66 protein-coding genes and 1 pseudogene (2 of these 67 cut by a window edge) are annotated in these 115,343 nt (G+C 43.1%); 32 read left to right on the top strand and 35 right to left on the bottom strand.

The genetic code is table 11. The features are described 5' to 3' along the window. The 3 genes in view from ACGHVY_RS24200 to ACGHVY_RS24190 are tightly spaced (at most 13 nt apart) and all read left to right on the top strand, a layout consistent with a single transcriptional unit that may run on beyond the window. Positions 1-176, top strand: the 3' portion of a protein-coding gene (locus tag ACGHVY_RS24200; protein ID WP_390602049.1) for a DUF4843 domain-containing protein. 676 nt of this gene lie to the left of the window's left edge; 176 of the gene's 852 nt are visible here — the last part of the coding sequence; its start codon lies beyond the left edge, outside the window; it ends in the stop codon at positions 174-176. Between the two features lie 13 nt (positions 177-189). Continuing rightward, complete coding sequence (locus ACGHVY_RS24195) at positions 190-1,830, top strand: PKD-like family lipoprotein (protein ID WP_390602048.1); 1,641 nt, start codon at positions 190-192, stop codon at positions 1,828-1,830. After that, positions 1,827-3,011, top strand: coding sequence for a thioredoxin family protein (locus ACGHVY_RS24190; protein ID WP_390602047.1), 1,185 nt, complete (start codon positions 1,827-1,829; stop codon positions 3,009-3,011). The genes ACGHVY_RS24195 and ACGHVY_RS24190 overlap by 4 nt, the downstream gene beginning before the upstream one ends. Positions 3,012-3,078: 67 nt before the next feature. On the opposite strand, the pseudogene ACGHVY_RS24185 reads toward ACGHVY_RS24190, so the two are convergent. Next, a pseudogene (locus tag ACGHVY_RS24185) lies at positions 3,079-3,222 on the bottom strand (peptidase M15); the annotation flags it as partial. A gap of 88 nt (positions 3,223-3,310) precedes the next feature. Between ACGHVY_RS24185 and ACGHVY_RS24180 the strand changes: the two are divergent. From ACGHVY_RS24180 to ACGHVY_RS24155, 6 genes are all read left to right on the top strand, one after another. After that, complete coding sequence (locus ACGHVY_RS24180; RefSeq protein ID WP_390602046.1) at positions 3,311-3,874, top strand: RNA polymerase sigma-70 factor; 564 nt, start codon at positions 3,311-3,313, stop codon at positions 3,872-3,874. Between the two features lie 76 nt (positions 3,875-3,950). Then, the gene (locus tag ACGHVY_RS24175; RefSeq protein WP_390602045.1) at positions 3,951-5,108 is read left to right on the top strand and encodes a FecR family protein; all 1,158 of its coding nucleotides are present in this window, start codon (positions 3,951-3,953) and stop codon (positions 5,106-5,108) included. 34 nt (positions 5,109-5,142) lie between these two features. Then, complete coding sequence (locus ACGHVY_RS24170; protein ID WP_390602044.1) at positions 5,143-8,610, top strand: SusC/RagA family TonB-linked outer membrane protein; 3,468 nt, start codon at positions 5,143-5,145, stop codon at positions 8,608-8,610. Between the two features lie 17 nt (positions 8,611-8,627). Further along, positions 8,628-10,094 (top strand): RagB/SusD family nutrient uptake outer membrane protein, encoded by a 1,467-nt coding sequence (locus tag ACGHVY_RS24165; RefSeq protein WP_390602043.1) that lies wholly within the window; start codon positions 8,628-8,630, stop codon positions 10,092-10,094. Next, positions 10,094-12,634: a redoxin domain-containing protein gene (locus ACGHVY_RS24160; protein WP_390602042.1), complete on the top strand. Its 2,541-nt coding sequence runs from the start codon at positions 10,094-10,096 to the stop codon at positions 12,632-12,634. Before ACGHVY_RS24165 ends, ACGHVY_RS24160 begins: the two co-directional genes overlap by 1 nt. Before the next feature lie 20 nt (positions 12,635-12,654). Next, complete coding sequence (locus ACGHVY_RS24155; RefSeq protein ID WP_390602041.1) at positions 12,655-15,177, top strand: M60 family metallopeptidase; 2,523 nt, start codon at positions 12,655-12,657, stop codon at positions 15,175-15,177. Between the two features lie 171 nt (positions 15,178-15,348). On the opposite strand, the gene lpdA is transcribed toward ACGHVY_RS24155, so the two are convergent. Beyond that, entirely contained in the window at positions 15,349-16,692 is a 1,344-nt protein-coding gene (gene lpdA / locus ACGHVY_RS24150; protein WP_390602040.1) for a dihydrolipoyl dehydrogenase, read from the bottom strand. 14 nt (positions 16,693-16,706) lie between these two features. After that, positions 16,707-17,099 carry a PH domain-containing protein gene (locus tag ACGHVY_RS24145; protein ID WP_390602039.1) on the bottom strand — a complete coding sequence of 131 codons (393 nt, stop codon included), beginning with the start codon at positions 17,097-17,099 and terminating at the stop codon, positions 16,707-16,709. A gap of 106 nt (positions 17,100-17,205) precedes the next feature. Between ACGHVY_RS24145 and nadB the strand changes: the two genes are divergently transcribed. Next, complete coding sequence (nadB, locus tag ACGHVY_RS24140; RefSeq protein WP_390602038.1) at positions 17,206-18,777, top strand: L-aspartate oxidase; 1,572 nt, start codon at positions 17,206-17,208, stop codon at positions 18,775-18,777. A gap of 65 nt (positions 18,778-18,842) precedes the next feature. On the opposite strand, the gene rbr is transcribed toward nadB, so the two are convergent. Next, complete coding sequence (rbr, locus tag ACGHVY_RS24135; RefSeq protein WP_005676804.1) at positions 18,843-19,421, bottom strand: rubrerythrin; 579 nt, start codon at positions 19,419-19,421, stop codon at positions 18,843-18,845. A 246-nt stretch (positions 19,422-19,667) separates the two neighbouring features. Here rbr and ACGHVY_RS24130 point away from each other — a divergent pair, with 246 nt between their 5' ends. Then, complete coding sequence (locus ACGHVY_RS24130) at positions 19,668-21,347, top strand: SulP family inorganic anion transporter (protein WP_390602037.1); 1,680 nt, start codon at positions 19,668-19,670, stop codon at positions 21,345-21,347. A 243-nt stretch (positions 21,348-21,590) separates the two neighbouring features. Here ACGHVY_RS24130 and ACGHVY_RS24125 read toward each other — a convergent pair whose 3' ends face one another. The 7 genes from ACGHVY_RS24125 to ACGHVY_RS24095 are packed head-to-tail and all read right to left on the bottom strand — an operon-like array spanning position 21,591 to position 34,234. Beyond that, a complete protein-coding gene (locus ACGHVY_RS24125; RefSeq protein ID WP_390602036.1) occupies positions 21,591-23,612 on the bottom strand; it encodes a hypothetical protein in 2,022 nt (673 codons plus the stop codon). A 36-nt stretch (positions 23,613-23,648) separates the two neighbouring features. Then, entirely contained in the window at positions 23,649-24,122 is a 474-nt protein-coding gene (locus ACGHVY_RS24120) for a hypothetical protein (protein WP_390602035.1), read from the bottom strand. Between the two features lie 18 nt (positions 24,123-24,140). Beyond that, positions 24,141-25,316 carry a glycoside hydrolase family 88 protein gene (locus tag ACGHVY_RS24115; protein ID WP_390602034.1) on the bottom strand — a complete coding sequence of 392 codons (1,176 nt, stop codon included), beginning with the start codon at positions 25,314-25,316 and terminating at the stop codon, positions 24,141-24,143. 14 nt (positions 25,317-25,330) lie between these two features. Beyond that, positions 25,331-27,262: a heparinase II/III family protein gene (locus tag ACGHVY_RS24110; RefSeq protein ID WP_390602033.1), complete on the bottom strand. Its 1,932-nt coding sequence runs from the start codon at positions 27,260-27,262 to the stop codon at positions 25,331-25,333. Positions 27,263-27,286: 24 nt separating this feature from the next. After that, positions 27,287-29,101, bottom strand: a complete 1,815-nt coding sequence (locus ACGHVY_RS24105; RefSeq protein ID WP_390602032.1) for a heparinase II/III family protein — start codon at positions 29,099-29,101, stop codon at positions 27,287-27,289. Between the two features lie 20 nt (positions 29,102-29,121). Further along, the gene (locus ACGHVY_RS24100) at positions 29,122-30,933 is read right to left on the bottom strand and encodes a RagB/SusD family nutrient uptake outer membrane protein (RefSeq protein WP_390602031.1); all 1,812 of its coding nucleotides are present in this window, start codon (positions 30,931-30,933) and stop codon (positions 29,122-29,124) included. 28 nt (positions 30,934-30,961) lie between these two features. Next, the gene (locus tag ACGHVY_RS24095; RefSeq protein ID WP_390602030.1) at positions 30,962-34,234 is read right to left on the bottom strand and encodes a SusC/RagA family TonB-linked outer membrane protein; all 3,273 of its coding nucleotides are present in this window, start codon (positions 34,232-34,234) and stop codon (positions 30,962-30,964) included. Positions 34,235-34,500: 266 nt separating this feature from the next. On the opposite strand from ACGHVY_RS24095, the gene ACGHVY_RS24090 reads away from it, so the two are divergent. From ACGHVY_RS24090 to ACGHVY_RS24060, 7 genes are all read left to right on the top strand, one after another. After that, positions 34,501-35,934, top strand: a complete 1,434-nt coding sequence (locus ACGHVY_RS24090) for a sialate O-acetylesterase (protein WP_390602029.1) — start codon at positions 34,501-34,503, stop codon at positions 35,932-35,934. A gap of 167 nt (positions 35,935-36,101) precedes the next feature. After that, positions 36,102-40,073 (top strand): two-component regulator propeller domain-containing protein, encoded by a 3,972-nt coding sequence (locus ACGHVY_RS24085; protein WP_390602028.1) that lies wholly within the window; start codon positions 36,102-36,104, stop codon positions 40,071-40,073. Between the two features lie 721 nt (positions 40,074-40,794). Further along, positions 40,795-43,836: a SusC/RagA family TonB-linked outer membrane protein gene (locus ACGHVY_RS24080; protein ID WP_390602027.1), complete on the top strand. Its 3,042-nt coding sequence runs from the start codon at positions 40,795-40,797 to the stop codon at positions 43,834-43,836. Between the two features lie 80 nt (positions 43,837-43,916). Continuing rightward, entirely contained in the window at positions 43,917-45,398 is a 1,482-nt protein-coding gene (locus ACGHVY_RS24075; RefSeq protein WP_390602026.1) for a RagB/SusD family nutrient uptake outer membrane protein, read from the top strand. Positions 45,399-45,432: 34 nt separating this feature from the next. Beyond that, positions 45,433-47,052: a glucoamylase family protein gene (locus tag ACGHVY_RS24070; RefSeq protein ID WP_390602025.1), complete on the top strand. Its 1,620-nt coding sequence runs from the start codon at positions 45,433-45,435 to the stop codon at positions 47,050-47,052. Positions 47,053-47,060: 8 nt separating this feature from the next. Continuing rightward, on the top strand, positions 47,061-48,755 hold the full coding sequence (locus ACGHVY_RS24065) for a DUF5597 domain-containing protein (RefSeq protein WP_390602024.1): 1,695 nt from the start codon (positions 47,061-47,063) through the stop codon (positions 48,753-48,755). 57 nt (positions 48,756-48,812) lie between these two features. After that, on the top strand, positions 48,813-50,024 hold the full coding sequence (locus ACGHVY_RS24060; RefSeq protein ID WP_390602023.1) for a BACON domain-containing protein: 1,212 nt from the start codon (positions 48,813-48,815) through the stop codon (positions 50,022-50,024). A 73-nt stretch (positions 50,025-50,097) separates the two neighbouring features. On the opposite strand, the gene ACGHVY_RS24055 is transcribed toward ACGHVY_RS24060, so the two are convergent. After that, the gene (locus ACGHVY_RS24055) at positions 50,098-50,604 is read right to left on the bottom strand and encodes a GNAT family N-acetyltransferase (RefSeq protein ID WP_390602022.1); all 507 of its coding nucleotides are present in this window, start codon (positions 50,602-50,604) and stop codon (positions 50,098-50,100) included. Positions 50,605-50,790: 186 nt separating this feature from the next. On the opposite strand from ACGHVY_RS24055, the gene ACGHVY_RS24050 reads away from it, so the two are divergent. Then, the gene (locus tag ACGHVY_RS24050) at positions 50,791-53,577 is read left to right on the top strand and encodes a triple tyrosine motif-containing protein (RefSeq protein WP_390602021.1); all 2,787 of its coding nucleotides are present in this window, start codon (positions 50,791-50,793) and stop codon (positions 53,575-53,577) included. A gap of 223 nt (positions 53,578-53,800) precedes the next feature. On the opposite strand, the gene ACGHVY_RS24045 is transcribed toward ACGHVY_RS24050, so the two are convergent. From ACGHVY_RS24045 to ACGHVY_RS24010, 8 genes are all read right to left on the bottom strand, one after another. Next, the gene (locus ACGHVY_RS24045; RefSeq protein ID WP_308744034.1) at positions 53,801-54,619 is read right to left on the bottom strand and encodes a hypothetical protein; all 819 of its coding nucleotides are present in this window, start codon (positions 54,617-54,619) and stop codon (positions 53,801-53,803) included. A 260-nt stretch (positions 54,620-54,879) separates the two neighbouring features. After that, a complete protein-coding gene (locus ACGHVY_RS24040) occupies positions 54,880-58,764 on the bottom strand; it encodes a TIM-barrel domain-containing protein (protein ID WP_390602020.1) in 3,885 nt (1,294 codons plus the stop codon). A 226-nt stretch (positions 58,765-58,990) separates the two neighbouring features. Next, the gene (locus tag ACGHVY_RS24035; RefSeq protein ID WP_390602019.1) at positions 58,991-60,145 is read right to left on the bottom strand and encodes a metallophosphoesterase; all 1,155 of its coding nucleotides are present in this window, start codon (positions 60,143-60,145) and stop codon (positions 58,991-58,993) included. 14 nt (positions 60,146-60,159) lie between these two features. Continuing rightward, a complete protein-coding gene (locus ACGHVY_RS24030) occupies positions 60,160-62,955 on the bottom strand; it encodes a M60 family metallopeptidase (protein WP_390602018.1) in 2,796 nt (931 codons plus the stop codon). 72 nt (positions 62,956-63,027) lie between these two features. Beyond that, positions 63,028-64,362 carry a BT_3987 domain-containing protein gene (locus ACGHVY_RS24025; protein WP_390602017.1) on the bottom strand — a complete coding sequence of 445 codons (1,335 nt, stop codon included), beginning with the start codon at positions 64,360-64,362 and terminating at the stop codon, positions 63,028-63,030. A gap of 37 nt (positions 64,363-64,399) precedes the next feature. Then, on the bottom strand, positions 64,400-66,247 hold the full coding sequence (locus tag ACGHVY_RS24020; RefSeq protein ID WP_390602016.1) for a RagB/SusD family nutrient uptake outer membrane protein: 1,848 nt from the start codon (positions 66,245-66,247) through the stop codon (positions 64,400-64,402). A 14-nt stretch (positions 66,248-66,261) separates the two neighbouring features. Continuing rightward, on the bottom strand, positions 66,262-69,639 hold the full coding sequence (locus ACGHVY_RS24015) for a SusC/RagA family TonB-linked outer membrane protein (protein ID WP_390602015.1): 3,378 nt from the start codon (positions 69,637-69,639) through the stop codon (positions 66,262-66,264). Positions 69,640-69,746: 107 nt separating this feature from the next. Then, positions 69,747-70,589 carry a FecR domain-containing protein gene (locus tag ACGHVY_RS24010; RefSeq protein ID WP_308744041.1) on the bottom strand — a complete coding sequence of 281 codons (843 nt, stop codon included), beginning with the start codon at positions 70,587-70,589 and terminating at the stop codon, positions 69,747-69,749. A gap of 255 nt (positions 70,590-70,844) precedes the next feature. Here ACGHVY_RS24010 and ACGHVY_RS24005 point away from each other — a divergent pair, with 255 nt between their 5' ends. Then, a complete protein-coding gene (locus ACGHVY_RS24005; protein ID WP_390602014.1) occupies positions 70,845-71,411 on the top strand; it encodes an RNA polymerase sigma-70 factor in 567 nt (188 codons plus the stop codon). 39 nt (positions 71,412-71,450) lie between these two features. Here the strand turns inward: ACGHVY_RS24005 and ACGHVY_RS24000 are convergent, their stop codons facing one another. From ACGHVY_RS24000 to ACGHVY_RS23945, 12 genes are all read right to left on the bottom strand, one after another. Beyond that, positions 71,451-73,001, bottom strand: a complete 1,551-nt coding sequence (locus ACGHVY_RS24000) for a sulfatase-like hydrolase/transferase (protein ID WP_390602013.1) — start codon at positions 72,999-73,001, stop codon at positions 71,451-71,453. Between the two features lie 155 nt (positions 73,002-73,156). Continuing rightward, positions 73,157-73,930, bottom strand: coding sequence for a radical SAM protein (locus ACGHVY_RS23995; RefSeq protein ID WP_308744050.1), 774 nt, complete (start codon positions 73,928-73,930; stop codon positions 73,157-73,159). Between the two features lie 159 nt (positions 73,931-74,089). After that, a complete protein-coding gene (locus tag ACGHVY_RS23990) occupies positions 74,090-75,334 on the bottom strand; it encodes an aspartyl protease family protein (RefSeq protein ID WP_390602012.1) in 1,245 nt (414 codons plus the stop codon). 191 nt (positions 75,335-75,525) lie between these two features. After that, on the bottom strand, positions 75,526-76,923 hold the full coding sequence (locus tag ACGHVY_RS23985; protein WP_390602011.1) for a TlpA family protein disulfide reductase: 1,398 nt from the start codon (positions 76,921-76,923) through the stop codon (positions 75,526-75,528). 3 nt (positions 76,924-76,926) lie between these two features. Next, on the bottom strand, positions 76,927-78,339 hold the full coding sequence (locus ACGHVY_RS23980) for a DUF1735 domain-containing protein (RefSeq protein WP_390602010.1): 1,413 nt from the start codon (positions 78,337-78,339) through the stop codon (positions 76,927-76,929). 13 nt (positions 78,340-78,352) lie between these two features. Further along, a complete protein-coding gene (locus tag ACGHVY_RS23975; RefSeq protein WP_390602009.1) occupies positions 78,353-80,047 on the bottom strand; it encodes a PKD-like family lipoprotein in 1,695 nt (564 codons plus the stop codon). A 13-nt stretch (positions 80,048-80,060) separates the two neighbouring features. Next, complete coding sequence (locus ACGHVY_RS23970; protein ID WP_390602008.1) at positions 80,061-80,894, bottom strand: DUF4843 domain-containing protein; 834 nt, start codon at positions 80,892-80,894, stop codon at positions 80,061-80,063. 25 nt (positions 80,895-80,919) lie between these two features. After that, on the bottom strand, positions 80,920-82,476 hold the full coding sequence (locus ACGHVY_RS23965) for a RagB/SusD family nutrient uptake outer membrane protein (protein WP_390602007.1): 1,557 nt from the start codon (positions 82,474-82,476) through the stop codon (positions 80,920-80,922). 33 nt (positions 82,477-82,509) lie between these two features. Beyond that, positions 82,510-85,827, bottom strand: coding sequence for a SusC/RagA family TonB-linked outer membrane protein (locus ACGHVY_RS23960; protein WP_390602006.1), 3,318 nt, complete (start codon positions 85,825-85,827; stop codon positions 82,510-82,512). A 134-nt stretch (positions 85,828-85,961) separates the two neighbouring features. After that, on the bottom strand, positions 85,962-87,137 hold the full coding sequence (locus ACGHVY_RS23955) for a FecR family protein (protein WP_390602005.1): 1,176 nt from the start codon (positions 87,135-87,137) through the stop codon (positions 85,962-85,964). A gap of 29 nt (positions 87,138-87,166) precedes the next feature. Further along, positions 87,167-87,676 carry a sigma-70 family RNA polymerase sigma factor gene (locus ACGHVY_RS23950; protein WP_390602004.1) on the bottom strand — a complete coding sequence of 170 codons (510 nt, stop codon included), beginning with the start codon at positions 87,674-87,676 and terminating at the stop codon, positions 87,167-87,169. Positions 87,677-87,720: 44 nt separating this feature from the next. Beyond that, positions 87,721-89,769: a helix-hairpin-helix domain-containing protein gene (locus tag ACGHVY_RS23945; protein WP_390602003.1), complete on the bottom strand. Its 2,049-nt coding sequence runs from the start codon at positions 89,767-89,769 to the stop codon at positions 87,721-87,723. Positions 89,770-89,913: 144 nt separating this feature from the next. On the opposite strand from ACGHVY_RS23945, the gene ACGHVY_RS23940 reads away from it, so the two are divergent. Then, the gene (locus ACGHVY_RS23940; protein WP_390602002.1) at positions 89,914-90,492 is read left to right on the top strand and encodes a DUF4294 domain-containing protein; all 579 of its coding nucleotides are present in this window, start codon (positions 89,914-89,916) and stop codon (positions 90,490-90,492) included. A gap of 355 nt (positions 90,493-90,847) precedes the next feature. Here ACGHVY_RS23940 and ACGHVY_RS23935 read toward each other — a convergent pair whose 3' ends face one another. Further along, positions 90,848-91,375, bottom strand: a complete 528-nt coding sequence (locus ACGHVY_RS23935; protein ID WP_308744053.1) for an RNA methyltransferase — start codon at positions 91,373-91,375, stop codon at positions 90,848-90,850. Positions 91,376-91,876: 501 nt separating this feature from the next. Between ACGHVY_RS23935 and nadA the strand changes: the two genes are divergently transcribed. The 9 genes from nadA to ACGHVY_RS23890 all read left to right on the top strand — a co-directional run bounded on the left by nadA (position 91,877) and on the right by ACGHVY_RS23890 (position 110,658). After that, a complete protein-coding gene (gene nadA / locus ACGHVY_RS23930) occupies positions 91,877-92,815 on the top strand; it encodes a quinolinate synthase NadA (protein ID WP_308744054.1) in 939 nt (312 codons plus the stop codon). A gap of 640 nt (positions 92,816-93,455) precedes the next feature. Continuing rightward, on the top strand, positions 93,456-96,644 hold the full coding sequence (locus tag ACGHVY_RS23925) for a SusC/RagA family TonB-linked outer membrane protein (protein ID WP_390602001.1): 3,189 nt from the start codon (positions 93,456-93,458) through the stop codon (positions 96,642-96,644). A 19-nt stretch (positions 96,645-96,663) separates the two neighbouring features. Next, on the top strand, positions 96,664-98,502 hold the full coding sequence (locus tag ACGHVY_RS23920; RefSeq protein WP_390602000.1) for a RagB/SusD family nutrient uptake outer membrane protein: 1,839 nt from the start codon (positions 96,664-96,666) through the stop codon (positions 98,500-98,502). 43 nt (positions 98,503-98,545) lie between these two features. Beyond that, entirely contained in the window at positions 98,546-101,323 is a 2,778-nt protein-coding gene (locus tag ACGHVY_RS23915; RefSeq protein WP_390601999.1) for a SusC/RagA family TonB-linked outer membrane protein, read from the top strand. 14 nt (positions 101,324-101,337) lie between these two features. Next, the gene (locus ACGHVY_RS23910; protein WP_390601998.1) at positions 101,338-103,029 is read left to right on the top strand and encodes a RagB/SusD family nutrient uptake outer membrane protein; all 1,692 of its coding nucleotides are present in this window, start codon (positions 101,338-101,340) and stop codon (positions 103,027-103,029) included. Positions 103,030-103,209: 180 nt separating this feature from the next. After that, the gene (locus ACGHVY_RS23905) at positions 103,210-103,890 is read left to right on the top strand and encodes a hypothetical protein (protein WP_390601997.1); all 681 of its coding nucleotides are present in this window, start codon (positions 103,210-103,212) and stop codon (positions 103,888-103,890) included. Between the two features lie 21 nt (positions 103,891-103,911). Further along, positions 103,912-104,997, top strand: a complete 1,086-nt coding sequence (locus ACGHVY_RS23900) for an alginate lyase family protein (protein ID WP_390601996.1) — start codon at positions 103,912-103,914, stop codon at positions 104,995-104,997. Between the two features lie 23 nt (positions 104,998-105,020). Beyond that, positions 105,021-106,403, top strand: coding sequence for an alpha-L-fucosidase (locus tag ACGHVY_RS23895; RefSeq protein ID WP_390601995.1), 1,383 nt, complete (start codon positions 105,021-105,023; stop codon positions 106,401-106,403). Positions 106,404-106,635: 232 nt separating this feature from the next. Next, complete coding sequence (locus ACGHVY_RS23890) at positions 106,636-110,658, top strand: ATP-binding protein (protein ID WP_390601994.1); 4,023 nt, start codon at positions 106,636-106,638, stop codon at positions 110,656-110,658. A 1-nt stretch (position 110,659) separates the two neighbouring features. On the opposite strand, the gene ACGHVY_RS23885 is transcribed toward ACGHVY_RS23890, so the two are convergent. Beyond that, positions 110,660-112,471, bottom strand: a complete 1,812-nt coding sequence (locus tag ACGHVY_RS23885; RefSeq protein ID WP_390601993.1) for a glycosyl hydrolase family 95 catalytic domain-containing protein — start codon at positions 112,469-112,471, stop codon at positions 110,660-110,662. A 75-nt stretch (positions 112,472-112,546) separates the two neighbouring features. Then, the gene (locus ACGHVY_RS23880) at positions 112,547-112,921 is read right to left on the bottom strand and encodes a hypothetical protein (protein WP_390601992.1); all 375 of its coding nucleotides are present in this window, start codon (positions 112,919-112,921) and stop codon (positions 112,547-112,549) included. 282 nt (positions 112,922-113,203) lie between these two features. Here ACGHVY_RS23880 and ACGHVY_RS23875 point away from each other — a divergent pair, with 282 nt between their 5' ends. Beyond that, a complete protein-coding gene (locus tag ACGHVY_RS23875) occupies positions 113,204-114,427 on the top strand; it encodes a glycoside hydrolase family 88 protein (RefSeq protein WP_390601991.1) in 1,224 nt (407 codons plus the stop codon). 11 nt (positions 114,428-114,438) lie between these two features. After that, positions 114,439-115,343: the 5' portion of a DUF2264 domain-containing protein gene (locus ACGHVY_RS23870; RefSeq protein ID WP_390602072.1), read on the top strand. Its footprint extends 331 nt past the window's final position; 905 of the gene's 1,236 nt are visible here — the first part of the coding sequence; its start codon is at positions 114,439-114,441; its stop codon lies beyond the right edge, outside the window.

Here is a 115,343-nt window from a genome sequence, read left to right as displayed (position 1 = left end):
ATGGAGCAGGTTCCAAGATTACCGCAGGACGTATGCCTTACTATGCCCTCCAACTACAAAAAGAGTTACAGAGAAGGGCGGACGATCCCGAATTATCTCCCGTACTGGATGAAGACGGCTCGTATATGCAACTGCCGGAACCTTATCAAGTAGATTATTCGAATGTACAACAATAAAAACACAACGTTTATGAACAAGATAATGAAACATACCCATATAATCGGTTTGCTCTCCCTGCTCTTATTTGTCTCCTGTCTGGACGATAAAGGCAACTATACATATGGAGAAAAGGATATCATTACAATTGATATGCCGACAACACTTTCCGTAGTGGCCAATGCTGAATATATAGATATCAAACCGGTAATCACTTCCAATAAGGAAGGAGCTATCGAAGACGGCAATGCCAATTACGAATTTCTGTATGAACGGGTCAACTCTGACGGAGACTGGGTCATCCTGAGTTCCGAAAACAAAAAAGACCTTTACAGGATAGCTAATCTGGGAATCGGAAAACATACCTGCCGCTATAGTGTGACTGATAAACGTACCGGCATAAAGAGCGTCAAAGGATTTGATATCAACATTATAGTCTCTACCTCCGAAGGATGGATGCTTCTCTGTAATGAAGGCAGCGAAGAGAGAGTGCGGCTGGACATGCTTTCCCAGTTGTCGAAAGACCGCATTATCCCCGCCTACGATATAGCAAAAAATTCGGATATTCCCGAAATGTATCACGCCAGAAGCTTGGGACTCTTTTCTAACAGGATGGGAACCATCGGAGATAAAATTACACTGATGTCCGAAACGGAAAGCTATCTGCTCAATAACACATACCTTACCATCGACGGGAATGCATATGAAATGAAAGCATCACTGTTCGCTTCATCACCGGAAGACCATATTGTCAATTTCGCGTGTGTACCGAACAACTTCTTTGCGAACCATGCAGCTATCATCGCCGTGTCCAAAGAAGGCAATGCATTTGTCTGGGATCTGCAACAAAGCGGTACAGCTTTTGAAGACCCCGCCAATACCTCCGAGCGGGGAGGAGTACCAGAATATAGAGTGTCTCCCTTTGTCGGTGTAAGTACCCAACGAAGTACCAGCGGATTAAGCGACGGCGGTGCAGCCTTGCTGTATGACATCGACAACCATCGCTTTATAGGCTGGGATGGGGAAAGAGAAGAACAGGCCAGACGCCAGACCTGCTATCCACTGAAAGACCCGGACAGTGCCGAAAAGCTATTCAGCTTCAACACCGGTTCTATGGAGCTGGTTTCAATGGCAAATACAGCTTTCTCCAACGGGGCGGTTTACGCAATCATGCAAGACGGGAATAAGCGTCATATATATTCTATCAATCTATCCAACAGCGATTTCAAACAAGAGGGATGCTGGGAAGACATACAACTAACAGACTTCGACAAAGCAACCTTGTTCTGTGCCCACTCTCAATATCAAACCTTATATTATGCCTATAAAAACAAAGTATATTCTTACAACCTTTCTACGGGAGCAAGTAAAGAGGCTATCACACTTAATCCGAATGAGGAAGTAACCACAATCAAGTTTTGCATGTATGATAATCCCGGAGGAGTAACCCAGCTTACCGCAAAAATGGATGAAGAAACGGCAGCCGCCTTTACAGCCCGACAATATGAGTTGATTGTCGGTTCTTATGATACGACATCTACCGACAATAACGGTGGGATTCTTCGCTTTTACCAAACAAGTTCGCCGGGAACGGACTTGACATTGAAGCCCGGATGGGAATACACCGGATACGCAAAAATTATAGACGTTAAATATAAAGAAGTCAAACCATGATGAAAATAAATTTACTCTTAAAATGTATCATTACTACAATAATAGTATCAGGCACTATTATTCCTGCCGGTAACGCGCAAGGTATCCAATTTGAAGAATCAACTTTCAATGAGGCGCTGGCAAAAGCCGGACAGGAAAAAAAGCTGCTTTTCATAGACTGCTACACTACCTGGTGCGGTCCGTGCAAGATGCTGAGTAAAATGGTATTTCCCAACGATACCGCAGGAGCTTTCTTCAACAAACATTTCATCAACCTGAAAATGGACATGGAAAAAGGGGAAGGAAAAACACTAAGTAAAACATTCCGGATCACAGGTTATCCCACTTTACTTTTTATCAATCCAGAAAATCAGGAAATAGTGTACCGCGTATGCGGGGCACATCCCAACGTCCAGTGGCTGGTGGGTGAAGCACAAAAAGCCGTTGACCCCAATCAGAATTTGCCGGGACTTTCCGCCCGTTATACCGAAAACAAACAAGATGCCCCGACAGTACTTAGATATCTGAACGGTCTTGGCGCTGCTTCCATGACGCATGAAAGGGATAGCGTCCTGCATTTATATTTAAGTAGCCTGTCCGATGAAAACAGATACTCGGAAGACAACTGGCAGATCATTGAAAGTCAAATCAACGAACCATACTCCACCGGATTTGAGTACCTTTTAAAGTATGCTCCCGGTTACCGCCAGTCCATAGGAGAGGAGAAAGTGAATGAGAAAATAGAAATTGTCTACAAATACGCTGTTTCCAGATTTATCCGGAGAAAACGTATTCCCGCGGAGCAATTTCCACAACCAATGTTTGACAGGCTTGTATCCCTGCTGAAAGAATATAACGGTAAGAACGCTTCTTTTTACCGTGCGGAACTCAATCTTGTAGATCTGGTACAAAAAGGAGACTACAAAGGAGTGATGGACGCACTGGACGAAACAGAAAAAGATCTAGCTTTTTCAGATGACAAGCGGTTTTATTTTACTTGGGTCAATCTCAATTATCTATCTGAATGCAAAGATCCGGTTATTATCAACCGCGGGTTGGCATGGGCGGAAAAACTGAAACCTTATCTCTCTACTCCCGCCATGGAGCGAAGCTGGCTATTAATGAAATCAGCATTATACGCTACCAAAGGAGACAGTGAAACGGAAAAAGCACTGAAAGAGGAAGCGGAAAAGATGAAATAACAACTTCCATTACATATTCCTTTCCTGTTTGGTGGACATTAGCAGTCCACCAAACAGAAATATGAATCTACCGCCCGATAATCATCTCACAAACTTTATCCTGAAACACCCTTGCCTTAGTAACCGAAAGCACGTTCCGGTTCATTATGGCAAATGCTGCTTTGTGTCCATTCTTCATCTTCAGATAACCTGCAAACACATTGATAGTTGTCAAGTCATAGACAGAAATATAGAGTTTTTCCCCGAAAAATTTTGGTAGTAAAAGAAAATACGTACTTTTGCGTACATAACATAGCCAGATGGTAACACTCCCAAATAACAATATTGACAATATAAGAATGCAGGGAACAAGCAGTAAGAAAGAATTCGATATCTTTTTCAAAAAATACTATACGCTGTTCCTTTCCTTTGCCTGCCGCTATCATCTAGGTACAGAAGAAGCGCGTGATATTGTTCAGGACGTTTTCATTGCCTTTTGGGAACAACATGAGCATTTCACTTCCATCATTGCCATCAAAGCTTTTTTCTATCGTTCCATAGCCAACCGTTGTCTCGACTATCTGAAACATGAAGACGTGAAAAACCGCTATGCCGAAAGCCAACTGGAGACGATGCAGAGCGAAGAATTTATTCAGGAAAACATTATCCGGGAAGAAGTCTCGTTCATCGTGCGGAAAAAAATCAAGCTCCTCACTCCACGCGAGCAGGAAATCATCATTCTTTCACTTCAGAATAAATCCAATCAGGAGATAGCCGACATACTTTCATTGTCAGTCCCCACAGTGAAATCACACAAGATGCACGCTTATGCCCGCCTGCGTACAGAACTGGAGGAATTAAGATTTCTACTGCTTATTTTATAAAAAATCAATTTTTATATCATACTACTTGTTAAGTATGTCGTTTTACTTATAAACGCCATAGATTCCATTTATATATATGACAGAAGATAAAATCAAAGAAAGCATTCAGATAGCCGAGGAATTGGCTGGAGAAATTTGTACAGGAAAAACCTCAACTTCCCCACTTGCCGAAGAATGGAAAAAAGAGTCACCCGTACTATATGAAGAGTTACGGAAACAGGAACAACTCCCTGAGGAGATTGCTTTCCACGATTCTATCAACATAGACGAGGCACTACAACAGGTAAACAAACACATCATTCTCCCCCCAAGGAAACTCAACATCCGTGTGATAAGCAGTATCGCCGCCTCTTTCCTTTTAATTGTAAGTACAGCCACACTATGGTTGTGGACAGAAAACAAGAAAGAAGTTATCCCCGAATGGGCAACTACCGCCCCCGTTACTTCGAACACATCCATCATCGCGCAAAACAACGAACCAGTGGTTCTGCCGGAGAACAACCTGACCGTCAAAGGTAACCAACTGCTTGGAAGTACACTGGACGGCAAGCAGAACATCTCCATAAAACTGAATCCTGACAACCAATTCAATAAACTGTCTGTCCCCACAGGCGGGAGTTATCAACTGACACTGGAAGATGGGACAATCGTTCAAGTCAATGCCGCTTCCGAACTATCCTTTCCCACCCACTTCAAGAAGCATTTACGCCAGGTCAGACTGCAAGGAGAGGGATATTTCAGAGTAAAATCCAATCCCCAAAGTCCGTTCAACGTATTGTTAGGCACACTGAATGTACAAGTAACGGGAACGACCTTTAATATCAGAGCCTATGAAGCGGAAAAGAATATACGTATCACCCTTGTCGAAGGCTCGGTCAATGTGCGTGAAGGACAAAAAGTGCTTGCCACACTATCCTCCGGCGAACAGTTCACCTACCAAAAGACGACAGGCGAATACAACACTACACAAGCCAATATATCAGCCATCACCGGCTGGACAGAAGACAAATTCGTTTTCCGCAATGAGCCTATCGGTAGTATCATGGCGGAACTTTCCCGCTGGTATAATGTAGACATCAATGTAAGCGAAGATATACAAGATATACGTTACAGCGGCATACTATCACGCAAACAGCCGCTCGTAGAAATACTCAATATCCTGCACCTGACAAACGAGCTTGACTTCAAAATCTATCAGGACAGGAAAATAGACGCAATAGAGAAAAAGAATTAATAGCTACTTCTAATATTATAAACCTCACACAGTTATGACAAGCAAGTTTATTTCCAAAGGACTTATGTTGGCTGTTGCCCTCACCCTGTCCTGCACCGCTCCGCTGGCATACGCTCAAACAAGTCATCCGGAGAAGATCACCGTTACGGTTACCAAGAAACCGTTGGAAAATGTGTTGGAGAAATTGAGTAAGCAGTATGATTACCAGTTTTTCTATAATGCCTCTCTACTGAAAGGAGTCCATGTATCCGCGTCCCTACAGGATGCCGACATCAAAAACGTGATGAAAACGCTTCTCACAGGAACCGGATTGCAATACTCTATTAAAGGAAGGACGATTGTCATCACTGCAATCCCCAAGAAGGCAATAACGAAAACTCCACTGAACGGCCGTGTCACTGATAGCGACGGAAACGTGCTTCCGGGGGTCTCTATCTTCACACAGGATAAAAGCCAGGGTACTATCACCGACATCGACGGACGCTTCACTTTCTCCAAACCACTGGCATACGGAACGGTACTGAATTTCTCTTCCGTAGGCATGAAGCCTCACGACGTGGTCTATAGTGGTGAGGAACTTCTGCAGGTAGTCATGGTGGAGGATGTGAAACAACTGGACGCAGTCATCGTCACCGGTTTCCAGACTATCTCACGCGAACGGGCTACCGGTGCGGCTGTTATCATCAACAAGGATAAGATTGACAAAATACAGTCGACTAACTTAGTAAGCAAACTGGAAGGTATGAGTGCCGGACTCAGTACATATGGCGGAAGCATGAGCATTCGCGGTACTTCTTCATTTGCCGTTGGAACCAGCCCATTGATTGTTATGGACGGTCAAGTCGTAAATCAGGGAATGTCCGGCATCAACCCGGAAGATATTGAGAACATCACGGTACTGAAAGATGCCGCTTCCACCTCACTTTATGGTGTACGCGCCTCCAATGGCGTTATCGTGATAACCACCAAGAAACCCAAAGACAAGAAGACAGTCATCAACGCTTCGGCCAACTTTTATTTTAGCCCGAGTCCTTCGCTGGATTATCTGAATTATGCATCTACCAGTGATATTGTAGATTACGAAGTAAACTATCTGCTCACAGATTCTTATTACAAGAATAACCCGATGGACTATTTCGACAAGAAGAATGACCCGTCCGCACCGCAAAAATACACACAGATAGAAAGGCTTTACTACGAAATGGCAAAAGGCAATATGTCATTAGCCCAAGTAGAAGGCGCCATAGAAAAACTGCGCGAATACGATTACAGGAAAGAGTATCAGGACAAACTGACACAATTAGCTTTTACACAGGACTATAACGTATCCCTGTCAAAAGGTGGTGACAAGTCGGATATGTTCACATCCATCCGTTTCCAAAGCTTTGGAAGCAACTCGAAGACTTCGTTAAAGAGCAATAAACTAAGCCTTTACCTGAAAAACTCTTTCGACTTCACCAAATGGTTCAAGTTCACTTATGGTACCAATATTAACTATCAGACCGGAGAATCGGGAAAAGGAAATGAAAGCATAAGTTTTCTGTCTTTCATGCCATACGAACGAATTTCGGACGATAACGGGAATCCTGTATACCAATATCTGTACAACCATTATCTGGCAGAAAAAATCAGTAATACGGAAGGACTGAAGTCGCTTGGCTATAATGCAATGGAAGAATATAGAAACAATGTAGAAACTACCCGGAACCTGTATCTGCGTCTCTTTACGCAAGCCGACTTCAAACTGGCTAAAGGACTCGATCTTGGCTTGAAATTCCAATATGAGGACAATTATGGCAACACCGAACGGTATGACGAAGAGAACTCTTATTTCATGCGTAATAAGATAGATACTTATGCCAGCTCGGATGGCAAAGGCGGATTTATATATAACATCCCGATGGGAGGACATATGTCCGAACAAAACAGCCACTCTTACTTCTACAATATCCGCGGACAGTTGAATTACAACACAACCCTTGCCGAAAAACACAATATCACAGCCCTCATCGGTGGTGAAATCCGTCAGGATAAATGGCGCTCTACCAGAGGAGAACGTTATGGATATGACGATCAGAAACTGACTTCCAAATCGGTGGACTGGCCAACATTGCAGCAAGGAGTACTAGGACAATTATTCAACAAAGCAGTCACTTCAAGTGAAGTATCATCAGTCAGCGAAACCACTCACCGTTATCTCTCCGGTTATGCCAATGTGGGATATACGTATGATAGCCGTTACTCTTTCAATGGAAGCATGCGTATAGAGCAAGCCGACCTTTTCGGTACTGACCCTAAATACCGTTACCGCCCCTTATGGTCAGTCGGACTGAGCTGGAACGTGAACAACGAAGAGTTTATGAAGCCTGTCACCTGGCTGGATATGCTGAAGCTGAGAATGACTTACGGTATCACAGGTAACGTAGACCAAAATACCAGTCCATACCTGATTGGAAACTATTTTATAAATGGTTTGACTAATACAGGAGTGACAAGAATCCTCACCCCGCCCAATCCGATGTTGCGCTGGGAGAAGACCGCCACTTTCAACTTCGGTATGGACTTTGCAATGTTCAAACGGCTGAACGGTTCGTTTGATGTTTACCGCCGTTACAGTTCGGACTTGCTTGCCAACAAAACCCTTGACGCCACAGTAGGCTGGGAGCAAGCTAAGTTTAACAACGGAGCCATGAAAAATATCGGTATGGAAATCAGTCTTTCCTACGACTGGCTAAAGACCCGTGACTGGGCACTGAACACCTCATTGACAGCCTCTTATAACAAAAATACGATTGAGGAAGTCGGCTATCTCCCGACTAATGCTTCAGATATGCTCAAGGATCCTACTTCCAATTATTTGGTGGGAGATACTTACGGAACAGTATATGCATTCCGTTATGCCGGTCTGACAAGTGAAGGGGACCCTTCCATCTACGACGAAAACGGAGAAATTAAGTCAAACATAAATGTAGATAATATCGGTGCTGTTGTGAACGCAGGCCAACTGACTCCCAAATGGCAGGGAGCCTTCAACCTTAACCTGCGCTGGAAATCAGTCGAGATGTTCGCTAAAATCGTCTACTACACCGGACACTCGTTACGTAAAGATGTAACTCCTATCTATCAAGAGCCTTCTGCAGGTATGAACAAGGACTTCGTAAACAAATGGACACCCGACAATACGGATACCGACATCCCCAGAATGGGACTTCATGACACGAATGACCAGTACCGCGGTGCACACTGGAAATATGCCGATAAACAGGTAGTCAGCGCTTCTTTCATCAAAATGCGTAATATCGGACTCTCTTACACACTGCCGCAAAGTCTGACCCGCAGTTGGGGGTTCAACAACATCAGCGTACGTGCACAGGTGGATAATCCCTTCTATTGGGCAGCCAACCACAACGGTATCGACCCCGAAGCATTCAATGCCAACAATGGTACACGTACCCAAGAGCAAGTAACCAGCTATGTAGTAGGCTTAAACATTAACTTCTAAAAAAGCAAAAGACAATTATGAAAAAAAATATCATATTAGCATGCATTTGCGCTGTTGTCGGCCTTTCGGCATGCGACAACTATCTGGATATAGTTCCCAAAGGAAAGGCTGTGCTGAATACTACGGAAGACTATTTGGGATTATTGGAACCGGTAGATGCTGAATATACAATTGACAACTTCAACTATACTTCCAATGAACAGGCATGGAACAACATGGCCGAACTGGAAAGTTACAAATATCCCATAAGCTCTGCCGGTTTTTTCTGGGACGAAGGCTACGACCGTGCAGGCAATATCACCGATAATGAAAGTCTCACCGAATTATACAACAAGTGTTATGCACGAATTGCCCGCTACAATATCCTGATTGATAATATGGGAGACGCAGAAGGCCCGGAGAGTGAAAAAACAATGGGAATAGCACAGGCAAAAGCCATGAGAGCATACAACTATTTCTTCTTGGTCAACACATTTGCCAAACCTTACAACCCGTCCACCGCAGCTACGGACAACGGTATTATCATCCGTACAAAATTCGACCTCGAAGAAGTAGGCAAACAATATAGTGTGGCCGACACCTATGCTTTCATTCTCAAGGACTTGGATGAAGCTGTAGGCAATTTGCCGGAGAAATCAGTCAACGCATATCAACCGGACAGAGCTTTCGGATACGCCTTTAGAGCGAAAGTTCATCTCTTTATGAGAAATATAGATAACGCATTGAGTGATGCATTGGAAGTCCTCAAGTTCTCTAATCATGAATTATGGGATTTAAGTGCAGAATTATCCGCCTATCTGGAGAAGAACCCTTCTTTCGGAACGAATGACAGTATGTTGTATATGATGTTCCGTATGGATATGATGATGAACCCACATAAATACTCTCATCCGGAGAATCTGCTCTATTGCCCGAATAGAACCGGAGGAGCTCCCGCCATATTACGCAAACATCTGAAAGATACCTTTGACGCAGCAGCGGATTTAAGATACAATCTTATTTGTAACCCGACAATGCCCGACCGCCCTACGGCAGAACCCGGTTGCCTCTACTTCATGAACTCTACCATCATCCTACTGAACGAGAGTGGTATCCGTCTCTCCGAAGTCTATCTGATGATTGCCGAATGCTACGCACGCCAAGGCAATATAGACCTCGCATTGAAGTATCTGAACGACCTGCGCAAGACCCGCTTTTACAGCAAGTATTACCAAGACCTCGTACCGACAGATGTTGACAATAATAAGGACAAGGCACTGACATACATAAGACAGGAAAGAGCACGCGAACTTTTCACCAGTTGCAACAGTTTCTTCGATATGCGCCGTTTCTGCACCGAGTTCAATGAAACGCTGACGAAGACTTATACCGACACTAACGGCAGTACGCATACTTATACCCTGAAACCGGATTCTCATTTGCTGACCTTCCCGTTCCCGATAAAAGCAATGCAAACTACCAATCTGATACAAAACTCCAAATAATGAAACAATTCATTTTATCCATGGCCTTGCTGCTGACCTTATTCGGTCAGCAGGCAGAGGGCAGGGCTTTCCAAAGTAAAGCCGCACAAGTGGTCATTACCAATAAAACGGGCAAGGACTGCTACTTCCAGCCGGAAGGTACTCCCGGCTACACCGCCGTCACCCCTGATGCCCAAGGCCGGCAGATTTTCAATATCGACCTGCAAGCTCCCGCCTATTATCAATACATGGACGGGAAACAAAGATTCTACAGCATCTACCTGACTCCCGGCTCCCAAACCGAGATTATAGAAAGCGCCGCCGGAGTCGCCATCGAAGGAGACCATGCATCAATCAACAGCTTTATCAATGCAAACCGCTTTTTGGGGAACATGAATAAGGAAGTAAAGATGTACTCTCCCGAATGGCAGAACGAATGCAGGAAAGAACTGGAGAATCTTTGTGAGAAAGTCTCACAGAATGGCTTTCCCGAAGATTTCGTGAATATACAGAAACTGTATTATCAGTTTTCTTACTACGCCCAGCAGTTGAATGCCCCCCTGATGGCTACATTTATGAAGATGCAACTGGACTTGCCGGACAATTATTATGATTTCCTGAAAACTGCCCGGTTCAATGATCCTGCTATCCTCATCCTTCCCAAATGGTTTGATACAATGCTGAACGCTTTCGGCGAGATGGAAAGGAGAGGCTTCATCTCTGTAGACAAAGACCGCTTCATGCAGATATACGCCAACAAGATCGGAAATGAGAAAGTGCGCTCCGCTTTTCTGATAAAACTGCTCGACCTTACATTGAAGAAAGGATATACGGACAATTTCCCTGCCTATGTAGAAAGTATCCGCAGCGCCATCATCGGCGATAAGGATCAGGCTGCATTGAAAGAACTGGAAGTGAAGTATGCCGAACTGAAAGAAGCCAACAAGTCCGTTCTGAAAGGTATGCCCGCACCGGAGTTTACCGCCGTCGACGTGAACGGCAAGGAATATAAATTGTCCGACTTTGCCGGAAAAGTAGTCGTGCTCGATTTCTGGTTCACCGGTTGTGTGCCCTGCAAGATGGAAATGCCTTATATGGAGAAGATAGCGGAATCAATGAAAGGTGATCCTATCCAGTTCATCTCCATGTCACTGGATACCGGCACACAACTGTTGGACTCATGGAAGGAGATGATAAAAGACGCACAAGGTCCGGTACTCAACCTGAACGTTCCCGGTGGATTCAAATCGGAACTGCCGAAGAAATTCGGTATTCGCTCTGTACCGCGCATTGTCATCATCGATCAAGAAGGAAAAATCTATGATTCAAATGCATTGCGCCCGTCCGACCCGAAGCTGAAACAGACTCTTGAAGCCCTACTGGGTAAAAGCAATCCCAAAAAGGAAATACAAAAAGAGATGATGGCACTGATGCAGGCCGGAACAGCGGAACAGAAAGAAGCTATACTGAAAGGCGCAATGGCGAGCTACAAGGATGTGCCGGAAGTTTCGGGAATGTTGAACATGATGGTGTTTCATGTCATTGAAGGATATGCCAAAGAGAAGAACTACGAACAGGTAGAAACCTACATAAGTAAAATCGCCCCATCAGTGTTCCGCCGCGATGCAATATTCATCATCGGTTGTACACTCAGAGATAACGGTGCGCCCGACAAGGCAATGCCCTATATCAAGGAAGCAGCCGAATCGACCGTCAACATCCATCAAGAAAAGCCCGAAGATACTGAAGAGAATAAAAAACTGTCTATTATCTCCGGCGCATACGGCAATCTGCTAGCCGCACAAGGTAAACTGACGGAAGCCGGGAAATGGGTGGAACAAGCCTATGGAAACGGCGAGGGTGCCGACTTTGAGCTGAAGAAAAGCTACGTAGCTGTCCAGTTATACAAGAAAGAATACAACAAGGCATTCCCCATCCTGGAAGATATCTTCAAGAACGGCATGGGCACGGAAGTCCTGAAAGCCCAACTGAAAGAAGCCTATGTCGGCAACAATGGTTCGGATAAAGGGTTCAACAAGTTTCTCAACGGACTTTTGAAAGAGTCGGCAGAGAAACAGAAGGAAGAAATCCGGAACCGGATGATCAGCGAACCCGCCCCTTTGTTCACACTGAAAAATATGAAAGGCGAGGAAGTATCACTGGCAGCCCTGAAAGGGAAAGTCGTAATACTCGACTTCTGGGCAACGTGGTGCGGCCCGTGCAAGAGTTCTTTCCCTGCCATGCAAAAGGCGGTTGACAAGTATAAGAACAATGAAGACGTAGCTTTCTTGTTCATTGACACATGGGAAAGTGCCAAAGACCCTCTGCCGGAAGTGAAGAAGTTCATTGAAGAACATAATTACAGCTTCAATGTACTGTTCGACCTCAAAAACCCCACAAGCAAAAAAAACGAAGTAGTAACAAGCTATGGTGCAAAAGGTATTCCGGCAAAGTATATTGTTGACAAAGAGGGAAATATACGCTTCAAGCTTGTAGGCTTCTCCGGTTCCGATGAACAGGCAGTGAGCGAGTTGAGCGGAATGATAGACATACTATTGTAAAACATAAAAATTTAAACACAATGAAAACAAAAATATTAGCGATATGCCTTAGCCTGATGATGTATGGCATCATCTTATCTTCCTGCAAATCTGATGATATTGCCGGCGGTATTTTCGAAATTTCCCCCAAAGATTTAATTGTCGATGTCGACAAGGAATCAACGACTGTTTATGTTCCTATCAGCAGCTCACTGACCATCAACGACTGGGAAGTGGAGTACGGTGATTCATGGATTACACATGGAAAGAAGAGGAATTCCCTCGTACTGTCATTCGAAGCCAACCCCGACAAGAAGAAAAGAACGACTGCCATCAAGGTCACCTCTCCGGTTGCCGAATATACACTGACAGTCAATCAATATGGAGAGAATGATGTGGTAATTACGGACGGCAAAGATGCCAGAGTGATGCCTACCGGGGGAGAAGGTAGTGATCCGGCAGGTGCAAACGGAATTGAAAACACATGGGATGGTACTCCCAGACCCTATATGAGTTATACTGTTCCTGCAACTTTAGAATACTTTCTCGAAGGAACTGAAGACATTAATTACTTTGTTTACAAGCCTAGCAGCAGCGGACAATTCGGAAAGGTGAAAGTATCCGTAGCCACCGCCGAGAATCCGGACTACGTATTGCAAGGAGATTATGACTTCAACATGAAGGACGAAAGCACAACTATTCACTTCGACTCAGGAATAAAAGCAACCAAGATAAAATTTGAGGTTCAAGAAGGAAAAAATAATATGGCTGGTTGTAGTGAAATGGAATTCTACACCAAAGATTTGTTATTAGATATATTTACAGACATCACTTGTTCGGAGTTGAAACCAAACGTTGATAAAGCTGCCATCGAAAAGTTGAAATCTGATTACTTCAAGCGCATTGCTTATGCCCTGAGAGACGGCAGATACAATGAATGGGAGAAAGATTTCCGTATTCAGGAATATAAGGCATATAGTAACAATGAAGATTGGGCAACCAAACTACGAATAAAGAAATATACTGATCTGGATAATCCGACAGGAATTCATGTGAAAAAGAATGATGAACTGATTGTACTAGTAGGAGATATCCATGAACAGACAATATACCTCCAATGTATTGGCGAAGAGACAACCAGCTATACAGAAGACCATGAATACGTGCAACCAAGTTGGACAGGCCCTACCTACTCACTAAAACCGGGAATAAACAAACTCACTATGCAAAATGATGGACAGTTGTTCATAAAATACATTACTGACATAACCTCATCAAACGCCTTGCCAATCAAGATTCACATTCCGCTGGGAAGTGGTAAAGTAACCGGATACTTTGATGTCGAGAAGCACAAGACAGATGAGAAATATGCAGAATTGCTATCCAAAGCTACTCACAAATATTTTTGCGTACGTGGAGACAGAATCATGTTCTATTTCCATACAGACAAAATGCGTGAAGTGGTACAACGCAAAATCATGCCAACCCTTAATTTCTGGAACGACATCATTAAATGGGAGCAAGAACTGATGGGGATTGAAAATATCCAACCTTCCCAAATGAATAACCATATATTAGCCATCTCTCCGGAAGGCAGTTATATGTGGGGAGGTGAGCGACGGATTGCTTTTGCAAAAAGTACGCTTTATAAGATTCTGATACCCGAAAAGGTGATGTCGGAGAAAGACAATGTGTGGGGCCCGGCACATGAAATTGGACACGTTCATCAAGGGGCTATCAACTGGGCAAGTTGTACGGAATCAAGCAATAACATCTTCTCCAATTATGTATTATACAAACTCGGCAAATATTGCTCACGCGGACGGGAAATCAGCGTACTTGCAGAATCCTACAGGCAAAAGAAGGCATGGGTATTATTAGGAGATAATGCTTCTTACCAAAATGAAGATGCAGAATTGCACATGCGCATGCAATGGCAATTATGGAATTATTTCCACCGTTTAGGCAATATGCCTAATTTCTTTCAGGAACTTTTCAAAGAGTTACGTACTAATCCTCTCAACTATTATAGTCCGGGAACAGCACAAATGCAATATGCCAAAGCCGTCTGTAAGGTAGCTAATATGGATATGACAGAGTTCTTTGACAGATGGGGATTCTTTAGACCGGTAGCTATCACAAACTATGAGCAGTATGAATCATTTATATATATCGTAAATCAAACAATGATAGACCAAACAAAAGAGTATATGGCAGGATTTTCCAAGAAAGTACCTCCCATCTGCTACTTGGAAGATCGTAAAAATGGGGATGTCGGCATTGAAAACTATCAAGTAGGTGACGTCGGGCATTATTCACTGTTCAAGGACAATGTGAAGATTACAGGTACCCCGACTTATAATCTATCGGCAAACAGGATTACTATAAATAACGGTACACAAGCGGTTGCATTCGAAATACGTAAAGACAATGAAAATGGAGAATTACTATACTTCTTCAACTTCCTCTCGTATTCAATTCCACCGACAGTCACCATTGACGGAACAACTAAATTCTATGCTGTGCAGGCAGATGGAAAGAGGATTGAAATGAAGAAAGAATAAGTCACTTGATAAAGATCTCATATTTCCTTATATAAAACAGAAAGGACTGCCTCACTCGAAGCAGTCCTTTTTTATATCTAAAAGCTAATTAAAATTATATTTCAAGTAATTGCGCCACCGCTCACTGCGCTGTCGCTTAGTAAAAATTCCGTTTTCAGAAACAATAGTCCCCTACAACGCTTCCCGGAATATCTCACCTACCGTAGGATGAGGGAAAACAATCCTCTTCCATTGCGCCGCAGTCAATCCGAGTTCAATGGCAGTTCCTGCGAGCGTAATAATCTCCGAAGCCGGATTGCCCAACACGTGCGCTCCAATCACCCGTTCCTGTTCATCCAGCAATACTTTGCAGACTCCGTTCACTCCCTCGTTTTCCGCCACAAACCGACCGGAATATGCCATCGGCAGCTTTACGACTTGATAAGTAATGCCTTTCGCTGAGGCTGACTCTTCCGTTTCACCCGCTCCGGCAATCTCCGGATTGGTATAGACAACGCCCGGAATGGCACGATAGCTCATAGCATCTTCTTTACCTAATATAGAATGTACAGCCACTTCCGCTTCACGAACGGCTGTGTGTGCCAGTAAAGAGAATCCGGTCAGGTCACCGCAGACATAAACACCAGGTACGGAAGTCTGCATCTTCTCATTCACTTTGATAGCACCACGCTCTGTCTTATCCAGATTCAGATTTTCGAGTCCGAAGCCTTTCGTTACGGGACGACGGCCGACACTCATCAGCAGCTTCTCCGCTACCACGCTACCACTTCCTTCTGCATTTTCATAAGAAACGACAGACCCTTCTTCCATCTGCGACAGACCGACAACTTTCGTACTAAGCAGGAATTTAATGCCCCGTTTTGCATATTCAGCACGCAGCAGAGCGGAAAGTTCCTTATCCATTCCGCCAAGAATCTCATCCAGCATTTCAACTACCGTCACCTGCACTCCCAGGCTATTGAAGAAAGAAGCGAACTCCATTCCTATCACTCCACCACCGACGATAACCAAAGAAGCAGGCAGTTCTTTATTGTCCAATGCATCCCGATGCGTCCAGTAGTTCACCGTTTCCACTCCGGGAATAGGGGGAATAAAGGTTTCCGAACCGGTGCAAAGTATCAGATTCTCGCCTTCGTAAGTTTCTTCACCGCAGCGGACTGTATTTTTATCTATGATTTGCGCTTCTCCCGATAGTATCGTAACATTGTTTGAGGTCAGTTTTGCTTTCACTCCCAATACCAGTTTACGTACCACTTTGCTCTTGCGGGCAATAATCTTGGGCAGGTCGAAAGAGACTTCGGATACATTTACCGCATACTTTGACGCATGCTTTGCGCCATCATAAGTTTTTGCCGAATAGAGCAGGGTTTTGGTCGGGATACACCCTTCGTTCAGGCATACACCGCCCAGATTCTTCTTTTCGATAAGCAACACGTTCAAACCGGCTTTGCCGGCAGCTTCGGCAGCCGTATACCCGGCAGGACCGCCGCCGATAATAATCACTTGGTATTTCATAGTATATAACTTATTTAGTTCATTTTCTTTTCAATCAGTTCCATAAATTCCCGTTCTTTGACAGGCATAACGGAAGCAAACTTGTCTTTTCCATACTCTATCAGTATGTAATCAGTCACCGAGAAACTTCCGAATTTCATGGAACGGTATTTCTGTATAGTCGTGATTTCGGAAATAGGAATTACCTTCTTGCGGATAAAGCGCCCGCGGGATATTTCGAGATTTCCGTCCGTAGTCACCGTATAGACTGTATGTATGATCTGTTCGATCACTACAATAAGCATGAGCATAAACAGCACAGCCGGCAAGATATATTTACACCACAAAGCGCCGACGGCATTTACTGTAAGTACTGCCAGAAGGAAATACTGGTACCAGGCGATGCGGGCATGAAAAATTCGATTCATTTTGTCAGATTTTTGCCTGCAAGGTAGCAATTTTATGAATTAGTGACAACGAAAAGTACAACGAAGTAACTTATTTTGTAGCTTTGCGGTGAGAAATAACAAAATTATGGTAAGAAAATTCGATTTCCTCGTTATCGGCTCCGGAATTGCCGGTATGAGTTTTGCGCTGAAAGTGGCGCACAAAGGTAAAGTTGCTCTTATCTGTAAAAGCGGGTTGGAAGAAGCCAATACGTACTTCGCACAAGGCGGGGTAGCATCCGTGACCAACCTGCTGGTAGACAATTTCGACAAACACATTGAAGACACCATGAACGCCGGCGACTGGATCAGCGACCGTGCCGCAGTGGAGAAAGTAGTGCGCGAAGCTCCTGCACAAATTGAAGAACTGATTAAGTGGGGAGTGGACTTCGACAAAAACGAGAAAGGCGAATTCGACTTGCACCGCGAAGGGGGACACTCGGAATTCCGTATCCTTCACCACAAAGACAACACAGGAGCTGAAATACAGGACAGCCTGATCAAAGCCGTGCAACGGCATCCGAATATTACGGTAATCGAAAACCAGTTTGCCATTGAGATCCTGACACAGCATCATCTGGGAGTAACCGTTACCCGCCAGACACCGGACATTAAATGTTACGGTGCTTATATCCTCGACCCGAAAACCGGAAAAGTGGATACTTACCTTGCCAAAGTGACTTTGATGGCTACCGGCGGAGTAGGCGCCGTCTACAAAACGACTACCAATCCGCTAGTCGCTACCGGAGACGGTATAGCCATGGTTTACCGTGCCAAAGGTACAGTGAAAGATATGGAATTTGTACAATTCCACCCCACCGCCCTCTATCATCCGGGCGACCGCCCCTCTTTCCTGATTACGGAAGCAATGCGCGGCTACGGTGGCGTACTCCGCACCATGGATGGCAAGGAATTCATGCAGAAATATGACCCGCGTCTTTCGCTTGCCCCGCGTGACATCGTGGCACGTGCCATTGACAACGAGATGAAGAATCGCGGAGACGACCATGTTTATCTGGACGTCACCCACAAAGACCCGGAAGAAACAAAGAAACATTTCCCCAATATCTACGAAAAATGCCTGAGCCTGGGCATCGACATCACTAAAGATTATATCCCGGTAGCTCCGGCCGCCCACTATCTCTGTGGCGGTATCCTCGTAGACTTGAACGGACAGTCTTCCATCGAACGTCTTTACGCAGTAGGAGAGTGCTCTTGTACAGGACTGCACGGGGGAAACCGCCTGGCTTCAAACTCACTGATAGAAGCCGTTGTTTATGCCGACGCAGCCGCCAAACATAGCTTGCAAGTCATAGACCGGTATTCCTACAACGAAGACATTCCCGAATGGAACGATGAGGGAACCCGTTCTCCGGAAGAAATGGTACTCATCACGCAGAGCATGAAGGAAGTCAATCAGATTATGAGTACTTACGTGGGTATTGTCCGCAGCGACCTCCGCCTGAAACGTGCCTGGGATCGGCTGGATATTATCTACGAGGAGACTGAGAGCCTGTTCAAACGCAGTGTCGCTTCCAGAGAAATCTGTGAATTGCGTAATATGGTGAATGTCGGTTATCTGATTATGCGCCAGGCAATGGAGCGCAAGGAAAGCCGCGGATTGCATTACACGATTGATTATCCTCACGCAAAGAAATAAAAAAATGCCGCTTGCAAATGATTGCAAGCGGCATTTTCTTTATCCGGTTAATCTATGGAGGTAGATTAATAATTTTCTTTCTTCACTTCGAAGTATGCTTGCGGATGCAGACATGCCGGACAAACTTCAGGAGCTTCCTTACCTACGGTAATATAACCGCAGTTACGGCATTGCCATACTACTTCGCCTTCTTTAGCGAATACTGTCATATTCTCGATATTGTTCACAAAAGCCAGATATCTTTCTTCGTGACCTTTTTCAGCGATAGAAATGTTGCGGTACATCGCAGCAATCATCGGGAAACCTTCCTGTTCTGCCACATCTGCAAAGTGAGGATAATCCAGTGACCATTCTTCATGTTCACCTGCTGCTGCGGCACGAAGATTTTCGAGTGTAGTACCGATTACACCAGCCGGATAGCTGGCGGTAATTTCAACCATACCGCCTTCCAGGAACTTAAACATACGTTTTGCATGTTCTTTTTCCTGATCAGCCGTTTCTGTGAAAATTGCAGAAATTTGTTCGTAACCTTCTTTTTTAGCCACACTTGCAAAATAAGTGTAACGCATTCTTGCCTGTGATTCTCCTGCGAATGAAGTCAACAGATTCTTCTCTGTCTGAGTTCCTTTAATGCTCTTAGCCATAATCTATATATATTTTAAATTGGTGATTACCGAACGTAACTTGTCGTACTATTTACAACGCAAATATAAGCGAATTGTTCGCAATAAACTGTCTTTTCTTTATAAATAAAAACTATCAGGACATTGATGAAATCTATCAACAGACAAATAATATGCTGGATAACATACTTATTTCGATTATTTTATATAATTTTGCAACCTCTACTTTGCAAAAGGAACGGATTACACGTATAACAACTCATAAAAATGAAGCTATTTGAATTTAAACCCAAACTGGTTTCTTGTTTAAAGAATTATTCAAAAGAAACATTTATGGCGGATCTGATGGCCGGTATCATCGTAGGTATCGTGGCACTTCCATTGGCTATCGCCTTCGGTATCGCTTCGGGAGTATCGCCCGAAAAAGGTATTATCACTGCCATCATCGCCGGATTTATCATCTCCCTGATGGGCGGAAGCAAAGTCCAGATCGGTGGTCCGACGGGAGCTTTCATCGTTATCATCTACGGCATCATCCAGCAATATGGAGAAGCCGGACTGATTGTAGCCACGCTTATGGCGGGCGTTCTTCTTGTATTACTAGGAGTGTTCAAACTCGGGGCAGTCATCAAGTTCATCCCTTATCCTATCATTGTCGGATTTACCAGTGGTATCGCCGTCACCATTTTCACTACCCAGATTGCCGATATCTTCGGTTTATCCTTCGGAGATGAGAAAGTTCCGGGAGATTTTGTAGGCAAGTGGATGATTTATTTCCGTCATTTCGATACAATCAACTGGTGGAACACCATTGTTAGTATTGTCAGCATTATCATCATTGCCATTACTCCCAAGTTCTCAAAGAAAATCCCCGGTTCATTGATAGCAATTGTTGTTGTCACTGCCGCCGTTTATCTGATGAAGACTTTCGGCGGAATCGACTGTATCCAGACGATAGGCGACCGCTTCACTATCAAATCAGAATTACCCGATGCCGTTGTACCTGCCTTGGACTGGGAAGCTATCAGAGAATTGTTCCCGGTAGCTATCACTATTGCCGTATTGGGTGCTATCGAATCATTGCTATCTGCCACCGTAGCCGACGGTGTGATTGGCGACCGGCACGACTCCAACACGGAACTTATCGCACAGGGCGCGGCAAATATAGTAGCTCCTTTGTTCGGCGGCATCCCCGCTACCGGAGCTATCGCCCGTACCATGACGAATATCAACAATGGTGGCAAGACACCGATAGCCGGCATTATCCATGCGGTAGTTCTGCTCCTGATTCTGCTTTTCCTGATGCCGTTGGCGCAATATATCCCGATGGCATGTCTTGCCGGCGTGTTAGTCATTGTATCTTATAATATGAGCGGCTGGCGTGTATTCAAGGCTTTATTGAAAAATCCGAAATCAGATGTCACCGTCCTGCTTATCACTTTCTTCCTTACGGTCATCTTCGACTTGACCGTTGCCATCGAAGTAGGATTAGTCATTGCCTGCGTGCTCTTTATGAAGCGTGTCATGGAGACGACCGAGATTTCCGTAATCACGGACGAGATTGACCCGAATAAAGAATCGGACATTACCATACACGAAGAAAACCTGATGATTCCCAAAGGCATAGAGGTATACGAAATCAACGGCCCTTATTTCTTCGGCATTGCTACCAAGTTTGAAGAAACAATGGCACAATTGGGTGACCGTCCGAAAGTACGTATCATCCGTATGCGGAAAGTCCCGTTCATTGATTCTACGGGTATTCACAACCTGACTGTGCTTTGTGAAATGTCGCAGAAAGAAAAGATTACCGTTATTCTTTCCGGTGTAAACGATAAGGTACATAAAGTACTGGAAAAAGCAGGTTTCTATGAATTGCTGGGAAAAGATAATATCTGTCCGAACATTAATGTGGCGTTGGAAAGAGCGGAAAGCATTATGAAATAGTACAGATTGGAAAAGAGAGAACACTTCGAATATTTTCTCATCTCGATGAGTGTTTTTCTCATAACATTGAGAAATGTTTGAGTTCCTCACATTCCTTTAAACTCTGAAAAAGGAGACAGGTTGGCCGTTTTATAACCCTTATCCGAAAAAATCCCCCGCTATATGAAAGGCTTTTATGTACTTCTCAAAACAAAAAGCTTTCATATAGCGGGAGATTCTATTTATAATCCCGACAGGAAAAGATTAACGATTCTCCGTATCTTTCATACAACGTACGGAAAAAGCATGAGAACGCCCCGCGGAATGAGTCCATGTTTTATCTGCCGATTTATAATATATGGCACTGCCACCCTGGTCTTTATCATTTCCGTAGTTGGTAGCAGGTGAGTTCGACCAATAACAAGCGGCAGTTGTAGAATTATTAGTGGTACGGTCTGACGGATTAGATCCCCAGCGGGCACCTGCTAACGGCCAATAAGCATAGTTTGTACCGTCATAACAGTATTTTATCACTCCGATACTCGTTTGCTTCACATACTCGCCGCTCTTTTCCACCTCTGCCAGTACTCCCGGAGATACCACACGGTAACCTTTCGGACAAGGGTCATAGATAGATTTATGACCGTCAGACGGATTATTAAAAGTATTAGATTCGTTCGGATTTCCCCAAAAATCATCCTTGCGGTCAGTACGTGCACCTGTCCATGCTCCCAAATACCAGTCGGACTTTGTATTATCCACTGTCGCAGTATAAAGCAACTCACGGGGATGTTCTATGGAGAAGCGCACACTCGTAGCCTCGGTAGGTATCGAGTAATAACCATTTGCTCCCCAGCCGAACGGAGTAGGACGTCCCCATTGGAAATAAACTCCATTCGTCTTCCAGTTATCTTCTACCGTATATGTACCCAAATTACGATCTTGGACAATATAGCCGGTATTCCCGTAAGCATGTTCTGCCGGAACAGGCGTCATCCATACAATAAAGCTCCATATAACAGTCGAGCGGTCTTCTCCATAAATCGCTACCTGACCGCAACCACCATCATAACCATTCGAAATTTTATAAGAATTGACCGTAATATTATAATCACTGCTTACCGGAGAAATATCCGTTGTAGACCCATTGACACCAACCATCTTATGACCGTTGTTCAAATCACAGTTGAAAATAGTTCCGGCATATTTTGGTTCTTCCACTTCCATAAAGTTACCACGCGCCTTTACACTAATCGTATTGTTCACACCGGAAGAAGAAATAGTAGTCATTATACAGTTTGATTCGCCATATGCCCATCCTCCGACTAGCAAACGTGTCTCCACGGGCTCATACCATTCACATGAGTTATCCGAAAGTTTCAGGTCGTTGATGGCAATGACATTGACAGCATTTGCCTGTAACGATTTACCTTCTTTCAAGATAGGGATGGTAACTGTCGTCTGATTATCACCTTCCAGAGTGACAACGATGTAGACCTGCTTATCTTTCAATTCTGCCGGATACGTGGTCAGATAGACCTCCTGAGTAGTGGCAAGTAGTTCGGGAACGGCTAAAGAAACAGTTGCATACGGTTTATTTTCCGAATCAAAAGTCAGTTCGTCCGTATCCAGATTGGCAGTAAACGTACCGGAAAGAGGTGTCCGGGTATCCTTATCATATAAAGACACACTTTTCAGTTTATAAGTAGAAAGCTCCTGTGAAGAAATGCTGAATTTCACATACGCCATTGGATGCCTCAGAGAAAACTGTGCAGATTTACTTGTACTGTTCACTGTCGTTGTTGCATAGGCAAAACCATATTTACCGATATGATGACTATCCCCGGGCTTGCTCTGCTCCTGTTCAGTAGCGAGAGAAGCGGTAATCTTATTACCCTCGTCCGCCAGTTTCGTACTTGCTTTATAAGGATAATAGACAAGAATCTTCGTTTCTCCCTCTTTCGCAGGATTCACACCTTCCGCTGTAAAAACACCGGAGTTCTGTCCGACAGATTCGTCGCTCAACAAAGCCTCCACATTATCTATATCCGCCCCTTCGGTGCGGGAAAAAAGTCCGAGAGCATCCCCGTCACTCCAAAGTACCGGATAGATATCTCCCGTCTTATCACCAATAGAAGTACGCGTCCGGGCCGAAGTAAGCCCTATCAACGTGAATTGCGACTCTTCCAACAGTTCTTTATTCCCGTCAGACGAAAAGATATCCTCTTGCGTGCAGCCCGTCATTGCCAAAGCCACTACGCAGACTGCTAATAATATATTTTTCATATTCATGTATTCTTTTGAAGTTACACCATTTCTTACTTACCACTCATTCTCTTCCAACTCACCGGCAGAGTTGTCATCACTCCACATTCCTTCCGTTCCCGATGCCTTCCATGTCTGAAAAGCGGAACATACGGCACGCCCTTCGGCATTATAGGCGATGATCGCACTGATATAATTGACTCCCGGCTTTAACCCTTCGACAATTTTGTGAGTGTAAGGCAGAGATACAGGCACTCCGTTCTCTTCTACGAACTTCACCAGTTTCACCTCAATGTTATAATCAAAGCCTATATCGGCCACCGGATAGAAATCAATGACTTTCGCTCCGAACGTAGTACCTGTTTGCTGCTCGGAAGTAATCAGAGCCGTATTGTCCGCAATCTCCGAAACTATCAGGTTCATAGTGGGAATGACACGCGGAGCCGAATCATCCTTGTCCGAACAGGAGGCAGTTATCAGCAGTAGTACGAAGATAAATGCCATATTTATATGTAAGTTCTTCATAATCATATTGTATTAGTTTTATGTTTATAGATTCTTATAGCGCAGCAATGCTTCCAGAAAGTAATAATCGGCATACGTCAGGGGGACATCCACTTCGCTTTTATCAGGAAGTGCCCCCACGCTATGCTTCAGAATGAAATTTTCGTTCGTACCCGGTTCTGCCAGATACTCTTTCGAGGCAAGCGTACGGAGTTGCTTTTCTGCCATGGCAAGATAAGATTCCTTGGCTTCCGTGCCGGGGATATAACGGCTTAGTTCGATAAAGGCGGAGGCCATGATAGCCGCTGCGGAAGCATCCCGATAAGTCTGCTCTTCTACCGGAGCGTCGAAATCCCAGTAAGGAATACCGTCGGCCGGCAAACGGCGGAGCAGCATATCGGCGATATGTCCGGCTTGCAACAGGTAATTCTGATACCCCGTCAGGCGGAACATCATCGTATAGCTATACAAGGCCCATGCCTGTCCACGACTCCAGGAGGAATCGTCCGAGAAGCCCTGCACCGTTTGCTTACCGCGCACTGCACCCGTCTCAGGGTCATAATCCACCAGATGATACGTAGAATAATCATCCCGGAAGTGATGCTGGATAGTGGTATTGGCATGCGTACAGGCTACGTTCTGCAAAGAGTCGTCGGCGTAGGCTTTCGACATGGACAACAGCAGTTCAAGGTTCATCATATTGTCAATAATCACCGGGTACTTCCAGTCGCAGCCTTTGCGCACAAAGTCCCAGCTACGGATTACACCGACAGTAGGATTGAAGCGGGTTGACAAGGATTTGGCGCCCTGATAGAGCACTTGTTTATAAGCCTCATTACCTGTCAGCCGGAAAGCATTCCCGTAACTGCAATTCAACTGGAAACCGACATCATGATCTCTAGTCACATATTGTATAGAGTCGAGTTTCAGCGTGTTCTTCTCGGCCAGTGTTTTCACTGCGTCCTTCCGGGTATATTCGTAGATATACCAGAGGGAACCGGGATAGAAACCGCTGCACCACCAATAGATATTCGAGGGAACAAACTCACCGTCGGCAGAGAGCGTGCGGGGAAGTGTCTTTTCTGTCAGGCGGGCATCCATAGCCGTGTATTGTTGCTCCGCAACGGTAAATACACGGTCAATCAACGCCTCCATCGGCTCCTGCTTCGTGCAGGAGACCAATGTCAAAAGTCCGAGTATAGATATTAATAAGATTCTCATACGTTCCATTCTTTTTATTTGGGAGACAGGGTTGTGGTAAATGTGGCGGTCTGGTTGGCGGTAACCGTTGCTTCAAAGCCGACCATATAAGTGCCCGGATTAGCCTGGTCATAAGAGTTCTCACTGGTGGTACTCCATTGCTTGTAGGTAGGCTTCACGCTTCCGCTGGCTGTGAGATACATCACTTTACTTCCGCTAGTTAGTACGATGCGGTTACTTTCCACCGTTGGAACGGCAGGCGTCACCATACACCAGCGTACTTTGGCGGATTTATCCGTTCTTGCCTTGATCTCATCCATGACCACTAAATCTTTATCGTTCACGATTTTCACGGTACGGGTAGCGGACGCAGCCTGATCGGACACTACTTCTGTCAGATCGAAAGTGGCTCCCAATTCCGTAGCAGTATTGATGGTAGTAGTCAGAGTAGCCGCCCCATTTACCCGGTGACGGGCGTCATTGATTGAAATCGTGCTATGATTCAAATTATTCAAGCGGAATACATCCCAACGCATCGAGTTCTGTCCCATATCCCAAAGATTACCACCCAAACCGGCTAATACCGATTCGAGCGTTGTATAACTTTGCAGACCGAAATCCATCGACCAGCGCACTCCATACGCATCGTACACAAACGAACCGGCATCCATGTGTCCGTGACTCGAACCTGCCTTGCCGCCTTTGATTCCGAGGTATTTATCCGTATCGGTATACGTCCAATCGGTATGTACCATCACCACGGGCGTTTCCCCTTTTCCACTCCATAATTTATTGGAAGGAGCGGAGATCGCGTCCAGGTTCAGATTATTGGCAAACGCCATAATCATCGGTAACAGGCGATTTTCGGCACAGGAAGCGTATTCGCCGTTCTTCAGCATTTTCAGCTCATTATATAATAAGGACGGATTACTGTATTTATCGGCAAACCACCACGAAGCCAATGCCGCAGTAGAGGAGGGGGCACAGTCGGAATAATTAAAGAACTTGCTGTTCAAGCCTGTCATATACAGCATATACTCTGCCGTCTTGGAGAATCCCGGTGTATCAGAAAGCCCGTTATCCGTGCCGAGCGTACTGTCGAGGGCGGCAAGCATCAATACCTGATAAAGCGTGCCGTAACACCAGTAACCGCTGCCCTCCGGATAATTGCCGTCGGGAGAATACATCACCTCCAATGCAGGTTTATTGGATTCCAGCGCCTTTTCAATCATGTCCTTTGCTTCAGAAGGATTGTTTTCATAAGAAGCCAGTGCCGCACAGACCAGTCCGCCATTGCAGACCTGGTTCCAGTTGTTGGTGGCTTCGTAGAAGTTGAGGTTCCAGTTCTTATCCTGTGCTTGTTGGAAGGCAAACTTCAACAGTGCGTTGGCCGCTTTCGTACGGGTGGCTGCGCTTAGTTCGTTGTAGAGCCAGTCGTAACCGAACGCAACTGCCGTAGCCATTTCGCCCACATCAAGAAAGTGGCGTTTCGAGTTCCAGTCGGGAAAGTTGCAGACAGCGTTCATATCCGTTTCCGCTTTAGTCAGGTATTTGGCATCACCAGTCATCCGGTAGGCATAAGCGCAGGTGAAAATACGCAGCAATGCATCACGGGACACATCGAGGATACGTTTGTTGCTGGCATCCAATTTATAAGTCAGTGCCGTGGCGTTCATCCCTTTGCTGTTGCATACACCCATAATGGTATTATGTAGCAAGGTCAGATTGGCACTCGAATTGGCATCTACTTTGGCTTTCAACGCAGTGAAAGCCTCGGCGTTCATCAACAGGCGAGGATGATTATCCGCGGTCAGTTTGGAATAATCCAGTCCACCCTCCGGCTCTGTGGGATTCGGTTTCTCATGGGTAGATCCCGGACGGAATCTGTTCTCATCTTCATCGGAACAACTAACGGCCATTCCCACAAAGAAAGCTATGATGATTGTTTTAAAAAGAATCGTTTTCATGGTTCAATGAATTTATTTGTATTACTACTTCAAAGGAATAAGTCGTACTTTCAGTTGCACGGCACGATTGGCAGGAATCACCGTCTCAAAGCCAACGCGGATCGTTCCCGGATTGCGGAAATCATATTCATGCGGGGGCACGTTCGACCAGGTTTTCATTTCTACTTCCGTATCAGTATCTACCGTCAGCAGCATCCGTTGGCCGTCTTTGGTCAATTCCATCCGATTTTTACCCGTTATTTTAGCTTCTGCCGGAGTGACCATTATCCAGGATACGGCAGCTTCCTTGTCTCCCGTCTCCAACCGGTCGGTCACTTCCAGGTGGTCTTTCTGATCCAATATCACGGTGCGGACGGCTTTCTTCACACTGTTGGCAAACACACCCGACAGGTCTACTTCCGCCCCTTTCTGTTTCTTCGACTCGAAAGTACGGGTGATCGGAGCATTGCTCTCTACCAAATGCCGTTCGCCGTTAATTGTCAGGGTGTTGTGAGCGATATTGCTTAGCCGGAATACTTCCCATCGTTGTCCGTTCTGCGACATATTCCACAGGTCTACTCCCTTACTTTCGAGCGTGATGTAACTCTGCATACCCAAGTCCATTGCCCAACGCACCCCGTCTCTCTCGAAGATAAACGAACCGGCATCCATGTGCGCATGAGAGGTAGAAGGCGAACCGCCTTTCACTCCCAGATAGGTATCTTTCTTGCTGTCCCATCCGCCACGGTAGATAAACACAGGCGTATCTCCGCGACTGAACCAGAAGTTTTTCTTCGGCTTGCCGATATTCTTCAAGTCGAGCTGCGAACAGAACACCATCAGGCTGGGCAGTAAACGGTCTTCGGCAAACGGCATATCCGGCCGGTCGAGATACTGACGTTCAATCCACAACAGAGAAAGGTCTTTCGCTTTGCCTGCAAACCAGAACATCATCATATTACACTCCGCCTCTACCGGAGAATCCGAGAAACAGAAACAGTCTCCGCCCGGAGCCGTCATATACTGCATGAAACGGGCAGACTCCATGAAGCCGGGGGCTTGGGAGAGCCCATTGTCTGTGCCGAAAGCACTTTCGAGCGCAGCAATGAGCATTACCTGAAAACTCGTCCCGTACCCCCAATATCCGAACCCTTCGGGATAACCTCCGTCGGGGCCATAACCTACCATCGCTTTCGGATTTGTCTCCATGCATTTCTCTATGATGCCTTCCGATACTTCCGGAATCTCTTCAAAAAGAGCCAGCGCGCCATACGCCAATCCACTATTACATACAGAATTCCAGTTATTCTTGGCTGTATAGAACCAGGCATGACGGGTGTTCTTTGCCGCATCGAACCCTTTTGCGACGATTGCTTCGCGCACCATCCGGCGGGTGTCGGGCTGCAAAGAGTCATACAGCCAGTCATAACCGATAGCCAATGCCATTACCATCTCACCCACATCCAGAAAATGAGTGGGGTTCCAGTCGGTGAAACGACTGACGGCCAGCATCTCCTGTTCCGCACGAAGAGCGTATTTCTGATCTCCCGTCATACGGTAAGCGTAGGACAGGTAATAGATACGCTTCAGCGCGATGCGCGAAATCGCCAGCAGGCGTTTACCCTCTTTGATACGTTCCACAGGCTGTTCCGTAAGTGTCCGGTCGCAAAGTTCCATGATCCGCCGATGAACAGCGGCCAACGGGGGATACTCCGCAATGGCTTTCCTGATGGCTTCTTCTCCTCCTGCCGGTAATAACAACCGGGGATGAGGTGCTATCTTGCCATAATCAAACTGTTGCGCAACTACACCTGTGCAACCGGATACAAAAATGAGTAATAGTAAAAGTATTTTCTTCATCCTTATTCAAATCTTTATGATTAATATGCCCAACCGCTTCGTTTAGTCAGGTTCGGGTTCTTTTGCGTTTCAGAGATAGGAGCAGTCCACGGCCACATAGATTCGGCATAATACCAGTTATACTCTACCAGTTCGCCCCACCACGACTTGCCGCCATTCACGTCTTTCCCCTGGAATTTGGTTTCTTTATAGGTTCCCCAACGTACTTCATCAAAGAAGTTGATTCCTTCGAGGCAGAATTCCACACGACGTTCATAGCGTATCCTTTCAAGCATGTCTTCTTTTCCGTTCACTGCGCACGGGCCGCTTCCACCCTCTGTCAGTACAGGCATATGGGCACGGGTACGTACTTTATTCACCAGACGGATGGCTTCTCCTATCTGATCGGTCTGCGCCAATGCTTCGGCATACTGCAACAGTACATCGGTATAGCGAATCAACGGCCAGTCGGTATGGCAACGGCTCCGGCTAATCAAACGGCCTTTCTCAAACTCGTTGTACTTGCGATAGCAATAAAAAGCAGAAGTACGTTTATCGAGCCAGAAGTCTCCGCCATTCGTGCCCTGTTCCTTCAACGGCCAACGGAGTTGTTTACCGATCTGGTTGACATCCCCTGCATAATTAGGTTTGTAGCAGTCCACCGGCACATAAGGAGTGACGACGGTCTGTTGCAGACGCGGGTCACGACTGTCATACGCCTTTTTGATACGGGCTTCATTGCCGCTGTTCAGGTAATATTTCTGATAAATATCTTCACCTACCCGTTTGATAAGCGCATTCTTCTGTGAGGACATGGATTCCAGCCCGTCACGGCAGAAGAAGACTTCACGCTGTTTCGGAGTCAGCAAGTCCCAGTCTTGCAGGCCGTCTACTTCCGACCATTTGAAGTCCGATCCGTCCGCGTTCTTATAGTAGTCCACAAAGTCTGCGGAAGGTTTTATTTCCGTCCAGCCATCATACGTATCGCGAGCACCGGTCATTTGCTGAATGTTATCACAATAACCGGTTTCTTCGCTGAACTGGAGCGAGAAAATCATTTCTTTATCCTTTTCGTTTTCATATTTGAAAAAGTCGGCATATTCGCCTGTCCACAAGCCATAACCGCACGTTTCCACTTCTTTGAAATCGTTGCTTGCTTCCTTGTATTGCTTCTTCCACATATATATCATACCACGCAGGGCATAAGCGGCTCCTTTAGAAGGACGGCCGTAGTTTTCATTCAAGGTGTTATTAGGAAAGTCGGGATTATTGATGCAATACGTCAAATCATCCAGAATCACTTGCCATACTTCATCCGCAGATGACTGTGCACGAGTACAGTCTTCGTTATTGATAGGCTCCAGATAAACAGGGACACCCTGATAGAGCATATTCAGACGATTGTATGCCCAGGCACGAAGAAAACGGGCCTCGCATTGATAACGCGCCAGTTTATTAGCGCCCATATCCGCTTTATGCAGATTGGCAATCGCATCATTACACGCATGGATAATGGTGTAACAGAACTTCCATTCATACCACACCTGAAAGTCATTGGCAGGTTTGGTAGCCAGCGAAAGCAGTTCCACCGGATAGTTATTGGAATAATAATCGGTCGCGAAACTCATGGCTTCGATTCCCTGACGGTTCAGTCCGTCGGCGCGGCGAAGCTGGGTGGAGGAGAGTTGGGTGGCATAGAACGGATAGTAGAGTCCTGCCATTCCCTTGTCGGCAAGCTCCTCCGTAGTCCACATGTTTTCACTTGCGATCTGGTCTTCCGGCGCCACATCGAGAATATCCATGCAGGAGGTAGCAGCCAGCGCCATCGTTAAAATCATTAATATCTTTTTCATATCAGATTCTGTTTTTAGTTCTACATCATTAAAAGGTAATCTGTCCGCCAAAAGAGATCTGGCGCATCAACGGATAACCGATGGCAGTTCCTATCTCCGGATCGAGTCCCGGATAGCTGGTAATCGTCAGGATATTGTCCATCGACACGAAAGCACGGAGCCTGCTAACAAAGAACTTGCTGGAAATCCGTTGCGGCAACGTATAGCCGATCTGGATATTCTTCAACTTGAAGTAGTCGCCCTTATATTCGTTCCAGTCGCTCTGGATTCTGTTGTTATAGGTAGTACCGTATGTCAGACGGGGATATTTGCCCGACTGGTTGGTGCGCGGATCGTCCGGATTGGAAGGATCGAAGAAGTAATGGTTATCGGCGATATGCTCGATAATGCCATATCCGTGGCTGACCAGTGTCGAGTTGTAGTAATCCGTATTCCAGTTGAGGTAATGCCCGAAAGCTCCCGACCATAACATAGAGAAATCAATGTTCTTGTAAGAGAAAGCACAATTGAAACCCAGGTTGAATTTGGGGACACTGGTGTGTCCGGAGAAATCCCGGTCGTTGGTATCACCGTAGTTCATATCACCGTTGCTGTCGGCATAGAGAATGTCACCATACCAAAGCTGGTCTTTGGCAACCGTCTTCATTCCTCCGAACGAATAACCGGAGTCAATCATGGCCTGCACCCATACCATATCTTCTTTCGTACGTATCATTCCGTCCTTCGGTCCCGCATGGATATCCACCGCACCGCCGGTATAGCCTTCACCGGAACCTCTGTACACCTTATACATATAGGTTTCCCCCAGTTGGCGGCCTTCGCAGATGTAACCTCCGAAACCGGATTCGGACACATCACTGAAGTTATTGACATAGCTGACTTTGTTTCCCTGCGCATCATACATCCAGTACTTCTGGAGTTCGCCTTTGAATTTCATTACCTTGTTGGCATTGAAAGAGAAGTTCATGCCTACCCGATATTCGAAATCTTTGCCGATGCGGTCGTTCCAGTTCAGGGTAAATTCAACACCGCGGTTGCGCACTTCACCCAGATTTTCGGGAGCAGAGCCTACGACACCCATCGAAAGATAGAGTTCGGGATGGTAGAGAATGTCCGAAGTATATTTATTATAATAGTCTATTTCACCCGTCAGGCGGTTGTTGAAGAAGCCGAAATCAAGTCCGATGTCGGTGGTGGCGGTACTTTCCCAATGCAGCTTGTCGTTGCTTAGTTTTTTGCGTACCAGTCCTTTGGTTCCTTCACCATCGATTACGACATTGCCTGTGGCGTAGTTTGCCTGCCAGTCGTAGTTGCCCGTAGAGTTGTTTCCTGTCTTTCCCCAGGAAACACGGAGTTTCAGGTTAGAGAGATAGTCCGATGCTCCCTGCATGAATGATTCTTCCGAGATACGCCATCCGCCGGAGAATGAGGGGAAATATCCCCAACGCTGGTTCACACCGAAACGGGAAGAGGCATCGGCACGAAGGTTGGCTTCAAAGAGATAACGTCCTTTATATCCGTAGTTGACACGGCCGAAATAAGAGAGCAGCCCCCATTTGGCAGGCGATGAGCTGGAAGAGCTGACGAGCGTCTCATAGGTGCTTAGTTCGTTCAGCGTCCAGTCCGTAGCGCCTTTACGGGAAACAGCAAAGCTCTTGCTGTAATATTCCTGTGCGGAATATCCGAGCAGTGCGCCCAGATCGTGGTCTTTCTTAATGGTTGTATTGTAGCGCACCAATATTTCGGCACTCTGACGCCAGGTGCGTGCGCTCGTATTGGTGATGGAAGCGTTCTCCAATGCGCTTTCGCTGACACGCTGGTCGGTGACGTAGTCCCAATAACCATTCTGGCGGCTATAAGAAGACTTGTCAGTGAATGTCGGCGAATAATTGAATGTACCTTCAATGTTGAGGCCTTTATAGGGCGTGATAATTCCGTAGACTGAAGCATTGAGACGCCATACGGTATTGAAACCGGTGGCTCCCGCCATCTGACCGAAGATATTATTGGCATTGGAAGATTCTTCGCCGGCCAGTGCGGCACGTCCCCAATAGTTCGGCTCGCCGGGATATACGCCCGGAGTAGTCTGATAGAGATACTTGAATCCGTTGCTGATATTAGCCATTCCGTAATCCTGTTTTTGTCCGTAAAGGCGGGTGCCGACGGTCATCCATTTCACAATCTTGGCTTCCAGGTTGGTACGGAAATTGATTTTCTGCGTACTTGAGTCAAGGTTCCAGCGGTTCATGACTCCCTGATTGTCGAGATAGCCCAATGAGAGCATGTATTTCACTTTCTCCGAACTGCCGGAAACAGACAGGTTGTGCTCCTGCGAATATCCGGTGTCGAATACTTCATCGAACCAGTCAGTGTTGGGATAGGCCACGTAATTGGGTACTCCGTACTCGTTCAACCCGTTGGGATCGGCAGAAGCAGCCCGCCAACGGTCGATGCTTTCCTGTGAGAAGATACCTTTGGTGTTCACATTGTCGCAAGCCTCGTTCACCAGTCCCATATAACGAGCATAATCGCTTACGAAAGAGAGGTTATTGTAAGGCATCTGCACGACTCCCGAATAAGAATAGGAGATTTGCGGTTTGCCTTTCCCGCTTTTGGTGGTGATAAGAATGACTCCGTTGGCGGCGCGCGTACCATAAATAGCTGTGGAGGCAGCGTCTTTCAGTACGGAGATGCTTTCGATGTCGTTGGGGTTCACATTGTCCATACTCCATTCGATACCGTCCACCAGGACTAATGGGGAATTGGTATTGAAAGTACCGTTACCGCGGACGCGGATGGTGGCACCGTCCGAACCGGGTTGTCCTGAAGCCTGCGTGACGTTCATACCGGCGGCAAGTCCCGAAAGGGCCGAAGAAACACTCATGATGGGACGTCCCTCCGTTTGGTCGGCAAAGTTGATGGAAGTCACGGAGCCGGTCAGATTCACTTTCTTCTGTACACCGTAGCCCACTACCACTACTTCATCCAGCACTTTCGTTTCCACTTTCATCTGTACATCGAGTTTCGTACGCCCGTTCAGGGGAAGCGTGGTGGTCTGATAACCAATGTAACTGAAAGAAACGGAAGATTTGGCAGAAGTTGTTTTTAAAGTGTAGTGTCCGTTCAGGTCTGTCAGGACACCGTTCATTGTACCTACCTCAACAACGGAAACACCCGGCAGGGTTTCTCCATTCTCATCGATCACTACTCCACTTACCGTAACAGATGTTTGTGCCCACACCACATCCGTCAGTAAAAAGAGCAAAGCCAATAAAAATAATAGATAATGCTTCTTTTTCATTTTATTAGATTTAATGAAACAATTAGGTTGTTAAATACTCACAGTGCAAAGAAATGGGATATTTAGCCAATCTAATAATACTGTTTAGGCGATTGATGCCACTAATTAATAAAATTCGGAGGAGAATGGAAAGGAAAAACAATCTTTTAAGAATTCGACTAGTTTTTATCAGAAAATGACTAGATAATTTTATTCCATATTTAAAAATAGGTTGTATTTTTGCCCGATACCTAATAACTATTCGTCGAATATCTAATAAAAACAGTATGAAAAAACATTTTCTACTTCTTATTTTATCACTTTTATTCCTGCCGATTGCACAAGGCAAAGTAAAACTTCCTGCAATGATGGGAGATCACATGGTACTTCAACAGAACAGTTCCGTTAAGTTATGGGGTTGGGCAGACGGTAAGAAAGTAACTGTCACCACTTCGTGGAACAACCGGACTTATCAGGCATCTACGGATAAAGACGGGGCCTGGCTGGTGAAAGTAGACACTCCCGAAGGGGGGTATACTCCTTATTCCATTACTATCAGCGACGGAACTCCGGTCACTCTCTCGGATATACTGATAGGAGAGGTGTGGATCTGCTCCGGACAGTCGAATATGGAAATGCGTATGATGGGAAATACGGCACAACCCATTGACAACTCACTTGAAACGTTGCTGAATGCAAGTAACTACCGTGACCGTATCCGGTTTATCACCGTACCGAAAACAAAAGAGACAAAACGCCGCACGGATTTTGAGAAAAGAAAATGGGAAGTATCGTCACCCGAAACCACGATTGACTGTAGTGCTGCTGCCTATTTCTTTGCCCGCCAACTGACAGAGACACTTCATCTCCCTGTGGGACTGGTTATCAGCAGTTGGGGTGGTTCACGAATCGAAGCATGGATGGACGAACAGACTTTGGGTGCTATCGAGGGTATGGACATGGAAGCCGCCAAAAGCCCTAAACGGGATATACACCAACGTCTGGAATGTTTGTACAACTCAATGTTATGGCCTGTTAAGAACTTCACGGCACGTGGTTTCATCTGGTATCAGGGAGAATCGAACATATCCAACTACCAATTCTACGCACCAATGATGACTGCTATGGTACAACTATGGAGAAATGTGTGGGAAGCGCCCGATATGCCTTTCTATTATGTGCAGATTGCTCCTTACAAATATGAAAACAGCCGGAATACAGGTGCCGCCTTGCTGCGTGAAGCACAAGTGGAAGCACTGAAAACAATCCCTAATTCGGGCATGGTGCCCACTACGGATATCGGTGATGAATTCTGCATCCATCCGCCACAGAAAGATGTAGTAGGGCTTCGGTTGGCTACGCTTGCATTGACTAAAACATACGGTATCCGCCGATTGCCATCCAACGGCCCGATGATGACCAAAGTAGACTATGCAGACAAAAAGGCCATAGTGACATTCGATAATGCATCTGCGGGGTTGTTCCCTACTTTCTCCGAACTGGAAGGATTCGAGATTGCGGGAGCGGACAAGAAGTTCTATCCGGCGAAAGCAAAAATTGTAGGACGTACCAACACGGTAGAAGTGTGGAGTGAAGAGGTGGCACAGCCGGTTGCCGTGCGCTATGCTTTCCGTAATTATGCAGGGAATATCACTCTGCGGAATACTTTCGGATTGAGTGCTTTCCCATTCCGCACAGATACGTGGGATGATGTGAAATAAAGGCTTCTATAAAAGGAGTAATCAACCTGTTTACAGGAGCTATATATCCAATCTGTTGGGCATATATGCCCTGCGTGTTGGGTATATAGATCCAACGTATTGGACATATAGCTCCAATACACAGGATATATAGCTCCTGCAAACAGGGGATACAAAGAAAGGAAATTATGAAACGATCCATCTTATCCATATGTATATTGCTGGCATCGGTTTCTCTGGTCTTCGCCAATATCTACAAGAAATATGACGTTAGATCGGGGTTATCGGGCAATTGTGTCCGGAGCATCCTTCAGGATAGCATCGGATATATGTGGTTTGCAACACAGGACGGACTGAATCGTTTCAACGGCATCGAGTTCACCAACTACGGACATTCGTCAGAAAACGGTGGAAACAGTTATATGAATATAGTAACGATCTGCCGCCATCAGGATAACAATCAGATTTGGGTAGCCAGTACGGAGAAGTTGTATTTATTCGACTCGCGGGAGGAGAAGTTCTCCGTATTCGATAAACAGACGGAAGACGGGGCGACAGTCAACAGTACTTTCGGAATGGCTTATGACAATGACGGGCAGCTATGGATTGGGACAACCAACGGATTGTTCGTCTACAACGAGAAAAAAGGTACCTTGAAGCAGTATCTACATTCTCTTTCCGATCCTCATTCATTGCCGGACAATCACGTGTGGGTAATCTACAACGACTCATTCGGGACTATCTGGATAGGCACCCGGAATGGTTTGGCGAAATACAACCAACGGACAGACAATTTCACTGGGTATATATCCGAGGACACCTCTTTCGGACGTCCTGCCTGCAACGAGATTATCTCTTTGATGGAAAGTTCGCAGGGAGTATTATGGGCGGGCACATGGTACGGCGGACTGGCACGTTTCAATAAGGAGACAGGGCAATTCCGCTATTACTTCGGAGAAGGGGACACGCTTACCATCCCACGTATCCGCACCTTGTTTCAACGGACGGCCAACTCTTTCTATCTCGGCTCCGACGACGGGCTTTATACATTCAACACCACGACAGGAGAGTGTCTGCCCACCGACGACGAACAAAATAAAGAAAGTATCTATGCCTGTTATCAGGATAGGGAAGGGGGAATCTGGATCGGGACTTATTTCAGTGGAGTGAGTTACCTGTCTCCCAAGCATAAGGATATCGAGTGGTATTATCCCAATGGTACGGAAAATTCTCTTTCGGGAAATGTTATCAGCCAATTCTGCGAAGATCCCGACGGAAACATCTGGATTGCTACCGAAGACGGGGGACTGAACCTCTTTGATCCCCGCACAAAGAAGTTTAAAAACCATCTGTTGAGAAGCAGTAACCCTAATATCGGTTATCACAATATCCATGCACTATTGTACAATGAAGGAAAATTGTGGATTGGCAGTTTCTCCCGGGGATTATATATCTTGGATATTCAAACGGGAAAAATGAAAAACTATCGCCATAACCGCGCAAATCCACATTCAATTCCTAACGATCATATCTACTCCATCTATCAAACGAAGGATGGCAGCATTTATCTGGGAACGCTCTCCGGATTCTGCCAGTATGACCCGAAAAGTGACTCTTTCCGGACATTGGAACCTTTAAGCCATATCTTTATCTACGATATGGTTGAAGACCAACATGGGGATTTATGGCTGGCAAGCAAAAGGGACGGTATCTGGCGTTACAACCGCCAAACCGGCAAATTGCACAACTATCGCAACGATCCGGCAAATCCTGATTCTCCTTGTAGCAACTGGGTGATACGTGTATATATCGATCACAAACAACATCTGTGGTTCTGTACCGAAGGTGGTGGCATCTGCCGTTATCACTATCGGGAGGACCGTTTTGAAAACTTCTCCACCAAAGAGAATCTGCCGAACAATATCATCTATGGCATACTGGACGATCAATCGGGTAACTATTGGCTTTCTTCCAACAGGGGGCTGATCCGGTATGAGCCGCAGAACAAACGGGCACAGCTCTATACCATCGAGGATGGATTGCAAAGCAACCAGTTCAATTTCCGCTCTTCCCTGCAAGCCAGTGACGGGAAATTCTATTTCGGTGGGGTGAACGGGTTCAATAGTTTCTATCCGTTCAAGTTATCTATTAATAAAGTAAGACCTACGGCGTCTATCCCGGCGGTATATATGCACAGCCCCGATGACAAGGTAAGCCTTAGCAAGCGTATACCTGCCCTTAGCGGACAGGTAACGATTCCTTATCAGGTGGTATCGTTCGACATTACATTCGAAAGTCTTAGTTATGTAGCTCCCGGCAAGAATTTATATGCCTACAAACTGGATGGTATTCACAAAGAATGGATATACACGGATAAACATAACGTATCTTTTCTCAACCTGCCTCCGGGTGAATATACTTTCCGTGTGAAAGCCAGTAACAACGATGAATATTGGAGCAATGACGACTGTTGCCTGCACATTGAAGTGCTTCCTCCACCCTGGAAGACCATTTATGCCAAGATTTTCTATCTGTTGGTGACTTGTGGGCTGTTTTATCTTCTGGTTCGGTTGTACTTGCGTAAGCAACAAGCCGTAAAGCAAAGAAAGATGAAAGAAATGGAACAAATCAAGAATCAGGAGTTGTTCCAGTCAAAAATTACATTCTTCACTCAGGTGGCGCATGAAATCAAGACTCCGGTAAGTCTCATCAAAGCCCCGCTGGAAGCGATCTTGGAAACACACGAATGGAACAGTGAAGTAGAAAGCAACCTGTCTGTGATACGAAAGAACACCAACCGGCTGATGGAGCTTATCAAACAATTGCTCGATTTCCGCAAAGTGGACAAGGAAGGTTATACGCTTTCATTCAATGAAGTGGATATCAACCGGATGATAGAGGACATCATCGACCGTTTCCGTGCCATCTCCCTGACTGGAATATCTTTCAGCGTCTCTCTGCCGAAAGAACATCTGCAATATAATGTAGATCAGGAGGCGCTGACTAAAATTGTCAGCAACCTGTTGACAAATGCCATGAAATATGCCCGTACCCGCATTATGGTAATTATGGACGAGCATCTGTCTTCCGAAGGGCGCACGCTCTCCCTGTGTGTGCGTGACGACGGTCCGGGCATTCCGCAAGAGGAGTGCAGCAAGGTTTTCGAACCGTTTTATCAGGTAGGAAATACAGGAAACAACGGATCGGGAGTAGGAATCGGATTGAGTCTCGTCAAATTGTTGGTGGAGAAGCATAAAGGAAAGGTCTATATCAATCCCGGCTATACGGAAGGATGCGAGGTATGTGTGGAAATTCCATATTTGGAGAAAAGCATCTCTGTCAGCCCTTCCATCACTTCCATGCCCGACAAGGTTCCCGCTCCGGAGGAAGAGGGCGAACCTGCCGGTTACTCTCTTCTGGTAGTGGAAGACACAACGGATATGCTGGAGTTTCTGGCTAAGAATCTGGGAAATACCTATACCATCCATACAGCCACCAATGGCAAGGAGGCCTTGGAATGTCTGGAGACAACGACAGTAGATCTTATCATCAGTGATATCGTCATGCCACATATGGACGGATTTGAATTACTAAAGTCCATCCGTTCCGACAATATGCTTTGCCATATCCCGTTTATCCTGCTTTCGGCACTCGACAGCATCGATTCGAAAATCGCGGGTCTTGACTATGGCGCGGATGCTTATATTGAAAAGCCTTTCTCGCTAAGCCACATGAAAGCCACCATCAATAATCTGCTGGAGAACCGGCGTATGCTGTTCAACCACTTTACAACGGTACCAAATATGTCATACGACCAGACATTAATGAACAAAACAGACGTGAAATGGCTGAACACGATTAATGAAATCATTACCCGCAATTTCACCAATGAAGAATTTACCATCGATAAGATGGCGGAAGAAATGGCTATCAGCCGTTCCAACTTACAACGCAAGTTGAAAGGACTGACCGGAATGCCGCCCAATGATTATATCCGGTTGATACGTCTCAAAACTGCAGGAGAACTTCTGCGTGAAGGAGAATACCGGATCAATGAGGTTTGTTTCATTGTAGGATTCAATAATCCTTCGTACTTTGCCCGTTGCTTTCAGAAGCAGTTCGGGATATTACCGAAAGATTATGTGAAGAAAGGAAGCTAGCCTTGCCACATTTTTGTTCTTATCTTATGTATTATACGGGGAAAAACAAAAATGTGGCAAAGCTAATAATCAATCATTTAACCCTCAAAATACTCCTGTTTTAAGAGAAGTTTACAAAAAACAACAGGGTGTTTTTGCATTTTTCTGCGAAGAAACTGCATTTTCTGCATACGGCCCTATCTATCACTATATTATATCCCTATTTCTCTCATGTACTTCTCCTCAAACCTTCCTTTCAGCCAATATCCGTTTGCACTTGTGTGACTACCGGGACAGAGTTGAGCAACCATCCGGATACACAAGTGCAACCGAGCAGTTGCCCAAGTGCATTTAATGAATATATATGGTAGAGTTGGTTAACAGACAGGAAGAAATCATTAGTCCATGTAGAAGAAACCATTAATGCTGCCTGATGAACAAATAAAAATATCCTATAATTTATCGAATGAATACGGTAGAAAAATACTCATAAAGAACGTGTTGAATAATTGTCTCCACTAAAAAGTATATGACGGATTTATAGATTACCCTAGAATGTAAATTGTTAATATACAAATGCTTATGTTTCAAATTCAAAATATGATGTATATTTGATGTGTCGTTATCAGAGGGTAGACGCAAGAATTGAAAGCTTTGTAGGGGAATGATTTTAGGCTCTGTCGGTATATGAATCTATTTTTGTGTCGAAACATCTGATTCATTAACTTTAAAATCTTAGAAGATGATAAAACATGTAGTATTGTATCTATTCCTATTATCTTGTACCTGCCTGGCACAAGCGCAGGATTTCAAAATCAGCGGAAAGGTTTTCGAAGAAGAGACCGGAATGGGACTAATGGGAGCTGCGGTAGTTATTGAAGGAACTACCAACGGAACTCAGACAGACCTGAGCGGTTCTTTCTCTCTCACGGGCGTAAAAGCCGGAGATAAACTCGTCGTCAGTTTCATCGGAATGAAAACGGAAATTATTCCTATTACCAACAAAAGCCGTTCAAGCGAAATCATCGTTCATCTGAAGAATGACAATTATCAATTAGACCAGGTGGTAGTTACCGGATACGGTACGGCACGCAAAAGGGACTTGACAGGAGCCATTGTCTCCGTATCAGGCGAAGAACTTAAAAACGCGCCTACTAATAATGTAATGTCTTCCCTGCAAGGGAAAATACCGGGACTGATGGTGACCAATTCCGGCTCGGCAGGTGCGGAACCGGATATCAAGATTCGCGGTATAGGAACACTGAATGCCAGCAGTAATCCTCTATATGTAGTGGACGGCATGTTGATGTCGGATATCAAGTTTCTTAGCAACAGCGACATCGCCAGTATGGAGATTCTGAAAGACCCTTCATCTCTTGCCATCTTCGGAGTACAGGGAGCGAACGGAGTAATTATCATCACAACGAAACGTGCCGAAGGAGAGAAAACATCTGTTACTTACGATGGCTATTTCGGCGCACAAACCGTATGGAAGCGCGACCGGGTAAAGCTGACTAACGCAACGGACTTCACCATGCTCTACAATGAGATGTTGCAGAACCAGGACCCAAACGCTGCTTCATGGGTGCCCGACATGCTGGGCACGGGAACCGACTGGCAAAGCAAAGTATTAAGAGAAAGAGCAATGATTACCAATCACAACCTGACGGTATCCAAATCCGGGAAGAACAGCAAGTCTCTATTATCAGTCGGCTATTACAAGCAGGACGGTGTACTGAAATATAATACTTACCAACGTTTCAACGTACGTTTCTCACAGGATTATGACATTACCAAGAATCTGAAAGCAGGGGGAAATATCAACCTCTCGCAGATGGATAGCAAACCTGCTTCTGCCCAAATCCAGAATGCCGTCATGGCGCTCCCTACTTATGTACCTTATGCTCCGGAAGAAGATTACGACCCGGAAAACTTGGGTTCGCTCTATCATCCGTCTGCCGATATACAATCTAACGTGAACAATCCGGTAGCTCAAATGGAGCTTTACAAGGATACGGAGAAATATCGTGACTACCGCATCATCGGTAACATTTACGGTGAATGGAACTTCTTGAAAGATTTTACGTTGAAAGCAACCGGATATATGGATATCGGGCTCTATCGGGGCGAACAGTATACACCGCGCTATGACGTGAATAACTCTACCAGCCATTCTGCACACAAAAATGACATTACCAATTTCTATCGCAAAAGCGATGAGGGCCGTACCTTTCAGGCAGACTTCCTTCTGAGTTATAAAAAGATGATAACCAATCATCGCATCGACGCAACAGTGGGATATACGGCACGCAAAGCCATTAGTGAAGGTTTCAACGCCAAAGTAGACAGTCTGGCCAATGGTATGAATATAGTACCCAATGATCTTTGGATGCTTAGTATGGGATCCGTCAACCGTGTTTCCGCAGGCGACTGGTGGAACGAGGAGTCTTTCATCTCTTACCTTGCCCGTGTGAACTATGCATACAAAGACCGTTATTTACTCACCGCCACTTTCCGTGCCGACGGTTCTTCCAAGTTTTCACCGTCTCATCGTTGGGGATATTTCCCATCTGCGGGCCTAGGTTGGGTAATCAGTGAAGAAGCCTTTATGGAGCCATTGAAGAAAGTGGTGGACTTTGCCAAGTTAAGAGTAAGCTGGGGTAAACTGGGAAATGACAAGATAGGAAACTATCTCTACTATCCGACCATCAACCCGAAAGGGAAACAAGTCATCATCAACGGAGTGACGCAGTTTATTCCTACCCTTAGTTATGATATCGACAAAAACATTCATTGGGAAGTCATGACAGGTATTGATGTGGGTATCTCCGCACAGCTTTTCAACAACCGTCTGGGCATGGAACTCGGTTATTATAGCAAAACTACCGATGACTTATTGGCTTATGTATCACCCTCTTCCTCAATAGGCGCAGGCTATGCCATTACCAACGCCGGCTCTATCAACAACAAAGGATTCGAATTCAGCCTTTCATGGAAAGACCGGATAGGGAATGTGGACTATGGTATCAATGTCAATGGCGCCACTTTAAAGAATAAAGTAACCAAACTGGGTGATAATAACTCGGACATTATTTCAGGAGATTATCATCGTACCTCCGTAGGGCATCCCATCGGCTCTTATTATGGCTACGTACAGGATGGAATCTTCCAGACACAAGAAGAAATTGACAATTATTACCCAATGACATGGGAGGCAAAACCTGGCGATATCCGCTACAAGGATTTAAACGGTGACGGAAAAATCACCGATGCTGACCGTACTTATCTCGGCAGTCCGATGCCTACTTTTACCTATGGATTCGGTTTTATGCTGGGCTATAAGAATTTTGATCTGAACATAGACTTTAATGGTGTAAGCGGCAATAAGATTTTGGATTTGAAGAAAACCGTATCTTGGACGACAACCAACTTTTACGAGAAAAGTCTGCAAAGATGGCACGGCGAAGGAACTTCCAATAAAGAACCTATTTTAGATAAATCACGTGGCCACAACTACCTTTCTTCGACCAATCTGCTGGAAAATGGTTCCTATCTCCGTCTGCGCAATGTGCAACTGGGATATACACTGCCATCATCAGCCATCAGCAAATTGGGGATATCCGGTTTGCGTGTCTACGTAAGCGGACAAAATCTGCTGACTTTCAAACATAACACCGGATATACACCGGAAATAGGAGGAAATGCTCTGCAAGGAGGTATGGATCAGGGAGATACCTATCCATTACCATCAGTGTATACCGTAGGCTTATCCATTAACTTTTAAGCCAACATCAGTTGAGTAAGTGACTCACCCAATCAACCGTTGAATTAAATAAATTATATCATTAGAAATATCAACGAATTATGAAACGAATTACTTATATAATAGCAATATTGTTCGCCTGTACCTCTTGCAGCGACACCTTCCTCGACAATGCGCCGAAAGGTAAATATCACGAAGGCAATTATGATATGAGTACCGCACAGGAACTTCTCGTCCTCGCCACGCTAATGGACGGCTACAATGTATTCGCCCAACAGACCTGGCCCGTGACAGCCATGCAATGTCATACTACGGACAACAGTCATCCCGGAGGGCCTTCGGGCGACGGTGGTGTAGACTTCAGCCAGTTTCCTACCATGTCATTCACACCGGCCAACAGTATGTTTAATACCTATTACTCGCTTCAATTCACCGCCATCACCAAAGCCAACGAAGCCTTGCAGATGTTGAAAGACATAGAAGAAGCCAACGGAGAAACAGCAGAAACCAGACAGTACAAAGCCGAAGCCTATTTTATCCGTGCGGCAGCATACTTCCGGCTGACACAGGCATTCGGTGCAGTTCCTTACGTAGACAGGGTAATGGGAAAGGATGAAGCAATAGCCGACCAGCTTAGCGCAACCGTTATCCGCAACAAGTATCTGCCCGAACTGATCGGAGTGATAAACGACCTGCCTACCCGCAAAGAAGCAGTCAGCTCGGGAAACATCGGACGTGCCACCCAAAACGCTGCCCGTGCCATTATCGCCAAAACTTACCTGTATGAAAAGGATTACGACAACTGTCTGACCTACACCGGACAAATCATCAGTTCCGAGGATAATGACCTCTCCACTCCTTACGCGGAAATGTTCTGGGAAGAGAACGAATTCGGCCCCGAATCTGTCTGGGAAATCAACGCCGACTACAAACCGGACCAAAACATCTCTATCATCGGCGAAAACAACCAATGGTGCCTGATGAACGGTGTACGCGGATTCCCGAACTTAGGCTGGGGACATAATGCACCCAGCGAGAACCTGATGAACGATTACGAAAGTAACGACCCGCGTTTCGGCGCTACCGTACTGGAGAACGGTGAAAATGTGGATGGCGACATCATTGTGGCAAGCAACTACCAGTACTTCAACAGGAAAGCCTATTGCCGGAAAAGCGAACGTTCGCTCTACGGACGTGCCGACTGGTGTTATGGTTACTGGAGCAATCTTCGTATCATCCGTTATGCCGACATCGTACTGATGCACGCCGAAGCTGCCTGCGAAGCCAATAACCTCGATGAAGCGAAGAGAAAGTTGGAAATGGTAAGAGCCCGCGCCCGTAACGGTCAGCCGGTTTTGCCCGAAATAAAGACTACCGACAAAGACGAATTAAGAGAGAAAATCCGTCACGAACGCCGCATCGAACTGGCGTTGGAATTTGAACGTTATTTCGACCTGGTACGCTGGGGGATTGCCGAAGACAAGATAGCCAACTTCGTTGTCGGCAAACACGAGGTATTCCCTCTCCCGCAAACGGAAATCGACAAGTCGAACGGTAAATTGCAACAAAATCCTAAGTATTAACCGAAATCAAATAACAACTATAAATATGTCAAAGATGATATTAAATATAACCGCTGCCTTATTCTCGGCACTTATGCTGTGGAACTGTGTGGAAGATGAATCGACATTGGGCGAATCGACCGTAAACAACGACAACACCTATTCGCCGCTTATTGTGAAAGCTGCCATGAACGACCAACAGCAGAAGGTTATCAGTTATTTCTATGAAGGTGCCAATCCGTCAACCGGAATGGCTTACAACGGGTCTACAAGTAAAACGACCCTTACTACCGGTGCCACAGGAATGGGTATCATGAATCTTGTGATAGGGGTGGAACGTGGCTGGATCAGCCGTGAAGATGCCGCCGACCATATCGTAAAAATAGTCCGCTTCCTGAAAACAGCCGACCGCTTTGCCGGAGCCTGGGCACACTGGTACAGACCCGACGGCAAAATCCTCCCCTTCGGAAACCAGAATGAAGCCGGAGAAATTGTGGAAACAGCTTTCATGATGGGCGGCTTATTGACTGCCTGCGAATATTTCACCGGTAACAGCGAAGCCGAAAAGGAAATCCGCGAAACGACAAACTATTTTTGGGAGACCATCGAATGGAACCATTTCGTGAACAACGGCCGCTTATACTGGATATGGCACAAAGACACCAATACCTACGAACTGCCTTTGATAGGCTGGAACGAAACTCTATTGGTATATATATTGGCCATGGCAGCACCAGACAATCACAAAGTATCGACAGATATCTACAAAAATTGCTGGCAAGGCCGCAACTTTGCCACTCCCGGCAGAAAAACGTATGGTTACCTGATGCCATTGGGCACTGAATATGGCAACGCACTTTTCCTGTCGCAATATTCTTTCCTCGGACTGGATCCCAGAGCCATGGAAGACAAATATACCTACTATTGGACACAGAACGTAAGCCATACAATGATCAACCGCCACTACTGTATATACGAGGCTCCGAAAGAATATAAATATTCAGTATCCGACTGGGGACTGACCGCCTGCGGCGGCTGCGGCAAAAACCCCGAATACAAATCGCGCGAACCATTCAACGACGATGGTATCATTGCACCTACGGCAGCCATCAGCGCTTTTCCATACACGCCGTTCTACTCTACACAAGTATTGATGAACCTGATAAGAAATTACCCGAAGCTGAACGGTACCTACGGGCTTAACATATCCTACTGCCCTTCCGACAAATCGGTAGGAACGGAATACCTGGCAATGGAGCACGCACCGATGGCTATCATGATAGAAAACTACCGCACGGGGCTTATCTGGAAACTGCTGATGAAAAACGAGTATGTGCAGAAAGGCCTCCAACTGGCAGAAATCAGAACGACTCCCGAATATACCCCGGGATTTTATCTGGCAACTGTCAACACCGCAACCCATGTATATGACATGATGCGTCACCCCGACCGTGAAAAGTATGAAATAGACTTCTATACCAAGGCTTCGGGCAACGGACTGCTCATACTGACTAATATGAAAAACGAAGAGATTTACCGCACCAATATCGAACTGGCAGCAGGCACCAATATCATTTCTTTCTTCGACAACTCCATCCTAAGAGGAAAGAAATACACGCTCACTGTGACCGACGGTGCAAACCAGTCTTATTCTATTCCTGTAACTTTAAGATAAAAACAACGATGAAGAAATTATTGACTACTATACTGTGCTTGATTCTACTAACAGGAACTTCAATGATGAATGCTCGCCCCCCAATGCAAACTTCAATAAATACCGAAGTTCCGTCCCAACTGGTCAAGAACGAAAACGGAAGCTGGCAACTGATAGTAAACGGAAAACCGTTCATCATGCTGGCAGGCGAACTGCACAACTCTTCGGCCTCAACGACCGAGTATCTGAACAGCCTATGGGCTCCCTTGAAAACACTGAACCTGAACACGGTTCTCACCCCCATCGCCTGGGAACAGTTTGAACCGCAAGAAGGTATATATGATTATACATTGATAGACAATATGATAGATAGAGCCCGGAAGAACGGATTCAAACTGTCTGTCCTGTGGTTCGGCAGTTGGAAGAATGGAGAATCAAGCTATGCACCCACTTGGGTGAAAGAGGATACCAAGCGTTTTTCCCGCGTGAAGAATGTGGAAGAAAGGGAAATCGAAACGCTTTCCCCTTTCTGCGAAAATACCATGAAAGCAGATGCCAAAGCATTCAAAACATTGGTGGAACACATCAAAAAAATGGATCAGGCAACGGGAACGGTCATCGCCCTGCAACCGGAAAACGAAGTGGGTATCTTTCAGGATATGGACTACACGAAAGCCTCACTTACGGCATATGGGCAGGAGGTTCCTCAGGCACTTATCCAATATATGAAGAAGAACCGCAAGAACCTGCGTAAAGAATTGCTTTCCGTATGGGAGGAGAACGGAGCCAAGACTTCCGGCACATGGAAAACGGTCTTCGGAGACAATGCCTGGAGCAAGAGTTTCTGCACCACTTGGCAGTATGCCACTTACATTGATTTTGTCGCTGCCGGTGCGAAAGAGATTTATCCGCTGCCTACCTTCTGTAATTGCTGGCTGGTGCAAAAGCCTGATGACCTGCCGGGAGTTTATCCCAACGGCGGACCGGTATCCCGTGTAATGGATATCTGGAAAGCAGCCGCACCGCATATCGATGTGCTTGCTCCGGATATTTATCTGTCCGACTTCAAGAATATTGTGGCAGACTATCACCGGGCGGATAATCCGTTGCTGATTCCCGAAGCTGTGATGAAACCTGCCAATGCTTTCTGGGCACTCGGCGAACACAGCGCACTTTGTTATTCACCTTTCGGTATCGAAGACGGTGCGGATAATTTCACCTTTGCCCAGTCTTATAAAGTGCTGGATGAACTGATGCCGCTTATTTCCGAACACCAAGGCAGCAACCGCATGATCGGCGTAATGAAGATGCCGGGTGAGTCGGAACGTACAGTGACAATGGGCGATTATCAACTGTGTATCAAATACGATGCCGAAGATGCTTACGGATTGATTATCAATACTGAAAAGAATGAGTTCGTCGTTGCCGGAATCAACTTCAAGGTTTATTTCACTTCTACCGACAAAAAGAAAACGGGCTATATCAAGCAAGTATGGGAAGGCGGTTACGATACGGACGGTGAGTGGAAAGCCACCCGTTTGCTCAACGGCGACGAGACTTACCACAACGCTGTACTGATTGCCAAAGGACGTCGTACGTTTACATCGGAAAAGAGTAACAACTACAATGCCGACCACAGCGACGAGATATTTGTTTACGCACCTACTTCCTATCAGGCAGTCTGGAGTCCGGGTATATATCGTGTGACAACCTATCTACGATAAAACCAGCCTATTCATATATGAATAAGTATAAGATTAACAATCAATAATTAAAACAGTATGAAACACATATATTGTATATTTATCTCCCTTTGCACGGCTCTATTCATCTGGAGTTGCAAAGATTCCGAAGAGATAGCTCCGGCATCCCTGACTATCAACAAGAATGAATTGTCATTCACCGGATATAGAAGCACGCTCGCCGTCAAAGTAGACGCCACCCGTCGCTGGAGTGCCGTTGCTTCCGAATACTGGATTACTATAAGTCCCGACAACTATCCCGGAGTAAATAAGAGTTTTATAGCAAATGTAGCTGTCACTGTCTCCGACAACGCAACAGGCCAGCCCCGCGAAGGACATGTCACTTTTTTCCTGCAAGACGAAGAGGTAATCACCCTGACCGTTAAACAGAGTATCCAGGATGAAGGAGAAAGACCGGATGAGGAGTTTCCTATCACATGGGCCAACCTGCAATGGTGCGCCGCCAGCGTAATCAATGAGGGAGACGATTTTGAGGCCGGTTCGTGTGTTTTTGCCGACGGCATCACCAATTCTGTTGACAGTGAAACAGGAGAAGAGATTACCTGTGATATCGGTTATTCTCTTGCTGATACCGACCCGTCCGGAGAAGATTGGATATGGACTTCCTGTCCGTTTAATGGCGACTGGGGCAACAACTTCTATTATCAGGGACGTATTAAAAACCTCACTGCCGGAACCTACTTTTATACATTCCGTTTCCGCAACGGTTCGGGCCCTTACAAATATGCAGGAACAGACGGACTTTGGGATGGAGAAGCAAACATCAACGGAAAGTTTGAAGTGAAAGAAGAAGAGGAAGAACAAGAGGAATACGCAAGCATCGAAGATTACAGCCAACTATCCATCAGTTGGGCAATACTCGGTGACTGGACAGCCAAAAATCCTATCCAACAAGGAGAACAGTTTGAAACGGGCGCACAGGTATTCATCGAAGGATTAACCGACTTGGGAACAGGCACTGCCAACAAACATGTGACTTGTGAAATCGGTTACTCCACAACAAATTCCGACCCGTTGGGAGACGGTTGGACATGGCAGTCCTGCCACTGGAACGGGCAATGGGGAAACAATCACTATTATCAAGGCAAAACTCCCGAAATCCCGACTGCGGGAACATATTACTATACTTTCCGTTTCAGGATAGATGAAGGAACTTATGCCTATGCGGGAACAGACGGGCTTTGGAATGGTACAAGCAGCACCTATAAAACTTTTCAGGTAACAATGTAATTGTGTATTAGCATATATGCCGGGCTGGTTCTTTATAGTCCGGCATATATCTTTTAGATGATGAATCCGGGATTCATTCTTTCAGAATTGAGTACATCTTCATATCCACCACAACACCATTTTTTACCGCATTTTTCCTCAATGTCCCTTCTAACTCAAACCCGCATTTCTCAAGGATGCGGCAAGAAGAAGCATTATGTGCAAAAGGTTCGGCAAACAATCGGATTATATCCGTATTTTGAAAGACATATTCGCATATTTGTTTCACAGCGCTTGTACCGATACCTTGCCCCCAATAAGGCTCTGCAACGTAATATCCCACTTCGGCTGTTCTCGAATGTATGTTGCTTTGGCGGAAGGCACCTATGCTCCCTATTGCCTTATCATCAACAGTTATTGCAAATGAGAACGTACTTTCCGAATCGGCGACATTCATTGCCTGTATAAACTCCCTTGCATCATGCACTGTATATGGAAAGGGAATGCCATCCCGCAGGTTATCCAGTATATTCTTATTATTCAGTGTCTCTGCAATATCTTCTGCATCCTCTATCCGCCAATAACGTATTTTACATTCCATATTATGACTATTTTATGATTATACCTTCTTTATTTCCTGATACATCCGTAAAACTACAAAATTAATCCGGAACCGGAAGAAGAGTTGATTTATTTTTCCGGAAGAAAAAGAAGAAAAGAAACGGCTTATTGCATCTTTGATTTTTCTCTTTATCTTTGTGGTACACTCCTTGCTAATATAATACTGATGAGATACAATTGGATTTTCTGGCTATACACTCTACTATCTTTTGCCTGTCTCTCGCCGGGCACGGCACAGACACCTGTGCAAATCACCAACTATAATTATAAAAACTACAAAGGCGGGATTCAGAACTGGGGTATTACGGTTTCTCCCGAACAAGTTCTTTACAGCAGCAATAACAACGGACTACTCAGATATAACGGCAATGACTGGGCACTTCTCGAACCGGGCGAACGAAGCACCGTACGTGCGGTCTGCTGTATCGGGAACCGGATTTACACAGCAGGCGACAACAACATCGGCTACTGGCAATATGATGCAAACGGAAAAATCAACTATACATCTCTTCTGTCCCTGGTAAATAAGCTTGGAATCAAAGGAGAGACTTTTTGGAGTATAGCCGAAACGGAAGGCAAGGTGTATTTCCATTCTTTCGGCAATATTATCTGGTATGACGGCAAAGATATGGGTTATCTGGTGAAAAACGACTGTTGTGTTTCTCTCTATCCGGCAGGTGACAAACTGTTTACGCAGAAGTGCGGCGGTGCTCTCATGCAAATTCGCGGCAATAGGCTGAAAAGCTTCTGCGAGGATACAATCTTCCTGAATGGAGAAACTAAATTCATGTTTCGGATTGCTGATGATGAATATATTATCGGGCAGACCAGCGGGAAGATATATACACTGAAAGGTAATACTGTAACTCCGCTACTCCAGTTGGAAAATTCCAATCATATCCCTGTCCGGATAGACTGCGGAAGTATTTGGAAAGACGAACTGCTTGCCGTCGGAACCATAGGCGACGGTCTGTTCCTGATTAACCTGAAAAACGGGCAACAGACGCATTATCATTCTTCGCAACTGCAAGACCTCAATATCCATGGTTTGTGTTTCGCCACCGAAAACTTTCTCTGGCTCTCGCTTGACAACGGAATTTCATCGGTTATCCTCGAACCGGCAACCTATCTATGGAAAACAAATACCGACATCGGTACTTTCTTCGACGCGGCCTCTTTCAACGGAAAGACTTATATCGCTTCCAACCAAGGCACTTATATATACGAAGAGGACGGCAAGAAGATGCAGACTTCCATGTATCCTCTCCAGTTCTGCAATCTGAAAAATGAATTATTATGCGGCACTACTACCCAGCTATTTAAAATGAGAGCCGGACAGGGTAATTTCGAACCGTTCTGCGATATAAACGGCGTCAGACAATTCGAATACATAGCAGACCGCGGAGATGAATACATTTTCCTGCGTTCTTATTCCGGAATCGCATTGCTCGAATATAAGGAAAACACCTGGAAATATCGGTCTTTACTTTTAGACACCGAGGATTATGCCAACATCATGCCCGAAAATCTTCATACCGTATGGGCTATCCATCCGGAAAAAGGAATCTTCCGCCTGCGCATCGATAAGGAGCTGAATCAGATAACGGATTTCGAGAACTTCTCCGAAATTGACGGGTATGCCAACTACAACAGAATCAGCCTGTTCAAAGTGGAAGATAAAATCCTGTTTGCAACGCCCAAAGGGATTTATATGTTCGACATCACCGACAGGAGTTTCAGAAGGCAAGAACAAATAAGCAAGGAAATACTGTATCTGAACAAGCTGCAATCCATAAAATCCGCCTATAAGAATGATATTTGGGTCGCCACAGACGAAGAATTGTTCCTGTATCATATATCGGACTTATCCGCCCAATTGATGATGTACTGGCCTTTTGTCGATAACGAACTGATGCTTTACGACAAGCATTATAATCTGAAATCAATAAACGATTCGATTACGTTCGTCTCTACCTGTGAAGGTACTGTCGTCATTAACAGCAAAATGGTAGGCCGTTGTGCGGCAGACCCGTATCCCTTGCGGATAGAGACATTCTGCTTCACCGACAACGACAATACCACTTTCTACGCAGACTTTCATCAGCAGGAAATCGAGCTACCCAATACGGCAACCAACATTACTATCCAGGTCACTACCGGTTTGGGTACTCATGCCACTTCCATAGCTTATCGTCTTCCCGGCGTCGCCAACGACTGGAGTACGTGGCAGACTTCGGGTACTATTCATTTCACCAATCTGCCTTCCGGCAACTATCGGCTCGAAATCAAAGACAGTAACCAAAATACTTTAATGATTCCCATACTGGTATCTCCCCCTCTTTACAAGCGGACGTGGATGATTATGCTCTATATTCTGATACTAATAGCAGTTACCGTCGGAATAGTAACATTTATCAACGAACGGAAACGCAGGATTATTCTCCGGAAATACCGGAAAGAACAAAGAAAGCATACGGAAGAACTGCAAAAACAGGCCTATGAACAATTACAGGAGAAAGTAAGGAACCAAGAGAGCGAACTCAAGAACCATATGCGTTTCCTTACCCAGAAACAGGAGTTGCTGGATACAATTGCGGAAGAAGTGGAAACACAAAAGAAAGAATTGGGAGACCGTTACCCTAACAAACTCTATCAGCGACTCATGAAAATCATTCAGGAAGGTGCTACGGAAAAAGACAAGTTCCTGTCGTTTGAAAACTACTTCGTGGAAGTTCACTATGAATTTATGCTACGTATGCAAAAGACGCACCCTTCTCTCTCTGCTTCCGAATTGAAGTTCTGCTGCCTGTTAAGGGCCAATCTATCTACAAAAGAGATTTCCGTCATTATGGGAATTGCGCTCCGCTCGGTCGAGCTGAAGAAATACAGGCTAAAACAGAAGTTGAATCTGGATACCAACAGTAATCTGACCTCTTATATATTGAGCGTCTGAATAAAGTTATAGTATATAACCTAACTTCTTTTATGTGGAAAGTGCATAACTTATCTTTGTTATATGAAACGTAAGATTACAACATACGGTGGCAATTGAGAGAGATTCATATCGACTCTTTCAACCAAAGAAATAGAAAACAACTATTTTAATACGGATTATAATTAAATTATCGAGTAGAGTATAGGTCGAAAACAGTAGGAAAATCAGTTTTCCTACTCTATTAAATCTGTGACATAAGTTTGCCTAGTTTGTCAAGCGATTGCACATGATACTTCTCAATGCACTCAATGCATTGGTGAAGATAATCTTCGGATATTTCCACTCCATTCCACTCATACCAACGCTTCACCATTTCAAAACCTGCATGGTGCTTCTTTGCGATATTCCAGATTGTGATGATGTCATCCTGTTGTTTTCTTAATTTTAACCGTTTCAGTTCAAGTACCCCTTTGTAGATTCCGATTTCTTCATCATAGATGAGCTGTTTCCTCTGAGTCAGTTCATCATCTCCCAGAAAAGTGACATGGGTCATGAGATGTCGTTCGTCACTGAACTCGGCTACAGCGATGCCATGGTCGGAAACAATGAAATAACCGCCATTGTTCTTGCGAGTATACAAGACATCCGTATTATTATACACAAAGTAATTGAACAAACTTTCCCCTTTGAGGTCTATTTGATAATGGTCAATGTAACGCTCTTTGTATCGTTGCATGAAGTGTGCCGTATAATGCATTATTATATTTGAGGACTTGAAACCTGTTATTTGGATATAGCCATTGCTTGAAGCACCAATGACAGGAGCGTAAGCTTGAAATGCCAAAGCATGCATATATGAATTGTATCTCCCCTCCAGCGTCCATACATTTTTTCGGGTGGTGGTGATAGTCATACGCTGGGGCGCCACAGGAAATGGACTCGTCATCGCTGCTTTCTTACGGACCTTATCTATGAACATGTTCGCTTTGGTCGATATTGCAATGAGGTCTTTATGTGCTTCGGCATACAATTCCTCCCGGCTCATACTTGTCAGATACATACTTGTTTTTTTACAAGAGACAAAGGTCGTGTTTATCTCCAGACTTCTATTTTGGGGTTATATACTTCTTTAATATGTTTAATACGTCCGTAAAAGTACGAAATTAATTCAAAACCGGGATAAGAGTTGATTTTATTTTTCCGGATAAAAAACAAAGCAAATAGTAGATTCGGAGTATCATCTCCGTATTCTACTATTTGCTTCCCTAACCATTTTACAAGAAAAGTATTATGAGTTATTCAGAAACAGTGCATCTATTACTAGAATTGATGCATTCTCAGTTCCTTATCAACCAATATTCCATCTTTCAAAACCAATTCAAACTTCACTTTACGTTTCGCTTTCAACTTCAGGATAAACAGTTCTTCCGAACCGTTCAATGACTCCTGTTTTCCCAGGTTGACAAACGTAGGATAGAGGGATTTCACGCCACTGGTATGCAAGCGGTCGTAAGTAAGATTTTCCATGGCTTTCATATTCAAAGGTTCTACGCCTACGAATTCATAGTCATTCTGGTCGTAAGGTAAGGCAAAGCTGAGCGCATTCACTGCTTTCAGGTCATTACCCTTCACATGGATTTCTACGATTTCATCCTTCTGATACAGGCGTTTCGGGGTGCTGATTGACAAAGAGCCCGAAACTTTAAGCGTATCTTTTCTGCCGACACCGCCTTCAAGTTGGGTGGCCACTACGGATATATCGTAAGCGTCTATCAGGTCATTCATATTTATATCCCCTTTGCTGATATATCCTTCATAGTCCGAATCTCCACGGCGCAAACCGGTATAGTTCATATAAGAAGTCAGGTCGTTGCGGTCGATTTTACCGTCGTTGTTGATATCTCCCTGCAGGTAGCTGGCCGTTCCCGGAACCTTGAATACATAAAGCTCGCGACCGGAAGCATAGTTACCTACACCTGCCGTTATATTGAGCTTGATATAGCGTGCCGTAGGATGGTTGGCAAATTCAAAGACTTTCACTTCACCATCGCGTTTCCAGTCGAATGCTCCGGCTTCCGTCCAGTGTTCCTTATCCATACTGTAAGATACGGAACCTTTCAGTATCGTACCGTTTCCGGCATCGGTGCGTGGCAGGTAATGGAATTTATCCAGTTGGTTAACGGTCTTGAGGTCGATGGTCAAATCCAATGGGATAGCGTTAGCACGGTATTTTGTATGCCAGTTGTCACCTGATTCGGCCAAGTCAAACAAGCGGTTGACACCGAATCCTCCCTGTGAAGGAGCGGTAGATTCACCTTCAATATCATGGATGGCAAATTCCAATGGGTTTGCTTTCGTTGTTACCTGAATTTCAGCCCAATCGGAAACGCCGTCTTTGTTGACTGCACGTACTTTGAAAGAATAAGGAGTTTCGGCTTCCAGTCCTTCAAACAGAAGATAAGTGTTGCGGATAGTCGTGTAGAGCATTCCGTTAAACTCGATTTCGTAAAAGTCGGCATTGGCTACCTTGTCCCAAGTCGGTTTCAAGGTGTATGCTTCCCGGTTTTCTTCGGTTACTTGTGCGTTCTGCGGTGCTGTCAGAGCTCCGGTGCTTACACGGTAACGGTCGGCAGGTTCAAAACGGAAGCCTTCTACATTCACTACGGTCTGATGGGCGGTGATGTCGGTAGCAGCCAGTTTGACACGTACCTGCGGATTCTTTGTGATGGTTACTTTCTCGAAGTCGCTGCCTTTCGTGGCAAACTTATTCAAGTTCGGAGTTTCTTCGTACCAATAGACGTTTTCACCTTTCAGGAAATCACCGGCTGTATTTACTTCTATCAGTTTCACGGTTTTACCGTTAATCTTGGCAGACAGTTTCTTTGGTTTCTCAGTGACGTTGATTCGCAGTTCTGTTTTCTTATCCTTCACGAAGCCGTCGAAGTTGCCGGATGCCGGATGGATGGTAATCGTTAGATTGTTTTTCTTGTCGATTACGTTAGACTCAATCAGGGTGGATACTGATTTTTCCTGGCGATAGGCTTCGGTCACTCCGTCGTCGTCATATTCTACTGTTGCAGTATGACGATTCGGGTAGAACTCATAGATGCGCAGGGACGGGTCTATCTCGCTGACATTGTTGTGGGGGTGAGTCATCGGGATGATAGAGCCGTTCTTCACGAATACGGGAAGTTTCCAGATGGGGGTATCAAAGTTGTTAAGAATGCGGTTGCCCTCATACTTCTCACCGGTGAAGTAATCAATCCAGAAGCCTTCGGGCAGATAGATACCGTCACGGATATCATTCCCTTTCTCGTCAGCTTTGGTGTTCTGATAAACAGGAGCCACGAGGAAATCCGTTCCGTACATGAACTGGTATTGCGTGGCAGGTCCGTAGGTGTATGCACTCGGATAATCCAGGAACATGGCACGGATTAGCGGCATTCCGTCCACCGCTTCCTTGGCAAAACTATATGTATAGGGGATTAGTTCGGATTTCAGCTTCAGGTACATTCGGTTGATGGATGTAGCTGGTTCGCCTAAAGCATGGGGGTACTTCTCATTGGCGCCCCAGCCATCCATATTCAACTGCATGGGGGTAAATGTCTTCCATTGGAAATCACGAATATTGACTGTTTCATTCTTGCCGCCGAATATTCCGTCCATATCCGAACAGATATTGGGCTGTCCGGAAAGACCGGAACCGATATAAGTCGGTATATGGAAACGGATATATTCCCATACGCCGCCTGTCTGGTCGCCCGACCAGATTCCGGCATAACGCTGCGTGCCTGCCCAGCCGTCGAGCGAGATGATGAAAGGACGGGCATCATTTCCATAATAAGGCATGATGCTTCCTACATCGGCTACACCGTTCAGTCCGAAGGAGTATCCGGCTCCTACCCAGGCAACGTCGGTTTTCAGTACACGTACGCCCGCGTCACGTACTTCTTTCACGATGTCACGTTGTAATAAGGCGCTTACGCCTTCTTTCGGATGCAGGTCGGACTGTGTCCAAAGTCCGATTTCCACTCCGTTCTTGCGGGCATATTCGCCCAGGCTTTTCAGGTTGGCGATGTTTCCGTCCAGCGTTTCCGTCTGTCCGTAACCGGCTCCGTAACCGTCGTTGGGGAGCAGCCAGCCGAGAGGCATGTCATAGTTCTTGTAGCGGTCGATAACGGCACGTGCCGAAAACTGGTAGTTGTTTTTTTCACCGTTCAGGGATTCTTTGATACCGCCATTGTCTTTCTGGCTTTCTTTATAACGTTTTCCGTCTTCGAAGAGGATTCCTTTTTCATCCTCTTTCCAATAGTCGCGGTTGTAGGCGTTAAGATGCCCTTCGTAGAAACCGAATTTGGGCAACAGGACGGGATTTCCCGTCAATTGGTAAAAATCATTCAGCAGGGCGACAGCTCCGTCGCTGACCATGTAAAATAAATCAAGGTAAGAAGAATTATGGGATAGTTTCACTACGTTTTTTTCTGTTGCTCCAAAGTCATATTGTCCTTTCTTGAAGGTGTACCACATCATTCCATAGCCTTTTGTTGACCAATAGAAAGGGGTGGGGGAAGCGACTCCGCCATCTGTCCAGCTATTCTGGTTTTCGATGGCAATCACTTTGCCCTTGTGGGAGAAGCGTCCGTTCTGTACACCGCCGCCGTAGAAATATTCGTCCGGCTGTTCTTTCAGGGTGACGGTCACTTCTTTCGGACCGAATGCCACCGGAGCAGTCTGTTCGATCACACATACGTTTGTTTGAAGGTTGAAGACTTTCATCAGGGATGTCTGTTTGTCGAGTTCAACCCGTACTTTTCCAGTAGTCAGGATGATACGGCCGTCCTTTTCGTCCAGCGTAAGACCGGATACCTTGCGGCGTGGCTGGTCGACGAGTATTTGTGCTTCAGGTTTCGCTTCGGGATCACGAATGATACCTCCTGAGTTATCCTGAAAAACACGGAAGATATTCTCTCCGTAGAAGTCGATCGTCATTCGCTGATTGTTTGTAAACAGCACATCGACTGTGGTCGGATTTACCCTTTCTGCCCGAAGGATTCCTGAAGTTTGCCGGATACCTGTTGAAGAAACATCATTCCTGTCTGAATTTTCGGATGCTTGTATAGAAAGAAACGAAATGGGATATAATAACAATAATAGTAATGCGATACGTCTGAAATACCGCGAAGAAAGAGAATGACTGTTTTTCATACTTTATTTATTTAGAATTAGACATAAGATTGTCGTCGTTATACAATGATAAATACACGCCAATCCCCTCTTACCCTAACTTTATACCCGTTTTTTTAATTATTCTTTGTTCTTATTACTTTTTTTCACTATTCAAGGAAAAAGCAGAGAGGGTGTCTGAAAAGGGTATCCTTTTCAGACACCCTCTTTCTTATGTACATAACCAGAATTCAATACATTGATTTACCTATTGCAACATACGTTCTAATAATATCTTTCCGTTTTTATCTACCGCTTTTATCTTAATCTTCCCGTCTGCAATATCCAGTCGGGCAGCACTTTGATTGCTACCTACCAAAATGGGGAAATTGTTTCCGCCTGCATTCTTCTCATGAAAAGCATACTCATGCGTATGACCGGAAACCATCAAGTCAATCTTTGCCTTATTCAGGATAGGAAGACATTTATCACTAAGATCGTCCATGCCGTGACTCAATTCCTTATAGTCATATATACCCTTCGTCATCGGGAAGTGTGAAATAACAATCCGGTATTTAGCCTTTTTGAATTCTTTCGTTTTCACCAATTCTTTCAACCATTTCGCCTGCTCAGTACGATAACTGTCGAAATCGTTTAATCCTGAATATACCCAGAAATCATCCGGCTTATCTTCACCACAGTCAATCATCACCACCATGATATCGCCCAACAGATAAGAACCGTATATCTTTCCGTCTTTTTTAGGGAAGAAGTGAGGATAGGTACGTGCCAATTTACCACGAGTCTCATGATTGCCTCTCACCACTTCAAATGGCGTAGAGCTGGCAAAAAGCTTCACACTCGTATCAATAAATGCATGGAAAGGCGTCTCTCCATCAGCCATATAGTTCATTACATCTCCTGCATAAAAAAAGGCATCACACGTTTTATAATCGCAGAGTTCCAGCAGAGTTTCCAACATTTTCGTGTTGTTATGCGTATCTGATGTTATAAAGATAGCTCCTCCTTTCGCTTTGGGGTCAATCGTTTTAAATGTGTACCATTGCGAAGCAATACTATCTCCAAACGTCACTTTGTAAGGTTCGAAAGAACGCATCTCTTTAGAACAAATCCTATACTGATAAGTACATCCCGGTTCCAACTTCTCTATCCGAATAGAATGAAACGTATTGTAGGCATCTCTAAAGCCATACTGTGTATGATAATAAAGGCTAGAAGTATCGGTCCCTTCTTTTTTCAATTCGATGGCCGAGAATGATTTCTCGGAAGTAAGAAAGACAAAAGTAGCTCCATCACCGGTGACTTCCTGAAGATAGGGACCGTGAGATATTTGAAGCTTGTTTTGTGCTGCTCCCGACATGATTGTCAGGAGCAGGAAAATGAATAATAAGTTTCTTTTCATTACAGGTAATCTTTTTATTTAGCTGTCGCTTCTATTCTAGTACCATCGGCCTGCACAGCAAATATATGCTCGGTTTCTCCTAATGTGATGGATTCCGGAAGATCGAAGTTGAAGAAATTGGAGAAGTATAACACGTTATCTCCTCTTTTCAGTTCAAAAGCAACCGCTTCTTCGCCGTTCTGAATCATAATGGTATTGCCAACCTTCGAGTAAGTGACCTTCTTGGTTATTTTCCGATTGTCTTTAAAAGCTGAATAATGGCCAATATCTCCTACCTTATAATTGTTACTACCGACATCACTCTGTCTACGATCTTCGATATACTGAATAGCATGTGCCGGAGCAGGATAGTCCTTAATAGCAGCTTTCGTTTCACCAATCATCGTAGTTGTCACTGTATATCGGTAATTGCCATACTGTTCTATTTCCCGATTGATAGGCGTGAAAAATCCCCATGTCTCGAAGAAATCAGTCAAGTTCATGTTGGCAACCTTGCAAACGGCTTTCACAAATTGCATCTGAGCAAGTCCCGGATTCGCTGCCGTCAGACGGTTGGTACGGAGTTCCTTAAACATTTTCTGCCAGAAGTCCGGCATGTACTCACAGCGATGGAAGTAATTCCACAGCTGCCAATAGAGACGCATCTTCAATTCATTGTCCACATCTACCCAGCTATCATTATTTACACAATGTTGAGTGGCCAGGAGGCTCAATTCTTTACCACGCGAACAAGGTTCTCCAAGTTTATGCATCACAAAGTTGGAAAACAGGTTATTGGAAGCCTCCGTACAGATTGGCCAGTTGATGGCCGATTGATGTATATGCCCCACTTCATGTGCCGGTCCCCAGACATTACCTTTGCTTGCCATTACTTTATTATAATCCAGCAGGCGATCCAACGTGGTATATTTAAAGGCTATGCGGTAATCGCTTGCCCACATGTAGCCATCGTCATCGGCGTCCAGCGAGATGGCGAAAATATGATTGTTCACCTGGCTGGGACGCACATCGTCAATACCCATCAACTCCTGCTCCCAAGAAATCACGTTATCCCATAAATTAATGGTAGGTAAAACGGAATTGGGCATTATCTGTCGGTAGGAAGTAGTATGGAAATAGAAAATAATCTTTTCACCACGCACACAGAAGTATTTATAGTTTGCTTTGGAAAGCAACTTAACATATTCTTCGTCTGTCTTATCTTCCTTCAAATCATAGAAACCATCGACATGACCACATTGTGGCGGAATATGAACGCGAATAGGACGGGCTTTCGAATTCGACAAATCTGCCGTGTACATCAAAAACAACATACCTGTCTGCTTGATAGCTATCTTATTGACTCCTGTAACCAACGGATATACATCTCCTTTGCTTTCTCTATCGGGGATAGCCTGTAAAGAGACAGTCTGCCCATGAGTATCACCCACCAATACAATAAGAGATTCACCAGCATTGGCATAGATACCTGTCGGATTATCCAGATTGCTATATTTCTTGGTCATCAGATTACTTGCCCATACTTCCACATCGCTATAAGGTTCATAATCATGGATACGGAATTTCTTTTCCCATTCATCATAGGTATTATTTTTAAGCAGGAAACCGATGTTGGCAAAATACCCTGGCAATGCGTCAATCATTTCTTTGGTAACATCCGGGCGGAGTTCGGAGCAAGTTACATCTGTAAATACAGTCTGTAGTTGAGCTTCCAAACTATTATCTCTTTTAAAGAATTGCATTTCGGCACAACTTACATAAGCATTGGCGTTACTACTTTTCCCGGATTTGACAGATACCATGACTTTTGTAACCTTTTTCAAAGGGGTAGAGAAATTAACCCGAGAAGGAACGTTCTTCTTTCCAAAATCAAAGGAACCAAGTAACTGATAATCCGACTGACCTTGTGTCATGACGAATATATCCAATTCACCGAAATCACCATTTCCTCCACGCGGAGTATAGATTAAATAATCGATGTCTGGTGTGTCATCAAAAGTAAACTCTAATTCAACAGGAAGTTTAGTTGCACCGGCATATGGAGAATGAAAGTGAGTATCAAACTTATTGTCAATACAGTTTTTTGCAGGGCAATCCGAAGCTTCCTGATTAGCAATTACTCCCGAGGGTTGCACCTGTATATCACCGGCGACATCGTCCGTACCGGAAAGTTTACCCTTTTGTGCTACCACACAGACAGCCTGCACTTCAGCATCCGTCGTACAAGTGAACATCACATCCACCGAACGGCTTTCATACGAATCGTTCATAGGCACTGTAAAAGCATGCACTTTGTCCACCATACCACGAGTCTCTACTGCTGGAATCAACCAATCACAGTCGTCGGCATAGGTCACTTCATAATCCACATTGGCTGTCACCTCTATTTTTACACTTCCTCCTTCTACCGGAAGTGTATCTACCTTTTTCACCAAGATGGCTTTTCCGCATCCTAACTGATTCACTGTAATCGTATAATTCTGAATGGAAGATTTGACTTCAAGAGTAGTGGTTCTAACTTCCGGTTCTCCATTCTGATCTACTTCCAGCAAAATCACTTTGGTAGAGTTGTCATAAGACTGCACAGCTCTACACCAACTCGCACCGGAACGGATGCTCCATTCCGAAGATGGCAACGAAGTCGTCACCGGTATCATTACAAATGTCTTGTCTTGGGTAAAATTCTGCACTAAGTCACTTTCGGCTATTTCAAAGCCACGAATACCACCTTCTTCTTCATCGGTGCAGGAAACCATAAGCGCACAGCCAATGAACAAGCAACATAAAATATATAAGAAGTTCAATTTCATAATAGTCACTATTTTTAATATGAAGTTTTTTTATTTCCACAGGTGTATAGGACACCTGTGGAAATAAACTGTTTACTTGCCATAGAATGAGAATTCGCTGAATACGAAATAGGGTCTACCGTTTAATGCTCCATCGTTTTCCAAACGAATGTATCTCACCGGAGTATCTGATTTTAAAATCGGAGACAAATATTCCGCAGCTTTGTCAGTCGGTAATCCTTGCGTAATATGTGCCACTTCAATGAAATTCACTCCATCCTCACTCACTTTTACCACTGTTCCGATTGGGTTACCATTTCCGCTGGAATCACGAGTCGTATAACTGTACTGGAATGCTCGAACCGGCTCTTTCAGGTCAATTTGCAAATAATGGTCAAATATACGGTCGACTGCATTGTATGACGAATGGAAATAGGTCTTGACATTATCGTCCAACAAGTTTGCCAGGTTTCCTTCAGAACCACTCTGTGGACGATTACAATAAAGCATATCTACAGTCAGGTCAACTCTAGGTGCTTTATATATTATTCCCAAAATACAAGGAGTTTCATCCACTACAAAATTTGCATTAGATACCGACAACAATTTAAACGGTAACGCATACGTACCACAAATCAGTTTGGAATAATCAATTTTAACATTCAACTGTATATCGTTAGCTCCAGGAACAAACGTCAACGTAGTCGGCATTTCATAAACATCTTTGCTCAGTAATTCGTAGTCGGTTCCGTTCTTTTCATTATATGCCTCAAGCGCTTCTTCATCTATATCTATCGTACAATCAAAAGTCCATTGATTTTTCAAAGACATTCCTACTATGTAAGAATAGGTAAACACATCTGTGCCATCACCACCATATACAATCTCTTCCATACCTTTCTTCCTAAATGATATCGTAGGAATTAAAACTTTGGGCTGTATCAACAACATCTTCTTTTGAGAATTAATGGAATCGGCAGATTCAACCAACTGCAACGGGAGAACATATTCCTGATTCAGATGAGCAGTCATCAATTCGTCAATTGTATTTGTTTTAAACACAACACCTACTTTTTTGGAAGTCTCACCCGGTTCAAAGTTTAATGCTGTTTCACCGTTTATCTGATAACAATCAGTAGGCAATATTTCATAATTAGTAGAATTGCGGTTATTATAATAGTTCAGTTCTATTTCGTTCATCACTAGCATATTGACCGAAGTAGCCGTATTCAGGTTTGAACCGGCCTTGTTGATAATTATACTATAATCCGTATCAACTCCGGTTTTATAGAGCGTTAATTCATCGACTCCACTATTTCGGAAATAGGTAATCGTGCTATATTGGTCTAAATATTGTTCCTTATTATCCTCACATGCACCGAAAGTTAATCCGAGCAGGAGAGACATTAATATGATTTGTTTCTTCATATCCTTCATTTTATACATTATACAACTCATTGGTTACCTACCAGCCATAATTCTGAACAAGCATCGTATTCCTCTCTTTCTCTGATTGTGAAAAAGGATAGAGATAAAAATTATCCTTGAATATCCTCGTATCTACAACTGTTCTTTCCCAAAATTCATCAGGAGTAACATCACCAGACGTTTTTGCATTTACATTCATTCCCCAAACAGGTCCTGCATCCGTTGTCTTGGCAATCATCCATGTACGCGTATCAAAATAACGGTGTCCTTCGAATGCCAACTCTATACGACGTTCCTGACGGCAGAGCTCAATCAACTTATCTACATCTGCATTGGGATAGACACTTACAATAGAAGGTAAACCCACACGATCACGTAAATCAGCCCAACATTCCATTGCTTTACTTTCATAATCAGCCGGCATTATTACACCCCGTTTCTTACACTCCAACACTGATTCAATATAATTCAGATATATCTCACCCAAGCGGAATGTAGGATAAGTCAAGTTGCCCCACTGATTGGTTGCAGAATTGGAACGATGGTCATAAAAACGTGCCATTAAATAACCAGCACGGCTACGGTCGTGCGAAACAGCAGAGTTACCGCCATCGGCTAAAGATATCTTTTTCTTTGAGGAACCAAATTTCCATTCAAGCCCGCTGAAAAATATCGAAACATAAAAACGAGGTTCTCTATCTTTGAACATATTCGGCATCTTTGCCCCCGAAGGCGCAGAAGCTCCCAACCAATTCGGATAAGTCCAGGCACTCAATCCAGCATCTTCATAGCCGGATTCCGGGTTAACGAAGGGTTTACCGTCATTATCATAACCGGAAATAGGATATAAACCATTTTTCATAGCGTATGCATCTACTTGTTGCTGCGTAACGGAACATCCTCCATAAGCAGTGCCACCAATAGCTCCCGGAGCTGTATGTACCCCTATGTTATATCCACCTTTATAGCCAGTAGTCCATATAAGTTCACTATTCCAAGTTTTCCAAAGTACATCAAAATAGTTTTCGTAAGGATCATTGTCATCTCCCCGATATAGTTTATAAAGTGGATTATCAATTAATACACGAGCAGCTTTGGCAGCCTCCAACCATTTACTGTTATCATATTGCAATGGAAACAGAGGTGTTCCATCAGGATTCTTAACTGATGCATATAGTTGGTTTCCATTAAATAAATCGCGTGCACAATATAATCTCAGACGGGAAATCACAGCTTGACAAGCTCCTTTGGTTGCCAGCCCTTTGTCCGAGTCACTTTTCCAACCATCTGTCACAATCGGATTTTCAATCAGAGCAATCATTTCGCTTACCACATAGGAGACACATTCATCCCACGTATTTCGCGGGCGAGCCAATGCTTCCGTAGATGCTGTAGCATCCATTATCTCGTCGCCAATCAAAAATACCGGACCATATATCCGCATCATCATAAAATAATAATAGGCTCTGGCAAAATGAGTTTGTGCTTTCCACATAGCCTTCATATCTTCAGTTGCAATCGGATCGGTACAACGGTCCACATTTTGCAGAAAGATATTACATTCACGTATTCCTTTATAATAATGATTCATTTCATAATAAGGAACATTGGAAGGATTCCAGGAACCGGCATTTATCTTCTCCGAATCACGTGTCCAGGCAAGAATAGCCTCGTCAGTAGCTGCATGCCAGGGAGCATACGACCAGTCTCCTGCATCATCGGGAAGGAATGACATTGCATTACGCCAATATTTTTCCGTATTTTCACGAGTATTCCATATTTTATCGAAGGTAAGAGCTTCATCTTCCTGTTTATCAAGGAAGCTATCACACGAAGTATTCATCAACGCCAGACAAAAACATGCTGCTATATATAACTTTTTCATCTTTATAATTAGATTTAGAAATTAGCATTTAAACCAAAAGAAACGACACGCAGAGGGGGATAACCGGAACCATCACCTCCACCCTTTTCAGGGTCCCAAAGTTTGAATTTACTAAATGTCAACAAATTGTTGCCGGACACATAGAAACGAAGCGACTTGATAAATGTCCTATTTAAAATTGATTTAGGTAAAGTATATCCCATTTCAAAATTCTTCAAACGTAAGAAACGTCCATTATTCATAGTTAAAGTAGAAGTCTGGTTATTATTTGAAGACCCCGGACCATTTTGCATACTCAGACGTGGATAAATCGCATTTGCATTCTGTTCGGGAGTATTAGTAGTTTTCCACACTTTATCATACAAATCAGCATTGATGGCAGAACGTTCTAAATTTCCGCTAGTGAACGGACGCATCGTACCTCCACTCGTAAAAATAGAAGTATGTCCCACTCCCTGAAAGAACACATTAATATCCCAATCCTTCCATTGTGCTGTCACACCAAAGCCATAAATCATCTCCGGCAAATTGGTATATCCCAAAGCAACTCTATCATACGTATCAATTTTACCATCGCCATTTATATCCTGATATTTCACATCACCTACACGATACTCTCCAAATGTTTGTACGGGACTTTCGTCTATTTCCTCCTGGCTTTGGAACAACCCTAAAGCAACTAATCCAAAAGGCTGATAACTGCTATTCTTCCCGAAAGACTTACCGATATATTCCTGATAAGCATATTCCTTTGCAGGTTGGTCGTTATCAAGCACCTTATTTCTATTATAGGTGAAATTAGCTCTTGCTGTCAGGAAAACTTGTCCCACTTGTTGAGCATATTCCATAGAACCGTCGAAACCTCTATTCAAGGTAGATCCTAAATTGACATACGGTTTAGAACTTACACCTGCAATATCCGGCAATCCCTCGCGTTGTATAAATATTCCGGTACGTTTTTCATAAAAATAATCAGCTTGTACCTTTAACTTTCCAAACAATGAGAACTCTACACCTACATTTGTCTTACGTGCTTCTTCCCAGCTTACATTCAGATTTTCTACTTCTCCAATACGAAGGCTAGAAGTTCCTCCGTTATTTCCTGTAGCACCATATCCCCATGAGGCACCACTTACAATAGTAGGTTCGTAAATCCAACGACGACTGTCGTTACCAATCTGGTCGTTACCTACCAAACCATGAGAGAACTTGAATTTCAAGAAATCAACCACTTTCACCGCAGGTTCAAACCAACTTTCATTGGAAACCACCCATCCTACGGCAACAGCCGGAAAAAAGCCGAACCGATGTCCTGGTGCAAAATTCTCCGAACCGTTATATCCCATGTTAAATTCGCCCATATACGTATCTTTGAAAGCATACGTCACACGTCCTGCAATTCCCTGGTTCTTGTAAGGAAGAGATTTGAATTTATCACTATCCTGCAATTTACGCAATAACTTATGGTTGTATAAGAACAAAACCCCCACACGATGTTTTTGTGCAAACACCCGGTTATAATTCAACGAAGCTTCTAAGTAAGTTGTCATTTTGGCTTCTGACTCTCTGCTATAAGCCAATTCATCACTGCCGGTAGCAACTGGGGAGCCCATTATCAATTCCCCCGTTTCAGGGTCACGTCCCTGAGCATGGTAACGAGTAGGATTCTTTGTGCGCTTTTGGGTGGAAGTATTAAATGCATCCCACGAGAACTTGACATTAGCTGTCAGACCTTTAGTGACTAAATCACCTAAATCCTGCGTCAAACCAATCAATGACTGGGCTGAATTCCAAAATTGTTCCTGATAGCCGGAATGTACCAATAAGTTCCAAGGATTATTTCCAGAGTTAGCAGATGGAGACGAGAGTTTACCATTTGAATATTCTACCGGGAAAGCATTAGGTGAGGTTGAAAACGTATATCCCCAAATATCACTCTTCTTCGCTCCCGGAGCAAAAGCTTTTTCGTAAATATTAGCAAGATTGATATTCAATACCGTACTTCGCGTAAGCGAGAAATCCATATTAGCACGGAAATTAAACTTATTATAATTGATAGAAGAGTTGTAGTCATATTTATCCTGCACGTTTTTGAATATAGAGCCTTCATTATAGAACGAACCGGAAACGTAATATTTACAAATATCACCACCACCGCTAATACTCAAATTGACACGTTGATTCGTAGCCGTATTCCGATACAACTCATCCGCCCAATTCACATTCGGAAATAAATCCGGATCAGAGCCATCACGATATTTGCGAATATCGTCAGGAGTGTAATATTCCATTCCTTTCGCCTCATTATACAATTCTGCCCATTGAGCTGAATTTACAAAGTCAACCATCTTTGTCGGCGAAGTGACTCCAAACTCCGCACGTGCATTAATTTTCGGCCTTCCTTCCGAACCTTTCTTCGTCGTGATGATGATTACTCCATTCGCACCACGCACACCGTATACGGCAGAAGCAGAAGCATCTTTCAGAATAGAGAAAGAAGCAATATCATCGGTATCCACCAAATCCAGTTCCCGTTCGATGCCATCCACCAGAACCAACGGAGTAGCCGATCCTTTGAAAGAAGACACACCACGGATAAAGAACTCTGCTGCACTAGCTTTTCCCGGTTCACCGGAACGGCTAATGGCAACCACACCTGCGAGCTGCCCTGCCAAAACATTCGAGATAGACGAACCCGGGACTTTAAGCTTAGTCATATCCAGTGTAGATATAGCACCTACCACGCTTTCCTTCTTCTGGTTTCCGTAACCCACTACCACAACCTCATCCAATACTTCCGTATCAGGCATCAATGTAATATTTATGTTTCTTTGATCGTTAATCAAAACTTCCTGTGGTTTCATTCCGATATACGAAAATGTCAGCACTCCACCTAAACCTTCTACTTTGATAGTGTATTTACCATCCATATCAGTGATAGTACCAATCGCACTATTTTTCAACCAGACATTAGCACCGATAATGGGTTGATTATCCTCACCCGAAATAATAGTACCGGTAATAACTCGTTGTTTTTTTTGTTGAGTAGACTGTGATTCGGTTTTCTTTTCTTCTGTTTTACTAGGAACCAGAAGAATCTGATTATTCTTAATTACATATTTCAGGCTTGTTCCTTTAAGAGCCACATCCAATACTTCCTGAACCGTTCCTTCGCAATTCAGATTCTTTGCGACTTGCCCGTCTACGTCATTGGCTTTAAAGAAAAATGTATAATCACTATTTTTCTCTATAATACGGATAACCTGCCGTAGCGTTACCGACTGACCCTTTACTGTGATTTTCTCTTGGCTGGCACAAACCATAGTGGGATATAGCAATAGAAGAAGGAGTATACTTCTCCAATGCCATCCTCTTAGACATAAGATTTTCATATTAAATTTAACTTAGATTCGAAAAAATAATTAAAGTTAGAAAGGTCAATAGTCGATCGGTTCTGCAGCACTTTATGACTATTTTATTTCGTTGATTTTTATACGTGTTAATACAATATTATTGTGTCTCCCTTTTGCTTGAAGTTCATTTCCATAATCAAACAAATCTTTTCCAGTACATCGGTCAACTTCTCCGTTTTCGCTATATTTCCGGAAAACAAATAGGTCTTGTACAATGAATCTTCTATTTCTAAATGAACTTTATAATAGTTATTGATAAAATCAACCAGTTCATCCATCGGCTTATCCACAAAACGATATTCATCACTTCGCCAATCATATTCGGTATTGACAGTTTCCTGTTTCACCTTCTGTCCTTTTACTGTATAGATAATACGTTCCAATGGTTTCATTGCAATATTTTCTTTGCCTTCCGGCTGAAAATCAATTCGTCCGGAATACAATGTTATTTCTGCCACAGTCATATTCGACCTGATATTGAACTCCGTGCCCTTTACTTCTACACAAGCATCATTGAAAAGAACTCTAAAAGGATGTGACGGTAACTTTTCTACATCGAAAAATGCCTCTCCTTCCAACAATATCTTACGTTCATCACGAAAATCTTTTCGATAACGAATCGTACTTCCTGCATTCAGCCACACCTTAGAGCTATCAGGCAGTGTTAATGCTATTTTCTGATTAGCGGGAGCTATCACTTTTATATAAGAGTCAGTCAAATAATTCACAGTCCAGGTGCTAACCAATAAAAGAGCAATGACAGCAGCAGAAAGATAATAAAGACGAATTTTTCTAGCTCTACGCTCTGCTATCTTATTTTCTTCCCAGCATGCAGCGACTATCCGCGCCCACATCTCCGAAGGATCAACTTTATCTGTCAGATAAGTACTAGACTTTTGCTCTAATTGTTTCCACAAGAATTGTTTCATCGGCTCTTCCTCCGACAATAAAACTCTTTCTGAAGGTTTCATATTTCCGGAAAACAATTTTTTAATAAGTTCTAATGACTTCAAACTTCCCATTTTACATTCGATTTATGAATGAGTATTATTTTGCTCTTTATTATAAATACAATCAAACTACATCTGCCCCCCTCTTAAATCTAATTTATTTTCAAAAAAATATATATTATCATTTATTTCTCTATCTTTGCAACAAACGGAATCTATTACTTATTGTTGCTAATGAACGAAAAAGAAGCAATATTACAACTAAAAAATGGTAGTCACGAAGCATTTTCTTTTCTCTACCAACAATACTGGAATGCAATGTACAACTTCACACGGTTATACATCAATTCCATTGATGATTCCAAAGAAATAGTTCAGCAAGTCTTTATTAAACTTTGGGAAAGTCGGGCTCTTCTCAAAGAAGATGAAAATTTTAAAGGATTCTTATTTATTATTACCCGCAATATTGTATTTAACTCCTTCAAACGAAGTTTCAATGAAAATTCTTATAAGATATCTGTACTTAGAGCTTTCAGCGAAACTAATATAGAGACTTTTTATGAAATTGAAGAGGATATATATGCCAATGAATTAAAGGAATACCTGCAACTACTTATTAATGCACTTCCTCCCAGGCAAAAGGAAATATTTCTCCTTAGTCGTGAAGAAAATCTTAGTTATCAGGAGATTGCCGATAAACTTGGCATCAGTATTAAAACTGTGGAACACAGTATCAGCAAGTCACTTAAATACTTAAAAAGTAATGTCAAATTAATGTTTATCTTTTTTGCATTTTGCTGATGAAGGTGTGGATTTAAAATAAACCCACACCCTAAAAAATTAATATCGTGTCACTTTATTTGTTGTTGATTTCAAATATTCGAAACGGTTAATCATTTCACCCAGTCTTTTCGGATATTTATCTACCAGATTTTCTTGTTGCCCGATATCCTTCTTCAGGTTATAGAGCTTATAACCATACCCCAGACCGATAAATTCACCATCTTCTTTACTGTAAGGATTATAATAAGGTGGAATCAACGCCCAATCTCCCTGACGGTATGCATAATTGAACATACCTTCGATGACCAGTTCTTCACGTCCTTTCTTGCTCTTTCCCAAGAAAGCGTCCAATGTATTCTCGCTATCCAGTTTATCCGAATAAGTTTGTCCCAACAAAGAAGCAAAAGAAGCAAGCAAGTCCATCTGGCATACAAAGACATCGGATACCTGCGGTTTCACTGCTGCCGGCCAACGAAGCATGAAAGGAATACGTGTACCACCATCAAACATACTTGTTTTTCCACCACGAAGCGGACCTGCTATCTTATGATCGCCTACCAACTCCACTGCATCATCCTTATATCCGTCATCAAGTACCGGACCATTGTCACTGGTCAATACTACGATTGTATTTTCTGCCAATCCCAGTTTATCCAGTTCATTAAGGAATTCGGTCACGCACCAGTCAGCTTCAAGGATTACGTCTCCACGAGGTCCCATACCCGATTTACCGACAAAACGTTCATTCGGAACACGGGGCACGTGTGGCTGGTGCAGTCCGTAATAGAGAAAGAAAGGAGCATTTTGATGGTCGTTGACAAACTGCTTGGCTTTATCTAGGAATAGCTCCGCCATTTCTTCATCTTTCCATTGTGCCGCCTTACCGCCTTTTTGAAATCCGATACGGGGAACACCGTTTACTATCGAACCGGCATGCCCTACACTCGGATGCATCCGGAGCAATTCAGGGTTATTCTTTCCGGTAGGTTCACCGGAGAAGTTCTTACGGTAATCCACATAAAGCGGGTCATTGGGGTCGAGTCCCACTACACGTCCGTTTTCAAGGAAGACGCATGGAACACGGTCATTGGTAGCTGCCTGAATAAATGAATAATCATATCCGATTTCGGCTGCTCCGGGATGGACATCTTTATTCCAGTCTACATTACCGTCTCCCAGTCCGATATGCCATTTTCCGACGGAGCCGGTAGCATAGCCTGCCTGCTTCATCAGTTTAGGCAAGGTTATCTTTTTCGTATCAATAATCAATGCTGCATTGCCCGGAAGGATTTTTGCTTCCGTATTCGTCCACGGATATAGTCCGGTCATAACGGAATAACGGCTGGGGGTGGAAGTAGCTGCCGTACAGAATCCCTGCGTAAAGCGGATTCCTTCGTTTGCTATGCGGTCCATACCCGGTGTAGAAATGCGATGAGCACCGTAGCAACTCAGGTCACCATATCCGAGGTCATCGGCTACAATCAGAATTATGTTCGGCTGTTGTTTGTCAACCGGCTTTTTCTCCGGTTGTGCTTGTCCGGCGAATAGCGTGGCAGGTATCGAAGAGATTCCCGCTAATGTGAAAAGAGTCAAATTCAAGTTTTTCATGTTTATCAGACTTATTCTATCTTATATATAAATACCATATCAATCTTTCAATACCCTACCTAAAAAGTCTTTTTTATTTTACCAATCATATATTATTGATAAAACATACCATCCTAATTGATAAAGCTGTTTTGTTTGTATTTTCAATTCCTCAATCAGTAAGAAGCCGTTGCCGAAATACCCTCTTTTTCCAGTAAAGAGACAATCCGGTCTAGCTCCTCATGGGTAGCTTTCTGCAAATCATGATCAGGCGTTTCACGGTCAATCGTGTATATCATCACCTGGCTAGGAGCTATTTCTTTCACCGCTTCTATCCAAGGAAGTACATATTTATCGGACGTATTATCCATGTCTTTTCCCTGATAACCACCTTTCAGAAACATTGTCTGTACGATGCAGTTTCCTTTGAATTCTTTCATTTTCTCAATAACCTTCTTTACGGAATATTTTCCGTTCGGACGGTCCAACTGATGGATATATTCTTCATCCACCGTATCCAATTTCAGAATATTATTATCAACCTTATTCAGCGCATCAAAGACAGCGGGACGATCGATAAACGTAGAATTGCTTAATACACTTACTTTCGCTTTCGGAAAATAGGTATCGCGGAGCGCAAGCGTATCTTCTATGATTTCCGGGAAATGGGGATGCGCAGTCGGCTCACCGTTTCCGGCAAATGTCAGTACATCGGGAGCAGGACCATTTGCCTGCATATCTTTCAGTTTCTCTTCAAGAGCTGTGCGGACTTCTTCACGGGTAGGAAGATGCTTTTTCGTACGATGTTCGGCATTGAAACCACATTCGCAGTAAATACAGTCGAATGAACACACTTTACCGTCATCCGGTAATAAGTTAATCCCCAAAGAAACACCCAGACGGCGGGAATGAACAGGACCGAAGATGGGTGAAGGAAAAATAATAGTCATCTTATTATTGTTTAATTAGCTACAACAAAGATAACTCAAAAAACTTCAGGTTATTAATTCAAATGAACATTTTTTAATCATGTTTCTTCATTCAACTGACATACTTTTGCAGAAAGTTTCCCTAGACTATAGCCGCACTGCCATTACTAGAAGAATACCTTATTTTAACTTCTTACGAGGAGACAGATGTATCACTTTCCTCAGCAAGTCAATTGTAAAATTGAAGTTACTGAAAAACTGTATCCCTATTGATCCGTCTACATCAGTATGGTCCGAAGTATCGCCACTTGTAGAAGCCTGTAAAGTTACGGGGATATTCTTTCTCGTCAGACTGCCTACCTTCAATGAACGCGCACGACCATAATAAACAGGTGTAGAATGCCCCAGACTCACCGTTGCCCCACTTCCTTCGGGCTTGAAGCCACTCAACAGTAACCTATTCTCACGAACAAACTGACTAAAAGCTATCAAATAATAATTAGCTCCCGTATCCATTATAAAATTACCTGAAATGTCTTTATGCCCTGTCAAGTTTAATTTGGAAGGTAACATGATAAGGCTCGGCGCCCTCAAAGGAATAGTGCGCCCTTTCCTCCGAAAGCTGTACTCACCGTAAGTATATAACGATATGGTCTGTGTATCAAAATCCACTTCAGTGATATACTTTCTTATCAGGTTCAGCCCGATGATGCCATCCGTACCGTTACGCACATTCTCGAAGATGGCAATATTCTGCCTTTTCAAAGATAAACTGTCCGACAGACGAAGTGTATTATCGGAAGATATCTGCACCGTTTTCCGTCCGCCTACAACGCTCGTTTCTTGCGAACGGCTGACTTTCAATCCGATACTATCTGCCAACGAACGGCGGATAGCCATTCCGTCGGCTCCCGTATCGAGCAAGAACGACATCACCCGGGGACTGTCGTTCAAACGGGCGGACAAGATGATAGAACCGCCTTCTACTTGAAAAGGCAGAACGGCTACCAACGACGACTTCCGGTAACGGCTATCACCGAACAACCGGTCAAAATAATCGACAAAGAGAATCTTGCCGGACTCATTGAAAGCTACCATGCTCTTCTCTTCTTTTCCGTCAGCCAATGCAAAACGGACTTCCAGACTGGTGACGCTTCCTTCTGTTTTCATTCCCTGCCAGTCCGGCCGGATGGCTTGGAAAGTAATACCTTCCATAATCTGTTGCAACAAGCCGGATGCGAAAGGCAACGAATAAATGTTGATGGAGAAATCGGGAGCAAAACTCTTTTGTGCTACAATGACTTCTTTTGTCCTCAAGCCATCTTCCATATATTTTATGGAGAGACGGATGCTGTCTACGTTCGCCTTTCCGTTTACCATCAAAGGAAGAAACAGAAAGCACATGATTAGTTGGAAGTATTTCATGATTTATTACTCTTATATTCAAGTGAAAAGCAAGCATTCATTCCCTGCTTGGTGGATATATAGATGTACCGCGGTGGATATATAGCTCCACTACGGTGGGTATATATGCCCAGCAGACTGTATCTATATACCCACCGACTCTGGTATTTGCATTTTGTGAAGTAATTCTATATCAACCGATTGAGAAACGCTTATTTCTTCAATGCAGCATCCAGCACCGCCCGTATCTCGGAAGAAGAAGGCCGCGGAGCATCCATATAAATTAAACTTCCATCTTTGCCCACCAACATGAAACGGGGGATACCTTTGATGTTATAAGGTTTGGATAACGTAGGTCCTGCCATATCTCCGGCAAAAAGCTGCACGCCGGGAAGCTGTTCACTCACCAGGAAGTCTTTCCATTTCTGGATATTCTTTCTTGCATCTACGCTAACGCCCATGAATACGATGTCTTTATTGTCTTTATATTCGGCTTCCAATACTTTCATAGCCGGCATCTCTCTTTTGCACGGACCGCACCAGGTAGCCCAGATGTCGATATACACCACCTTACCACGAAATTCGGAAAGGGATACGTCGGTTCCTCCTGCATCGGGGAAAGTAAAGTTGATGGGGGTCTTTTTCTCCACATTCTCCTTGAAGTTATCCTCAATGCGTTGCCAACGCTTCTTCTGGTTGTCGGTAACCAAGAAACTGCCATATTCCTTCTTATATTGCTCCAAACCTACCTGCGTCTTGTTCATTCCACTGAACATCAATGTGATTTCTCCTTTGATAGTATCATTGCCAATCAACGCGACGTCTTCCTTCAACATAGCCGTAACGGGGGTCTTTCGTTTCTCTGCGGCTGCAGGAGAGTCGGACACCATAAGACTGAGCATATAGGCATTGACAAACAAGCGCGCTCCATTGGGATAATTGAGGATACTTGTGGTGCGGGCAAGGGCGGGAATATCTAATTGACGATAATAGTCGATGAAATCTTCTTTCTGCGGATGCGCCGACCTTACTGTGTAAATAAACTGTACGGCATTGAAAAGCATATCATACTTACGATAATCGGCAAATGTAGTGTCGAAAACCTTATTCTTCGTCTTCTTCACCTTATAAGAGTTCATCTTGTCGAGCTTTTCTTCCAGTAGCGGAAAGAAATCTACATACGTACTGTGTTTTCCCATAAAATATACGGCTTTATCTTCCAGCGGAAAAATAAAATCGTGCCAACGGGCCATTTCCTTGTTCTCGGCCGTATTCTCTTTTCCTATCAGTTCATAACTTTCGGGCATTATCCGCACATTCAACGGGTCTCCCGGCTTCATATAAAATGTATACCGATTCTGAGATACCGAAGAAGAAGTACCCAACACGAAATAACCTTCCTTTTCTGGTGTAAACGTCATCCGGAAACTACCGTCTTCGCCCAATGGCGAGGCAGCTACTTCGGACAAACCGCTGTCTTCTGCAATCTTGAACATTTTAACTGCTTTCGTCTTTCCCCGTTCCCACACACCACTGACGGTAGACTGTTGTGCAAACAAACTTCCTGTAAAAAGGAACGCAGGAAGAATCATTACTAATAACTTTTTCATGGATTATTCATTTTGAGTATATATATAAAAATCTTTGCAAGAATAGAACGATGATTTGGCTACCATATTATTCAACCCGATGTAGCGGGCGGTAACAGGTTTCGCAAATTTGTAGTACATATGTTCACATCGGCTGGGAAGTTCCACGGAACCGAGATTTACCAGAAGGCGGGTAGCATCATACATTTCCTCTCCGGCATAAGACAAGTCCATACTTGCGGGAGACATCGTGCTATTGTTCGCCCTGAGATATATTCCGGTTATATTACTTACTTCACGTCCCAAGTCGATGGTAACGCTTGCCGGAACATCCAATACCCAAAAACTTCCTTCAAACATACTATCCCAACTGCCTACGGTAAATTTATATTCGTCCGATATGGCTTTGTAAGCAGATCTGTCCGGCTCTTGCACGCCACCGAATGCGGAATCATCTTCTTCAAGCGTATATCCACCGGATACGGAATTTATAACCAGATAATAGACATCGGTACGCATCGTCTTGACAGGTTCCGTCGCACCCGGCGAGGTAATTGAGTTTATTTTGACAGGAACAAGATAATTGTCACCGGCAAACTGCGAAGCATTCCCCTTGTAGGTGATACGCCCCGTAGTAGAGGTGGCGCCTGCCGGCAGTGTGACGTCAGACAACTCCCAGTCACCAACAGGAAGAGTTTTGAAATCAGTTCCATATTGGCTGTTGAAAGTTGCAACTAGATTATTATCCACTTCCAAAGCTACGTTGATATCATTGTCTGATGCAATATAAGCCATAAGGGGCAGTTCACATCCGGTGAAACTTTCGTTTCCTGTAACCATCACACTATTTTTTCCTTCTTCAAATCCTACCCCATTCTCCTGCGTCACATCCAAAGTCAGATAAGAGACTCTTTTACTATAATCTACTTGTGCATCATAACCTGAGGCCGAAGTGATGCGGACAGGCATGATGTAGCCATCCATACTGGTGAATAGGTTTAAAGAGCGGACGAGGGCCACGGTAAGCGTATCTGATGATTCCATACTTCCTTCGGGAATAGTCAGCGTCGATTTATCCAGCTTAATCCAATTGCCTTGCAATCGGTGATAGGTACTTTTATTCTTTTTATTGTATACGTCTACCAACAAGGTATCAATCGTCACTTTCACCTTCAACTCACCTCCTGCAGGGGTCGTGCAGTTGACCACCAGCTTGGCAACCAATGTATCCATGTTGGCAACCTCACCCTCCACCGTTCGCTGGGCATTGAAAGCTAGCGAAGCGTACTTCTCGCTGATAAACACTTTGTTGGTAGCCTCAGCAGGAGTCTGTTTCTCATAATTGTTGATGTCATCCGTACATCCTGCCAGAAAGCTGCAAAAACCGCCAACCACCGCCAGCAGGCCTGCTATTTTTCTAAGTTTCATCTTTTTCATCTTTCCAAATCGTTTAAGGTTTATAATCTATATCCACTACCTTTCCAAAACCTTTCCACGACATCTCTATCGTTTCATCATCATTCACCTCATGCTTTGCCAGGGTAAGTTCGCCGGAAGACACACTTGGCATTTCATAAAAGTCTATTCTGCCTCCTTCGTCTTTTCCCAAAGAGCTGTTGTAAGTAGCAATTCCCAGATATTTGCTGCTCGTGCTGGGAATCATAAACTTCAAAGAGGTTATTTCATTATAACCATCGGAGATAACTTTGTCCGTAATTTCCCTTACCACTGCATTGCTGCCCGATACATCGGCATAAAATACCCGGTTGTCTTCCGTGGCATAGTAAATAAATGCATTGTTGGGTTCGGGAGCGGCAGCAATAAACTTGGCACGGTCTATTCCCGTAGAAGCATCGAACATACACGTCCTCAGTTTATTGTCTTTTGTCACCAGAGCGGTAGTGCTCGACTGGAAACCAAATTCAATAAATTTAAATCTACCGTCACCCTGTTTCAGAAAGGCGAAAGCCGTCATTTTACTCACTGTAGAATAACGCTCGCCCATATACAGCAACCCTTCATTTCCATCATTAAAATTGAAGATATGGTCGGAACTTTCATCCAGGAAGTTCTCGGTAAAGAAGAACGATGTAGTGAAATCATTAGAACCACGGTACGTAGTCTGGCAACTGAATTTATTATTTTCCTCATTGAAAAACAGCGTAATTCTAGGACCACACAATAGGAATGGAGCAGGCTCGAAACGCTCACTATCGTATACGGTATTTCCCGTACGATAAGCATTCATCGGAAAGGAAAGGAAGTAGTATACCGGATAAGTGTTGTACATATACCAATTCCCTTTTCCGTCGTCCTCATTCATATATATATAGACATGAGGCTTAAAATTACCACTTAAAGGGAAAAAGCTGACTTTCATCTTCTCCGCAACAATAGGCCGCCCGGCAGCTATATAGTTCTGATGGACAGGTGAACCGTTTTCTACGGAATTGGATATATCGTAAGAAGGATCCCAACTGAAATCGGCCACTCTCAAACGTGTCGTATAATGGTCGGTCAGCACATATACCGAACGGCCGGATCCGTCCGTATTATACGGATGGGGAGCAGTGGGGTCGGTGAAGATTTTGAGTTCATAAGGCTTCACCCCTTCACGTTGCAGGGAAGGCGCGGTAGAAGCTAATATGTCATACTTAGGGATACATTGATTCTGGGCATTCTGAACAATCATTCCCATATCAAATTCGTTTTCTTTCTCATACAGCAGGACATATCCCCTGTTGAAAGTTCCTGATACCCTTATACTGAAAATCTGCCGGTAAGCAACATCCGTCACTTTATTCTTAGCTTCAAAAGCACACGTATATGTAGTGTTCGGAGCACCGATGGGATCGGCTATGACAAAATCGAGATCTTTGCCTTCCTGTAATACTTCCCATGTTGACCCGCTTCTATAATACCACGTACAATCCAGATTATCCGCATTGCCCGAAGACGTATCGAGTTTTGGGGTAATCATCAGTTGTTCTCCCACTTCAACCGTATAGCTCTCTTGAATGTTAGTAATTTCTGTCACCCGGTTGATTGCTTCATAGTCATAATTGCCCTTGTCTTCATTGCACGCCGTCAGAGACAGTATCCCGACACATACAATTATTATTCTTAAATCTATCTTATATTTCATATCCGTCATCTTTTTATTGAATACCCAGAGGAACCTTAACCTCTTCGCCAAATTCATCCAGCAAAGGTTCTCCATGTTCTTCTTTATATTTTGTTAAATAGCGATTGATGAGTGAAACCATTCCAAAAGAAACTTCCCTTTGAAAGCGTTTTGTATATGTCGCATTTCCTGTCGGGTCGTTATCATCAGGATCTATTTCAAAGAATTCTCTTGTCACTCCGCAAGCCTCATATATCACATTCATTTTAGTATTGCTGTATGAGCCGAATATACTTTCCAGAGTCATCGACGAATATGAAGCCGCCCACAGACTGGGCTTCTCCGCCAATGCCGTAAAGTATATATTGTAAATCAATCCGTTTCTATCATTTCCTTTATCATTTATGGATGTGGAGTAATCCGTGTGGAAATTCTCATTTGAAGCCAGACGAATGCGGGCAAACAGCATTTCTTTATCCACTGTTTCCGTACGGTTCAGCCGTACTGCCACAAAACCAAAGATTGAGTCGGCAGGCAGACAGGCGGACAGAATCTCTATATCTTTGCCTTCGGTAGCGGTAGACTCCTCGGACATCAACACTGCTTTCACCGCACGGTCTTCCTTCGCAACCCGTCCCATCAACTTGATGGGAATCCTGATGATACTATCGTCTTTCAACGGTCTGTCATATCCCATATTGACAGTTATCTGATCATCTCTATCACCAAAATCGGAAGTATCCGCATATTTAAAATAAATTCGAGGTACATCTTCGTAAGTCATTAAATCCTCGTCAGCGCAAGATGCCCATCCTATCCCCAGGAATAGAAGTGCACAGACACACCATTTAAAACTGTTTCTTTTCATATTGAATTTATTTTTAAAGACTTTATTATATATCCGTTTCAATATTCGGAATAGGTATATTGTACATCGCATCTGTGTTTATCGATGCCGGAGCTCCCCCATATCCGGGAAACATCTGTTTGCTCTTCATCCGCTTATGGTAAAAATAAACTTGCCCTTCTCCATAGAACTCCTTATAATACTCACTCAGAATGTGAGAATAGAACTGTTCGTCCGTATCATTCTCGGTCAGATAATAAAAGCTGGTATCCGGGATACCCCTATGAGAAGCGATGGTGTTCAATAATCCGGCAGCCGTCTTCTTATCGCCATCTTTTAAAGCGGCTTCCGCACGGACGTAATACATCTCGGTAATACGAATCAACGGCTGGAAATCGACCAATGCAGGAAGGTTCGTATTCGTTGTAATGTTAAACTTGTTAGAAATGTAGGTTCCATTCTGCGAATAAGAGATATTGGAACTTCCTCCCTGGTCGTTACTTTCCGTCCACTGCCGGGCACGGACATCTATTATCGCTTTCAGGTTATCGCCAAAACCGGCATAGATGTTCTGAACCAGATTGTCGCGGTCAACCGCATAAAAGTCAGTGATATCTGTCTTATTGTAGAAAGAGTTGAAATTAGAAAGCATATCCGGATTATTGATACCGAAGACTACTTCATTGAAGAAAGAATAATCTTTGTTGGCAAGCACTTTTGTAATATCCGTCCATTTGAACGTTTTTCCTTCATTGCTTATCTGGTCGGTCACTATCTTGGCTGCGATAGCCGCATTCTTATAGTCTCCCATGTATTGCAATACACGGGCTTCGAGGGCTTTCACCGCATAATAGTTCATGCGCCGGTTGCGGTTCTTATAAAAATCACTTATCAGTTCTTTACTGATGGCGGTATCATCGGAGAGGATAGGATCTGCAGCCAGCAACTGCTCTGCCTTACGGATATCTCCCAATACATATTCCAGATATTCATCGGCAGTAGAATACACATCTTCTTCATAACCCACATGATTCAATATCATATCCGTGCTTCTGCTATAAGGCAGTATCTTTGTGATGTTTGAACGATCTTCCCAGCAGGGGCCGAACAAACGGAAAAGATCGAAATGGAGATAAGCCCGCAATCCGTATGCCTCGCCCATCAATACATCTTTATTATTACTGCCGATAACAGCAGTCGAGCCTTCCATGCTCTTCAGGAAGTAATTGACATTGAGAAGCGTATTATATCCTTTTTTCCATACATCGGCAAATATGTTTTCTGCCGCCCCATATTCTTCAGACCGCCCGTTACAGAGAAAAAACAGAGTAGAAGACAGTTTGCTGGTCGACGGTTGTGTCGGGGGATACGTATAGTAATGTCCCATTGCGTCGAGAGCTGTCTGAGATAAATTCGCTCCGTAAAGGGAGGTAGATATGAACTGCCTGTAAAGCCCGTTTAAAGCTCCATGAATACCGGCTTCCGTGCTGTATTGGTCTTCTTCCAATACCTTGTCTTTCGGCGCCACGTCCAGAAAGTCACTGCAAGAAGTCAAGAAGCCTACGGCTACTGTATAATAAATGAAATATAAATATCTTTTCATACTTAATGCTTTATAAATTAATGTATTGTATCGCTAGAAACGGGCACTTAGTCCGAAAGAGACTGCTCTCTGGAACGGATAGTCTGTCCCTCTTTCGCGCTTCATCTCGCTCAAATCGAAGAAATCATTAAACGAAACATTGAAACGCAAGTCTTTCAGGAACAAACGCTTAATCCATTCGTCTCTGGAGAAGTCCCAGCTAAGGCGTGCGCTCTCACCACGGAGATAATTGTCACGCTGAACAAAACGAGACGAGATAGGAGTCGTTTTACTCAACGAAATGCCTTTGAACTGTGACACATCACCGGCATTCTTCCACCTGCTGTACAAGGCACGCTTATCCTGATTGTGAGCGATATTGGATGCAGAAATATTCTCCACCTTATTGAATAACGCTGAGTTGAAAGCATACGAACCGAAGTTATAACGCAAATTGACACTGGCTTGCAGGTTCTTGTAAGTGAATGATATACCGAATACACCGCGTATTTTCGGATTCGTATCGGCTATCTTCACACGGTCATCGGCATTATAGTCGAAGGTAGGTGTTCCGTTTTTGGTGAGGAATACTTCTTTACCCGTTGCCGGATCGATACCTAGCGAACGAACTGCAAAAAGAGCGGAAGGACTTTCGCCGTCCTGATATTGTATCATTGAGTTTACATTCAACTTACTATCTACCGAGGAGTCTTTTTTATACGCATCGTTCAAGTTTGCCAGAGCCGCACCAAAACCACCATATACGGATTTATAGGTATTCCCGTTCAGTCGGAAGTTCAGCATAATGCGCTTTTCAAGGTTTTTGATTGCATACCAGCTTACGTTAAATTCAAAACCGTTGGTATTCAGATGCCCCAGGTTAATAGGCAAAGAGGACAACCCGCTGGAAGGTTTCTGCTGGATGGAGACTACCAACGGATTGGTATTGGTGTGATAGTAATCCATAGTCAGCAACAAACGATTCTCCCAGAACATAAGGTCGACACCCACTGAAGTCTTCTTCACCACTTGCCATTCCAAGTTAGGATTGGCATAGCCGGAGAGATAGGAAGCGGTGCCGAATATATCACTTCCCGCATAGTAACTGTATACATTACTTGTCAGGTTGCTCACATTCTGGTTACCGTTACTACCGAACGAACCGCGCAACTTCAGCTCCTGCATCCAGTCCCAATCTTTGGCAAATGCTTCCTTACTGACATTCCATCCTGCTCCCACCGACCAGAATGTCTGGAATTTCTTATCGCGCCCGAAAGAGGTGGAACCATCACTTGAGATACTGGCATCGAACAGATAACGATACTTATAGTTATAATTGAAAGTACCCAGAAAACTAACTCCGCGACTGATACTTTCGTTATATCCGGGCGTTGAGTTTTCTTTGAACGAATAGGCGAAAGAAGGGATAGGCCCCACACCTTTCGGGAAACCGGTAGCCACAAACGACTCCGTATTGGAAGAAGTAGACCTGATTTCGGCACGGCCGTTGAATGTCAGATTATGTTCTTTCAAAGAAAGTGCATACGCCACACCGGTATTCATGATATAACGCCAGCTTCTCGTTTTTGATGAAGAATATTCACCCTGTTTGGTATAATCCGACGTAGCATACTTGGTGTGAGCCGGATCGGTGAAATTCATATTATCCGTATTGGTAGTACCCAAACTCATTGAAGCCGTCCAACGCAAATTGTCAATAATATACCAGTTAAGATTGGTATTGTTGGTAACAGAAAGTATCTTAGACCTGTCTTCCGAAGGTAACATGGCATTGTAATACGGATTGGTAGCGACTACGTCTGTATAGTTAGGGCGTATGTATACATCCAAATCACGAGATATGGTACCATCTTCATTTATCATCGGATAATAAGGATTGGCATTCACAAACTCAGAGAAAGAGCCCCATGCACCGTTATTACCATTGGTTACATTCACGTTTAAGTTATTAGAAATATTAAACTTGTTTTTACGGTAAGTCATACGCATATTTCCTCCGAACGTCTGGCGGGCAGAGCCTTTCATCACTCCTTGTATATCTTTAAACATGGCACCTATCTGATATAGGAATCCTTTATCACCTCCCGACACATTCAACGAATGAGATTGTGTAATGGCAGTTTGAACAGGTACTTTCAACCAATAAGTGTCCACTCCTCTTTTCACGTTCTCCATTGCCCGGTGATACTGGGCAATGCTTTCTTTGTTGCCCGACCAGTCATTCAAATCACCATAACGACCCGCCAAGACTTCAAATTCCAGTTTCTCGGCAGCGTTCATCATGTTGTAAACACTCAGGTCGGCCCACGCCACCTGTGCGTCACCACTATAATTAATCATCACTTCGCCCGCTTTGGGCTTGATAGTTTCCACAACCACCACGCCGTTCGCTCCCTTCGAACCGTAAATGGCGGTGGAAGCAGCATCTTTAAGTAAAGTGATAGACTCAATTCTATTGATATCCAAATCATTAATCTCTTGCAGGGTGGATTCAAAACCATCCAAGATAAACAAAGGTTCATTGGGATTGGTCGTCGTATCGTCATAAATGCCGGAAATAGTCATCGTAGTACCGCCACGCATCGTAATTTTCGACATGGTATTAGGGTCGGAACCCATCGACATATCATCAGCCACAACAAAAGAGGGGTCGAGTGTTTTCAAACTCTGAAGCACGTTTATATTACCTACAGCCTTCAGTTCTTCCTGGTTGACTGTCCGGTACGATCCGGTAAACCCCATCTTGTTGCGCTGGATAATACCTGCTTCCACCACCACTTCATCCAACGCCTTGGTATCGGTTTTCAATATCACCGACATCTGGGCTTTCGGAGACAGCGATTGAGCCTGCATACCTACATAAGATATCTTTATCCGATTACCATAAGGCACATTGGCAATCCGGAAATTCCCGTTCGCATCTGTAATGGTACGAATGGAAGTTCCTTCTACCTGAATTGTTGCACCAATCACAGGCAGTCCGTCTTCATCAGCAATAATTCTACCCTTTACTTCCGGAATGACTTTCTGAGGATTTTTATTTGTAATATTGATGAATTGCCCTTCAATAGCATACTTCAAAGGATGCTTCCCAATAATTACTTTCAAAGCTTCTTCAACCGAAACTTTCTCCACCTTTCCGGTAGAATGATAAGAACGAACTTCATCGTAGATAAAAAGTACCTTATATCCCGATAATTTCTGTAAACGTTTAAAAATAGAAGGCAAACCTTCATTTTTAAATTCCATTGTTATTTGCTTTCCATTATCAACTTGTGCCTCTACATAAGGTGAATGAACATAGCAGAATAACAAAAGCAAAACAATCAATTTCCATGCTTGTCTTTCCATAAATCCGATTGGTTAAATAAATCTATTTTTTTTAATTTATACGAGTTTTATAAAAGAATGGTTACCCATAAATAGATTTATTTTCAGGAAAATATTTTTTAAGCCGGATTTATTTCTTGCTGAATAACTGTTTTTTACTCGATAATCAAACTCTCATCTTCCAAATGAGCATGGATTCTTTCCATTCTATTTATCAGTTCAATCAAATCAGCTATATCTTGTTGGCGCTTTGCCAGAAAATGCATACGAAGGTTCATTATCTCGGTATTCCGAAACTCAACGTCTATATTATACCACCTGCCTATTTCTTTCATCATCTCTGCCAATGTCACATCGTCAAAATAGAAAAAGCCTTCTTTCCAATACAAGAACAATTCCGTATCCACTTCATCTACGGCAAACGTTCCGTCTGAAACAAGCCGTGCACTTTGTCCCGGTTCCATTTCTACGGTTTGCAAACCACAAGTATCGCTGACAGCTACCTTTCCTTCAATCAGAGTGACACGCACATCATCGGGAGAGTAGCTGCACATATTAAATTCCGTACCCAGCACCCGCACCTGCACGTTTCCGCTTTTTACGATAAAAGGATGTCGGGTATCTTTGGTCACATTAAAGTAGGCTTCTCCTTCCAGTGAAACGACTCTTTCTTTTCCTTTGAATACTGTGGGATAGGACAGGCGGGTGTCGGAATTTAAAAATACTTCAGTGCCATCGGAAAGAATGACTTTAAAGGTTTCTCCCCTGGGTATACTCAGTCTATGCAACTGTACTTTTTGGTTTCCTACTTTCTTACTCTCAGTCTGGATAGTACTATAAACCATCTGTTGCGGTAATAACTTCACAGCAGAAGCGGGGAGTGATTTCAGTGCTTCTTTCAAGGGCTTTACTTTTTCTTCATCGGCAACCTGTAAAGTGACTTGCTGTGCTATGTGGTCGGCCTTGAAAACTTTAATACTCTTTATTTCCGGTGCCGGTGAAAAGAACATCATACGCAATACAAGTATAACAGCAACTGCGGCCGCTACACCTACAAGACTGCTCCATAGCATACGAGTGCTTCTGTTCTGTTTTTGTTCCGGCAAATGCTTTCGATGAAAATCTGCCAATGCCTGCCGCGGGTCAATAGAAAGTCTGTTTTGTTTCATCTGCATCTCCATCACGGCTTCTGCAATATCGCAACTGACCTGCAAAGATTCCTCATCTTCCTTCAATGCCTGCAATTGTTCGGAAGTAATCTCGGGGAGATTCTCCATTATTTCAAGGACTTTTTTTTCCGAATTATTTATATTTATATCTTTATCATCCATAATTATTCATTTGATATAATGTATACGATTTAAAATTCATTCCGGTTACCCTTTTGGCCTAATTCTTCGCGAAGAATACGCAAGGCTTTCACTATATTCTTATGGATAGCCGCAACACTTACATTCAATTCTTCGGCCACTTCCTTGTACTTCTTATTATGAATATAACATGCTTCCAAAATATGATAATTATAAGGAGTCAACTTTTGCATTGCTTTACGAATAAGCAAAACACGGGCATCCGGTTGTTGCGAATCAGATTCCATTAATCTATGGGTCAATTGCGAAGTAAATTCTACATATTCTTCATGGATATTTTGCTTGCGAAGGTAATCAATACAACGTGTACGAATGATTGTATAAAGATAAGTTTTCGCCGTAGCTTCTTCTATTTTTTCATAATTACGCCACAAATATTCAAAAGCATCACTTACGATATCTTTGCACACTTCAGCATCATTAATGAAATAGTATGCAAAATATACAAATTGCGCATACCATTCATTAAACATTTTGTCAAAAGTAACCCTGTCATCCATTTAATATCGTATTCTTCTGTTATTTTTCGGCAGACAAATATACATTAAAACTTGATACGCAGTTGCATTTGTATATCTGCTTTTTTATTTCCACGGATTAAATCGTTGCCGGAACCTATCTCATTCCGGTCCAAGTAGATAGTTTCGCCGAACTTGGTTATGAACAACCAGTGTTTATTCAGTTCATATCTCAAACGGACACTGCACCGGAATCCACTGCCTTGGAATGACGGAGTATAGAATGTATAAAGCAATCCTTTTTCGGATGCATATACACGCGAATCATAACTGTCTGTAGAAAAGTAACTGCCTTGAACGTCAGCAAACAGCCTGGCCCAAGGCAGTTGGGAGGATATCATTTGTGTAACCTGATATCCTATGTCAGCAGCTCTGTCCTGAGAATGAAAATGATTATAATCCAAAGTTGTACGACTGCTAAACACATCTTTAAAAGAATAGTTCAAGCGATAACGAAATTGGTGATGAAAAATAGGAAGCGTTAGCGTTCCTTTACTTCCTGTCAGGTCACGCTCTTTTTGTTTATAACGATATTTCAACTCCATTGAGAGATTAGCGCGAGGAGTAAAAGTTGCTTGAACCAGTCCGTCCATCCCACGGGAAGATTTATTGATTCGGTATCTTTTCCACGGAAAAGAAAATAAGTCGAATGAAGCGAAGAATTTCCAATAAGCAAAAGGAGAGGTTTCCAATCCTAAATAATATCCCTGTTCATTCTGGATTGTACTTCCCTCTCCAAAGGAATGGGCGAACATTGCCCAATAGTTATAAGAATAGAACCGATGTATCAACATAAGATGAACATCCTGAACCGGTGAATATTGCAGACGGTTCAAAGAAGCCCAACCTTGTTTTCCCACTGCCGTCTCTCCCTGAAAAGAAAAACGATGCCAGCGATAAGCGTAGTCCACTCCCAGATTATAGAAATTATTTCCATGAAGATTATATTTGGAATAACCTGTTAATTCCGGTTCATAAGGTCGGTTGAAAACATAGTAAATGCCGGTGATACCCAGCTTTATACGGTTCTGTTGATAACTTATATTTCCACCTGTCAATTGCAAGGTGAACAGGTGCTTTTTATCCGCTTCTTTTTGGCTTCGATGTAGTCCGGTTTTATAGACAGATGTTATTTCTCCATCCGTTACCACACCGTCCAAAGAACGATGTGAATAAAAGCCCGACACATCCCAATGCCTGGATAAAGCAACAGTGGCAGCCACTCCCCGAAAATAATTGTATTCATCCGTAGAAGAGTGTTTCTTTATCCCACTGCTGCGATTGTTGAAAGAAGAAGCATAAATTGTCTTTCCCATCAGATAATCCGTACTAACCACCAGTCCCTGACCAAAACTGAGCCGATAGTTACCAACAGCTAATGCTTTTAACCGTCCACAGTTTTTCAATAGCAAATAAAAGGAATAATAATCGTAGCCATAACGATCGTGTAAAGCTCCAAAAGGCTCTCCGCCATCTTTCTCGACAACGACTCCTGCATAGAGTCGGTCACTATATCGAAAACTATACTTTACAGAGTTATAAACAGCAGGCCCCAGATAGGTATGTTCATAACCTTTCCGCTTATAAAACGGTATATCCATGCGAGTTAGCACTTCATTCCTGCCATACTTTCCTGCGCTTTTCAACATAGTTTTCCACCGAAAAGCAGATTCATTGTTAATAGCTTTTATACAGACAAAAGGCAGTAAATACTGGATAGTCTGCCTATCCATATCTTCTATTAACTGGAGTTCATAAATGGTTTGCATCTGTCCGTGAATGTAGATATAAGCTAACAGGTGTTCAATCTGAATATCACTCAAAAAAGGAAATTGTTCGAGTTGTTCACGGGTAGCGGCATTCAGATTAACCGGCTCCTGCAGACGAGTGGAAAGTTCTTCCAGTTCATTTTCCCAATTCAAGGTATTAACTGAGTTATTAATATCATTATTAACAGATAAATCTTCAAGAACATCTTCTAAAAGACTCTCTGAAGGGTTTTGAGCACTACAAGCAGGAATTATGAACAGGCTGTTTATAATACTTATCAACCGGATAAGTTGAGCAGTTTTCATCAATAAAAAGTATATTATCTTCTTGCATTTTATGTACAAAGCGGCAAAGATACTTTAAATAGGTTAACATCTTTGTGAAAAGACTGAATAATAAAATTTTAATCCTATTTTTGTATCGTGAAAAGAAGGCTTAACATAGTAATAATGATGCTGTTTGCTATTGTTTGCTGTACAATGCGCGTACAGGCTCAGGAAAAGCAAAGCATCAATGGATACTTGGTTCCGATGTGTATCTATAATGGAGATACGATTCCATGTATCCAGTTAAGAACTGTGTATATCTTCCGCCCGCTAAAGTTCAAGAACGAAAAGGAACGCCAGGAATACTACCGATTGGTACGGAATGTAAAAAAGGTATATCCCATATCAAAAGAAATCAACCAGGCTATTATTGAAACTTATGAGTATCTGCAAACTCTACCTAATGAAAAGGCTCGTCAAAAGCATATCAAACGGGTGGAAAAAGGTCTGAAAGAACAATATACCCCCCGAATGAAAAAACTCTCTTTTGCACAGGGGAAACTGTTGATTAAATTAATAGACCGCCAAAGTAATTCTACCAGTTATGAACTGGTGAAAGCATTTATGGGACCTTTCAAAGCCGGATTCTATCAGACATTCGCTGCGCTGTTCGGTGCCAGCCTGAAAAAAGAATATGACCCGGAAGGTGAAGATAAACTAACGGAACGTGTCGTACTGTTGGTAGAGAACGGACAAATCTGAACAACACACCTGATACTTATTAACCAATCTTACTAACCGAAGTTAGTAAAGTTACCGCACCCTTCCTTATCTTGAATTTACCAACACTTGTTCTGCATTTACAGGTCATATATAAGCAATATACAGGAGCTATATATGCTACTTGCAGGAACTATATGTCCAACACGCAGCGCATATATCCCCAATATACAGAATATATATGCGCTGTAAACAGCATCTATATATCCTACAACGAGTATAATTATATAACTTGAATTCTATACTTATGAACAATTACATATATATTGATTATAAGCGAATTAACTATATTATCCACCAGTTATAAACCACTTATTAACCAATCCTGTTTATGCTGTCAGCGCAGCTTTTTGAACAAATCCCAAATCACAATTCCGGTAGTTACGGAAACATTCAAAGAGTGCTTGGTACCATATTGGGGAATCTCTATGCAGCCGTCCGAATGGTCAATAACCTCCTGTTGCACCCCTTTCACTTCGTTTCCCATTACGATAGCATACTTCTTACTCTTATCCAGTTGAAGCTCATCCAACATGATGCTTCCTTCTGCCTGTTCTACGGAATAAACGATATACCCTTCATTTTTGAGGTTATCAACAGCATCAACAGCGTTATTAACATACTTCCAGTCAACAGTGAACTCGGCACCCAGTGCAGTCTTATGCATTTCAGGGTGTGGAGGAGTGGCCGTTATACCACACAGATAGATACATTCAATGCGGAATGCATCCGAAGTACGGAACACGGAACCTATGTTATGCAAACTACGAATATCGTCCAGCACTACCACCAAGGGCAGTTTATCAGCCTGTTTGAACTCTTCGGCGCTGATACGGTTCAGCTCTGTTATTTTCAGTTTACGCATACGTTTTACTCTTAATTACATTCAGTGTGCAAAGGTAATCCTTTTCTGTTAACAGAGGTGTTGATAACGGTTTAAAACCTGTCAAAACTATCGGCAAAGATTTTGAAAAATAATTCTTGCATTATTCAAAAGAAGGTATAAGAGCCCTTCCTTATGAACAATCCAAAAAAGTAACCCTAAACTTTCTACACAGACATAAACATATTTTTCAGCACTTATCTACCCGTTTATATCCATAAAGTTTTTAACTTTGCACTTTATCAACAGGGAGTTAATAGCAAACTTCCATTTGACGGCATTTGACGGTGCTTTCATTGATAATGAAGCGAATAGAATAGGATAGTTTCTTCTTTACATCAGTTCATAACTGACTCATAAAGCAGAAGCATGGACTAATAACTTATTCAGCAAGAAAAATTGTATTTATTTGCTAACATTATTAACAGGCTATCATCACTAACAAAGGATTTTTTTTAAAAGGAAAGAAATAAGAGTATTATTATGAATGAACTCATAAAGGCTATTAACGAGCTGAAGAAAGAAAAGAATGCAATCATTCTGGGGCACTACTACCAGAAGGGTGAGATACAGGACATCGCTGATTACGTTGGCGATAGTTTGGCATTGGCTCAATGGGCGGCGAAAACGGAAGCGGATATTATTGTGATGTGCGGCGTTCATTTTATGGGTGAGACGGCGAAGGTGCTTTGTCCGGGAAAGAAGGTGCTGGTTCCCGACATGGAAGCAGGCTGTTCGTTGGCGGACAGTTGTCCGGCGGATAAGTTTGCGCAGTTTGTCAAAGAGCATCCGGGACACACCGTTATTTCGTACGTCAATACGACGGCTGCGGTGAAAGCTGTGACAGATGTGGTGGTGACTTCCACTAATGCGAAGCAGATTGTGGAAAGCTTCCCTAAAGATGAGAAAATAATCTTTGGGCCGGATAGGAATCTGGGTAATTATATCAACTCAGTTACGAACAGGAATATGTTACTTTGGGATGGAGCCTGCCATGTGCATGAACAGTTCTCTGTTGAAAAGATTGTGGAACTGAAAGCGCAGCATCCGGAAGCGTTGGTGCTGGCACATCCCGAATGCAAGAGTACGGTGTTGAAACTGGCTGACGTAGTAGGTTCTACAGCAGCTCTGTTGAAGTATGCAGTGAACCATCCTGAAAATACGTATATTGTGGCTACCGAATCGGGTATCTTGCATGAGATGCAGAAGAAGTGTCCGCAGACAACGTTTATCCCGGCTCCACCGAACGATAGTACGTGTGGATGTAACGAGTGTAGCTTCATGCGGTTGAATACGCTGGAGAAGCTGTATGAGTGTCTGAAGAATGAGTCACCGGAGATTACGGTCGATCCGGAAGTGGCAAAGAAGGCAGTGAAGCCGATTCAGCGGATGTTGGAGATTTCGGCGGAATTGGGGCTATAAACTTTAGAGAATATATAATGAGCAAGGCTGTTTCAAAAATCTTTGGAACAGCCTTTTTGATGTGGTTACAACTACCAATGCTATGGATTTATTTCCGCTATAAATTGCAGAACTTTATAAAAACAGATGGCAGATTGAACTTTTCTTCAAATCTTGAGTATATCGTTAACTGATAAAATCGTACTCTTCTTAATAAAACTAATTTCAATAATGACAAAGAACGATGCGGTTTTAGTGAACCCAATAACCTGTTCATGTTTTTAGTGGATAGTAATGTGTTGCGGGACAATAAATTTGAATAGGTTAATATATAAGAAGAGAGGTAAATAAAGAACTCTTTCTTGTAGTTATTACTATTTCTTAATATTAAGAGGCGTAAATCATTAATTTAGTGATAGATAACAAATTGCTTAACAGTATGTATAATTTGTCCACATACAATTTGTGCAGTTATTAAGGAAGATTTTTATATTTAAATGTTTATGTAGTTCTTAAATTTGCATGTATAAAATATTTATAAATCTTATATATATGAAAAATAATCAGATGTCAATCAATTCCCTTCAGGTTGAGAAGAGATATTACTTGTCTTTTTATTATTTAACACGCACACTTTATTAACCATTAAAATTGAGAACGTATGAAAAAAAAGAGAGTCAGTTCTATGAAGATCCCTTGTAGGATATGGCTGTTGGCTGTAACATTGTCCGTAGGACAGACAGCTTTTTCATTAGGAGTAGGATCTAATTTGCATTCTATTTCTATGAGCGGAGAATTAGCACAACAGCAAAAAGTCATTGAAGTTTCAGGTACGGTTACTGATAGTTCAGGGCCTGTTATTGGAGCAACTGTTGCTGTGAAAGGTACTAGTACCGGAGTTATTACCGATATAGACGGTAATTTTAAGTTGAAAGTTCCAGTAGGGGCTACTATTACAGTTTCTTATATTGGATATCAAAACAAAGAAATCCATTATAAAGGAGAAAGAAATTTGAAAATCCAACTAAATGAGAATGTTCAGGAACTTCAGGAAGTACAGGTAATTGCGTACGGTTCTCAGAAAAAAGTAACCGTAACAGGTGCCCTTTCTTCTATTAATAATGAAGAACTGCTGAAATCACCGGTTGCCAGTATGGCTAATGCACTGACCGGTAAGGTTACAGGTCTTGCCAGTGTACAGTCCAGTGGGCAGCCGGGTGCCGATGATGCTACGTTATATGTACGTGGTGTCGGTTCGTTAAGTGCTGATTTGTCACAACCGTTGATGTTAGTCGATGGTGTGGAACGTTCCTTCTTCCAGTTAGACCCGAACGAGGTAGAAAGTATCACTGTCTTGAAAGATGCTTCTGCTACAGCAGTATTTGGTGTACGTGGTGCCAATGGTGTTATTCTGGTTACCACTAAGCGCGGTACGCAAGGAAAGGCAAAAGTAAATTTCTCTACTACTTTTGCATGGCAGATGCCGTCACGTGTACCTGAATTTGCAAATAGTTATGAATATGCTACGGCTTACAATAACGCACAACTGCATGATGGCGTATCTGTGGATCAGCTAGCATTCTCTTCGGATATTGTTGAGAAGTTCCGTACAAATAGCGATCCGCTAGTATATCCAAGTACCAGTTGGACAGATATGCTGATAAAGAATTCAGCTTTACAGACACAACATAACTTTAATATATCAGGAGGTTCTGAGAGAGTGAAATATTTTGCCTCATTAGGTGTATTTACTCAAAACGGCTTATTTAATACTTTCGAAGAAAACGGTAATGATAAAGGTTTTAAATACAACCGTTATAATTATCGTATTAATATGGATATTGATGTCACTAAAACAACCTCTATGCAAGTTAACTTGGGAGGTTATCTGAATGACAAGCAAGAGCCTAACTATAATAATGGTACGTATACAGATCTTAAATACTTGTTCCGTGATGTTTATACAGCCGTTCCGTTTGCAGGTGCCGGAGTTATAGATGGGAAATGGGTAGTTTCCGATCAGGACCTCTTTTCAGTGGGTAATTATGCAGATGGTTTAAATGTATATTATGGTAAGGGATACAACAATCGCACCCAGAATACTTTGAACTTTGATTTCAAATTAGAGCAAAAACTCGACTTCCTGACTAAAGGGTTACAAGCTCATGTAAAAGGTGCTTATAACAGTGGAGTTACTATCACCAAACGTCGTGAAGGACGTGCCAATAAGTATGAAGCCATTTACGATAATAGTGGTGAATTAATTTATAAGAAGACACAAGACTATCAAAAACTTGGGTACACCGAAAATACAAGTCAATCAAGAAACTGGTATTTGGAAGCTGCTGTCAATTACAAGCGTGATTTTGGCAACCATCATGTTTCAGCGTTGGCTATGTATAATCAATCCATGACTTATTATCCTTTTGAAGGAAATAGTCCCAGTGAATTCATAGGTATTCCGAGAAGTTATGTTGGTTTGGTAGGTCGTGCCACTTATGACTATAAGACCAAATATTTGCTGGATGCAAGTGTCGGTTACAATGGTTCCGAAAACTTTGCAGAAGGACAACGTTTCGGTTTATTCCCTGCCGGTTCTATCGGTTGGATTGTTTCGGAGGAAAAGTTCTTCCGACCGGTTAAGAAATTCATTACTTATTTAAAATTCCGAGGGTCTTACGGTATCGTGGGTAATGACCGTGTAAGTGATTATTCCCGTTTCTTGTATTTACCTGATAAATATTTAATTAGTTCTGGAAGTTATAGTTTCGGAACCAATACATCAACTCTTATTGCGGGAGCTACGGAATCTAAGAAAGGTAATCCAAAAGTAACATGGGAAACATCAGAGAAGCAAAACTATGGTATTGATGCCAAATTCTTTAAAGATCATTTGAGTGTTAATTTCGATTACTTTATCGAACATCGTAAAAACATCTTAAAGTCTCGTACGGTATCTCCCGAATATCTGGCTGTCAGTCTTCCAATTGCCAATATCGGTAAAGTAGATAATAAAGGTTACGAAATCAATGTGAAATGGGATGATCGTATCAATGAAGTACGTTATTATATTGGAGCTAATCTTTCATATGCTAAAAATAAAATTGTATTCATTGATGAAATCCGTTATCCTTATGAATGGATGCAAACAGAAGGTAAACCGGTAGGCCAACAGTTTGGTTATGTGTTTGACGGATATTTTACGGAAGAAGAAGCGGCCAACTATGAAAACTTGAAAGGTAAAGAAGGCGGTATTGCCAACCAAGGTTCGGGTTATATCCCTCTTGCGGGTGATGTGAAATATAAGGATTTGAACGGGGACGGGCAAATCGATGAGAAAGATGTCCGTGATATCGGTTATCCGAAATATCCTTTGTATACGGCGGGTATGAATATGGGCTTTTCATGGAAAGGATTTGATTTTAGCATGACATGGGCCGGAGCTTTCAAAACTTCACGCTTATTGAGTTCAATGTACCGTGTTCCTTTCGGAGAAAGTAACAATTCAGCCGTTATGAAGTATATGATTGAGGATGCCTGGACTCCGGAAAAAGGGAACTCGGCCAAAGCACCGGCACTTTCTTTCAAGAGCAAATCCCACAATTATCAGGATTCGGATCTTTGGTTAAGAGATGCCTCTTATGTACGTCTGAAGAATATTGAAGTAGGATATTCATTCCCAAGTTCTTTGTTGAAGAAAGCACATATCGGTTCACTCCGTATTTTCATGTCCGGATACAACTTGTTAACTTTTGATAGTTTCAAGGTGTCCGATCCTGAAAGTGATCCGAGTGGAACAGCTTATCCATTGATTAAAGTGGTGAATGTGGGATTGAAAGTAGGTTTTTAATCAATTAATTAATAAAATCATGAGATCATTAAGAAAACTATTATATACTATCCTTTTGATGGGGTCTCTGTTTACAACTGTTTCATGTGAGGATTTGGCATTCGGTGACAAATTTCTGCAGAAGCCGCCAAGTTCAGATGTCACCATCGATACCATATTTTCTTCGGCAGAATATGCGCGCCGTATCTTATGGAAGAGTTATCAGTCACTTCCTTATGGAATAGAAACTTCCGGTTACTGGACACAGATGTGGCTCGGAACTTTGGAGGGTTTGACAGATTTGAACTACGATAATGTAGGATATTCGGGTGTAATGAAGGTATATTACAGTGGTAACTATAATGCTTCTATAGAAGATACGCCCAGAGGTACGTATATGGCGACGAAAATCCGTTTCAATAATAATGAAAGTGGAATGTGGGGGGCTATCCGTCATGCCTGGTTATTTTGCGAAAACGTAGACCGTGTACCGGATATGGACGCTGTAGAGAAATCGCGTCTGAAAGCTGAAGCTAAAATGATTATTGCTGTCTACTATTCTCATATGTTACGTCACTATGGTGGTTTGCCGGTTGTAGACCATGCCATTGATCCTGAAGATACCAATCTTCCCGGACGTTCTACATTGCAAGAAACGGTAAATTTCATTGTAGGATTATTGAATGATGCCATTAACAATCCGGATTTTCCTTGGAGAGTTTCTGATGCGGATATGGATAATTGGGACGGACGTATGTGTAAAGCTGGTGCTATGGCGTTGAAAGCACGGGTACTTTTATTCGTGGCCAGTCCGTTGTTCAACAATACAGAACCTTATTATAATGGGGAAGCTTCCGAACAATTAATGACTTGGTTCGGTAATTATGATAAAGAACGTTGGAAACTCGCTATTGATGCTTGCGAACAATTCTTTACTGCTCTCAATTCTAACGGATATTATAAGCTGGTTGAAGCCGGTGATAATGGTACATCTTCTGAACGTCAGGCATTTACAAGTGGATACTTTGACCGTGGAACTACGGAAACGCTGATTTCTGTGAGAAGAGGAATATTAAGTCCATCCAAGAACTCTATAATGAGTAATTCTATCCGTTGGGGAGGTTATTGCCCTACAAAAGAATATTTTGATATGTTCCAAATGGCGGATGGTACTGATTTCGATTGGAATAACCCGGAGCATGCAAAGAATCCGTTCCTCAATCGTGATCCACGTTTATATGAAACGTTTATTCTTGACGGAGATGACTTTAACGGACGCAAAGCTGGCTTGACAGAACCTGATGGAGAAGATTATCCGCAAGGACAAGATTGGAAAGCCGGACAAATGCATGAATTGAGTTTGGCAACAGGACTGGCATGTCGTAAATGGGGATTAGATCGTAATTCATCTTGGCAGAATCGTCCTATTCAATGGCCATTCTTACGTTTACCTGAAATTTATCTCAGCTATGCAGAAGCATTGAACGAATACTACGGTGCTCCGAATACACAAGCATATGATGCTGTTGATAAAGTGCGTGCCCGTGTAAATTTGCCAGGACTTAAAAAAGGATTGGGACAACTGGAATTCCGGGAAGCCCTCTTGCGTGAACGTGCGTGTGAATTTGGTTATGAGGAAGTTCGTTTCTTTGACTTGATTCGTTGGAAACTTTATGATGTCTTTGAGAAGAAGTTGCATGGTTTGCACGTGTATAAACACAAAGATACAGGTGAATATAAACTTGTTCCGTTTGAACTGACAAAATACACTCGTGTGTGGTGGAATGGTGGTTTTGAGCCTAGATGGTGTCTGAGTGCATTCCCTTCTAAAGAAATAAATAAAGGATATGGTCTTGTACAGAATCCGGGTTGGGAATAATTAATTAATGATATTAACAGAAAATAGAAATAACAATATACTCATGAGAAAAAGTATCAAGTTATTAGTAGCGTGTATGTTGTGCTCGCCGGTAGCTATCGTGGCCCAGGAGCAAGACAGTTTGTTTACGCGCAAAAGTAAAGTGGCTATAGAGTATGGACGCGGCATTTCTTTCAATCTGAAAGAATCGACTACGGCAACTGCGGTAGCAAGTGAGGAAGAACTTTCGCACAAGAAGAGTATCAATAACTCTAATATGCTTTATGGCTTGATTCCCGGATTGCAAGTACTGCAAAATGCCGGCAATGCTTGGGATGACGCTGCAACGTTGAGAGTACGCGGATATGGAACCAGCAGTTCTACTACTCCATTAGTATTGGTAGATGGTTTTGAACGTTCACTTGATCAGATAAGTGCTGATGAAATAGAGTCTGTCACTGTTCTTAAAGATGCAGCTTCTACTGCTCTCTACGGGATGAAAGGTGCCAATGGTGTTATCCTGGTGAAAACGAAACGTGGAAAGATAGGGAAGCCGGAGATTAATTTCTCTTATCAATTCAATATGGCTACACCACAACGCCTGCCGGAATTAGTTGACGGATATACTTATGCCAAAGCTTTGAATGAGGGATTGACCAACGATGGATTGTCGGCACGTTATTCGGCTAAAGAGTTGGAAGCTTTCAGAACTCAAAGTAATCCGGATGTATATCCGAATGTAGACTGGTGGGACGAAGCATTACGCGATCATAGCTATGGAAACAATGTAACCTTCTCTGCAAGAGGCGGTGGAGAGTTTGTGCGTTATTTTACTCAGTTGAATTATCTGAACGACAATGGCATATTGGAACCGACAAGCGATAATGATGGTTATTCCACTCAGTTCAAATATTCAAAATTGAATATCCGTACCAATCTGGATATCACTGTCAGCCCTACAACTACCGTACAACTGAACCTGTTTGGAAATTTCTCCGAACATAACCGTCCGGGAGAAACGACATCGAACATTTTCAGTGCATTGTATCAAGTTCCTTCTGGAGCATTTCCTATAAAAACGTCTCACAATGTATGGGGTGGTACAACTGTATATTCCAACAATCCGATTGCAAGTATTTCCGGTAGAGGCTATGCTCGCTCTCAAACCCGTAATATGTATGCTGATATGAAATTGAATCAAGATTTGAGTGCTCTTGTGAAAGGATTATCAGTAGGCTTTCAGGTAGGTTTGGACAACAGTGCTTCTTATTGGGACAACAATACCATGAACTTCGGATATGAACAAGCAACGATGAATTGGGAAACCGGAGAAACTACTTATAATACTTTACGTAATGAAGGTACTCTTTCATTCAGTAAGAGTGTCGGATCTTCGGTCAATCATTTCAATTTCGGGGCCTATGCCAACTATGCCAAGGACTGGAATAAGCATAGTCTGGTTGCAACTCTGCAATACAATATGGATAAAACAAATGCCAAGGGTCAGAACAACTCGAAGGCATTTATGGATGTAGTGGCACAGGCCCATTATGTATATGACCATCGTTATGTACTGGACGCATCTTTATCCGGTTCAGCCGCCAGCATTTTGGAACCGGGACATAGATGGGGAATCTTTCCGTCGGTAGGTGCCGCATGGATTATGTCGGAAGAAGCAGCCTTGAAAAGTGACTGGTTGAATCTGTTGAAACTTCGTGCTTCCTACGGTATCGCCGGACGCGCTGATTACGGCACTGATCTTTATCTTGATGTGTACGGTACAGGAGGAAGCTATTACTTCGGAAAAAATCCGGCGAGCATCAGTGGTATGAAAATTACTCAACTGGGTATCACCGACATGACTTACGAGAAGTCCCACAAATTGAATGTAGGATTTGACTTTATGGTTTTCAACAAATTGTCTGTTACTATCGACGGTTTTTACGATCATCGCACAGATATTTTAGTAAGCGGGGATAATGCTGTGTCTTCTATATTTGGCTTAACAGCCCCTAACATCAATAATGGGGTTGTGAATAGTTATGGAGTAGAAACAAGCGTACGCTGGGCAGATAAAATCGGTGATTTTAACTATCAAATTGGCGGTATGCTGACTTTCAACCGTAACAAGATTATCAATCAGAACGAGGAATATCGTCCTTATGACTATTTGAAACGTACAGGCAAACGTTTGGGACAATTCTTCGGTTATGAAGTGGAAGGCATTTACCAGAATCTGGAAGAAATTGAAGACCGTGGTGTTAAACAGAATTTGTCTGATGTTCGTCCGGGTGATTTGAAATATAAAGACCAGAATAATGACGGAGTTATCGATGCGTATGACCAGGTGGCTTTGGGCTATAGTGCTATGCCGGAAATCTATTACTCATTCGACTTGAATCTGGAATATAAAGGTTTTGGTATCTACGCCTTGTTTCAGGGAACGGGAAACCAAAGCCGTCTTCTGAACACTTCAAGTGTGTATTGGCCTTTGATTGGTAACAGCACTATTTCCACCGAATATTATAACAATCGCTGGACTCCGGATACTCCGGACGCCAAATACCCGCGTCTGACTTCAGAAGGTTCTGCCAATAACTATACGACTAACTCCTTATGGGTGGCTGATGCGTCTTATATGAAATTGCGCACACTGGAAGTTTATTACAATTTCTCACAGGAAATGATGAAGAAGAGCAAATTCATCAAAGGTGCCAAAGTTTTTGCACGCGGTCATGACCTTTTCTGTGTAGATAAGATTAAAGTATTGGATCCTGAAAACATCGGAACGAACCATCCGACCATGACTCAGTATACTTTTGGTGTTAACTTATCATTCTAAAAAGTAAAATGAACATGAAGTATTTTAAAATCAAACATATTGCCTTGTTGCTTGCGGTTGCATCCACTCCTCTGTACACAGCTTGTGATTTTATGGATTGCAGTGAAACAGATTACTATTCAAAGCAACAAATTCTGAATAACATAGACCGTGTGAAACAACTGGCTACACAGGTATATAGTTATTTGCCGCATGACTTCTGCAATACATCGGGAGCTATGCAAGATGCCGCTACGGATGATGCTATCCATGTTTACGAATCATCTGCTATTCAACGGTTTGTCAATGGAACGTGGTCGGCCAATTATACAGTTAATGACGTATTTGGTACTTACTACAATGCTATTCATGATGCTAACTTCTATCTCGAAAACTGTGTCGGACTGACGTTTGACGAATGGAAATATTCTGATGGTTTTGCCGATGATTATAAAAGTTATCTGAATTATGAGCATGAAGTTCGCTTCCTGCGTGCATTCTATTACTTTGAACTGGTGAAACGTTATCAGAACATACCTCTGATAACTAAGACACTGACACAGGAAGAAGCCAACGAAGCAGACCCTTCGGATGCAGTTACTATCCTGAACTTCATTATCAGTGAGTGTACTGATTTGGCTAACGACAAATTGCCTGTTAATTATAACAATATGCCTGGTGGAGAAGGTAACTTGCAACGTGCTACCAAAGGTATGGCTCTTGCATTGAAGTCTCGTGCATCTCTGTATCTTGCCAGCCCTTTGTATTCTGCCGATGATACGCAGAAATGGAAAAATGCCGCTCAGGCAGCATACGATCTTATCAGCGAGGCCGGTACTTTAGGATATAGTCTGGACCCGAAATATTCTAATTTGTACGGTGCTACCAATAACCAAAGTAAAGAAGTCATCATGTGTCGTCCCACGGGAGCAAGTACAAGTTTTGAGTCTGCAAACTTCCCGATGGGAGTTACTAAAGGCTCTACTACCACTTGTCCGACAGAAAACTTGGTAAGCGCTTATGAAATGAAAGATGGTACGGCTTTTGACTGGAACAATGCAGAAATGGCTAAAGACCCGTATGCGAATCGTGACCCGCGTCTGGGAATGACTGTAGTATATAATGGTATGGCATGGCCTAAAACGACCCCGGTAGAGGTGTTTGAAGGAGGTAAGAATGGTCAGCCCATTAAAAATGCTACGACTACCGGATATTACCTGAGAAAATATGTGAATAGCAGTGTCACGTTTGAACCGGGTGAAACTACTACCAGTCAGCAGCATAACTGGATTTTATTCCGCTATGCGGAAATCCTGCTGAATTATGCAGAAGCAATGGTAAATGCTTATGGCGATCCCGACTATACAGGCTCCTATAGCCTGAGTGCACGCGATGCCGTCAACCTGGTGCGTAATCGTGGAGATGTGCAGATGCCGGCTTATCTTGCCGGGATGAGCAAAGATGATTTCTTGAAGCGATTGAAAAATGAACGTCGTGTGGAATTTGCATTTGAGGGGCAACGTTTCTGGGATCTCCGCCGTTGGAAGGAATTAGATGATATGCAGAATATTTATAAAGTGAAAGTAATCAAGCAAGCTGACGGAACGATTCAATATACTAAAGAAAAGCTTGCCACTTACACCATTCAGGATAAGATGTATTTCTATCCGATTGCGAACACTGAGCTTTTCAAAAACCATAAGTTAGTACAGAATACGGGGTGGTAAACTTGGAATGAGTCAAGCAATCCTGTAACGATGGGGGGATGTCAAAAAGATACTATCAGCAACCTATTTTGACATACCCCCATTCTGTTTAAAGTAAGAAATTCAGGTATTAATTAAGATATAAAGTAGATGATGAGATGTAGGTATATTGTGTTTTTTATTGTATTATGCGGCCTTTGTATGGCTTGTTCGAGCGATGAACCTACCGACGACTCCATAGGGGGAGAAAATGGTAAAGAAGAACCTCTTCCTGATAAAGGAACCTTATTTGCTGACTTTGAAACGTATGATACTACTCCCTATTTTTTCCGGTATGGCAACTCGGGTAGCAGTAAGATTGACGATTATTATCCACGCTGGGCATATTCTCACATAGTGGTAGATAATCCGGTTAAAGATGAAGAGAATACATCTTCTAAGGTATTGGAATATACTTCGATGGAAGCCAGGAACTATGGTTTGAAATTCCGTTTTTCCGAAGTGGCAGGTATTGATGGGTTAAGAGGAATCCGCTTTCGGATTTACCAACCCGTCAATGTGGTAGGAAAAGAAACCTGGAAAGGAACTTCTAAAGCTGTCTTCCAACAATTAGGCGTGAAACTGATAGGAAGATTTAATTCGGTGAATGATTACGAACAGGAAGAGGGAATTTTATTAACCAATTCGTTGGTCGATTTCAAAGAAGAAGGTGCCTGGAAGACGTATACGTTTACATTCAGTAAGAGTGAATACAGTGCTGCTGCTACACAGTTGAAGAATGGTATAGCAGGTATGGTTATTCTACCTACCTATGGTTCCGGAGTCACTTTAGCTGAAGGGAATAAGTATAAATGTTACATCGATGATATTGAGATTTTATAACAACAGAAGGAGAGTAAAAAGATGAAAGATAAATGGTTTCTACTAGGTATGTTATTATTGGGTATATCATGTGTGAAGGCGCAAACTTCGGACGTGGATAAAATGTTTCCGAATGCCGTGCTTACACGTGAAAGCTATGATAAAGTGAAAACCGTATTGGAAAAGGCTGATAATACAGCTTTTCCAATGAACTGGTATGTCAAACAGATAGAAACTCCGGCTAAAAAGATTGTGGAGAGTGACCGGAAGACGACCCCGGTTAAATCTATAGACGAAAATCCGAGTAACGTAGACATCAGTAACGAAATGAAATCCATCCATCAGTTATGTCTGGCGTATACTTTTACTCAAGATAAGACATATCTGAATAAAGCGGTCGAATATCTGAAAGCATGGTCTGAAATCAATGTTGCCTTGTCGAAAAGAAATATTCATGAAGAAGCGTATAATATTGCTGTGGAAGGCTATTCATTGATTCGTAAAGTGATTGACCAGTCCGACCGGGAACTGATTGATACCTGGATACGTAAGAGGGCAGAAGTGTTTATTAAAGATAATGACTTGAGAGTCAATAACTGGGGTACCTGTTTGTTGTATCAGTTCTATCTGTTCGGCACGGTATTGGAAGATGAAGCAATAGTTGATAAGTTCCGTTCTTCGTATGATAGCTGGGTGAAAGGTAATCTGTTCCCTAACGGAACGACAACGGATTTGCTTGGGCGTGACGCTTTTGCTTATCATGCTTATGATTTGCTGTTTTTTGCACGTATTTGTCATCTGAAAGCTATGTATGAAGGTTACGAAGCTGCCGGAGCCTTTTATGAGAAGGATGTACATTGGGGAGCTTCTATCCGGAATAGTGTGGTTTTCTGGAAACCTTTTCTGTTGGATCCCAAGAAATATACTCACCTTGAATTTGTTGGAACGGAATATGAACCGGATAAGAAACGTTCGGATTACAATAAGGCTTACAATCCTTCGGGAACTTTGTATGTGATCGATGAATTGTACGAAATAGATAAGGAACTTAAAGAGGTATTAGATCATTATAAACGTAATCCGGATGTTTCTTTAAAATTGGGATTAAGTTCTTTGCGTTGGTATTGATAGTTGTATAAAATAAGTTTTGTATGAAAAGAATTTTTATAGTAATTGTTCTTTTGACGATTATGGTCAATTATTCTATGGCTGCTACCGGAGATAATCTGCACTGGTTCAAAGATGCGAAGTTCGGTTTGTTTATACATTGGGGATTATATTCTCAGACAGCAGGTGAATGGAAAGGCCATCCAACTGAAGGTGGTGAACACTTTATGTTTTATGAGCGCATTCCATTAAAAGAATATGCAGTAATAGCCAAAGATTTTAATCCGGTAAAATTTGATGCGAAGAAATGGGTGCAGGCTGCCAAGCATGCAGGGATGAAATATCTGGTGTATACAACTAAACATCATGATGGATTTGCCATGTATAATTCAGCTTGTAGTGATTATAACATAGTGAAATGTACTCCTTTTGCCAAAGACCCTTTAAAAGAACTAGCGGAGGCTTGTAAAAAAGAGGGAATCAAATTGGGGCTTTATTATTCATTGGGACGTGATTGGGAAGATCCGGATGTTCCTACTAACTGGCCTGTAAAAGCAGGTCGCAGTAATACTTGGGACTATCCGGATGAAGACAGCAAACAGTTACCGGCTTATATTGAGCGTAAAGTAAAGCCACAATTAAAGGAATTGCTTACTAATTATGGTGAAATAGCGGTTGTCTGGTTTGATACGCCTGAGTTGGTTACCAGACAGCAGAGTGAGGAATTACGTGAACTGATTCATTCGTTGCAGCCGGGATGTTTGATCAACAGTCGTATTGGAAATGGATTGGGGGATTATTCAATTGTTGAACAGAAACTTTCTAACGGTATAAATAACAAACCTTGGGAAGCTTGTCTGACGATGGGTAAGAATTGGGGATACAATCGTTATGATACTGTCTATAAAAAACCGGATGTGTTAATTAGAAATTTTGTAGATATTGTCAGTAAGGGTGGAAATTTATTGTTGAATGTAGGACCGGACCAGGCCGGATGTTTTCCGGAGCAAACAGATATAATATTAAAAACTTTTCATAAATGGTTGGAAAATAATGGTGAGGCTATTTATGGAACAACTCCCTGGCGTGTCTTTGGAGAAGATTTTACAGAAAATAAAATAGAAGATTCTGAACAGAAACCTTTTCATGATGCAGTATATGATGGGACTCCTAAGGATATTGTACCTGATGTTCGTTTCACCATGAGAGGCAAAAGTGTGTATATTATCATGCGTCATGTTGCTAAGTCTTCTTGTACATTACATTCTTTTTCTCCGGAGGTTGATAAAATCAGAAAAGTTACATTACTGGATAATCATAAGAATGTAGACTGGAAATTGGATGGTGACGGATTGAAAATCAGTAATATACATCGTTCCACTAAAGATGTTTTTCCTGTTTATGTGTTAAAAGTAGAATATTTCTGATACTTATGAAATTTAGAATAAAGGTTGTGAATTTCCATAAAATTTGCAACCTTTTTTATTATATCTGATATAACTGGAGAGGGTCTTAATAATAATCGTAAAGGCGGAATGATAGACTAATTCGCCTATAAAAATGTTGTTTATATCTAGTATTTTTGCGAATATTGCGGATTGTTGGTATATTTAAGCGATTAATCTGTAATTAACAGAACAACATCAAATAAAAAATAATATGAAGTTACGGCATTTATTACTGTTGTTTGTTTCTTTTTTCTTTATTTCGCCATTATATGCTGAATATTTCAAACATATAGGTTTGTCGGAAGGGCTTACACAGCCTTCTGTAATGGCGATTTATCAGGATAGGTTAGGCAGAATGTGGTTTGGTACGAAAGAAGGAATAAGTCAATATGATGGAAACCGTGTGAGAGTATTTAAAGGTTGGATAACATCTGTTGGCGAAGAACCTCCTGTCTGGTTGGGGAATGAGGTCTCGTTTATCGTTGGTGATAGTTTGGATAATTTATATTTCTTGATTGATAAGAATTTAATCAAATATGATATACAGACAGAGAGATTCACCCGGCTTACGACCGAGGGTATTATCACTGCGCTTGCTTCTTCCGAAGGACAGGTGTGGTATATGCAACACGATTCTTTATTTTATCTGAAAGCAGATGAGGAACCAACCTTTGTATTGAAAACAAATATCACTTCGCGTATTTGTTGCCTCACCATAATGGATGATGAGATTGGTATCGGAACATATAACGGAGTCTATCTGATTGACCGCCGTTCATATCAGCAGAAACAACTACTGGAAGGGGTGGAAATTTATCGCATATTTGAAAGTTCTCAAAAAGATCTATGGATTGGTACCCGTATGCATGGATTATATCGGATGAATGACAAACAGCAACTGTTGAAGATCCCTTATTTGCCGGGAACTTCGGAAGGTATCAGTAGCGAGCAGATTCGTGATTTTGTAGAAGATAACGAAGGAAATATATGGTTCGGTACTTTTGACGGACTTCACCGGTACAGTATTAGCAACAGGCAGTATTCTCTTATTCAAATCCCTCAATATGTGGGCGGGCTGAATCATCCCTCTATCTTTGCATTATATAAAGATGTTGCCGGAACTATTTGGGTGGGTAGTTACTATGGAGGAGTTAATTATTTCAGTCCTCAACATGACACTTTTGTGCATTATGACTATGGGAGAAACATAAATTCATATTATTCTTATATCGGAGAAATTGTTATTGACAAGAATGAGCATTTATGGCTTAGTACAGATGGAGGTGGTATCACTTGCGTAGATAAGAAATGGAATACCCTTCAGCAGTTTACGGCCGGTGGAAAAAACTCCATTCCTCATAATAATGTGAAAAGTATTTGTTATGATGAGGAAAAGAATTGTCTGTATATAGGGACCTATTTGGGTGGATTGTCACGTTATGACCTCAATACAAGTCGTTTTTATAATTATTGGAAAGAAGAGGCTCACTCTTCCGATATGCCTGATGAAATTGTTTTTCATGTAAAAAAGTGGAAAGATCAGATATATATATCTGCCCATAATGGTTTTTTCAGGTTGGATACTCAGACACAGAAGTTCTATAAGATCAATATTCCTTTCGCATTTTATGAACACTTTGATATTGATGCGGAAGGTAATCTGTATATAGTGGGGTGGAAAAATGTTTTGTGTACCCATGTTGAACATCCTGAGTCTATAATCCATATTTCATTGGCGGAGGGTGATAGCAAAGCAACTCCTACCCGTGTGCTTGCTACTTCCGGCGGTGTCTATATCGGTACACTGGGAATGGGACTTTTCTTTTATGACCGGCAGACGCGTAACATGGCTCATTATACCTCTCGGAATAATCAGTTGCCAGGTGATTTCTGCTATAATCTTTGCCAGACTCAGGATGGGAAGGTTTTGTTTACCAGTGATAAAGGAATTACCTGTTTTGTTCCTTCTGAGGGTACTTTTACAACGATTGATTTGATGAGTAATTTCCCTTCAACTCATATTATCAACGGATGTGGAATTTTGGTATCCGGAGGGGGGAATGTTTATGTGGGAGATACGAAAGGAGTAACTGTATTCTCTGAAAATGAGTTTAATAAAACCGGTGCTGTTAATGAAAATTCTAATTTTTATTTTTCGGAACTTTGGGTTGATAATAGGACAATTATACCGGGAGATGATACAGGTATATTATCTCAGTCGCTTCCGTATACTCGCGAACTCAAACTTAATTACGATCAGAATAATCTGATTATTCATTTTGCTTTGTCTGATTACGGGCAACAGCTTTCGGAGAAATGGTTTCAATATAAGCTTGAAGGTTTAGACAATAATTGGGTTAAAACCAAACAAACAGAACTGTACTACACCAATCTGAATCCGGGAAAATATACGTTACACGTAGCTTCAGTAAATGAAAAGAGTGGGCAGAGTTTGAAAGAAATAACGATGCAGCTTGTCATTGCTTCTCCGTGGTATAATACATGGTGGGCATGGATAATCTATGTGACGGTTTTCATGGCATGTGTTTTCTATTATGTATACAGTAAGATAGCAAAACGCACATTAGCTCTTTCATTGGAAAAGGAACGTTTTGAGAAGCAACAGATAAAGCAGCTTAATCAGGAAAAACTGGTTTTCTTTACGAATGTAAGTCATGAGTTCCGAACTCCTTTAACTTTGATTATCAGTCATATTGATATACTATTACAAAAATATTCACTGAATCCTTCCATATACAATCAGATAACGAAGATAAGGAAGAATGCGCAGCAAATGAATAAGTTGATTTCCGAGTTACTTGAATTTAGGAAACTGGAACAGAACTACGGAACGATACAAATACAGCAACAGGATATAATTGTATTTCTGAAAGAAATCTATCTTTCCTTTGTCGACTATGCCCAGCAAAGGAATATAAATTATGAATTTAAATTACCGGAACTGCCTGTCTTATGTTGGTTTGAGCCGCAATTAATGGAAAAAGTGTTTTTCAACCTTTTGTCCAATGCTTTCAAATATACTTCTGACAAGGGAAGTATCATTCTGTCGGGGGAGATAACGAACAGTGATATAAAAATTAATATTACGGATACCGGTATCGGTATTTCCGAACAAGATAAAGATAAAATATTCGCACGATTCTTCCAGGGTAACAATCAGGAAAAGAAAGGAAGTCTGTTTAGTGGAACCGGTATCGGATTGGCATTGACCAGAACAATTGTGGAAAAACATCATGGAGAGATAACGGTGAAAAGTATTGTTGGTGAAGGTAGTACGTTTACAGTGCAACTGCCTCGTCGGAAGGATGTATTCCTGAACGATAAGAATGTACAATTCTATACTCAGGACTCTGAAAGTGATGTCATACCCGACTCAATGCCTGTATTTGTGGATGATGGGAATCCGGCTATAGAACTTGTTGAGACTAAAGATACGGAGAATAAGACTCATACAGTGCTTCTTGTGGAAGATAATGATGAATTACTTCAGATTCTGAAAGAGCTTTTCGAACCTTTCTATAAGATTATCTGTGCTCATGACGGAAAAGAGGGGTTAAGTCAGGTTTATGAGAGCTCACCTGATTTAGTAATCAGTGATGTTATGATGCCCGAAATGACGGGAACAGAAATGTGTCTGCAAATTAAGAATAATATAGATTTATGTCACATACCTGTGATTCTGTTGACTGCACTTAACTCTACTGAGCAGAACATTGAAGGACTCAGCCGTGGTGCCGATGATTATATCACGAAACCTTTTCATGCACAGTTGCTACTGGCACGTGCCAATAATCTGATACGCAGCCGACTGCTGGTGCAGCACCAATTTGATAAAAAACCGATGTCCGAAATTGATTTGGCTAGTATTAATCCTTTGGATAAAGACCTGCTGAAACGGGCTTCACAGGTGATTGAACAGCATATTGATGATACAGAATTTGATATTCCTGCTCTTTGTAAGGAAGTAGGTGTCGGCAGGTCATTGCTTTATACTAAATTCAAAGCCTTGACCGGCATGACACCTAATAACTTCTTGTTAAATTACCGCTTGAAACATGCAGCCACCTTATTGAAGCAATATCCTAATCTTCCCATTGCAGAGGTTAGTGATCGTAGTGGATTCAATGCGCCTGTATATTTCAGCCGGTGCTTTAAAAGCCAGTTCGGATGCACTCCTCAAAACTATCGGAAGGAAAAGAGACAGACTGACTGAATCAGGATTGTTTCTTTTTCCCGAAACAGTTTGTTCTGCTGTTATTTACAGGACGAATTGTGAAGTCCGGTTGTGTATCTTTGGAATGAATGATTACTTCTTCGCCTTCCTGTAAATCTATTTTATACGTAGATTCGGATAGAGATGTGACCTCAAATTTCCGTTTTCCTTTGAAAACAGGTGAAGAAATGTCGGTTACTATAACACAAGGTTCACCTGCAAGGCTTTTGATAGTGATAAACTCAGTTTTGCCGTTTTTCCGGCTGGCTGTAATAAGGAAAGCTCCTTCAGTACGGAAGTCTTTATAGGCAATGTCTTTCCAACTGTCGGGAACGGCAGGAAAGATACGCAGCTTTCCTCCCCAGCTTTGAAGCAACATATCATGAATGGATTGGGCAGCGGACAATGGTGTTTCAATGACCGGTCCCGATTCACGGTAAAGTGTATTGACCGATAAGAATTTGGTAAACAATTTATTAAGGTATGCAAGCGCTTCATTGCCATTTCCCAAAGCGGACGATATGGAGGAGGCTCCGGTACATGAATATCCTTGATGTGCCCCGGCTTTGCTTTGCCAGTAAAGGAGTGATTTCTCTATAAGTTCATATTCTTCGGGATTCTCTTTATTGATAAGATATAAAGGATAGGCAGCCAATAGATGTGAATAGTGGCGATGAGAAAAAGCGTAAGGAACATCCCGTCCTATCATAAGTCCGTTGGCCGGGTCTGTGGGGAATGGGGTAAGTTCCTCCAAAGTCGTTTTCCAACGGGGGATAAGCGGTTCGTCTATTTTCAGCCGGTCGGTAATGTCAAGTAATGTCCGGCAACCCCAACGTAACAATGCCAGGTCGAAGTTGCAATCTTCCGCACTACCATATTCTGGAGAGTACGTTTGGGGTAGATGTATCTTACCGTCTTTTCCTTTGTAGGTAAAGTGCAGGTAGTAATTAATTGACTGTTTAAGTACGGGAAAGAGTTTGTTTAGTAATAGCTCGTCATCCATTTTATGGCGGTAAATCAGCCATAGACTGTGACATACCCAAGGCAAAAGTCCGACTTCCGGTGCTTTGTCCACACCTGGGATGCCGACTTCGCCGGATTCGCATATCAGGTTTGATGAGCGTCCTATTGCCAACGCATCTGTGCGGTAGGCTTCCGGTACGTTCTTCTTGAGGTTTTCTGTGTTATTGTAAATGGCATTCTCCAGGGATGCCGCCAAATCAAGATGATTGGAGGCATTGAGTGCCCAATAGGTCAGTTGTACATTCAGATTCCACCATGCGTTGGGCCATGGAGTGACGGTAAGCCACGGACCGGTGTTGTCTATCAGTGCACGGTCGCTACGTGTGGCACAGGCAAGTTTGTACAACTGTATCCAGTAGAAGTTTTCTTTCATTCCATCCGGCAGAGTAAGGAAACTGCTTGGATAGTAGTGATTCCACCAAGAGCGGTGCTGTTTCTTTAATTTTCCGGTTCCTGTTGCCAGCGCATAGTCCAGAATCCGGGCGGCATCCTTTTCTGCGGTAGCTTCGGGATATGAATGGGTTACGGTAATCCAATACGTACGTTCATTCTTTTTGTTTTTCGTTTCTTTCCATGCAACGGCCGTTTCGCCTCCTGCCTGCAACTTTTGAATGGATATTTCCGGTTTTACTTCCGCTGCCGGGTTAAGAGAATAGTCTTCGGGTACTTTTATCCACTTTCCTTCTCCCTTCGCATACAGATAACGCGGGCTTTGGGCGGATGCGGGTATCCAGTCCCAACGAAAGTTTTTCTCACCGTCGGTGGCGGTGGTCTGAACCAGCATTACCATATCGTTGGCATGTACATAAGCGTGCAACCGGATAGTCCCTCTCGTAGTAGTTATTTCTGCATTTGTTTCTGCGTTCTAGATATCAAGATGCATCGTTCCGTTTATAATTTTACCTTCGGGGTGTAAGGCAAAGTGTCCGGTTAGCAGTCGGGGGATGGCAAATAAGTCCGCTCCCGTTCTGTGGTCGTGTACAGAACAGTTGCCGGTTTCAAATCGGATATAGTTCTGTTCCGGTTCCTTATAAATCATAAGTCCCAGCATACCGTTACCCATATAAGCTGATTCATACCAGTATTCGGGCAGTGTTTCCCAAATCAGATCTTGTTTCTGCATAAAAACAGGCCAGTCTATGTCAGTCTTTACTTTTTCTGTTCGGGCAGATGCAGGTATATATCCTATCACTGACAGACAAAGGCATAAAATAAGAATGCGTATTTTAATGTTCTTCATGATGTTGTATGATTATTATGTCGCGGGCAAAGATGAAGATTATATCTGTATTAATCAATATTTTCCCGGTCGATTTGGGAGATTTGGAAAATAGGTGCAATTATTGAGGACAATTTAGTCAGATAAGATAAAAATAAATGGTGCTATTTTGCCGTATATTAATATCGTTAATTTGATAACGATGAAAACAGTACTTATATTTGTGTTCTCACAGATTTATACAAATATATACTCGTTCATTACAAAAAGGAAATTATTCATTTATAATAAAGAATCTATATCATGAAATTGAAAAACTCTATTCTTGCAGGATGTGTTGTTCTTTTGAGCGCTGCATCTTGCACCCAAAGAGCAGCCGAGAAACAAACATGGGTTGAAAAAGCAATTGAAGACGCACGCGCCCAAATCGGACTGGAAATTGATACTATCGAAAGCAGCGGCAAATTTATGAATCCGGTGACACTGAACGATAAGGGTGATGTCTATTATTGCGGATATGCCGATTGGCGGAGTGGATTTTTTCCCGGTAGTGTGTGGTATCTGTATGAACTGACGGGAGATACTACTTTGCTCCCGCTTGCCCAAAAATATACCGAAGCTATTAGCGAAGCACAAAATCTGACCTGGCATCATGATATAGGATTTATCATTAATTGCAGCTTTGGCAATGGACTGCGTCTGACAAACAAGTCTGGCTACAAGGAAATAATAATTCAAGCAGCAAAATCTCTTTGTACTCGTTTTCGTGAGGAACCTCAAGTGATTCAAAGCTGGGATGTAAAAGGAAATAGCTGGCAGTCGAAACGCGGTTGGGAATGTCCTGTTATTATAGACAATATGATGAATCTGGAATTACTCTTTGAAGCAACCAAACTTTCGGGTGACTCTGCTTTCTATAAAGTAGCGGTGATGCATGCAGACCGTACTCTGAAAGAGCAGTTCCGTCCGGACGGAAGCTGTTATCACGTTATTGATTACAGTATTGAAGATGGAACCGTACGTCATCGCCAGACTGCACAAGGTTATGCCGATGAATCTGTCTGGTCTAGAGGACAAGCGTGGGCTATCTATGGATATACTGTATGTTACAGAGAGACAAAAAATCGTACTTATCTTGATCAGGCAGTCAAGACCTTCGAATTTATGAAAAATCTAAAGAATATGCCGGAGGATCTCATTCCATACTGGGATATGGATGCACCCGATGTTCCTGTTGCTCCGCGGGATGCTTCTTCTGCTTCTGTCATTGCATCCGCTTTATATGAAATGAGTACTTATGATTTACCGGATGTCGCTTCTTACCGGGCGTATGCCGACAGAATAATGAAATCGCTTGCATCAGAAAGCTATACTGCCAAATTGGGAGAGAACGGACGGTTTATCCTGATGCATAGTGTAGGTAGTATTCCCCATAACAGCGAAGTGGATGTTCCGTTGAACTATGCGGATTATTATTATTTGGAAGCTTTGAAGCGTAAAACGGATATTGAAAAGACTGTCATTTAAAAAGAATAATGATGAAAGTGAGAATTATTTTATTGGCTCTTATTTCTTTTTGTTTCCTGAGTGTAAATGCCGCTGATAAGCAAAAGAATCAACCGGTAAACGACAGAACACAGTGGGCTGATTTGTGTTATAAAATAGCGCAACCCATTTTGGAGAATATGAGCAAGGGAGAGTTGCAGAAAAACATGCAACTGGAGTTGAGTCCTACATGGGACGGAAGAGATAAACGAGTAGCTTACATGGAAGCATTCGGACGGCTGATGGCGGGCATTTCTCCCTGGCTGGAACTGCCGGACGATGATACAGCAGAAGGAAAGCAGCGCAAACAGTTGCGTGAGTGGGCTTTGAAGGCTTATCAGAACGCTGTTGACCCACAGAGTCCGGATTATCTGTTGTGGAAAGGACACCAGCAGCTTTTGGTAGATGCCGCTTATCTTGCAGAGAGCTTTATCCGTGCTCCGAAGGCGACTTGGGAGCGATTAGACGCTGCGACAAGAGAGCGTTATGTTGAATGTTTCAAGAAAGTGCGTGTGATTCGTCCCGCATATAATAATTGGTTGCTGTTCCGCGATATGGTAGAGGCTTTTCTGCTTTCTGTCGGTGAAGAGCCCGATGGCTATGCCTTGACTACCGGTCTTAATAAAATAAATGAATGGTATCTTAGTGACGGGTGGTATTCGGACGGAGCGGAGTTCTCGTTGGATTATTATAATTCTTTCGTGATCCATCCCATGTATGTCGAGATACTGGAGACGTGTAGTGCAAACCGTTTTCCTACTCCAATCAGTTATAAGTTGGCGATTAAGCGTATGCAACGCTTCAATACTTTCATAGAACGTCTTATTTCTCCGGAAGGGACATTCCCAGCTTTCGGACGTTCTGTGGTCTATCGTATGGGGGCATTCCAATCGTTGGC

The sequence above is a fragment of the Bacteroides sp. f07 genome, from assembly GCF_042854785.1.
Classification (GTDB): Bacteria; Bacteroidota; Bacteroidia; order Bacteroidales; family Bacteroidaceae; genus Bacteroides.
Note: the sequence above shows the minus strand (reverse complement) of the source record. Positions and strands in the feature narration are given on the sequence as shown.

Coding starts and splice junctions, on each gene's coding strand:
- ACGHVY_RS24065 (WP_390602024.1), top strand. CDS start 47,061: ATGAAGAAATTATTGACTACTATACTGTGCTTGATTCTACTAACAGGA.
- ACGHVY_RS23995 (WP_308744050.1), bottom strand. CDS start 73,930: ATGACTATTATTTTTCCTTCACCCATCTTCGGTCCTGTTCATTCCCGC.
- ACGHVY_RS24050 (WP_390602021.1), top strand. CDS start 50,791: ATGAGATACAATTGGATTTTCTGGCTATACACTCTACTATCTTTTGCC.
- ACGHVY_RS24005 (WP_390602014.1), top strand. CDS start 70,845: ATGAACGAAAAAGAAGCAATATTACAACTAAAAAATGGTAGTCACGAA.
- ACGHVY_RS23960 (WP_390602006.1), bottom strand. CDS start 85,827: ATGGAAAGACAAGCATGGAAATTGATTGTTTTGCTTTTGTTATTCTGC.
- ACGHVY_RS23980 (WP_390602010.1), bottom strand. CDS start 78,339: ATGAAAAAGATGAAACTTAGAAAAATAGCAGGCCTGCTGGCGGTGGTT.
- ACGHVY_RS23925 (WP_390602001.1), top strand. CDS start 93,456: ATGAAAAAAAAGAGAGTCAGTTCTATGAAGATCCCTTGTAGGATATGG.
- ACGHVY_RS24180 (WP_390602046.1), top strand. CDS start 3,311: ATGGTAACACTCCCAAATAACAATATTGACAATATAAGAATGCAGGGA.
- ACGHVY_RS24165 (WP_390602043.1), top strand. CDS start 8,628: ATGAAAAAAAATATCATATTAGCATGCATTTGCGCTGTTGTCGGCCTT.
- ACGHVY_RS23890 (WP_390601994.1), top strand. CDS start 106,636: ATGAAGTTACGGCATTTATTACTGTTGTTTGTTTCTTTTTTCTTTATT.
- ACGHVY_RS23895 (WP_390601995.1), top strand. CDS start 105,021: ATGAAAAGAATTTTTATAGTAATTGTTCTTTTGACGATTATGGTCAAT.
- ACGHVY_RS23885 (WP_390601993.1), bottom strand. CDS start 112,471: ATGGTAATGCTGGTTCAGACCACCGCCACCGACGGTGAGAAAAACTTT.
- ACGHVY_RS24020 (WP_390602016.1), bottom strand. CDS start 66,247: ATGAAAAAGTTATATATAGCAGCATGTTTTTGTCTGGCGTTGATGAAT.
- ACGHVY_RS24040 (WP_390602020.1), bottom strand. CDS start 58,764: ATGAAAAACAGTCATTCTCTTTCTTCGCGGTATTTCAGACGTATCGCA.
- ACGHVY_RS24075 (WP_390602026.1), top strand. CDS start 43,917: ATGAAACGAATTACTTATATAATAGCAATATTGTTCGCCTGTACCTCT.
- ACGHVY_RS24155 (WP_390602041.1), top strand. CDS start 12,655: ATGAAAACAAAAATATTAGCGATATGCCTTAGCCTGATGATGTATGGC.
- nadA (WP_308744054.1), top strand. CDS start 91,877: ATGAATGAACTCATAAAGGCTATTAACGAGCTGAAGAAAGAAAAGAAT.
- ACGHVY_RS24035 (WP_390602019.1), bottom strand. CDS start 60,145: ATGAAAAGAAACTTATTATTCATTTTCCTGCTCCTGACAATCATGTCG.
- ACGHVY_RS24125 (WP_390602036.1), bottom strand. CDS start 23,612: ATGAAAAATATATTATTAGCAGTCTGCGTAGTGGCTTTGGCAATGACG.
- ACGHVY_RS24010 (WP_308744041.1), bottom strand. CDS start 70,589: ATGAAACAATTCTTGTGGAAACAATTAGAGCAAAAGTCTAGTACTTAT.
- ACGHVY_RS24190 (WP_390602047.1), top strand. CDS start 1,827: ATGATGAAAATAAATTTACTCTTAAAATGTATCATTACTACAATAATA.
- ACGHVY_RS23875 (WP_390601991.1), top strand. CDS start 113,204: ATGAAATTGAAAAACTCTATTCTTGCAGGATGTGTTGTTCTTTTGAGC.
- ACGHVY_RS24015 (WP_390602015.1), bottom strand. CDS start 69,639: ATGAAAATCTTATGTCTAAGAGGATGGCATTGGAGAAGTATACTCCTT.
- ACGHVY_RS24145 (WP_390602039.1), bottom strand. CDS start 17,099: ATGAATCGAATTTTTCATGCCCGCATCGCCTGGTACCAGTATTTCCTT.
- ACGHVY_RS23920 (WP_390602000.1), top strand. CDS start 96,664: ATGAGATCATTAAGAAAACTATTATATACTATCCTTTTGATGGGGTCT.
- ACGHVY_RS24070 (WP_390602025.1), top strand. CDS start 45,433: ATGATATTAAATATAACCGCTGCCTTATTCTCGGCACTTATGCTGTGG.
- ACGHVY_RS23880 (WP_390601992.1), bottom strand. CDS start 112,921: ATGAAGAACATTAAAATACGCATTCTTATTTTATGCCTTTGTCTGTCA.
- ACGHVY_RS24025 (WP_390602017.1), bottom strand. CDS start 64,362: ATGAAGAAACAAATCATATTAATGTCTCTCCTGCTCGGATTAACTTTC.
- ACGHVY_RS24100 (WP_390602031.1), bottom strand. CDS start 30,933: ATGAAAAAGATATTAATGATTTTAACGATGGCGCTGGCTGCTACCTCC.
- ACGHVY_RS24110 (WP_390602033.1), bottom strand. CDS start 27,262: ATGAAAACGATTCTTTTTAAAACAATCATCATAGCTTTCTTTGTGGGA.
- ACGHVY_RS23940 (WP_390602002.1), top strand. CDS start 89,914: ATGATGCTGTTTGCTATTGTTTGCTGTACAATGCGCGTACAGGCTCAG.
- ACGHVY_RS24175 (WP_390602045.1), top strand. CDS start 3,951: ATGACAGAAGATAAAATCAAAGAAAGCATTCAGATAGCCGAGGAATTG.
- ACGHVY_RS24095 (WP_390602030.1), bottom strand. CDS start 34,234: ATGAAAAAGAAGCATTATCTATTATTTTTATTGGCTTTGCTCTTTTTA.
- ACGHVY_RS24120 (WP_390602035.1), bottom strand. CDS start 24,122: ATGATTATGAAGAACTTACATATAAATATGGCATTTATCTTCGTACTA.
- ACGHVY_RS24195 (WP_390602048.1), top strand. CDS start 190: ATGAACAAGATAATGAAACATACCCATATAATCGGTTTGCTCTCCCTG.
- ACGHVY_RS24115 (WP_390602034.1), bottom strand. CDS start 25,316: ATGAGAATCTTATTAATATCTATACTCGGACTTTTGACATTGGTCTCC.
- ACGHVY_RS24060 (WP_390602023.1), top strand. CDS start 48,813: ATGAAACACATATATTGTATATTTATCTCCCTTTGCACGGCTCTATTC.
- ACGHVY_RS24085 (WP_390602028.1), top strand. CDS start 36,102: ATGAAACGATCCATCTTATCCATATGTATATTGCTGGCATCGGTTTCT.
- ACGHVY_RS23985 (WP_390602011.1), bottom strand. CDS start 76,923: ATGAAAAAGTTATTAGTAATGATTCTTCCTGCGTTCCTTTTTACAGGA.
- ACGHVY_RS23905 (WP_390601997.1), top strand. CDS start 103,210: ATGGCTTGTTCGAGCGATGAACCTACCGACGACTCCATAGGGGGAGAA.
- ACGHVY_RS24080 (WP_390602027.1), top strand. CDS start 40,795: ATGATAAAACATGTAGTATTGTATCTATTCCTATTATCTTGTACCTGC.
- ACGHVY_RS24160 (WP_390602042.1), top strand. CDS start 10,094: ATGAAACAATTCATTTTATCCATGGCCTTGCTGCTGACCTTATTCGGT.
- ACGHVY_RS23900 (WP_390601996.1), top strand. CDS start 103,912: ATGAAAGATAAATGGTTTCTACTAGGTATGTTATTATTGGGTATATCA.
- ACGHVY_RS24030 (WP_390602018.1), bottom strand. CDS start 62,955: ATGAAATTGAACTTCTTATATATTTTATGTTGCTTGTTCATTGGCTGT.
- ACGHVY_RS24130 (WP_390602037.1), top strand. CDS start 19,668: ATGAAGCTATTTGAATTTAAACCCAAACTGGTTTCTTGTTTAAAGAAT.
- ACGHVY_RS24090 (WP_390602029.1), top strand. CDS start 34,501: ATGAAAAAACATTTTCTACTTCTTATTTTATCACTTTTATTCCTGCCG.
- nadB (WP_390602038.1), top strand. CDS start 17,206: ATGGTAAGAAAATTCGATTTCCTCGTTATCGGCTCCGGAATTGCCGGT.
- ACGHVY_RS23965 (WP_390602007.1), bottom strand. CDS start 82,476: ATGAAAAGATATTTATATTTCATTTATTATACAGTAGCCGTAGGCTTC.
- ACGHVY_RS24000 (WP_390602013.1), bottom strand. CDS start 73,001: ATGAAAAACTTGAATTTGACTCTTTTCACATTAGCGGGAATCTCTTCG.
- ACGHVY_RS23950 (WP_390602004.1), bottom strand. CDS start 87,676: ATGGATGACAGGGTTACTTTTGACAAAATGTTTAATGAATGGTATGCG.
- lpdA (WP_390602040.1), bottom strand. CDS start 16,692: ATGAAATACCAAGTGATTATTATCGGCGGCGGTCCTGCCGGGTATACG.
- rbr (WP_005676804.1), bottom strand. CDS start 19,421: ATGGCTAAGAGCATTAAAGGAACTCAGACAGAGAAGAATCTGTTGACT.
- ACGHVY_RS24055 (WP_390602022.1), bottom strand. CDS start 50,604: ATGGAATGTAAAATACGTTATTGGCGGATAGAGGATGCAGAAGATATT.
- ACGHVY_RS23955 (WP_390602005.1), bottom strand. CDS start 87,137: ATGGATGATAAAGATATAAATATAAATAATTCGGAAAAAAAAGTCCTT.
- ACGHVY_RS24045 (WP_308744034.1), bottom strand. CDS start 54,619: ATGTATCTGACAAGTATGAGCCGGGAGGAATTGTATGCCGAAGCACAT.
- ACGHVY_RS23990 (WP_390602012.1), bottom strand. CDS start 75,334: ATGAAATACTTCCAACTAATCATGTGCTTTCTGTTTCTTCCTTTGATG.
- ACGHVY_RS23935 (WP_308744053.1), bottom strand. CDS start 91,375: ATGCGTAAACTGAAAATAACAGAGCTGAACCGTATCAGCGCCGAAGAG.
- ACGHVY_RS24105 (WP_390602032.1), bottom strand. CDS start 29,101: ATGAAGAAAATACTTTTACTATTACTCATTTTTGTATCCGGTTGCACA.
- ACGHVY_RS24170 (WP_390602044.1), top strand. CDS start 5,143: ATGACAAGCAAGTTTATTTCCAAAGGACTTATGTTGGCTGTTGCCCTC.
- ACGHVY_RS23915 (WP_390601999.1), top strand. CDS start 98,546: ATGAGAAAAAGTATCAAGTTATTAGTAGCGTGTATGTTGTGCTCGCCG.
- ACGHVY_RS23910 (WP_390601998.1), top strand. CDS start 101,338: ATGAAGTATTTTAAAATCAAACATATTGCCTTGTTGCTTGCGGTTGCA.
- ACGHVY_RS23970 (WP_390602008.1), bottom strand. CDS start 80,894: ATGAAAAGAAACAGTTTTAAATGGTGTGTCTGTGCACTTCTATTCCTG.
- ACGHVY_RS23975 (WP_390602009.1), bottom strand. CDS start 80,047: ATGAAATATAAGATAGATTTAAGAATAATAATTGTATGTGTCGGGATA.
- ACGHVY_RS23945 (WP_390602003.1), bottom strand. CDS start 89,769: ATGAAAACTGCTCAACTTATCCGGTTGATAAGTATTATAAACAGCCTG.